This is a genomic window from Rosettibacter primus (assembly GCF_036860675.1).
Classification (GTDB): Bacteria; Bacteroidota; Ignavibacteria; order Ignavibacteriales; family Melioribacteraceae; genus Rosettibacter; species Rosettibacter primus.
The window spans coordinates 346,028-461,370 of sequence record NZ_JAYKGK010000001.1; the positions used below are offsets into that span (position 1 = coordinate 346,028).

Sequence of the window (115,343 nt, forward strand, 5' to 3'; positions counted from 1 at the left end):
TGACGAGTCAGGAAAACATATTTTAATCACTTCAACTAAAGATAGTCCGCTTGAACGTCATGTTTATAAAATTAATTTAGAAACTGGCGAAACAAAAAAATTAACAAGTGAACCCGGAATTCATACAATCATTCCAAATTTTAATCAAAACTATTTCTTAGACTCTTACACTAATTTAACAACACCAAGAATCATTAACTTAATTAATAAAAAAGGCGAAGCAATTAAAAATCTTCTTACGGCAGATAATCCATTAAAAGAATATAAAATTGGAAAAACAAAAATTTTCAGTATAAAAAATGATGAGGGTATTGAACTATTTTGCAGAATGATTTTACCCTCTGATTTCGATACAACAAAAAAATATCCTGTGATAGTTTATATTTATGGTGGCCCTCATGCTCAGGAAATTACAAATAGCTTTGGTTATGGAAGATACTTTTTATGGTTCTACATGATGGCTCAAAAAGGTTACATAATTTTTACACTTGACAATCGCGGTTCTGCAAACAGAGGTTTGGAATTCGAACAAGCTACTTTTAGAAGATTAGGGACGATTGAAATTAAAGATCAGATGAGCGGTATAAATTACTTAAAAACTTTGTCATATATCGATACTACAAGATTTGGTGTTTTTGGATGGAGTTATGGTGGTTTTATGACAACATCATTAATGCTTAGAACCAATAACACATTTAAAGTTGGTGTTGGAGGTGGCGCTGTAATAGATTGGAAATTTTATGAAGTAATGTACACTGAAAGATATATGGACACTCCTCAAGCCAATCCGGAAGGCTACAAAGAATCTTCATTATTAAATTATGTGCAAAATCTAAATGGCAAACTTTTACTAATTCATGGAACTTTTGACCCTGTAGTCGTTTGGCAAAACACATTAGCATTTGTTCAAAAAGCTACAGAGTTAAACAAACCTTTAGATTATTTCCCTTACATAGGTCATGGTCACGGTGTTACTGGAAAAGATGCACTTCATCTTTACACTAAAATTACTAATTATTTCCTCGATAATTTATAAGGGAAAAAATAATTACTTATTTTGATAAAAATGAATATATAATTTTAACTAAAAATCAATTTTAATATCTTTGAAAAAAATGAAATTTATTTTAACAAGAGAGAAATATGTATAATGAAATCAATGAATTAATACTTAAGATTTATGAATTAGCTGAATTTGCAAAACGAAGAGATAAATTTTTTCTTAATGAAGTATGCAACTTTTTAGTAAAAGAATTTAACCTTGAATCAGCAGTACTATTTAGAATTAATGAAAACAAAACTCTCAAGATAATAGGGAAACCAAATAACATTAGCAATGAATTTCTTAAAACAAATAATTTTAATTGTAATGAATGCAATGTTATTATTGAAGAAACGCAGTATATTCTCAATTATAAAAATGACTGTCAAATAAAAATATCCGAAGGCAAACTTCACGAGGCATGCGCATTAATAAAAATTTCTGATTCAAAAAAATTTTTATTGAAAATTGCTTCTAAAGCTGAAATTGAAAAACATAAAAAAACAATAATAGAAAATACCCTCCATTTAATTGGATTATTTATTGAATATTGGTTTAATCGTCAGCCCGATTCTATGGGTTATTTTCCTAATCTAGTTTTTCATACTACGCAAGAACTCAAAGCAAATGCATCATCAATCATCAATTCTTATAATGTTATTTCAGAGAATAAAGATACCAATTTACCAGAACAATTATCTTTAATTAAGAAAAATGCCCAAAGTATTTTATTGAATATTAATGATTTAAGTGAGCTTTCAAAATATGAATCTAATAATTTATCGTTAAATAAAAACCAAATTAATCTCTATAAATTCATAAATGATATTGTAAATCTTTTTAAAAAAAGAACAAGCAAAAAAATAAATTTTGAAGTTGATATTTCTCCAGAACTAAATATTCCAATAGAAAAAGATGAACAAAAAATAAAATATATAATAAGTACACTCTTATATGTTACTTCAATATTAACTAAGGAAGGTAAGATATTTATCAAGGCTATTCTTAATCAAAATAAAAAATTGGAATGTACAATATCAAATGAAGGAAAAAATCTTGATGCAGATATTATAAATAACTTTTTCGAACCATTTAAGCTTCAAGGCCTACCAGAATTTAAGAATACTAATCTCACTGGATTAAGTTTAACTTTAGTTCAAAAATATATTAATTTTCTTGGTGGAAATATTACAATTAAAAATAATTCACCAATAGGAATAATATTTAACTTTACAATTAATGGAGAAAAGATGTCACAATTAGAATCTACAATATCAAAACTTCCACAGCCCTCAACTAAAAATAAAGTTCTTGTAATTGAAGATGATTATGCGACATCAAAACTGCTTAGCAATTATCTCAATAAGTGGGGCTATGTTCCTGCAATTGTAAGTACAGAAGAGCAAGCATTTAACATAATTAATTCTGAACCTTTGCTTGCAATCATTCTTGATATTGAATTATCCAACACTAATGGACTTGAGTTATTGAAAAAAATTCATGAGAATCCGAATGCAAAAAATGTCCCTGTAATTGTTTGCTCAATAGAGCCCGAACAACAAAAAGCATTTTTAATGGGTGCTGTTGAATATTTTATTAAACCAATAAATTACAATTATCTCGTAGAAGTTCTGACAAGTTACAAGTTAAGGAAAAATTCAACTATCTTATGTGTGGACGATGATGTCCCTACATTAAATTTAGTTAAGCAAGCAATTGAAAGCGTAGGATTTAATGCTTTGGCAGAAAGTGTATCTGCTAATGTAATGGAATTAATTAAAGACAAAGATATTGACCTTGCTATTATAGATTTAGATATGCCTGCTCCAAACGGTTTCGAATTAATAAAAATGATTAAATCGGATAAACGTTTTGCACATTTGCCAATTATTATTTATACAGGGAAAGAAAATTACAAAGAAGACCTTTATAAAATTGAAGGCTTATTTGATGAGTTACTTGAAAAACGTTCCACAAATATTGAAGACCTTGCTGATGTTATCAATTCAATGATAAATAGATATGAAGTTCCACCCCCTGCCGAAGAAGTACTATCTAAAAAAGGTGTTAAGAAAATATTACTTGCAGAAGATTATAAACATTCTCAGATAATTGTAACACGCCTGTTAAAGAAAAATAATTTTGAAGATATTGTTGTAGTTGAAAATGGAGAAGATGCTGTAAAAATGGCTAAACAAGAAAAATTTGATTTAATACTCATGGATATGCAAATGCCAATCATGAATGGATTTGAAGCTACAGAAAAAATTCGCCAGATGCCTGAATACAAAAATGTTCCAATTATCGCACTAACTGCATTTGCTATGAAAGGTGACAGAGAAAAATGTCTTGAAGTAGGAGCTACAGATTATATTCCCAAACCAATTGACAGCAAGGAATTCATTGACAAGATTAAATATTATACGAATACATAATATCATTATATCAAAAATTATTCAATCGAAGATTAACATTTTATAAACAATTAAGAATTTATTTATTCAGTTCGGCATCTTTTTTTAAAACTTCATTTTCCATTGATTTTTTATATTCAATCATTTTTTTCGAAAGATTGCTATCATGTGTAGAGAGAATTTGTATAGCTAATAATCCTGCATTCTTCGCGCCATCTATAGCAACAGTAGCAACAGGAACACCGCCTGGCATTTGAACAATTGATAATAATGAATCCAATCCATTTAATGCACCACTTTTCAATGGGACTCCAATAACAGGAAGATGAGTATATGATGCAACAACACCTGGTAAATGAGCTGCTAAACCTGCACCTGCAATTACTACTTTTACTCCCCTATCTGCTAAACTTGAAACATATTCTTTAACATGATTTGGTACTCGATGAGCTGATAGTATTCTCATTTCATAATTAACTTGAAATTCTTCTAATACTTCAGCTGCTTTTTTCATAATAGGAAGATCTGAATCACTCCCCATAATTATGCTTACTAAAGTATTATTTCCCATATAATTACTTTCATAAAGTTTTTAATTTTGCTTCAAAATATATAAACAAAAAAGCAGAACTCAAAATATTGCTCTGCTTTTTTGCTAAGGAGCTATCATGCATCGAATTATCTACGTTTAATTGAACCTACTCCAGACACATTTGTTTTTGCTTCTTTAGGATTTCCATAATAATCAATTGAACCAACACCTGATACAGAGGCATTAAGGTAATTTGAAGAATATACTTCTGCATTACCAGTGCCGCTCACAGATACATTGACATCTGCAGCTTTTAAATCTTTGGCATTTAAATTCCCAGCACCTGCGATTTTTGCGTCAAGTTTCCCTGTAATTCCTGTTAATTTAATATTCCCTGCCCCGCTTAAATTAACTGTGAATTCATCAGTATTAATGTTCTTAACACTTATTGAATTTGCCCCTGAACAGTTTAATTCTTTTAAATCATTCACAGTAATTTCCAAAACCATTTCTTTTCGAGGTGAAATATTTTTTCTCGTATCAATTTTTAATGTTTTCCCATAAACATTACTTCTGATGTAAGGCAATAAATTTTCTTCAGCTGTAATTTTTAATGATGGTCCTTCGCCACATTTTACTTTTACTAAATATGCCCCTGCTACTTCCAATTTAGTAAAATCGGAAATGTTTCGATTTTCTGTTTTCAACTTTCCATTCCCTCTTATGCCCCAAAATGCACATGAACAACCACTTGCAATTAATGCAAATAACAATACAAAAGAAATTATTTTTCTTTTCATAATAACCTCCAAACTTTGACTTGTTAGACGATAATACATTATAGAAAGTTCTATTTTTTCTTTTTAGAGATTTAATGAATTATAGTAAATACTCAATACTTTTTTTATTTTCTATTGTGAAATAAAATTTTTTGATTAAAGATGACAAATGAAGAACTAAATAATCTTCAAGCTGAAGCATATGAACACCTCTGGAATGGAAGATACAGATTAGCATTATCAACTGCAGAAAAGGTATACCAATTTCGGCCAGACGATAGCGAAGCAGCTATTTGTCTTGCTTGGGCATATCTTGAAAATGGAAATCCATCTAAGGCACTTGAATATGCAAATTTAGCTGTTGAACTAAAAGGAGAATCTTCTCGAACAAGATTTTTTAGAGCTTACTTACTTTCCCGTTTAAGTATTTTTGAAGGAGCTATAGCAGATATAGAAAAATCACTAAATAAAGAAAGAGAATTATTAAGCTGGACTTATTTAACACTTGTTCGTTCTTTTGCAGGTTTAAAAAAATTTGATGATGCACTTAATACTTTAAAAATCGGCTACCTCATTGATGAGGGTAAAAATAAATCTTGGGATAAATTAAAAGCATATATTCACAAGGCAAAGACCTACTTTAACGATAATAATATGTTATCCCCTTCTAAAATTAAAGAATTATTAAATGATGCTTATGAAGCATTAAAAGATAAAGAATATTGGTTTGCACAGCTAGCTTCAAAAAAATTATTATCTCAAAAAATTCAGAATAATGAAAAAGATGAAGCAGAACTTATTGAATTAGAATCTATGTTTTATTTATTTCAGTATAAGCCTGCATTTAATAAAGCTGAATCACTTAAAAACAAATTCCACAATAACCAGAAGTTTAATTACATCTATAATTCACTTAAGAAATATTTATCAACTAATGAGGAATTAGAAGAACCAAAAACAATTGAAAGAAAAACAAAAATTGAACTTCCTGATTTATCGAAAGTTGAAGAACAAAGAGAAGAATACAAATTCAATTCGATATATTATCCAAATGACTATGTTCAAATTATATCAATAAAAATTTTTGATTCTAGTAGCGAAAATAAACCTGACGAAAGACATTATTATAATCAGGTTGATAAAAATGTAAACTGGTTGGGAGCTGAAGTTATTTTCAATAATCCATTTTATCTAAAAGAGAATCGGTCTTATGAATGTAAACTGATATGGTATATTGATGATTTTGAAATTGGTAATAATGAGTTCAAGTTAAATGTTCCAAAAGATTGGGATTCAATAATTTTCACACAAAGGATGGGTTCGGATAAACCTAATTTTTGGAAAAAGGGACAGGCAAAAGTAGAAGTATATATTAACAACTTTAAAGTTGGCGAGAAGTATTTTGGAATAAGCAGCTTCAGAATTAGTGATGAAGAATTTATTCCACCGCCTACAGTTACCAAAACAAAAGAACAAACAACCTCTATTATTCCCGCATCTGATAAAAGCATTAATGAATTATTAATTGAATTAGATTCGTTCATCGGCTTGAATAATATCAAACAAGCAATACGAGATTTTATTTCTTATCTGGAATTTTTAAATGAAAGAAAGAAACATGGTTTAAAAGCAGAAGACAAGATTGCAATTAATGCTGTATTTCTGGGTAATCCAGGTTCAGGTAAAACAACAATTGCACGATTGCTCGGAAACATTTTTAAAGCTATGGGAATTCTTCCATCAGGACATGTTATTGAAGTTGACCGTGCTGGTTTGGTTGGTCAATATATTGGTGAAACTGCTCAAAAAACAGAAAAGGTAATTAATGATGCTATAGGAGGTGTTTTGTTTATTGATGAGGCTTACACACTTGTTAAAAAAGGTGGAAGCTCTCAGGATTTTGGACAGGAGGCAATTGATATCCTTCTAAAAAGAATGGAAGACCGCAAAGGAGAATTTGTTGTTATCGCTGCTGGATATACTGATGAAATGAACGCTTTCCTTAATTCAAATCCTGGATTGAAATCAAGATTTACACATACTTTTGTATTCGAAGATTATACTCCAGAAGAACTTATTCAAATCTTTAATCTCTATCTCAAAAAAGAAGAATACAACATCACATCTGATGCATTAGAATTATTAAAAAAAGAATTTATAAATCTTTATAGAACTAGAGATAAAAGTTTTGGTAATGCAAGATTAGTTAGAAAGATTTTCGAAGAGGCAAAAATTAATTTAAGTAAAAGAGTAATTAATTTACCTGAATCCGGACGAACTAAAGAAAATTTAAATACAATCACAATTGATGATATAAAGAGTATATTCAAAAAAGAAAAAGAAAAAAATTTCAAGTTACCAATAAATGAAGAAGCACTTCAAGAAGCTCTCAAAGAATTAAATAATCTTATAGGATTAAATTCAGTAAAAAAGGAAATCAATGATTTAGTTAAACTTGCAAGATTTTATGCGGAGCAAGGAGAAGATTTAAGAGAAAAAATTACAAATCATTACCTTTTTCTTGGCAATCCAGGAACTGGTAAAACTACTGTAGCAAGAATTTTTAGTAAAATATTTTCTGCTCTTGGAGTTTTGTCAAAAGGTCATCTTGTAGAAACAGATAGACAGGGTCTAGTTGCAGGTTATGTCGGACAAACAGCTGAAAAAACAACTAATATAATTGACAAAGCAATTGGTGGAACACTTTTTATTGATGAAGCTTATTCCCTAAATAAATCTGAAAGCCAAGGTTCCGATTTCGGAAAGGAAGCAATCGACATTTTACTAAAAAGAATGGAAGATGAAAGAGGCAAATTCATTGTAATTGCAGCTGGTTATACAGATGAGATGAAGAAATTTATCGAGTCAAACCCTGGTCTTGAATCCCGATTTACAAAGTCTCTCTTTTTTGAAGATTATACTCCCAATGAAATGATGCAAATAATAAAAAGATACCTTTTAAAAGATAAAAAGGAACTAGCAGTAGATGCCGAAGAATATTTAACTAAATATTTCAATAATTTATATAAAACAAGAGATAAAAAATTTGGGAACGCTAGAATTGTTAGGAATATTTATGAGCAACTTAAACAAAAACTTATGCTCCGTGTAGCTGATTTGCCACCTTCAGAAAGAACAGAAGAAAAACTTAACACAATAACAGTAGATGATGTAATAGAAGTAACAGGAAAAGGCAGTAATGCTTCAGAATATCAAGTAAAGGGGGACCCTCTCAAACTACAAGAATATATGGATGAATTAAATTCTCTTGTAGGTCTGGAAAAAGCCAAAGAAAAAATTTATCAATTAATCAGTGGTTCAAAAATTATTCAATTAAAAAAAGAACGAGGTTTGCATATAATCGAACAAAATCTTCATTCAATTTTTATTGGGAATGATGGTACTGGAAAAACAACAGTTGCGAGAATTTTAAGCAAAATATTAAAAGAACTTGGAATACTAAATAAAGGCCATTTAATAAAAGTTTGTAGAACAGATTTGGTTGTAAATTATCAGGGAAGAACAGCAGTAAATACTGATGAAATTATAAGAGAGTCACTTGGTGGAATATTATTTGTTGATGAAGCATATGAACTTTTCCAAAACGATGACGAATTTGGTAGCGAAGCTGCTTCTATTATTTTAAAAAGAATGAGTGATTACAAAAATAAATTCGTAGTAATTTTCTCAGGTATCACTAATAAAATGAATTTATTAATAAATACTTATCAAAGTATTTTAAAGAATTTTTCTAATATAATCGAATTTGATGATTACACTCCTCGTCAACTACTTTCAATATCATATCTTATTGCAAATAGTCATGGTTATACGCTAGATGAAGGTGCATTGCAGATGTTGCTCGAAATTTATACTCAACTATATGAAAATAGAAATGAAAACTTTAGAAATGCTTTTACAGCAAAAACTATTCTTTATTCTGCCATATCAAAACAAGAACAAAGAATTTCATCTATAATTAATCCAACAGATGAAGATTTGAAAACTATTACGTTTGAGGATGTTGCAGCAGTTGAATTCTGAAAAGAAATTTATACCTGCATTATAAAATGTTAACATTAAAAAATCTTACAAAAATTTTTAATTCATTTATAGCTGTTGACAATATCAATTTATCAATTCAAAAAGGAGAACTATTTGGTTTTCTTGGACCAAATGGCGCAGGCAAAACAACAACTATAAAAATGATAGTTGGTTTGCTCTCTCCTACATCGGGCAACATTTTTTTAAATGATATTGATGTTTGGGAAAATCCGATTAAATCTAAAATGAAAATTGGTTACATACCTGATCAGCCATATTTGTATGATAAACTCACTGGTAGAGAATATTTATACTTTAGCGGTGGATTGTATCGATTAAAAAAAGAAACAATAAAAGAAAAAATTGATGAATTAACTGAGACACTGAAAATTGGTAACTGGATTGACAAAAGGACAGAAGAATATTCCCAAGGTATGCGGCAAAGAATTGTAATCGCATCAGCATTTCTTCATAACCCCGAATTAGTTGTTATTGATGAACCAATGATTGGTTTAGACCCTCAAACTGCCCATACAGTAAAAATTTTTTTTGTTGAGCAGGTTAAAAATGGGAAAACAATATTTATGTCAACTCACAGTTTAAATATTGTGGAAGAAATTTGCAGTTCGGTTGGAATTATCAATAAAGGCAAAATTATATTTCATGATTCAATAAAATCACTTGAGAATATGATAGGAAAAAAGAATAATAATTTTGAAGAATTATTTATTGAACTAACAAGTGAATCATGAGTCAATTAATCCAAATATTGAAATACAAATTGATAATATTCTTTCGCTTCGAGAAAAAACTAAATTTGAGTGAAATTATTAAAAATTTTGGAAGCAGCTTAATTTATATTGGTTTTAGTATTGGTACATTTTATTTCACCAAATATCTTATATGGTTTTTATTAACAAAAATCAAAATTGGTCTTTTTCTGCTGCATGAATTTATGTCAATGATTTTATTTATTTTCTTTTTATCTGTCAATATCGGGAATGTAATTGTTTCTTATTCAACTCTATATAAATCGAATGAGCTTAATTTTCTCATTATTCATCCTTTAGAGTCTTTACAAATTTTTCTAATAAAATTTCTTGATAATTTTTTCTACAGTTCTTCTACTCTAATACTTATTATTATTTCTGTTTTACTTGGTTATTCATTTTATTTCAAGCTGAGTCTTGCATCAACATTACTTTTTTTGATATTTAATTTCCTGCCTTACATTTTTTCTGCAGGTTGTCTTGGAGTGATAATCTTACTTTTAGTATTGAAACTTGCATCAAAAATTAGTTTAAGAAAAGTGATTGTTTTAATCTCAGGGATCTATTTAATGATTGTGTATATATTTTTCAAAACACAATCACCTCTTAAACTTGTGAATTCAATTATGCAATATTATCCCTTTGAAAATAGAGATATGTTTTTAAGTGAGATCATACCCCCAGTTTTAACATACTTACCGAATCATTGGCTATCAGAAGCTGCTTACTGGTTAATTAAAAATAATTTTCATAAAGCTTTAATTTTATCTTGTTATCAGATTTCATTATCACTATTACTTTTTGTTTGCACTTTATTTTTAGGAAAACATTTATACTTCGATACATTATTCAGCCATATTAAATACAAAAAAGAAAATTCTATTTTTTATAAAATTCAAAATAGAATATTAAACTTCTCTCGTTCAACTTTTAGAAATTCATACACAGAAACAATCCTGAAAAAAGATATCTTATTGTTCATTCGTGAACCAAGTCAAATAATTCACTTTGCTATACTATTATTTCTTGTAATAACATTTGCAATTAGTATAAATAGAATAAAATATGCGGATTTCGGGAATTATCTACTGCAAACTTCAATTTATTTATCAATAATGTTATTCAATTTTTTACTTGTTTCAACATTTTCACTGAGGTTTGTTTTTCCAATTATAAGTCTTGAAGGACTAGCTTTCTGGAAAGTAAAATCTGCACCAATCAACAATAAAATATTAGCAATAAAAAAAATAATGCTTTTATTTTTTATAATACAATTAATCTCATTGTCATTAAACATAATAAGCAATTACAAATTTGGATTAGTAATTACAATTCTCACTTCAATAGTAACTACTTTTTCATCAGCAACAATTTTTATGATTAATTTTGGAATGGGTGGATTGTTTGTAAATTTTAAAGAAAAAAATCCTATTAGAATAGCTTCATCAAGAGGAGCATCTCTTTCTTTTCTCTTAAATATTTTTTTTATGCTAATAGTAATTGCATTACTTACAAATGCAATTAGTAAATTCTTTTTATCAAGAATTCTTAACCATTCTTTTAACTACTTATTATTAATATACCCATCAATAATTATTTTGATAATATCAAGTATATTGTCTTTAGTATTCTTTAGAGCTGGATTGAGAGCTCTTAAAAAAGATTTTGCTTAATCTTGATTATAACTTTTTGCATATAAATTTTTTGCAATTATACCTGCTAATGATACTGCTATTCTTCTTGGAATAAATCTAACCATAACACTAACAATTTTATTTTGCATTCCATCAACTACCGAAGGCTTTTTACCAAGAGCATACAAAGCAGTTTTAACAACATCTGAAGCTTCTCTTGGTATTGGACCAACTCCAATCTTTGCTATCCTTTGAAATTCAGTATTTGTTCCTCCGGGATTAAGTGCAAGAACATCAATATTATATTTTTTCAATTCCCACCACAAGGCTTCGCCAAGATAAAGGTTAAAAGCTTTTGTAGCAGAGTATGTTGCCATCATCGGAGTAGGTTGAAATGCAACTGTACTTCCAAGAAATATTATTGCTCCCTTTCTTCTTTGAATCATATATGGTAAGAAATAATGTGTTAAAACTGCAGGTGCAAGACAATTTACTTTTATCATATCTATTTCTTTTGCAGTTTCGCAATTAATAAATTCACCTGTTGAACCAAAGCCGGCATTGTTTATTAATATTCCAATTTCTTTATCCTTTGTAATATTTTTTAATTCATCAATGTAATTATCAGTTGAAAGGTCAATCGGAATTATAATAGATTCTGTGTTATATTTTTCTTTTAATAAATTTGACAACTCTAACAATCTATATTTTCTTCTTGCAATAAGAATTAATTTCATTCCAAACTTAGCTAATTGTTTTGCGAATTCTTCTCCGATACCTGAAGATGCACCTGTTATTAAAGCCCACTCACCATATTTGTTAATAAAATTTTCCATTTAAACACCTAAAAAATTTTTGAAATAAAAATAGATAATTTTTTTGTATTAAAGTTTTCTGAATTAATTTTAAATGTAAAAAAAGAGGAATAGTATGAAAATAGTCAATATTAAAGATGTTGAAAAGAAAAAAGTATTAATGGAAGGTGCTTTTAACGCTTTCAAACAGATTCCAATTTCGAAAGCAGATGGGACCCCAAATTTTTCTATGAGAGTTTTTACAATTGAACCCAATGGATATACTCCGTATCACAATCATAATTATGAACAATTAAATTATATAATAGATGGGGAAGGAATTTTAATCAACGAAAAAGGTGAAGAAATATCTTTAAAAACTGGCGATTTCGTTCTAATAATGCCAGATGAAATGCATCAATATAAAAATAAATTATCAGACAAAAATTTTGTTTTTATCTGTTGTGTTCCCAAAGAATATGAATAATTATTAAATCATTTCAGTAAGTAATTCTGGTCTTGGCTTGGGTATAACAACTTTATTAACAAGTAATCCTCGATCAGAAATTACTTTTGCCCCAGCATCAACAGCACTTCGAACTGCAGCTACATCTCCTGTTAAAGTGCAAAATGCTTTTCCACCTAATGCCATTGCAAGACGTATTTCAATAATTTTAACATTTGCTGTTTTAATAGCAGCATCTGCTCCCTCTATCAGCGATGCAACCGAATATGATTCAAGAATTCCAAGTGCTTCTAACATATCAATATGAGTATGTCCAGACAACGCAGGAAAAATATCTTTATGAACATTTGGAATGACGAATGAATCAATAACAGCAAAGTCAATTTGATTGACAGCACTATCTACTGCAGATTGAACTTCTGCTACCTCACCACCAATCATTACCATATATTTTCCCGAACAAATTGTTCGTGATAAAATTAATTCTACATGAGATGTTTTTAACATTATATCAGCAGCCTGCATTCCAGCTGCGATGCTTGTAAGTTCTACTAAACCAATTGAATTCATTTCCATAATCTTCTGACCAATTTTAATTAGATGAAATTATAACATATTCTTGATTTACTTCTAAAATTTTTCCTGAAATTGAAGCATGAATTTTAGCACCCAATTTATTTTCTTCAACATTTCCAATTAAATCACCTTTGTTTACTATATCTCCTACCTTAACTACTGGCGTTGCAGAAATACCTGCATGCTGTTTCATTAATATTTTTACTTGTTTTACTTTAGGCTTCTCTCGATTAAAAGGTGTATGATGATTGTAATTTAATAAATCTAATTTTTTCATCAGCATATTAATTGGAACTCTTCTTCCATCTTTCATTGGGTGAACTTTAACAGGCTTTTTCTGTTCATATTTTATTCCTGCATTTCTCATAAATTCCTTACCTTGATTACATGCTTCTCTTGGATATAAATCTTCAGGACATGCGTAAAGAGAACATAAACCACAAGAGCAACATAAATCAGCATATTGATTCCACACTTCTTTTCCTGTTGTTGTGAAAGCAAGAGAACGCATAACTTTATGAGGTTGAACATCATAGCCTAACAAATATCTTGGACAAAATTCTGTACAATAACTGCATTGGTCACATGCAGATTTTCCTATTCGATTCATATCATGAACAGGCCGTGACATTCTTTTTATCAAATAATGTTCTTTTGGTAATATTATTAATCCAGCTGTAGTTTTAGTAACAACATCATCAAGATTGAAAGTGAGACTACCCATTAAAATTCCGCTGACAAAAATTCCATATTCATCAACTGTTGTTCCTCCGACAAAATCGATTAATTCTTTAAATGAAGTCCCAATTGGTACAAAAAAAGTTGATGGATTTTTTACAGCTCCAGATACACAAACCATTTTTTCTGTAACAGGTATATCATTTATAGCATTATTAATATTATAAAATGTTTCAACATTATTAACTACGCAACCGACATCTAAAGGTAATCCTCGTGGAGGGATTAATCTTTTAGTTGCAGCATAGACCAGTTCATATTCATCACCAGCTGGGTAAAAATCTCCAAGCAAACACAATTCAATTTTTTTATTTGATAAATTTCTTTTTATTGAATCAATAGCCTCAACATTTTTTTCTTTAATTCCAAAAAAAGATTTTACAGCAGAAATTTTGTTCATCATAATTTCAACACCATTTAATATCTCAGGTGCAAAGTTAACCATTAATTCATAATCTTTATGTACCAGAGGTTCACACTCGGCTCCATTAACCAATAAATATTCAACTTTAGATTTTGCTTTTATGTGTGTCGGAAAGCCTGCACCACCGGCTCCCACTACTCCAGCATTAAATATTTTTTCAACAATATCCATTAATCATTCCTTTTTATGACTACAAGCGTTTTATCATCCTGATATTTGCTATCAGATGTTGTGAATTTTGTAACATCATCTAAAATAGAATAAACAATTTCTTTAGGTGTAAAATTAGCTGTTTTTTTAATAATTTTTTCCAATCTTTTCTCATCATAAAATTCATATTTATCATTAGCTGATTCTACCACCCCATCAGAATAAATCACAAGTATATCACCTTTATGAAAATTAATACTATCTGTTTCATATTTTGAATTTGGGGCAGGACCTAATAATGGTCCAGTGGGATGCAGATATGTGAATGAATTATTTTTTTTACTATAGAAAATAGGCGGATTTTGGCCAGCATTCGCATAAAGGAATAAACCTTTTTTGTCAGTTGAAATTTCTCCATAAAAAAGAGAAACAAATTTGTCATCACTAAAAATTTTATTAACGAGTTGATTTAATCTAAACATCATTGGAGAAATTTTAATTTGAAAATTGCTTGCCATTCTTATTGCACCAGAGATATACATCGCTTCTGCTGCTGCTGCAAGTCCTTTTGATGCAGCATCTCCTACTACAATTCCAAGTCGTTCTTCATCATCTCCAATCTTTAAGTAATCATAAAAATCACCTGCAACATTTTCTGCAGGAATTGTTACTCCAAATATATCATAGAAATGAAATTTGTATTCATGTTCTGGTAAAATACTTCTCTGGAGTTCTTTTGCTTTATCAATATTCTCAATTAAATTATTTCTTGATAATGTTAAATATCTTTCTCTTAGCTTAGAAGTCAATACTGTTGCAATTACATTGAGAGTATAACGAAGGTCGTCACCAATTTGATCACTGTTAATTGCAATTAAATATTCGTAATATTTTTTCCCATTAATATTAATTTTCTTTCCGACACCTGAAGCAGAATACTTAAAAATTCCCTTTGCTATTAATGTAGCATCTGTTTCATCTGCAAGGATTGTTCTTACCGAAGATATTTTATCAAATATTACATAATCTTTAATAAAAAGTTTATAATCTTTTGGAATTTTTTGCACCTTACCAGTTTGAAATAATAATCTATAAGCCTGAATTGAAGGTTCTAATTTCCATACCCTCCCACCTGAAACATTAAATTGTTCTTTGCTTACAATCTGGTCAATAACATATTTGAGTAATTCAGCATCCTCATTAAAATTACCGGAAGCGATAGTATCAATTGTCTTAAATAATTTTTTCTGGTCCATTATTATTCAGAATAGAAATTAATGATGTTCTGTATTACTCTTTTGCAAACTTCATTAAATTCATTTGAAGAAAAAGAATTCATAATACTGTTTATTGAAGGTCTATAAACACCTTTAGAAACATAACCTCCACCTTCAAAAACACCAATTTTATTTTTATACTTTTCATTATTTGGGGTTGGAATTGGAACATTCGGTTCAATTAAATCTTTCCATTTTGATTCAAAATTTATTAGAGTAGTTAAATTAGGTTCCCAGGGTTCAACATCAAGAGGATAAAATTCTTGATAAGTATTATCATCTCCATATTCATCTCCCAATCCAGCAAGTCCATGACCAAATTCATGAATAAAAATTTGTTTGGAGCGTTCATTATCTGAAGCCGTAATGTTATAAAAATTATAAATTCCTCCACCACCATATTTTGATGTATTTACCAAAATAAAAATCTGGTCATAAGGCGCATTGGCAGCAACATCCCTTACAGAAAAATAATCTGAGGTCATCAAATATCTTTCGCTATCAAATGTGTAAAATCTTGAATTCAATAAAGTAGAAATCCATATTTCTTTACCTGGAATATCTGTTCCGCTTTGAACTGATGGTGCTTCAACTCCCCAGATATTTATTTTATCCTTATTTTCTAAAAAAGGTGAATACTCAAACAAATAATCAGTAAATCTTTTGCAATCATTTTTGAATTTTTCCATTTCACTTTCTGTATAACCCTCAGGAATAAAAACAATATCTAATTTTTTTGTCGGTTCTCCTGAATAATGAACTTTGAAGTTTTTATACGGTTTTAGTTTCTCTTTGATGATAAAATAATTATCGGGATTTATGACATATTCAAATTTTTTCTCAAAGATATTTTTTTTATTTCTTCGCAGAATTTCCACCTTTATATTTTTTTTAGGAAATGGCATTATCAGCGAGCCTTCAAATGAACGCCATACATTTTTTGCTTCTTCAGTTGTTTGCCATTCTTGAAATAAAGTTGAAAAACCTCGCGAATAAATCAGCTTGTTTTCAGCTTCATCATAAACTTTTAACATGTAATTGCCATAATTAAAAGTATCAATTAAATTTTTTTTAGAACCTGCCCAAAGCTGTTCTTTAACAAGTTTTTCAAAAGATATAATTTCGTTATCCTTATTGCCGGTATGATAAAAATCAAATCTCAAAGTTTCATTTGTAAAATATTCTTCAAAATTAATTTGAGAAAATATTATTGAAGAACATAAAAAAAATAGCCAGATTAATTTTTTCATGGTATTGCTACAGATTAATTTTTCTTGAACCAGGTTTTACAAGCGGGATTTTATTTTCTTTGCAAAGAGGACATTCATCAGGTAAATATGAAACAACATCTAATTGCAATGTGCTAAATTGTGGGACACCAAAATTTACTTTGTTATTACTTCTGTCTACAATATAACCCACTCCTGCAACTATTCCCCCATTATTTCTAACAATTTCAATTACTTCGAAAACAGAACCTCCTGTTGTAACTACATCCTCGCAAATTAAATATTTTTTTCCCTCTTCGATATAGAACCCTCTCCTTAAGGTTAATGATTTATCTTCTCTTTCAGCAAAAATTGATTTTTTGTTTAATTGTCTAGCTACTTCCTGTCCAACAACTATTCCACCAATTGCTGGTGATATAACCACATCAATATCATAATCTTTAAAGTGATTTGCTATCAATGAACAAATCAATTCATTATATTCTGGATATTGAAGAACAAGAGCACATTGAAAATATTGGTTGCTGTGTCTGCCAGAGGTTAATAAAAAATGCCCATTTAACAGGGCATTAGTTTTAAGAAAAATATCGAGAATTTGATTGTGTGTCATTTTACTATTTGTTCTATTTTATGAGCAAGATTAATATCGTTTTCTGTAATGCCATTAGCACTGTGTGTAAACAAAATTACTTTAACATTATTCCAACCATAAAGATACAAATCTGGATGATGGTCTAGCTTTTCTGCTTCTATTCCAATCCTTACAATAAATGAAATTGCTCCTGAAAAATTTTTAAGCTTATATTCTTTGATAAGTTTATTATCTACAATTTCCCAACCAATTACATCATTTAATTTTTCTTTTACTTCTTCAGCTGATAATACTTTCATATAGTTTTCTTTTCTTCGCTGTCCTGTTCTTCTGTTTCAGTTGCTTTTTCAGGAACAAAGTAAAGTTCATCGGAATTCTTTTTATGTTTTACTATAATCTTATCACCTTCCTTAAAATGACCGAGCAATAATTCTTCTGCAAGAGGGTCTTCTACATATTTTTGAATTGCTCGTTTCAAAGGTCTAGCTCCAAATTTAGGATCAAAACCTTTTTCAGTTAAGAATTCAACTGCCGACTTATGCAATTCAATACTCATTTTGTTTTCACTCAGATTCTTAATCAAATCTTTCATTTCAATGTTGATAATCTTCTTAATATCTTCTTTATCAAGATTTCTGAATACTATTGCTTCATCAATTCTATTTAAGAATTCAGGATTAAACAATCGACGCATTGCATCTTCAACAGTATTTTTCAAACTTGTATATTGGTCAGCTTCAGAAGCAGTTCCAAAACCAAATCCACCTGTTGTTTTAATATCTTTTGTACCAACATTTGAAGTCATAATTATAATTGTATTTTTGAAATCAACTCTTCTTCCTAAACTATCTGTTAAAATTCCATCATCAAGTACTTGAAGCAAAATATTAAATACATCAGGATGAGCTTTTTCAATTTCATCAAATAAAACAACAGAATATGGTTTACGACGAACTCTTTCTGTTAATTGACCACCTTCGTCGTATCCAACATATCCTGGAGGAGCCCCAACAAGACGAGATACAGCAAATTTCTCCATATATTCACTCATATCAATTCTAATTAAAGCATCTTCGCTGTCAAATAAATATCTTGCTAATTCTTTTGCGAGTTCAGTTTTTCCTACTCCAGTAGGTCCTAAGAATATAAAAGTTCCAATTGGTTTGTTAGCTCTCTTCAATCCTGCACGAGCACGACGAATAGCTTTACATAATTTGCTAACTGCCTCATCCTGTCCAACAATTCTTTGTTTAAGAGCTTCTTCCATATTCATTAATTTTTCTGATTCAGCCTGAACTACACGAGTAACTGGAATGCCTGTCATCATCGATACAACAGTAGCAATGTCATCTTCGGTAACATCATATATCATATCTTGAGTTTTAGCTTCCCATTCACGTTTAGCAATTTCAAGGTCTGATTGTAATTGACGTTCTTTATCTCTCAATCTTGCGGCTTCTTCATAATCCTGTTGTTTTACAACTTGCAGTTTCAGTTGTTTAATTTTTTCGATTTCCTCTTCGAGTTTCATAATTTCTTCTGAGACTGTAAAATTACCCATATGAACACGAGCTCCAGCTTCGTCAATAACATCAATTGCCTTATCAGGTAAATATCTATCTGTAATATATCTTTCACTTAAACGAACAGCAGCTTCAATTGCTTCTTTTGAATAGCGCACATGATGATGTTCTTCATACTTGAATTTAATATTTTCAAGAATCTGGATAGTCTCTTCCGGACTTGGAGGATCAATCATAACTTTCTGAAATCGTCTATCGAGAGCCCCATCGGTTTCTATATATTTACGATATTCATCAAGAGTTGTTGCTCCAATGCACTGAATGTCACCACGAGCTAGTGCCGGTTTAAACATATTTGAAGCATCAAGTGAACCTGATGCACCACCTGCACCAACAATTGTATGCAATTCATCTATAAACAAAATAACATCATCAGCTTTCTCCAGTTCATTCATTAAAGCTTTCATTCTTTCTTCAAACTGTCCACGATACTTTGTTCCTGCAACTAAACCTGCAAGGTCTAATGTAACTACTCTTTTATCCTGTAAAATTCTTGGTACTTTTCTTTGAACAATCTTTAATGCAAGACCTTCAGCTATTGCAGTTTTTCCAACTCCTGGTTCCCCAATTAAAACTGGGTTATTCTTTTTTCTTCTGCTTAAAACTTGAGCTACTCTTTCAATTTCTTTCTCTCGACCTATTACAGGGTCTAATTTACCTTCAAGAGCTAATTTTGTTAAATCTCTTCCAAAATTATCAAGAACTGGTGTTTTAGTTTTTTCTATTTTTTTAGCTGTAAATGGCTGAGGTGATGAACTAAATTTGTTAGACTCACGGCTTGCTAAAATGTTATTCAATTCAGCTCTTGCATTATCATATGTAACATTGAATTGATGAAGTATTTGAGTTGCAATATTATCTTCATCTCTTAAAAGTGAAAGCAAAATATGTTCAGTTCCGATAACATCTGACTTATAAATTTTTGATTCTATCTGTGTAATTTTAAGAACTTTTTCTGCCTGCTTTGTAAGAGGAATATTTCCAATCGTTAATGTTCCACCAGATGATCTAACAGTATCCTCAATCGCTTTTTTAAGTTTAACAAGATCGACATCAAGATTTCTGAGAATTTTTACAGCTATACCCTGACCTTCTCGGATAATACCCAAGAGAAGATGTTCTGTGCCAATATAATCATGACCAAGACGTAGGGCCTCTTCTCTGCTCAATCTAATTACTTCTTGAACTCTTTCTGAAAAATTTCCTTCCATATTTTTCCCTTTTATAAAATTCTATTGCTTTAACAGAAAATCTACCTAATTAGTTTCTTAAATATAAAGATAGTAAAACCTCTTAGCAAGGAATGTAAAATGGAATACATGCAATAAACTTCATGCCAATCAAATTGAATCATTTCATTAATTAAATTAAAAGAAAGTTTTGAAAATCCATAGAAATCTTTCATTTAATGAAACTATATAAATTATTGAAAAATTTATCAGAATAGAATTTTTATACTTAATACCGATATTTTGGTAATTGTCATATTTTATTAATATTTTGGTAATTAATTTAATGTGGAGTTAAAAATGGAAGCATTAACTGGCGTTTCAATATTAATAATAATTGCAGTAATAATTTTTTTATTTCTGTTTTTTTACTTTGTGCCAATTGGATTATTTATAACAGCTTATTTCTCAGGTGTAAAGGTAAGAATTTTTAGAGATTTGATTGGAATGAGATTACGCAAAGTATCACCACAGGTAATTATTCGAAATTTAATCTCGGCAACAAAAGCAGGAATTGATTTAAATATTTCACTACTTGAAGCTCATTATTTAGCCGGTGGCAATGTAACTAATGTAGTTAATGCTCTCATTTCAGCTAATAAAGCAAATTTAGATTTAGGATTTGAAAAAGCTGCTGCAATTGACCTTGCTGGAAGAGATGTGCTTGAAGCTGTAAAAATGTCGGTAAACCCCAAAGTTATTGAAACACCAATGGTAGCTGCTGTAGCTAAAGATGGTATCCAATTAAAAGCTATTGCAAGAATTACTGTAAGAACAAACTTAGAAAGACTTGTTGGAGGAGCAGGAGAAGCAACAATTCTTGCTCGTGTTGGAGAAGGTATTGTATCTACTATCGGTTCGAGTAATTCACATAAAGAAGTTTTGGAAAATCCAGATAGCATTTCTAAGGTTGTTCTCTCCAAAGGACTTGATGCAGGAACTGCATTTGAAATTCTTTCCATAGACATTGCAGATGTTGATGTTGGAACAAACATAGGTGCAATACTTCAAGCCGACCAGGCAGAAGCGGATTTAAAAGTAGCTCGAGCTAAAGCAGAAGAAAGACGAGCTGCTGCTGTTGCTTTAGAGCAGGAAATGAATGCAGAAGTTGCACGTATGCGCGCTAAAGTTGTTGAAGCTGAAGCTGAAATACCAAAAGCTATTGCTGAAGCTTTTCGTAATGGTAATTTAGGTGTTATGGATTATTATCATCTTAAAAATATTCAAGCTGATACTGAAATGAGAAATGCTATTGCTAAACCAGAAGAAAAGAAAAAAGAAAATCAATAATGGATAATCTAATTGAAATAATAATTACTTTTTTTGTTATCTACAGCATCATAAGTATGATTGCTGGAATGAAAAAGCAAAAAGGTGAATCAAATTTACCAGGAGAAGACAACAGTGATATATCTTCTCCTGATACATTTAGATATCGACAACAAAAAAATGAAAGAACAATTACAATTGAAGACCTTTTTGGTTTAAAAATTCCTCAAACAGAATATGAAAAACCAGAAACAAAAAGCAGTGAAAATATTTCACTTGAAAATATAAGCTGGGATCCGGAAAAAGAATTTGAAGAAAAAATTAAACAAAAAGAATCACTTGAATATAGAAACATAGAAAAAAATATTCCCGATATTGATTATGATAAAACACCATCATACGAAATTGCAGCTGTAAGAAGAGTTGACAAACAAGATGTTAAAGTTTATGAAGAAAAGAAAGTTTTTGAAAATCAATTACTTAATATAAAAACCAAACTCAAAAATCCAGAAACCGTTAGAGAATTATTTATTATTTCCGAGATTCTAAATAAACCAAAATCACTCCGCAGATAATGGCAAAAAAATTTGTAATTAAAAAAGTAAACCAAATTCAAATAGAACATAGCATTGATGAATCAAGATTTAAGATAAATTACAGAGAAGCATTAAATCCCTCACAATATGAAGCTGTATGTTCGATTGAAGGAAATTATCTAGTAATTGCTGGTGCGGGGAGCGGTAAAACCAGAACTCTTGTCTACCGTGTTGCAAGATTAACAGAACTCGGGTATGACCCATCTTCAATATTACTTCTTACTTTTACACGCAAGGCAGCTAAAGAAATGATGGATAGAGCTGCAATACTACTTGATAACAGATGTTCAAAAATAAATGGCGGAACATTTCATTCATTCGCTAATCTTACTCTTCGAAAATATGCTAAAGCTGTTGGTCTGGATAATGGATTTACAATACTCGATCAGGCAGATAGTGAAGATGTTATTAATCTTATAAGAGGACAACTAAATTTATCTCAGCATAAAAAAAGATTTCCAAACAAACAAACTATCTTCAAAGTATTGAGTTTAAGCGCAAATACTACTAAACCGATAGAAGAAATACTTCAAGAAGAATATCCTCACTTTGCTGAGTATACAGATAAATTTCTGGAAATTAAAAAAATTTATGAATCTTATAAAAAACAAAATCATCTCTTAGATTACGATGACTTACTAATTTATTTAAGAAATTTTTTGTTCGATCTTGGTCCTGCCGCCAAATCATTTCTCAACACAATTAAATTTGTAATGGTAGATGAATATCAGGATACAAATAAATTACAGGCAGAAATTATTCAAGGATTAGGACAAATTAATCAGAACATTACGGTTGTTGGTGATGATTCACAATCAATATACGCTTTCAGGGGAGCAAATTTCAAAAATATTATGGAGTTCCCAAAATTATTTAAGAATGTCAAAATCATAACACTCGAAGAAAATTATAGAAGCACTCAAGAAATTTTAAACTTTGCAAACTACATTATTGAGAATGCAATTGAAAAATATCCAAAACATCTTTACAGCAGAAAAATTGGAGGAGAACTTCCAGGAATAGTAAGTGCTGCAAATGAAAATATGCAGTCAAGATTCATAGTTGAAAGAATTTTAGAACTTCGTGAAGAAGGTGTTCCACTAAATGAAATAGCTGTTTTATTCAGGTCTTCTTTTCATTCGTTTGATTTAGAAATTGAACTTAACAAAGCAAATATTCCTTATGTAAAATTTGGGGGGATGAAATTTATTGAAGCCGCACATGTTAAAGATTTACTTTCTTTCCTACGAATTGCAGCAAACCCGCTTGATTTTGTAAGCTGGTATCGTGTATTATTATTGCATGAAGGAATTGGTCCTAAAAAAGCTCAACAAATAATGGATGAAATTGCTAAAGATAATTTATCAATAAAAAGAGAACCTGAAAATACGGTAAGTAAAAAATATAGCGATAAAATTTTCAATTTGTTTTCACTTCTTCACGAAATTCATACGAAAAATCAATTACCCGCTGATAAAGCAGAATTAGCATTAAAATATTATGAACCACTTTTTATAGATAAATATGATGACTGGAATAAACGCAAAAAAGATTTAGACATTTTTATTAACATAGCAGAAAATTATAGAAGTCTCGACAGTTTTTTAGCTGATATGGCTCTGGAACCACCGCAGGATACTGTAATTGATGTAGAAGCTACAGATAAAGAAAAAGAATTTGTTACGCTTTCAACAATTCATTCAGCTAAAGGATTGGAATGGCACACAGTTTTTATAATTCATGCAATAGATGGGTTTTTTCCTTCAAGTCAATCTTTTGAAAAATTAGAAACACTTGAAGAAGAAAGAAGATTAATGTATGTAGCAACAACAAGAGCAAAACAAAATTTATATGTTTGTTATCCAATGAACATTTTTGACCGTTACAACGGAACAACTTATGCTAAACCGTCACGCTTCATACAAGGAATTACAGAAGATAAAGCTGACTACTGGCTAATCGAAGAAGGATAATCTCTCTTTACTTTATATTGCTTATATTTAGTTATTCACATGTTTATACATTATCAAGAATAAGACAATATACTTTAATATATTTAGTTACAAAAAATTTTGAGGTTTAAATTTGGAAAACATTAGAGTACGTTTTGCACCAAGTCCAACTGGTTATTTACATGTTGGTGGACTTAGAACAGCTCTTTATAATTATTTATTTGCAAGAAAAAATAATGGTAAATTTATTTTAAGAATTGAAGATACTGATAGAAGCCGTTATGTTGAAGGCGCAGTTGAAAATTTGATTGCATCATTAAAATGGTGCGGTCTTAATTATGATGAAGGTCCTGATATTGGAGGTGCCTATGGACCTTATATGCAATCTCAGCGAATTGATATTTATCAAAAATATGCACAGGAATTAATCTCTAAAGGATACGCATATTATTGTTTTTGCACACCAGAAAGATTGGAAGCATTAAGAAAAGAACAACAGCTACAAAAACTGCCACAAGCAAAATATGATAAGCATTGTCTTCATCTATCGAAATCTGAAATTGAAGAAAAATTAAATTCTAAAATACCATATGTTATTCGACTAAATGTTGAACCAAATCAAAAAATAATTTTTGATGATGCTATTAGAGGCACTGTTGAATTTGACAGTAATAATATTGACGACCAAATCTTAATTAAAAGCGATGGATATCCTACATATCACATGGCAAATGTTGTCGATGACCATTTAATGAAAATAAGTCATGTGATTCGTGGAGAAGAGTGGCTCTCTTCTACTCCAAAACATATTTTATTGTACAATTATTTTAATTGGGAGAAACCAATTTTTGCTCATCTACCATTACTGCTAAATCCTGATAGGTCTAAACTAAGCAAAAGACAGGGTGATGTTGCAGTTGAAGATTATCGCGCTAAAGGATATATGAAAGAAGCATTAATCAATTTTGTTGCTTTGCTTGGATGGAATGCAGGAGATGATAAAGAATTTTATTACATGGATGAATTAATAGAAAAATTTTCACTTGAAAGAGTCAATAAATCAGGTGCAGTTTTTGATATTGACAAATTAAACTGGCTCAATGCCGAACATTTAAGAAAAAAACCTGATGATGAAATTTTATCAATGCTGAAAGATTATATCAAAACTACAGAATTTGCTGATAAAAATTTTTCTGATTCATTTTTGTTAAATATTATCCATGCAATGAAAGAAAGAGTCTCCTTTGTTCATGAATTTGTAAATAATTGTAAATACTTCTATGAAGAACCTAAAGATTATGAATTAAAATCTGTCGAAAAAAATTGGAAAGATGATACACCGGAACTGATGAAAAAATTAGTTGAAAGATTTTCTTTACTGAATAATCCTAAAAAAGAAGATTTTGAATATGCATTAAACAAAATTGCAGAAGAACACAACATTAGCAAAGGTAAATTAATTCATCCATTAAGATTAGCAGTATCTGGTCAAAGCACTGGTCCAGGAATTTTTGATATTTTATTTATACTCGGTAAAGATGAAGTTATCAAAAGAATAAATATTGCATTAGAAAAAATACCTCAACTTTTATGAAATAAAATTTATTTCCTGCTCGTTTTTATGCGAGCGGGAAAATAAAAATCTAATTAGAATCTTTCTTCCAGCTTTCTTTTAATGTAACTGTTCTGTTAAAAACTAATTTTTCATTTGTTGAATATTTAGTATCAACACAAAAGTAACCATTTCTCTCAAACTGAAATTTGTCGCCCGGTTTAGCATTTTTAAGAGACGGTTCAATCATTGCTTCGGGTATTATTGTCAAAGAATTTGGATTAATGTAATCCAGCCAATTTTCATATGCTGCTGGTTCTTCTACTGTAAATAATCTATCATATAATCTTACTTCAGCTTTTTCTGCATGTCGTGCAGAAACCCAGTGAATCGTCCCTTTTACTTTTTTATTACTTTTCCCGCTGCCACTTTTAGTATCAGGGTCATAAGTGCATCGTAATTCTAAAATTTCTCCTTTGTCATTTTTAATAACTTCTTCACATTTTATTATGTAAGCATAGCGCAGTCGAACTTCGCCATTTGGGACTAAGCGATAATAACCTTTTGGAGGATTTTCCATAAAATCTGTTTGTTCAATATAAATTTCTTTCGAGAAAGGAACTTTTCTTGTGCCTGCACTAAAATCTTCAGGATTATTAATTGCATCAAGTTCTTCTACTAAATCATCAGGATAATTTGTTATTACAACTTTTAATGGATTAAGAACTGCCATTGCACGTTGTGCTCTTTTATTCAAATCTTCTCGAATTGCATATTCAAGTAAAGCTATGTCTGTTAAAGCATCTCTTTTGGCAACACCAATAATCTCTGTAAAATTTCTTATTGCTTCTGGAGTATAACCTCTTCTTCTTAAACCAGAAATTGTTGGCATTCTTGGATCATCCCAGCCATCCACATATCCTTCCTGAACAAGCTGCAAAAGTTTTCTTTTACTCATCACTGTGTAACTCAAGTTCAAACGTGCAAATTCTATTTGTTGTGGATGATAAATTTCAAGCTGATCTAAAAACCAATCATACAAAGGTCTGTGATTTTCAAATTCAAGAGTACAGATTGAATGAGTTATTCCTTCAATTGAATCTTCGAGTCCATGAGCCCAATCATAAGTTGGATAAATACACCATTTATTTCCCTGGCGGTGATGAGGCTGATGAATAATTCTATACATTACTGGATCTCGCATGTTTAAGTTAGGGGAAGCCATATCAATTTTTGCACGAAGAGTTTTTGCTCCATCAGGAAATTCACCTTTGCGCATCCTTTCAAATAAATCAAGATTTTCCTGAATAGTTCGATTTCGATATGGACTTTCTATTCCAGGTTCTGTTAATGTTCCTCGTGTCTTCCTAATTTCTTCTGCACTTAAATCGCAAACATAAGCTTTACCTTTTTTAATTAGTTCTACTGCCCATTGATACATTTGCTCAAAATAATCTGATGCAAAAAATAATCTGTCTTCAAAATCTGCTCCAAGCCATTTTACATCCTCAATTATCGAATTAACATATTCTACTTCTTCCTTTTCAGGATTTGTATCATCAAATCGAAGATTAAATTTCCCTCCGTAATGTTGAGCAATCCCATAATTTAAGCAAATTGCTTTTGCATGGCCTATATGAAGATAACCATTAGGTTCTGGAGGAAATCTGGTATGGACTCTCCCACCCCACTTATTTGTTCTGATATCTTCATCAATAATTTCATAAATAAAATTCTTTGGCTTTTTTTCTGACCGATTTTCAGTCTTGTTGTTCTTTTCTTCCATAATTTCACAAAAAATTTTTAATAATTTAATCCAAAGTTACAGAAATATAAAAAGGAGCTCAATACACAAATAAAAATATATGTTATTAAAAATTTCTTATTAAATATTAAAAAATTATTTATAAGAAATTTCTTAAAGATATTTATAACTACACCTAAATTTGAGAATTGCAATAAATGATTTATTAAAGAAATTCAATTAAAAAACGATAATATATTGCAGAGAAAGCTATTTTCTCATAAAAGTCCTGGGACAGAGTGTATGAAAACAAAAATATTAAAAATCATCTCCTCTAGTTTTCCTTTATTAATTTTTATTACACTGTTAATTCTTTTTATTAATCTTCATGAATTTGAAGAAACTTTTAATTTTAACAACAAAACAATTTTCTTGAGCGCATTATTTGCTTTAGTAATTAGTTTCTTGTTTGTTATATACTATTACTTTGGCGTGGAAAATTCATTAAGAAAAATAAAATCATATATTAAGAAAATAGCTGAAAATGATACGATTTCCATATCAACTGCATTAACAGAATTGTCACACGGAAATTTGACAGTTGCAATAAAATTTAATTCTAACCACATCAATCATAATTTTGGTGTGATGAAAGATATTGTAGAAGATTTAAATTCCATCGTATCTAACTTAAGTGAAGCAAGCAAAGAATTCAATACTGCAACAGATGTTCCATGCAAAAGATTGTTTTATGTAGGAGCCGATTCATATCTCGAAGGAAGAAAATGTGCAGAAGCAATGATTGAAGGATTAAAAGGGAAAGGAAAAGTAGCAATTATACTCGAAAGATTTGGTGTAATCGGACAGGAACTAAGAAGAAAAGGTTTTCAAAACTATTTAAAAGAAAATTGTCCTAAGATTACCGTTGTAGATGTTGTTGAATGCTACAATAACCATGATTTATATTTAGAAAAAACTAAATTTCTACTCAATAAGCACCCCGATTTATCAGGAATTTATATTACACATGATGGTGGAAGTTATGAAAAAACAATAAATGAGCTACAATTAAAAAATAAATTGAAAGTTGTATGCCATGATATGAGCAACAGAACAATGAAACATATTGTTAGTGGCGATATTTATGCTACTTTATCTCAAGATGAATTCGCTCAGGGATATAATCCTGTAATTCATTTATTCAATCATGTTGCTGCAAATTGGGAGCCTCCCAATCCTCGATTGCTAACCGAACTTAAATTAATTACAAAAGAAAATTATCATAAATATTGGCATCCCGAAAAAGGAATTATCGAGAATGAAGAAACAATTTCAAAAAGGCCAAAACCAATAAAGGAATCAAGCAGATTAATAAAAATTGCAGTTCTTGGAAGAGAGGGTTCAGATTTCTGGGTATCATTTAAAAAAGGTGTAGATAAAGCAGCTAATATTTTAAGAAATTATAATGCTCAAGTTGATTGGATTATTCCTGAGGGTTCTCACACTGGAAAAAATTTTAATGTAAGTGCAGAAATTTATGGAGCTGCTATTGAAAAATGTATAGAGAAAAAATACGATGCAATTTGCACAGGAATATATGATAAAAATTTAGTTGCTTACATTAATAAAGCTGTAGATAAAGGAATTCCTGTTGCAACATTTAACAGCGAACCAATGAGTTTACGCGGATTATTGAAAACTTTATCGGAAAGAACAATTAAATTATCTGAGTACAGCAACAATTTATCCAGAGTTGCAAAAGATACAATTGAAATTACAAATAACAATGCTGCATCAATTCAAAATATGGTAAGAAGTTTTACTGAAGAAGCAACATCTGTAAACACAGCAAATTCAAACATAGAACAAATTTCAGCTGCAATAAATAATATTGCAAAAGATTCTCATGAACAATTGCTTGCATCCGAACAAGTATCATCTGCTGTAACTGAGATTGCAAAAGCAGTAGATGTTGCAAATAATATTGTCTCATCAATAGTAAAATCTTCAGAAGAATCAATAAAAGCAGCAAAACAAGGCGAAAATTCCGTAATGAAAACTGTAGAACAGATGAAGGTTATAGAAGATACTATAAATAATTTTGCCTTGAAAATAGAAGAAATGTTAAAACAGTCAAGACAAATTGAAGAGATAATTCAAACAATAGAAACAATAGCAGACCAAACAAATTTATTGGCATTAAATGCAGCAATTGAAGCAGCAAGAGCTGGAGAACATGGACGTGGTTTTGCAGTTGTAGCTGATGAAGTTAGAATCTTAGCAGAAAAATCTGCTGAGGCTACAAAACAAACTTCAAACATAATTTCGAAAGTACAGCAGAATATTTCCAGTGCAAATGATTCTATCAAAACAATTGTGGAAAAAGTAAATTTTGGAACTGATTTGGCAAATGAATCAGGAAAGGTTATTGAGAAGCTATTGAATTCTTACTTTAATATGAACAAACAAATTGAAAATATGGTTAATGCAAATAACACAATATCTGGAATAATGAAAAGCTTGTTAGAATCAACAGAAAAAATTTCAACTGTTATACAACAAAATATGAGTGCAACTGAAGAAATCAGTCATAGTGTTAAACATACTGTAGAAATGATTAATAATATTTCAATAATTAGTGAATTTAACACAAGCATGATAAACGAAATTTCTGAAAAAACTGTCAATGCTAAAAACGAAGCAGAAGAACTTGGAAAAGTAGCTTCAAATTTATTAGAAATGGCTAACGAACTTCAGGCAGCAACAGCACAATTTAAAATCGATTAATTTTGGTCTGCTCCAGCAAATTTTAATCTATTAACAGCTCTTTGATATGAAGCTTCTGCTCTTGCAATATCAATTTTTTCTTTTCTTGTACTTGATAATCTTTCTTTTGCGCGTTCTAAAGATTTTCTTGCTCTTTCAACATCTATTTCCTCTCTTCTTTCAACACTATCAGCAAGAATCAAAATTTTATTTTTAAGTACTTCAATGCTGCCGCCGCCTGTCGTAAATTCGGTTATTGTTCCGTTTAATTCTTCTATTCTAATTCTTCCGATTCCAAATGTACTGAGTAATGGAGCATGATTATATAATACCTGAAAACTTCCAAGTGTTCCAGGAACAGTAACAGATTTTACTTTCCCTGAAAATGCAATTTTCGAAGGAGTAATTATTTCTAAATTTAGTTCTTTAATCATTGCATTAATCTTTTTGCTTTTTCAACAGCTTCTTCAATTGTGCCTACATACATAAATGCCTGTTCAGGCAAATCATCATGTTTTCCGTCAAGAATTTCTTTAAATCCTTTGATAGTATCTTCAAGCTTGACATATTTACCGGGTGTACCTGTGAATTGTTCTGCAACATGGAAAGGTTGACTTAAAAATCTTTGAATTCTTCTTGCTCTTCTTACAATAATTTTATCTTCTTCAGAAAGTTCATCCATACCAAGGATATTAATGATATCCTGTAAATCTTTATATGCCTGTAAAATTTCTTTAACCTGTTTTGCAACATTATAATGTTCCCAGCCGACAATATCAGGCTGTAAAATTCTTGAAGTTGAATCGAGTGGGTCAACTGCAGGATAAATTCCGAGTTCTGCAATTTGTCTGCTTAAAACTGTAGTAGCATCAAGGTGTGAAAATGCCGTTGCAGGAGCAGGATCGGTTAAATCATCTGCAGGGACATAAATAGCCTGAACAGAAGTAATTGAACCTTTATCTGTTGATGTAATTCTTTCCTGAAGTTCACCCATTTCTGTTGCAAGGTTCGGCTGATAACCTACAGCTGATGGCATTCTTCCAAGCAGGGCTGATACTTCCGAACCAGCTTGAGTGAAACGGAAAATGTTATCAATAAACAACAAAACATCTCTTCCTTCTTCATCACGGAAATATTCTGCAATTGTTAGCCCTGTTAAACCAACTCTTAAACGAGCACCGGGAGGTTCATTCATCTGTCCAAATACTAATGCTGTTTTGGATAACACTCCAGATTCTTTCATTTCAAGCCAGAGGTCATTACCTTCACGAGTTCTTTCTCCTACACCAGCAAATACTGAATAACCACCATGCTGCTTTGCAATATTATGAATTAATTCCTGTATAATAACTGTTTTACCAACACCGGCACCACCAAACAAACCAGTTTTTCCACCTTTTGTATAAGGTTCGAGTAAATCGATTACCTTTATTCCAGTTTCAAACATTTCCTGTTTTGTAGCAAGATTATCAAATTTTGGTGCATGGCGATGAATTGCATAACGTTTCTTTGCTTTTATTTCTCCTAATCCGTCAATGCCTTCACCAATTACATTTATTAATCTTCCAAGTGTTTCAGGACCAACAGGAACAGTAATAGGTTCACCAGTATCATAAGCTTTCATTCCACGAACCAGACCATCTGTAGTATCCATTGCAACTGTTCTAACACGATTTTCTCCTAAGTGTTGTTGAACTTCGACAACTAATTCTTCTTCTTTTCCTTCTAAGTTAACTCTTGGGATTTTTACTGCATTGTAGATTTTGGGTAAGTAGCCGTCTTGAAAGTCAATATCGACGACAGGACCAATTACTTGAACAATTACACCTTCATTTGATGCCATTTTTTCTACCTATTTTAATAAAATTATTGTGCAAAATTATGAAAGATGAAAGTGATTTCCAAAAACATGTTATATAATGAAAAAAATTAGGTATAATTCTATAACGAAAGATATAATCAAGTAGATGGAATTTTTTCTACTAATTGCATTCCCTTTTCAATTGCTTCTTTATTTAATGGAATAAGATGATGGTATCTCTCAGGTAAAACTTTTTTTAATGCTTCGAGAGCAGTATCAAAAGAAAATATTGGTTTCTTTTTTAGATAGGCTCCTAAAATTATCATATTCATTACTCTAGTGTTCTTTAACTTAGCTGCTTCGTTTGCAGCTTCTACTGGAACTATGTCTACATCATTTCTTACAGGAGGATTTAATATTGTGCTCGATTCATAAATTATTAAACCATTAGGTTTAACTGCATTTTGAAATTTATCAAGCGAAGGTTGATTGAGTGCTATTAGCGTATCAAAAGTACTTATAATTGGTGAACTAATTTTAGTATCACTGATAATTGTAATACAATTTGCAGTTCCACCACGCATTTCAGGTCCATATGAAGGCATCCAGCTAACTTCTTTGCCTTCGAGAACTCCACCATAACACAAAATTTGTCCAAGAGACAAAACTCCCTGTCCACCAAAACCAGCAATTATTAATTCTTCTGTCATGACTTTCTCCTTATTCAGATTTAGATAAATCAGGTACTTTCAAATCTCCAAGTGGATAAAATTTGAGCATGTTTTCTTCGAGCCATTTGTTAGATTCTACAGGTGTCATTTTCCAGTTAGATGGGCAATTAGACACTATTTCAACAAAGCTTAAACCTTTTTTATGTTCCTGATATTTAAATCCATTCAGAATAGCTTTTTTGGCTCTTCTAACATTATTTGGAGTATTAACTGCAACACGAGTGCAGTAATAAACACCAGGAAGTTGTGCAACTAATTCTGTAATCTTTAATGGATTACCCATAACAGAAACATCTCTTCCGAAAGGAGTAGTTGTAGATTTCATACCAATTAGAGTTGTTGGAGCCATCTGGCCTCCGGTCATTCCATAAATTCCATTATTTATAAAAATTATCAAAATATTTTCGCCACGATTGCAAGTATGAATAGTTTCACCTGTTCCAATAGCTGCTAAATCTCCATCTCCTTGATATGAAAAAACATATTTATCAGGCAGCATTCTTTTAATTCCAGTTGCAACTGCTGTTGCTCTTCCATGTGCTGCTTCTGTCATGTCAATATCGAGATAATTATAAGCAAATACTGCACAACCTACTGGAGCTACCCCAATTGTTTTATCCTGAATTCCAAGTTCATCAATTACTTCTGCAATTAAGCGATGTGCAACTCCATGTCCACATCCAGGACAATAATGCATGGGAATATCTAAAAGTGTCTTTGGTTTTTCATAAACAAGATTTTCATTAACACAAATATTTTCTTCTTCTATGATTTGTTCAAAATGTTTTTCTTCATCAGCTGAAGTTTGATTGTTCATACTTTTTCTCCTATAAATATTTCTTCAATTTTTTGAAGAATTTCATCTGGAGATGGAACAATTCCTCCCATTCTTCCATGAAATTCAACTGAGGTTTTTCCATTAATTGCAAGACGAACATCTTCAAGCATTTGACCCGCATTCATTTCTACTACTAAGAAATTTTTAACCTTATTTGCAAGATTATTTAATTGTTGATATGGAAATGGAAATAAAGTGATTGGTCTAAATACGCCAACTTTTATGCCTTTCTGACGAGCAAGTTCAGCAGTTTTAGTACATATTCTTGCAACTAAGCCAAAAGCAACAAGTACTATATCTGCATCTTCACAATTAATTATTTCAAATCTGACTTCGTTTTTTTCTATTTCTTTATACTTTCTCTGCAAACCCAAATTAATTTGTTCCATTTTATCTGGTTCAATGTGAAGAGATGTAATAACATTTCTTTCCCTATCTTTTGGTTTACCTACAGTTGCCCATGGTTCGGTATTAGTTTTTCGAGGAATTGGTTCAAACAATTTTACTTTTTCCATCATCTGTCCTAATGCACCGTCTGCAAGAATCATTACTGGATTTCGATATTTAAAAGCTAAATCAAAACTAAGAGGGACAAAGTCAACCATTTCCTGAACAGACGAGGGAGCAAGAACAATTAATTTATAATCCCCATGTCCACCACCTTTAACAGCTTGAAAGTAATCGCCTTGAGAAGGTTGAATGGTTCCAAGTCCAGGACCGCCTCTCATAACATTTACAATTAAACATGGAAGTTCTGCACATGCTATATAGGAAATTCCTTCCTGCATTAAACTTATTCCGGGAGAAGAAGACGAAGTCATAACTTTTTTTCCTGTACATGCAGCTCCATAAACCATATTTATTGCAGCCAGTTCACTTTCTGCTTGAAGAACAACCATCCCAGTTCTTGCGTTAGCTTCGCTTGTTAAATATTCAAGTATTTCTGATTGAGGTGTAATTGGATAACCAAAGTATCCATCACATCCTGCACGAATAGCTGCTTCGGCAAGTGCTTCATTACCTTTCATTAGTAATAATTCTGTTTTCATTGTCTCACCGTAACTGTGATATCATTTTTAACATTTGAAATGGTTGCAATTGGTTCTTTCTTTTTATCTGTCTTTCTATAGACTTTAATAATTCCCTCAGGACATACAAGTGCACAATTTACACAACCAGTACAATTATCTTTTATCTTAACAATGTAATGATAACCTTTAGAGTTAATTTTTCTTGAAAGTTCAAGGGTTTTTTGAGGGCATGCCGAAGCACAAAGTTCGCAACCCTTGCATTTTTCGATATCAATTATGATATCTCCTTTTACTTTTGCCATATAAACCTCAAATTATTTAAAATAAAAAAAGGTTATAGTTTTACTATAACCTTTTTCTCAGTTGATAAAAATTTAATAGTAGTATTTCTACAAGAATAAATTTCATTCTAAAACCGTAAAAAGAGCTTAACAATATAAAACTTATATGCCAGCAGTTATTAACAATTAATCTTTTTTTCCAATGGAAAAATAATAATTATTATTCAAAAACAAAGGGGGAATGTTTTATTAAAATTCTGCTAATTAAAATCGGTATTTGAATTTATCACAAATGAGAAATGATTAACTCTTTTTAAGAAAAGTAAAAACTCGATTGATTACAAAATTGCATGTTTATCTGCATGATAAGAGCTCCTTACAAGCGGCGAAGATTCAACTGCCTTGAAACCTAATTTTAATCCATATTCTTTGTAAAATTTAAACTCATCAAGTGTTACATAACGATGAACCGGGAGATGATTTTTTGTGGGTTGAAGATATTGTCCTATTGTCATAATATCACAACCGCTGTTATATAAATCATTGATAAGTTCTATTACTTCTTCTTTAGTTTCTCCAATTCCTACCATGATTCCGCTTTTTGTTCTAAGACCTCGTTCTTTAAACCATTTTATAACATTTAAACTTCTTTCATATTTTGCTTGAGGTCTAACTGCATGATATAATCTTTTCACAGTTTCAAGATTATGATTAAGAATATCTGGTTTATTCTTCATGATAATTTCGAATGCATGTTCTTCTCCTTTAAAATCCGGAATTAAAATTTCTATTGTTGTATCAGGCATTTTCTCGCGTATTAGTCTCACAGTTTCAGAAAAAATTGATGCTCCCCCATCTTTTAGTTCATCTCTATTGACTGAAGTAATAACCACATGATTTAATTTAAGAGCTTCAACTGATTCTGCAACTCTTCTCGGTTCATCTAAATCGAGTTCATTTGGAATTCCCAATTTCACATTACAAAATCCACAACTTCTTGTGCAAGTATCCCCTAAAATCATAAAAGTTGCAGTTCTTCTGTTCCAGCATTCTGCAATGTTTGGGCATTTTGCTTCTTCACACACAGTATTCAATTTTGATTTTCGCATTAATTCATAAACATCTTTATAATTTTTTCCACTTGGTAAACGAACCTTAAGCCATTCGGGTCTTTTTCCTGGATTAACTTTTTTTTCTATTTCTTCCTTAAATGCTAATTGATGTTGATTGATTTTCATATTCTCTCCCATTTAAACTTCAAAAGCTAATTTCAACTTGCATTTTAACTGTGCAGTCTGTTTTCATTATGTGCTTCAGTAATTTTTCTTATTATGTTTAATAAAAAATAAATGAATTATAGGATATTTTTTCGTTCCTTGTTAATCTTTGTTGCAGATTGAGCTAAAATAATAATCTCATTTTTTCTCATAAATAATTTTCATCAAAATTTTCCAGAAGTTCTTTTATTGACTTTAGAAATTTACCACCAAGCATCCCATCAATCAAACGATGATCGTGACTTAATGACAAATACATCATAGCTCTTACTGCGATGCTCTCGATGCCTTCATTATCAATTACAACTGGCTTCTTGATAACACTTCCTACACCAAGTATTCCTACTTCTGGTTGATTAATTATTGGAGTTCCTATTAATGTACCGAACACTCCATAATTTGTAATAGTAAAAGTTCCATCGGTAACATCATCATAAGATAATTTTTTTGTTTTTGCTTTTTGACTTAAATTTGCAATTGCTTTAGCAAAACCAATTATATTCAATCCATCAGCATTTTTAATATTTGGAACTATCAAGCCATTTGGTTCGAGTGCAATTGCAATTCCAAGATTAATATATTTTTTCATAATTATTTTTTCTTCTTCAATAACTGCGTTCATTAGTGGAAATTCTTTCAAAGCTTTTATAGCAGCATAAGCAATAAAAGGGAGATAAGTAAGTTTAACTCCTTCTTTTGCATATTGCTCTTTTTTATTATTAATAAAATTATAGATTCTCGTTACATCAACTTCAGTAATTGATGTAACATGAACAGCAGTATCCCGGCTTTTAACCATATTTTGCATTATTTTTTGTCGGACATGGTCAATTGGAATAACTTCTATTCTTTCGCCTGTTTTTATTTTATTTTCTGCTTCTTTGTTTGACATATATTGTGAAATTATTTCTCCGGATTTTTTCTTTTCAAGATAATCAATAATATCTTTTTTAGTGACTCTTCCTTTAATTCCTGTTCCTTCAATTTTATCTAATTCTTCAATTGATAGTTCTTCCTGTCGCGCAATATTTAAAACAGCTGGTGAATAAAATCTTTTTGATTTTGATTCGACTTTAATTTCTCCTGAAGACTGTGATTCGATTTCATTCTTTTGTTTTTGTTCTGAAAAACCTTGAATAATTATTTCTTCGTCAGAAAGAATTCTTGCTATTACTGTATCAACTTCTACAGTTTCATTTTCATTATAAAGTATTTCTTTAACTACTCCATCAACAGGGGAAGGGATTTCGGTGTCAACTTTATCAGTTGATATTTCAAGAATAATCTCATCGCGTTTTACATGTTCACCAACTTTTTTATGCCATTTTATTATTGTTCCCGATGTAATTGATTCACCCATTTTAGGCATTACAATATCAATTATTTTTTTCTCTTTTTGTTCAAAAGTATTAAAATCTGCTTCATTTTCATCATGTGTTTCAATAACTGCAACCACAGTCCCAACCTTAGCAGTTTCATTTTCATTAACTCGAATTTCAGTCAAAATTCCATCGTATGGAGAAGGAATCTCTGTATCAACTTTGTCAGTAGTAATTTCATAAATAATTTCATCTTTCTTAATTATATCGCCAATTTTTTTATGCCATTTAATAATTTTTCCTTCAGTTATTGATTCTCCCATTTGAGGCATAATTATTTCTGCTTTCATTCATTCTCCATTAATATTAGATGAAATTTGATTAATAAGTTAATAATTCTTTAAGACCTTCGTAAATTTTATTTTTATCAGGAAGGATAAATTTTTCAAGAATAGATGAATATGGAATTGGAGTATCTTTTGCTGCAATTCTTTTTACAGGACCATCAAGGTATTCGAAACAATTTTCTGCTATTTGTGCAGAAATCTCAGCGCCAAAACCAGCTGTTAATGTATCTTCGTGAACTACAGCAACTTTGCCTGTCTTTTTAACAGAGTTAAATATTGTTTCAATATCTAAAGGTGAAATTGTTCTTATATCAATAATTTCAACTGAATAACCTTCCATTTCTAATGTTTTAGCTGCAAGGTTTGCTTCGTGAACCATAGCGCCATAAGTTACCACAGTCAAATCATAACCTTTTTTAATAATGTTTGCTTTCCCAAATGGCAGAAGATAATTTGAATCAGGTTCTAAAGAAGCAGCATAACTTTGCCTATATAAGCCTTTGTGCTCAAGGAATAAAACAGGGTCATTTAATCTCAGAGCAGTTTTTAATAATCCCTTAGCATCTGCAGCATTAGAAGGATATGCTATTAACAATCCGGGCATATGAGCAAAAAAACTTTCGATGTTTTGACTATGATAAATTCCACCATGAATATATCCTCCAACTGCAACACGAATCACAACTGGAGTTTGAAATAAATTATTTGAGCGGTAACGATACATAACCAGTTCATCTCTAATTTGCATAAATGCAGGCCAAATGTAATCACCAAATTGAATTTCTACACAAGGTTTTATTCCTGTTAATGACATCCCAATAGCTACTCCCACAATACTTGCTTCAGCTAAGGGAGAATTAAAAACTCTTTCATTACCGTATTTGGTAGAAAGTCCTTTTGTTGCAGTAAAAACCCCGCCTTTTGGATCAGCAACATCTTCACCAAAAAGAAAAATTTTATCATTCAATTCCATTTCTTCTGCAAGTGCATGATTAATTGCATCAACCATAACAATATTTTTAGAAGAACTTTCGGACTTTTCATAAATAAGTTCATTATGTTTATTTGATTCATCCAGCACAAATTTAATAGCAGAATTTGGTTCCGGGTCAGGTTGTTTTATTGCCCAATCAGCAGCTCGATTAACTTCTTCATGGATTTCTTTTTTCAGGTTCTCCAAAACTTCTTCTGAAATTATTTCCTTCTGAAGTAATAGGTTTGATAAAATATTGATAGGGTCTTTCTTCGATTCTTCATCAAGAATTTGAATTGGTCTATATTTTTTCTGGTCATCTGAGGATGAATGAGAAAATAATCTTACAACATGAGCTTCAACTAAAACAGGACCATGCCCTCTACGGACATAATCGAAGGCTTCTTGTGCAGCAATATAAGATTGAATATAATCTGTCCCATCAACTTCAATGCGGTAAAGATTTTCGTATCCTTTCATCATTTCATAAATTGAACCATTTTTGCCTGCTGATTGATTTTCAACAGGGACAGATATAGCCCATTTGTTATTTTCTATTAAAAAAATTACTGGAAGTAATTGGCGGCTTGCCCAGTTAACAGCTTCATGAAATTCACCTTCACTTGTTGCCCCTTCTCCGCTGCTTACATAGACAACACCATCTTTGTTAAGTTTTTTCAACCCCAAAGCAGTTCCCACTGCTTGAAGATATTGTGTGCCAGTAGGACTTGATTGAGATGGAATGTTTAGTTTTTTAGAAGCCCAGTGAGAAGGCATTTGCCTGCCACCGCTCATCAAATCATCTGCTTTTGCAAGAAAATTAAGAAAAATTTCTTCAGGTGTTATTCCTAATGAAAGCATAAAAGTTAAATCTCTATAGTATGGATAAGCCCAATCAATTCCTTTATTTATTAATTGGCCAAAAGCTATTTGAACTGCTTCGTGGCCTGCTGCAGCAATATGAAAAAATGCTTTCCCCTGTTTTATAAGTGTCATTTGTTTATTATCAATTTCACGGGATAAAAGCATTAATCGGAAGGCTTCTAAAAGATTTTCTTTTGGAATTTGCTTATCAATTTCATTTGAAATTTCTAAAACATTATTCTTTTCTAAAATTAAATTACTCTTTTTATTCATTTAATTTCCTTCCAATGTGTTTGAGAATTGATTATCGCTGCAAAAAAGTTTATCCAATTTTTTCTTGGGTTAATAAATAAAAATCTTTCTCTCTAACTATCACGTCAGAATATCCAAACACTTTTAAAAATTCATCAAGTAAAATTTTTTTTGCTCCTTCAATATCAATTTCATTATTTAATTCTTTTTGCAATGATGTTACATAATAATCCCTAATTCCACAAGGAATAATTCCGCCAAAATAATTAAGGTCTGTATTAATATTAAATGCAAAACCATGCATAGTAATCCATCGGCTAACTTTTATTCCAATTGCTGCTATTTTTCTATCATTAACCCATACCCCTGTATATTTTAACTTTCTATCAGCCTTTAAACCATAATATGAACATGTATTAATAATAACTTCTTCAAGTGAACGAAGATATTCATGAGTATCTTCTTTCCAATTTGATAATTTAATGATTGGATAACCTACGATTTGTCCAGGTCCATGATAAGTGATATCTCCACCCCTATCAATTTCATAAACTTTAATACCAAGTTCTTTTAATTGTCGATTATTGATTAAAAGATGGTTAGGATTAGCAACTTTCCCTAGTGTGTAAGTGTGATTATGTTCGAGAAGAAAAAGAGTATCTTCTATTTTATTATTTAATCTTTCCTGAAACACCTTGATTTGTAAATCCCATGCTTCTTTGTAATCAATTATTCCAAGATTGCAATATTCAAGAATTCTTTCTTTTTTTTCTTTCATAATAATATTTAATTATTCATAGACACAGTTATTTTAAAAAACCTAAATAAGATTTACAAACTTCATATTTATTATTTTTTTCAATTTTATACTAAAAATAAAATAAATACTCATTTGATAACAAGAAGTTTAGCAGAATTGTTCATTAATTAGAAAAAATTTATTTACTGGAAGATCTGAATTTTGATAAATTATTTTGAAGGATTATAGATTGGTACAGTAAAATAAAACTTGCTTCCTTTGCCCAATTGACTTTCTACCCAGATTTTACCGCCTTGTTTTTCACAAAATTCTTTGCAAAGAATTAGGCCCAGTCCGGTCCCTTTTTCTTTTGATTTGCCAATTTCTTTTACATTAACATCAATTCTAAAGAGTTTTTTTACATCATCTTCGCTCAAGCCAACCCCATTATCTTCAACACAAATCTTAACAAAACCGTCCTCATCATTAGTAATAATTTTTATAATACCATTCTCACCTGTAAACTTTATTGCATTAGTAAGCAAGTTACGAATAACTGTATCAAGTAAATTTTTGTCTGCATAAACCATCAAAGAAGAATTCATGCTTACTGTGATTTTAATGTTTTTCTTTTCTGCTTGAGATTTAACAAGTTCAATGTTTTCTTTTATAACATTTTTAATTGATAATGGTTCAAGATTAATTTGAAGCCTGCCAGATTGAGCTCGTGCCCAGCTTAACAAATTTTCGAGTAACTTTTGTGTGTTATGTGCCGTATTATAAATGGTTTTAATATATTCTTTTTTTTCATCATCGCTCAATTCATTGTAATCTTCAACTAAAATTTCAGAAAATCCGAGCAATGTTATAAATGGATTTTTTAAATCATGTCCAATGATTGAAAACAGTTTATCTTTAGCAGAATTTAATTCTTCCAGCTTTCTTTCTGATTCATAAAGTTGATTGTTCAATTCAACATATTTTGCAGCTTCTTGTTCAATCTGGTCCCGTGAGTATGCAATATCTTGAAGCAATTTTTCTCTTTCGAGTTCTGCTTCAATACGGTCTGTTATGTCCCTTAAAATAAATAGTATTTGAATTGGTTGACCTTCTTCATTACGTATTACATCAGTTTTAGATTCAACATAAAAAAATGAGCCATCGTTTCTGATTAATCTAAATATATATGAATTACAATGTTTTCCTTGTGATAATCCCTGAAGATTCTCAATAAATTTTTCTGAATCATCTTTTAAGACAAAATCACTTAGCTTTTTACCAAATATTTCCTCAATTGAAACATTACCGACCATTTGCATAAATTTATCCGAAGCAAAAGATATTGTCCCATCCAATTCAGTTGTAACTATCCCATCAGGGGAGGTAGAAAGAATTGATTGAGAAAGCAATTCACTTTTAAGCATTTTTTCTTCAGCAAGTTTACTCTCTGAAATATTCTGGGCATAAATTGAAACCCCAATTATATCTTCACCATTTCTCACAGGATTAAAGTAAATTCTATAATAGTCGTTTTCATAATTGTCAAAAGAGTAATCAATAAAAAATTTTTGCCCGTTTAGAGTTTTATTTATGCATTCTTCCCAGAGTTCTTTTTCATTACCATTAATAATTGAAAAAAAATCATCGTTAATTTTTATTTCTTTCGAACATCTTTTTGAAAAGAATATTTTAAAATTTTGGTTAAATAAGATTAATCTAAAGTTTTTATCTACAAACCATATAAAATCATTATTAACCTCCATTAATGAATCAAACAGATTTTTATAATCAAATGTATTAAATCCATTTTGAGTTATTACTTTTGTGTCTGTAAATGTAAAATTATTCATAATGAAACCTGTGTATTTCTACAATTTATTATCGAAAAAATATTATTTTTTTACAATTGAATTTTAACAGCTCAATAGAATTAAGTAAATTTGATTAAACTCAAATGGAAATTTTATGCCAACATTAATGGTAAGTATCTCTGGAATTCGCGGGATAATTGGAGATGGTTTAGACCCGCAGACAGTTGTTAAATATACTTCGGCTTTTGCAGAATTTTGCGGTAAGGGTAAAATTGTTGTTGGTAGCGATGGAAGAATTTCTGGTGAAATGGTTAAAAATATTGTAACTGGAACATTAATTGCTAAAGGCAATGACGTGATTGATATCGGTATATGTCCAACTCCAACAGTTTTATTTAATGTGAGAAAATTAAAAGCGGCAGGAGGAATACAAATTTCTGCAAGTCATAATCCAAATGAATGGAATGCATTGAAATTAATAAATCACAAAGGAGAATTTTTAAGTCCCGAAGAAAATTCAACAATGCTAAGTTTAATTGAAGAATCACAAAAAAAATATTCTACATGGAATAAATTAGGGGAAATAATAAAGTATGAAGCTGGATTAAGAAATCATATTGATGCTGTATTAAAAATGAAATATATAAATTTACTCAGTATTCGTAAAAGAAAATTCAAAGTAGTTTTAGATTGTGTTAATGGAGCTGGTTCTTACTCAATGCCTTTATTACTCAAAAAACTTGGTTGTGAAATTATTGAAATTAATTGTGAAAAAAATGGAATCTTCCCACGCTTACCAGAACCAATTCCCGAAAATTTGAAATCTACAATGAGAGCTGTAAAAAAATATAAAGCTGAACTCGGAATTGTAGTAGACCCTGATGTTGACAGATTAGTTCTCATAACAGAAAAAGGTGAACCATTTAATGAAGAGAATACAATAACTCAAGCTGTAAAATTTTATTTATCTAAAAGGAAAGGAAATGTAGTTGTAAATTTATCAACAACAAGAGCCGTAGACGATATTGTTAAAAGTCATGGTTGTAAAGTTTTTCGTTCTCCAGTTGGCGAAGCAAATGTTGTAAAAAAGATGAAAGAAGTACGAGCCGTAATTGGAGGTGAAGGAAGCGGCGGTGTAATTCTTCCTGAAGTTAATTTTGGAAGAGATGCTCTTGTTGGGACTGTAATTATGCTTCAACATTTGCTTGAATTTGGAGGAACATTAAGTGAACTAAAAAAATCATTACCTCAATATTATATTTCAAAGAGAAAAATAGAACTTACTAATCAAAAAGGAGATGAGGTTATTTCAAAGCTTGCAGAAAAATATTCTTCATTTCAAATTAACAAAGAAGATGGTTTGAGAATTGATTTTGATGACCACTGGGTTCATTTACGTAAATCAAACACTGAACCAATAATAAGATGTATTGTAGAAGCAAAAACAAAAAAGGATGCAGAAAATTTATCAGAAAAATACTTAAATGAGATAAAATCACTATAACAAATTCAAAATTTGTTTTTGCACAAAATTAACATTACTTTTCTAAAGCTTAAAAAATAATCATCGTTAAATTATTCCATATTTTAAGCCTGCACTTTACACTTCTATAGTGTGCTTATACTTTTAGTTACTAGCCATTGTAGATAAGTTTTTCAATAATTACAAAAAGGAGTAAAGCAATGAATATTTATGTTGGAAATCTGTCTTCTGAAGTAACAGATGCTGACCTGGAAACTGTTTTTAGCAATTACGGCAAAGTCAGCAGTGTAAAAATTATTAGAGACATGTTCACTCAAGAATCCAGAGGATTTGGATTTATTGAAATGAACAATAGAAATGAAGCAGAAAAGGCAATAGAACAATTAAATGCCTATGAAATAAAAGGTAAAAAAATTGTTGTAAACGAAGCTCGTCCAAGACGCGATAGAAAAAGTAAAGGACGAAGATAAAATTAACTTAAAGAGGCTGTTTAAAAAATAGTCATTCTGTATACTGGTTTACAAAGACGAAAAAACAAACTTATTAATTACTCAGCCTCTTTTTGATTTTACAGAATCACTTCTCAAAAAAATTTGTAATTATTTCAACCACATATTGAATTTGTTCATTTGAAAGTTCAGGATAAATTGGTAATGCCAAAGATGTTTCGGCTGCTGAATTAGCAACCGGGAAATCATCATCATTATATCCAAGATAATTGAAACATTCCTGACGATGGAATGGAACAGGATAATAAATTTCGCATCCAATTTCGTTACTTTTTAAATAATCCATTAATTCATTTCTTTTTTGAACACGAATAACAAATTGATTATAAATATGATAATTTTTTACGCCAGAATTTTTATAAACCGCTTTTGGAAGCAACACTTTGTTCTTTTCGTCAAATGAAGTTTTTCCCTCTTCTTCAGAAAGTTTCGATTCAATAAATAATTTTGTATACAAATCTGCATTTTGTCTTCGCTTTTCTGACCACGAATCAAGATAAGGCAATTTTACTCTCAAGACAGCAGCCTGAAGAGTATCCAATCGAAAATTTCCTCCAATATATTTGTGATAATATTTCGGTTCCATTCCATGAACACGCATAATCTTCATTTTATGATAATACTCTTCATCATTTGTCACAATAATACCACCATCCCCAAATCCTCCTAAATTTTTGCTCGGGAAAAAAGAGAAGCAACCAGCATCTCCAATTGTGCCAACAAACTTCCCATTTTTATATTGAGTACCAATTGCCTGTGCAGCATCTTCAATAATTTTCAAGCTATTCTTCTTTGCAATTTCTAATATTTCATCCATTTCAGCACTTTGACCAAAAAGATGAACAGGAATTATAACTTTTGTTTTTGATGTAATTTTTCTTTTCAAATCAGCTGACTTAATATTAAATGTGACTGGATCAATATCTACAAAAACAGGAACAGCATTTAATCTTGCAACTACACCGGCAGTTGCAAAAAATGAATATGTAGGAACTATTACTTCATCGCCTGTTTTTATATCAAGAGCCATTAAAGCAAGTAATAAAGCATCCGTTCCAGATGATACTCCTATTGCATATTTACAATTAAGATAACTACAAATTTCTTCTTCTAATTTTGTTATATCAGGACCCATAATAAAATATTGCGATTCTACAACTCTTTGAATTGCATCATCAATTTCCTTTTTGATTGAATGATATTGTGGTTTTAAATCTAACAAGGGAACTTTCATAAATTTACCTCCACTACAATTCCATCTTTAAGTTGATATTTTTTATTTGACTTTTTACAAAAGGCAATTCCATTTGTATCAAATATTAATTTCTCACCGGCTTCACTCATCCAGCCAATTAGCTTTGCCGGGTTACCAACAACAAGACCATAATCCGGCACATCTTTAGTAACGACAGCTCCAGCCCCCACAAAAGCAAATTTTCCTATTGTTACTCCACAAACTATTGTACAATTTGCCCCGAGTGTAGCACCATACTTAACAAGAGTTTTAATATAATATTCACTACCCTTTTGTGGATACAAGCTTCGAGGATTTAAGACATTTGTAAAAACCATTGAGGGTCCACAAAAAACATAATCTTCGAGTGTCACACCTTCATATACAGATACATTGTTTTGTATTTTCACATAATTTCCAATTATTACATTATTCCCGATATTAACATTTTGACCAATTACACAAAATTTCCCTATTCTTGCACCGGATTGTATATGAGAGAAATGCCAGATTTTTGTCCCTTCCCCAATTTCAACATTTTCATCAATATAAGCACTTTCATGTTTGAAGTATTTCATTTCTCTTTTCTTTTTTTATTGATTAAAATTAATTAAGAAACTGACTGTTAAACTTAATTAGACTGTATTGTAATAGCAAATATTAACAAATAAAATTTCTTTCATGTAATTATTGAAATAAAAATTTGTGTAATATTTCTTCAATTTAATATAAATTTGTTTTTATTATTATAGTAATCAAAATGAGGTTTTTATGAACTTATCTTCATCTGTAAAAAAACTCAAAGAAGGTTTTCATACATCATTCTGGGTCGCAAATGGAATGGAATTATTTGAAAGGCTTGCTTATTATGGACAAGCAACAATATTAAGTATTTTTTTAAGAGACCACTTAAAATTCAATGAACTACAAGCTGGACAATTATCATCAATTTTTGGCGGATTAATTTATTTACTTCCAATTTTTGCAGGGGCATTAGCAGATAAGTTTGGATTCAAAAAAGCATTTTCATTTGCTTTTGGTGTTTTAGCAACTGGATATTTTCTGATTGGTTCTACAGGTATGAAAATTTTCTCGGGTCTATATCATAACATAGATTTATACTGGCTTCTTGCAATAATTTTAACATTTACTGCAATTGGAGGTTCATTCATAAAACCAAGTGTGCTGGGAACTGTAGCATTAAGTACACTTAGCGAAACAAAATCTCTTGGTTATGCAATTTATTACTGGCTTGTCAACATTGGAGCCGCAATTGGTCCGCTTCTTGCATTTTTTGTTAGAGATATTTTTGGAATAGAATTCGTCTATTTAATTTCTGCTGTCAGTTGCGGTTTAATGTTTTTAATAACAAGAATTTTTTATAAAAATCCTCCTGCTCAATCGGAAAATTCAAAGCAGGATTTAAAGACAGTAATAATAAACTTATTTAAGGTATTAAGAAATTTTAGGTTTATCACTTTTCTCTTAATATTTGGATTATATTGGGTTTTATTCTGGCAATTCTTCATAATTATTCCTTTTTACATTTCGGATTATATTTCTATTGAAGCTCCAATAGAATTAATCTTATCAACCGGCGCATGGACAATAATATTATTTCAAATTCCAGTTAACAGATTAACAAAAAATATCTCTACTCAAAAAGCAATAATTATTGGTTTCATTCTTGCAACAATAGCATGGTTAATGTGGTTTTTTGTTTTACCATTAACAAATGGAAATTTTATAAATGCATTTGGTACAAAAATTCCAATTGGTATTCCTGTCATTATTCTGGGAATTTTTACTTTTTCAATTGGAGAACAAACTCAAGCACCAAGATTTTATGAATATGTTGCTGATTTAGCACCAAAAGGTCAAGCTGCACTTTTTCAAGGTTATGCATTTTTACCAATTGCAATTGCCTGGGGATTTGGAGGTGCTTTTGGAGGATGGGTATATCAAACTTTTTCTACAGTAAAACATCAACCACAAATAATCTTTTTAATTATGGCAGGAATTGGATTGCTTGCAACAATATTAATGATAATTTATAACAAACTTACACTTAAAACTTCACAAAAAAATTAAAGAATGTTTAACAATAATAATAAAACTTTATTATAGAAGAATATTTTTTTATTAGATTAGAATAAACTCAATTGACGTTCATTACTTACGATTGCTGCTTCGTGGTCTAAAAGCCATTTTTTACGCCAGATCCCTGCAGCATAACCAGTCAAACTTTTATCAGAACCAACTACTCTATGACAGGGAATTATTATTGCAATTTTATTTTCTCCATTTGCACGAGCTACTGCTCTTATCGATTTCTCATTTCCAAGCATTTGAGATAATTCAAGGTAAGATTTTGTTTTTCCATAAGGAATTTTTAATACTTCTTTCCATACTTTCTTTTGAAACTCTGTTCCAGAAGGATTAAGCTTTAAGTCAAATTCTCTCAATTCCCCTTTGAAATATAAATCAAGTTGTTCCAGACATTTTTCTAATGGTTCATTAATCAACATTGGTTCTAATTCAATCCCATCCATTTCAAGAATAAAATAAAGAGTTGTAATTGATTCTTCATCAGCAGTAATTCTAATTTTACCAATAGGAGAATCATAATATGCAATATATTTGTTTGTCATAATGTTCTCTTTGGTAAAATTTATAAATAATTTTAATTCGCAAGCAAAATACTAAAAATGTGATTTATTGGTAAATTCTTTTTAAAATTTCAACTATTTTTTCTTTGAGGAGTGGTTTTGAAATGAAATCAGTAAATCCAGCAGCTATAAAATTATCGCGTGCTCCTGGCTGCATATAGGCTGTTGATGCAATCATAGGTATATTTTTATAACCTGGTATTTTCTGTATTATTCTAAGTGCATCAAGTCCATTATATTCACCTTGAAGATTTATATCAATTATCAAAAAATCGAATCTTTTTGTTTTAAGCAGTGGCAATGCAGCTTCTAAACTTGGAGCAACCTCTATACTTTTTAATTCTTTCATCTGACTTTTAAACAAAATCTGAGAATCTATCTGGTCTTCTAAATACAAACATGAAAGCTGGGATAAATCTAATTCTTTTTGTGGTTTTTCTCTTTGTTTTTCAATTTTCTCTGAGGTCTGAACAACTGTTCTTGTTTCAGTTATTATAGATTTTCCTAAATCAATGCTTATATCTTCTTTCAAAATAAATTTTTTAGGGAATATTAATGCAAATTCAGATTCACTTTCCTCTTTTTTAATAGTTTCAATATTTACTGATAAGAGGTCAATTAATTTTTTAGCAAGTCTAATTGAAAATCTCGAAAAACCATAATTTTTTCTGCTTGCTGTTTCTTCTTCCGAGAATACATCTTGCATTCCTTTCAAAAGTAAAGGTGTAATAGAATTCTGGGTATCTTTTATTGCGACCGATAAGTTCTCACTATCCTTTTCATAAAATGAGACAAATAATTTTGTTTCTTTTGTTATACTTAACGCAAATTTTATAATAAGATTTATTAATGTTATAAATTTCTGTTTATCGCTTTCCAGTTTTGCTTGAAAATTTATATTTTCAAAAATAATCTCCTTCTTAATTGACCTTGCTTCTTTTATTAAACTTCTTTTTATCTCTTCAATAGCATCTTCTAAAATTATTTGTTCGGGTTTAATTTTAACTTCTTTCTGTAGTAAGGTAGAATATTCAATTGCATTATCCATAATTTGCATTAAAATATTTTGGTTATCTTTAATTATTTCAATAGATTCTTTTTGTTCATTTGAAGGTGATTCTATACTTTCCCATAGTTCCTGTGTAAAACCAATTATTACATTTAATGGTGTTAATATTTCATGAAACATGCTTGAAAGAAAAGCAGAATCAATACTCGAGATTACTTCACTAAATTGTCTCTGTTCTTGCTCCTCTCGTTGCTCCTCGACTAATTTTATAATAATTATATAACTTTCTATCTCACTCTGATAATTTTTAATAGGTGTGGCAATCAAATTAGCTTTTCTAAAATCTCCAGATTGTTTTTTTAATTTTACTTCAATTGATACTGGTTTTAAAATTCCTGAATGGAAAATTGTCTTATTTACTTTTGCTCTATCTTCATCAGATACAAGACTAATCAATGGTCTTGATTCCAATTCCTTTTTAGAATAACCAATTTTTTTAGGGACATTATCATTAATATCTACAATAAAACCATCTCTATCAGTATGAATAACTAAATCACTTGTGTTTTCATAAATACTTTGAAAAAGCTGAATCTTTTTCTTTTCTTCAAATTCTTTTGTAATATCTCTAATAATATTTAGGTGAGCTTTTTTATTTTTATAATCAATTGGTATTCGATTAATATTAATCAACAATGAAGTTCCATCACTTCTTTTATGCCGCCATGGACCTGTTAAAGAAAAAGAGGATTTACTATCACTACTTTGTATCAAAGTCTGGATATCTTCTGGAGCAAATAAATCAGTTAAATCCATATTTAAAAATTCATTTCGCTTATAACCATACAATTTTAGTGCGGAATCATTAACCTCAAGAAATTTTAAATTCTCTATATCATATACATACATTGGTTCAGAAATATTCTGCATTAATAAATTCACCACATTTACTTGTTGTGAAGGATAAATTTCTTCTGCTTCTTTCTTTGAAAATAATATTATTGTGCCTATGAATACACCTTCATCGAAAAGTTTTTGAGCAGTCACATCTACATCAAATTTGCTCTCATCATCAAATTTATAATGAAACTTTAAAACTTCTTTTTGCTGTGAATTAGAAATGTAATTATGAATTTGTTCAGTAAAATCTTTAGGGAATATTTTTGATAAAGTTTTATTCAAAATATCTGACTTAAATTCAAAGAATGATGATAAAATATCACTATAAGCAGTAATGCTGTTTTCTATGTTCAAGAATAATGCAGGTAAAGGGAGATTTTTGATTAATACATCACCAATAAGATTTTCTGAGGATTTACTTTTATCTTCAATTTCTTGTGAAAATCCTATGATTGCAACAACTTTATTATCTAAGTCGCAAATTGGGAATTGAACTATATTTATATTCCTTGTTGCTTGGCTAGTAATTGGAGTACTTCCTTCAATGATTACAGCGTTAGAAGAATTAATAATATAATTATTAATGTTATTGTAAAGAGGGACTAAATATTTAGGCAGATAATCTTCTTCTCTCTTATTTTCAAGCTGTGAAGATGTAAAACCAAGAGAAGAGGCATATTTTTCATTAATTAAAATAAATTTACCTGAAGCATCCTTCAACCAGAAATACTCGTCAATTTCATTTATTTCTTTCTGAATTTTTGCTTTCTCAATAAAAGTAAAAGGAAATGTTAATTTAATTCTGTTTATTATGGAATGTATTTTCTTATTACTGCAAATCTTTTCAATTTCGGAAGTTGCAATAAAAAACTTATCAATATTTTGTTTCTGTTCTGCTTGTTCTTTTTCTAAGATATCAATATAAAAATAGATATTACTTTCGCTTCTTAGAGGCGAAAATATAAACTCATAAATATTTGTTTTACCACCTGATTTTATTTCAACAAAATCTCTCCCTATAATTTCATACTTGCGAGCATCTAAAAATATTCTCTGAAGTGAAATAACAGTTTCTTCATCAAATAATTCAAAAAAATTTTTTTGTGGAGCAGCTTCTGGAATAATTTTCTTTATTGCCGGATTCAAGGCAATTATCTTGCCATTTTTATCTATTATCATATTTAAAAGTTCATTCTGAACTTTTGAAGACGTTTTACTATGTTTTAATTCTTCCATTCTTAAATCAATCAAGGTATTGTAATAAATATTGTATTTGAATATGGGGTATAAATTCTACTTGCTAACTTCTGCCGAACTCTGTAATAATAAGTCTTACCGGATTGAACATTTACATCATTAAATGAAGTTGCATCAGAATCAATTGTACTTATTTCAGTAAATTTCCCATCGGTTCCTGTTTTTCTTTCGATTATTGTGCCTTTGGTTATCTGCAATTTATCATTATTTGTCCATTGTAATACCACGCCAGATGAGTAGTAACCTAAAAGATTTGTAGGACCATCGACATCTGTGTAGAATGTTGAAATTGATGCTTCATTAGAGTATCCGCTAATTGAATTTGATGTGAAATAAGCTACTCTGTATTTATATGCAGTACTTGGTTGAACATTGCTGTCTTCATATTCTGTTTGATTAGGTGCAGTAATATCAATTACTTCCCAGTTATTAGTATAAGGATTAGTTCTTTCAATTTTAAATCCAAGTTCATTTACTGCAAAATCGTTCCATTTAAGAATTATTAAACTGGCACCAATTGCTTCTGCCTGTAGATTCCACTGTCCTCCAGGTAAGCTTGAGGTTCCAACTTCATTACTAAAATCTGAAGGACCTGAATCATTATAAGCTCTAACTTTATAAAAGTAATCCACAAAAGGAGAAATTCCATCATCAATTGTGCTTATTGTATTTGCAGGGAGATTTTTAATTTTTCGGTAAGTTCCCCCACCGCCATCTTTACGCCATATTTCAAAACCTTTTTCATTATTTGAATTATCATTCCACAATAGAGTAACAGAATAATCACTAGTTTTTTTAATAATCAAATTAGAAGGAGCAGCAGGAGGCTTATCTTTAACATAAATATTTTCCTGAACTTTGCTTTCTTTAGCTTTCCCGGCTTTATTATATACTTTTATAAAATATTTAATTGTGCTTCCCAATAATGTAGAATCTATTTCAAGATAAATTTTAGGATTAGTTCCATCATCATTTTGCAAATATTTTTTTGTGAATTTATTATTAATATATACTTCATAAAAAGATAAACCTTGTCCTCCTGTTCCATCTACAGCTTTATATTCAACTTCATTTTTACCAATCATTACCGAATCACCTGTAACAGGTTTTATAATTTCTATTGTTGGGGCAACACTTTGTGTTGAATCTGTTAGAGGCTCAACACAACTTATTAATATTATTATTACAATAAAAGTAAAAATATTTTTCTTAATAATTCTTTTGTGGTTAATATTTTTAACAAAATTAATCATAGTATTTTATTGTTAACTGGAAAAATTTTCTTTTAACATTTAATCTACATTTTCAAAATCTATTAGTAAAGAACGAGTTTCGTGAGGGTCCATTTTATCAAGATAAAAATTAATAATTTGTCCATTTCTACTAATTTCATATTTAGGAATAGGCGTATTAATAATATCTGTAGAAACATCTATATTTTTTACTTTTTTATTAAGATTGACTTGAACAACAAGATTTTCGGCTTTTAAATCACTTGGATTTGTAAACTCAACAGAAATTCTTCTTTTACTTCTTGTTTCATAACGAATTTCGATCTGCTGACGTTTTTTCCACCAAGCTTGAAGTTCAGAAAGAGTTGTTATCCAAATCTTTTTACTTTTTGCATATCTTAAAATATCTCTCACAACAGAAATATAATCCGGTTGTAATTGATATTCTGTATGAACCTTAAAAACATATAATCCTCCTTCAAACAGAATTCTATCAACATCTTCTTCATAAGTATATCTTTGGTAATCTACATTTGTAAGGCCATATTTTTTTACTATTTCATAATCATCTCTTGCTGTTTTAGTAATTATCATAATTTGTTTATTATTTCTAACTCTCAATTCTGGAACCGACCTATCTGTAAGCGAATCTGTAACAAGAAACTCAATATTAAAAGTTGACATTGCTTGAAGTGTATTATCATTATAATATCCGTATAATGGCATAATAGCTTTTACTTCTTTACCTGAAATTTTTTGCAAAGTATCCTTAGCAATTTTCAAATTAAGAAATTGAGTTTCCTTATTAAAAAGTTCATTCACGGTATCTTCTGGAGATTCTATATAACCGATGTCAACAACAGCACCTATATCGCCAAGTTTCGCTAATGACTTTATTAGATTAGAATTTTTTGCAGCTGAAATAGGATCAATAAAAAAAGTTGCAGGATATTGTTTAAAGTCAATTATATTTTTTAAAAGATTAACATTACTAATATTCTGATTCAAGGTTGGAATAAAAATTAGAGCAGCATTATAATCCAATGGCCAATCTTTAACATAAGCTGTTGGTTGATATGTAAGCCAGTTCAATGAATTATTAAATAATTTTTCAAAATAAACAAAATCTTTTTGAACACCCAAAACTGAATTCAACTCAAATCCATACCATACAAATCTTCCGTTGCCATAAGTGCCATAAGCAATTCCTGCACTTTTTTGAATTTCTTCTCGCACCAATCCTGCTTCTCTTCTGAAATCATACCAGAAACTTACCTGTGTTGTTCGGGGTTCGAGAACTTCAGCATAAATTGGTCTATCCCAGGTTGCAATCTTAAGAGCATAACCTGTAGGAATTCCAGCAGTAATAGGTAAATTTCCTCTTAATGTATGAACTTTATAAGTTTCTTCAGGTTTTATTTCTTTATTAAACTTAAGACCAAAAACTTCTGTAAAAAAATCCCAGCCACGCCATTTACCTTCATCGGAATAAGTTGCTGGTCCACCTGTTACAAATAAACTTCCACCATTTTCTAAATATTTTTTCAATTGAACAAGTTGTTTATCGCTTAAAGATTTGGCTCCTGGTAGAACAATTAATTTGTAATCAAAATGTTCACCTAACTCAATAACCTGATCAGAAATAATATCATAATTCATCTTAGAATTTTTAATAAATCTTTTCCATGTATCAATATTATCTTTAAGCCAAGTACTGCCGGCAGGTAGCATATTTTCAGTGTATTGAGAATAGAGAATTGCAACTTTCTTAGTTTTTAAATCACCTTTAATTAACTTTAAGTTTTCTTTGGTAGGCAATATTTCTTTTAGTTCATAACTTCCATAAATATTTTTTACTATAAGCAAAAAAACAAGAATTCCTGTGATAAGAAGAACCAGACCACTTAAAAATATTATCAAATAATTAACTCTAAGACCTCTGTTTTCAATTACCGCCACCTAAGATTGTCCTCTTGTTTTTTCTCTTGTTTTGCAGGTTCTTCATAACCTTCGCTTGTATACCTGACAAATTTTCTTTTAGGAGTAAAGCGTTCAGCAATTGAACCGGAAATTTGTTCATCCGTTCTTCGTGGAAATTCTTCTGCTTGAAATTGACGTGGTCCTGCTCCAACAAAAGTTGGTCTTAATTCAGGACCTTTAGATTCTTCTTGTTCATAAGGAGAAGGTCTCTGGTATTCGTAACCATATTCTTGTTGTGGTTGAACAACTTCATATGTTCTTCTTCCGGGTGCTGCTGCTCTTTGTTCTGCGCCTAATGGAGCTGGAGTAATTAATTCTGCAGGTATAGCAGCTGGTTGAGGAGCTTGAGCTGCGATTCCTTTTCTCTCTCTGACTTTATATAAAATATAAGCACCTACTGCCAGGATAAATGTCGACACTGTGGCTACGAGTATTATTAACGATAATATTGGAATTAATTCCATTTTCTACCTCATAAAATTTACTTAAATGCCTTGATACCTTGTGTTGATTCTAAAGCAGGGGTTCCAATTCTTTCTAGTTTTCCCCATGTCATTCTTATTCCGATAAATTCTTCAATTGTTGCCATTGCTTTTGTTACATCTATCAGTAAAATAAAAAATATTCTATAAATAATCGCAAATGGTACAAGACGAAATTCTTCTCTTTCTGCTGCTACACAATAAACTGCAGACATTAAATCGAGAACTGCTATACCAACCCACCATAAGAACAAAGTTATATGAATTCCATAAAGCAATGCTATGATTATAAAGTAAAGATTAACAAAGATATTCATCGCTGGCCATATTAAAGCTTCGTAGAACATTGACCACAATATAAAACTATTACTGAAGTTTAATGTGGGATTATACAAATATCTTTTGTGTTTTCTAATTGCTTGCAAAATTCCACGAGTCCAGCGATATCTTTGTTTTAAAAGTTGATAAATTGTTGCAGGTGCTTCTGTATAAGCAATTGCATTAGGTTCATAAATAATTTTCCAGCCTTTTGCCAAAATTTTAAGTGTAATATCTGCATCTTCTGCATATGTATCACTTGAATAAAATCCTGCATCTCGTAATGTTGACTTACGAAAAACACCAATTGGGCCTGGAATTATATTCACCATTTGTAAAAATCCCTGAGCACTTCGAGCTAAGTTTAATCCTTCTAAATATTCAAGGGCTTGTAAATCCGTTAAAATTTTTTTTCTATTTTGAACTTTTACATTTCCAGCAACTGCTCCAACTGTTGGGTCAACAAAATGTCTCATAGCAGCTCGTAAAGTATCGGGTGTTAATTGAGAATCTCCATCCATGCATAAAACAAACTGTGCTTCGGAATATTGAATCCCTGCATTTAATGCTTTAGCTTTGCCGCCATTTTGTTTATTAATTAAAGAAATTTTGACTAGACTTTTTCTTCCTTTATGATAACCTACAAGTGATTCTCCAATTTCTGCTGTATCATCAGTCGAACCATCATTAACTATAATAATTTCATAATTGGGATAATCAAGATTCAGAAGTGATTCAATAGAATTTTTTAATATTTTTCCTTCATTATAAACAGGTACAATAATCGAAACAAAAGGATAATAACCCGGTTTGCTTTGAACTGTGTATCTTGTATTATAAAAATATGCCATAAATAAAATTCCAAAGTATCTAAATAAAAGCACAAATAAGAAAATAACCAGAGAAACTATGGACGAATAAACAAACAATCCGCTCCAGGTCAAAATAGTAAGAGGCATGGTTATAATAATGGTTATAATCAACAATAATGATAAAAATCCAGATACAATTATTGTTCGTAATTTTTCCTTAGCTTCATTTCTTCTGGGGGGTTTTAGCTCACGATTGTCTAATGCTATTTGGTATTTCAATAAATCTTTATTCATATTAAGTCTATTATTAGCAGAAATTTATAAACAAAACAAATGCCAGAAAAAAAATTTGTTTTTAATCAATTTTCGAATAAAAATATTTCCATTCCATCTCAACTAAATACACTTTCTTCTTCCTTGGCTCAGATTCATACAATTTGCAGGTGAATATAATTTATTATTTAAACTATTGCAAGAAAATAAGTTATTAGAAGAACTTAAAAGATTGGTATAAGTAGAGGAAATTAACTTGCAATTTCATAAAGGAAAAAATTAAAAATTATTTTTCTTTATTGTATGAATCAATTATCGCATCAAAGAGAAGCTGAGCTACTCGTTTACCTCCTAACTGTGTAAAGTGAGAATAATCTTTTAATGCCATAGGAGGATTAGAATTGACCCATTCATTCATTGAATTTTGCCCGCCCATAGCTTCCCATAAATTCCAGAAAGCAATTTTTGATTTTTCAACAATTCTTTTTTGTGCTGAAAGTAATAGCGATACATCAGGATTTGTTACAAACTTATTTCCGATTTTCATTGTTTTATCACCTACACCAACAAGTATTATACCTGCATTTGGAAAACATTTTTTTAGATATTCTATAACTGTTATCATTTTGTTTTCGTAGTAATTAAATATTTCTTTATTAGGTGCATTTACATTTGCCCCATATGTTAAAATAATTAATGAATAATCAGAATACTTTTGAAAATCTTTTAATACATTTTCAGAAATATTCAACAATGAAACTCCTGAATTACCTGGCATTGGGAAATTATCTACATAAACACCATTTCCACTTTCCAAACTAATTCCAAAAATATACGGAGCTTTGCCAGACAAAAATTTCATCTCAAATGATTTACCTGCAACATTCAAATCTATTTTTAGTTCTTTGAGTGTGTTTCCATCATCCAAGGTAATTTCAACAGCTTTGCCATTATTTACTTTGTATTGTATTACAGAATTTTTTGCATTACTATAATAAATTTTCACAGTATTGAAACTGCTTGTTGATTTTAGATTATCTGTTGTTTCATATTTAATCCAGCTGTTTATCTTAGGAATAGCAACTGCTCCGCTTATCCCCAGAGGTAAATTATCAGGATTTCTTGTTATTATTGAAGCATACGTCCAGTCGTCAGAATAAGAATGATTGATACTCGTTTTCATCTTAACATCATTTGAGATGATTGACAAAAAGCCAATTCCTTTGCCTCCAAATTTTTCCTGGAAATATTCTCTCAAATATTCTGTAATAATATCTCCCTGTATTAATGAATCTCCATAATGAGCAATTCTAATAATCTGATTTTTAGAATTCTTTAATGAATTAAAAAAATTTTTTAGTTGTTCTAAATTCCCGCTAAGTGGAACAAACTTTCCTAATGTTTTCTGTGATGACACAAATGTATTATCATTAATTTCTTTGACATAAAATAATTTGAAATTCGATTTATCAACAGCATAAATATTCAGTGACCATAAAAGAATAATTATACTAATAAATAATTTATTGAACATACAACCCCTTTTGTCAATAAGAAATTTTGGGAAATAAATTAAAAAATATTCCAGTATAATGAAAAAGATGTTGAAAATGATTGATATACAGAATCAAAACGATAACTATTAGAAAATCCTACTCTTCCATTTACATTCAAAGATTTAATGGGACTATAACTTGCATTAATAAAATATTCACTGACAAAAAAGTCGATTGCTGGAACATACCCAATTTTTCCAAATAAATATAATTTCAATCCATTTTTATGAGTCCATTTATATTCACCCCAGAGACTATGTGAAATAAAATTCTGAGGTGAATAATAATTAGAAGAGACATAAGCGAAATCAGCAAAATAATACTCATAACCAATAATACTATTTTCAAAAAATCTTCTTCCTATTCTGAAAAGAAAATCATTCCCTTCGTTTTTATCTGATATATTGTAATAATTGTAATTAATTATAAATTGCAGTTGATTATTATGCAGATAATAACCATTTATTCTGTACAGTTCAGCTTTCAATCTAATATCCATCAAATAAGGTGAATACAAAATTAATCTTGCATCATTATTTTCATAATATCCGCTCACTAATAATTCATCCTGTTTTTCATATTTAATTATGGCATTCCCAATTTTTTTGTTTTGCTCTCCAAGTATGTTTAAAATTCCATAGCTTATAGATGCAGTTAAATTTTTTATTATAAACAATGATAAAATTCCTTTCAATTCAGTAAAATCTCTTGTTTCAATTTTATTGTTAATTCTTACATTATTATAAGAACCACCAAGACTTATAAATCCAACAAAGCCGCCATCTAAATTCAAACCATGGCCCCATAATCTAAAGCTTTGATTATCTCCATAAAAATTAAAAAATGGTGAAATACCTACATTTGTTGGAAGAAAAATATTTTTAATTACATAAACTCCTTTCTTAAAACCATATGGAGGAATCCAGCTCAAACGTTGTTTAATAATTTTAATGTCTGAAGAATCTTTTGCAACATCAAGTAAATCATCATAAATATCTTCAGCTTTTCCCCATCTATTTTGCATAGCAAATGCATCCGCAAGATATAATCTTTGCTGATTTATTTTTTTTATCATCTCTATATCATCTGTTTTTTCCAATAATTCATCGAATATCTTTTCTGCTCTGTCCAATTGTTTTGTCCTTATATAAGAACTGCCTAATGTTATAAGTTTTTCATGAAGAAGATTTAATTCTTCAGGCGTTTTCAAACTATCTTTTAGTGATTGATAAATTGAATCTGCTTTGGCTGGAAGACCAATTATACTAAAAGTATTTGCTAAATCCATTTTTGATTCAATATCTATGGAATCATTTCTGCTTAATTTCTCTAATTCTTCTACTGCTTTCAAACTATCTTTATTAAGATAAATAACATTTACACGTTGAAGAGCAATTTTAAAATCAAATTCATCTGAAAGCAATTTATCATAAATCTCAATTGTTTTCGAATAATCTTCTGCACATGTTAGAATATTTGCATACTCAATTAATTCATCTCTGGATGGGCCGGTTCTTTTTGAAAAATATTCTTCATATTTAATTCTTGCATCATTACAATTTCCTTCCATAAAAAGCTTTTCAGCTTCTGCACGAATTTCAAATACTTTAATTTCCTCATAAGCAGATAAATGAAGTTCATAATTACTTTCTGAACTAACTACTTCTGGATTACTTGGGTCTATTTTTTTTGCAATATCAAGATACTTTTTTGCTTCAGGAAAATTCTTTTTCCACGAATACAAAGAAACAAGTGATAGATAAGCAGGCAATTCTTCTGGTCTATACTTAATTACATTCAGTAAATATTTTTCTGCAAGGTCCAAATCAAGAACTGTCCACACAGCAATTTGAGCTCTTAATAATTGATAATCCAAATTTTCTGGGTCAAGTTCTAAAAGTTTATTTATTTGAGCGATAGCTTTTTCCCATTCATAGTTCCATGCACAATATTTTGCATATAAGAAACGAACATCAAGATCTTCATTTTCAGGTTTGTCTTTAAGATATTCAGTTAATATTTCGATTGCATTATCATAATAAAGAAGATTTGCATAAGTTTCTGCAAGTTTAACAACAATTTCTTTGTTCTCAGGATTTTCTTTTAGCATTCCTGTATAAAGTTCAACATTCGAGTTAAATGTACTGTCGCGATATGAAGTTACTTTTTGATAGAGTGATTTAAATTCTTCATCATCAGAATATTTATTTTGAAGATATTGGAGTTGCTGGAAAGCTTCTTCATAACGATTGGCAGCAATCAATTCTTTTATTAAAGCAAATCTAATTTTATCATTGTTTGGATTTTGTTTTAATTCTCTGTAATATCTATCTATTGGATAAACATATTCAAATGACCTCGGTTGATATTGAAGCAAATATGCCTGATTACGTGTTATGTCCAATCCATCCTGAGCTTCTTTAAAATATGGTTTTATTTCGAGTGCTTTTTGAAAAGCATTTTCTGCAATTTTATACTTCCCTAACCAAAGTGTAAAGTAACCATATCGGCTCCATAATCTCCAGTCGTCTGGATACCGCTCTACATATTTTTTTAAGATTTTTTCACCTTTTGAAATTGAGCCGGTTTTTGCAAGAATTTCTGTATATCTGATTATTTCATCAGGCGAGGCATTATCATCTCTTTTCAAATATTCATCGTACCATTGTTCAGCATTATCCCATTCCTCAAGCCATCTATATGCTTTACCAATTTCAAGATAGTTGAATGGATTCTTCGGGTCTATTGCAATGTCTCTTTTGTGTCCTTCAATTTTTTGATAAAGTTGTTGATGCCATATTACTATAACTCGATTTAGATCTTTTTTTATTTGTTCATTTTTGGGGTCAAGTCTTTCTGCTCTTCTTAAATCAAGAACAGCATATTGATACTGAATTGTTTTTTCATAACAAAGACCTCGCAGATGATAACCTTCGGCAAGTTGTGGATTTGCAGAAATGAATTTATTCAATTGGTCAATTGCTTCTCCATATCTTCCTTCGTTCATTAAAAATAAAGCTTGACGCTTAATACCATCAAATTTTATTTGAGGATATAAAATTGATGAGAAAAAGAATAGAACTGTAAAAAATATTTTAACACGGTAAATCATTACCCTATAAATTTATTTAGCGGCTGGTAAGCATGTGTTGAAGAAGTCTCAGCTGATAAAACATATTCCATCATCGATTCTGCATTTTCAAATCTTTCATCAATTGTTGTATTAAATATTGTGATATAATCAAGAACAGCATTTAAATAAGTCGGATCGCTGCTTGGCAAGTTATTTTGAACATTTGTAATTAAATCAACTACGCTTTTTAAGCTTCCTCTTACTAATAACACAAGGACTTTATTTTCTATAACACAAATTTTATCTCTCTTACTTGTTGATAATCTAATAGCATTTTGTAATTGATTAATAGACAGTAATCCTCTTACCTGAACAACAGGATCTAATCTAAAGGATACAAGATTAAATGTTTGTCCAGTACTTTTATAAAGAGCAATTTGATTATTAAGAATCAATAAGAAATCCTGATAATTATAGACATTAGAAAATGCATAAGGTTCAGATGGGAGGTCAACTTTTGTAGGCGTTGTAAAATTACTGGTTCTTGTTTTCGTATAAATATTATCGTATTCTTCTGTTGGATAAGTTTCTTTTGTAAAATCTGTAGTTACACCTTTATTTGGCACTATTCTATATTCTGCACTGAATTCACCTTCTGTATGGCCAACATTAGGAGTAATTGTTACTATTCCACCATGAAATCTTTCTCTACCTGTTTCTTTTTTGAGCTGGATTAATCCAGTTACAAATTGTGATAATCCTTCTACAATAGAATGAGCTTTTTGAGTAGCCGGTTCACTTATTATAAATAAACTTGTTATATCCCTTTCTTCAATTGATTCAATTGTATGAAGAAATGCATTTCTTAAATAATCCAAATTTCTAAATCCAACGAAAGGAGTTAATTCATCAAAAATAATTCTTGTAGGATTATATTGATTTATTACTGTAAGTATATCATTAAAATATTCTACGAGATAATCATCAGGATTATACATATCATAAATTTCATTTGGTGGAGCTACTCTAACTACTATTATCAAGTTTTGATTCATGTACGATTGAATATCAAAATTAATAGATGCAGCTTGTATCATTAAATCTTTTGGCCGCATGATTGTAAAATATACACATGTCTCACCACTTCTTGCAGTTTCAAGTGCAAACTGCAAACCAATTAATGTTCTGCCGGATTTTCTTGGACCAATTAATAAATAACTTCCTCCTCTGTATACACCACCCCAATTTTTATCAACGAATGAAAATCCAGACGGAACTTTTTTAACAGTACTTAGCATAATGAATCCTAATTTTCTTATTAATAGCCAATTTATATGCCACTAAAAATATTAATTATATTATAAAAATGAACATGCATTGAAATAATTTTTCTTAAAATGAAATTGTTGCTCCATTTTAATACAATCAACAAATCTTAATTTTTCATATTACCAAATACAAATATTGCTGTAGCATTGGCTGTTATTGTTGGTTCATTTGTAATGTAATCGTATCTATCATCTCTATAATATATTTCATCAGTTTGAAATAATAAATATGAATCTTTTTCTTCAAACTGAATTTTAAAATCATTCAATAATTTTTTAGAAACTGGTCCTGCAGCAAATCCACCAGGCAATTTTTTCTTGAAATATGAAATTTGATGATGAAAATTTTTAGTGTAATTTTCACCATAACCAAATATAAAACTTATTCCCCATGGATTTCTTCCCATAATAAAATCTCTCTGATATACACCTAAAGTATCAAAAGTAGAATCTTTAGTTAATCTCTTCCACAATATATTTTGCAGAGTTATGCCAAGCAATGTATTATTGCTTCCCCAATTTAATTGTGTTGCTATTCCAAAAACATTCTTACTTTTAAACTTATTAAATTCATCAAGATTATTTTTTAAAAATGCAAGATAGCTATTATCATATTTTGCAAGTTTATAATGAACTAAAGGATTGATATCTCCCCAGCTCCACCAGAAATTATTTTTTGCTGAATCAGCATAATTAATTGCATCATTGTAATAGTTTTTATTATTCGTAGAAATAAACAATTCAATAGCTGCGAGTGCTAATTTGCCATTGAAATCACTGTCTATATACATACCTGTGCCACTGCTGTCAATATTCGGTACACTATTTCGGATTGAATAAAAATGCTTGGCAGTATTCAAACATTTATCAGCAAATTCATAATACTGAAATTTTTCTTTCCAGATTCTTGATGCAAGAGCTAAGGTTGCAGAATAAATACCAATTAAATTTTTTCCTATTCCTAAAAATGCAGGTCTATCAAAAGTATACTTATCATTTTCTGGCATTCTCCATTCAGATTCATGGTCTTTCAAATCCTGAACTTGAGTGATAAATTTTTTATCTTCATAATTACATCTCAAAAGCCAATCGAGTCCCACTTTAGCTTCTTCCAGAATATCAGGCAAACCATTTTTATCTTTATCGAATCCAAATTTTTGAGAATCGAACTCATAAGAAAACAATAGCATATAGGTAGAAAAAGCTGTAGTGTTCAAAAATTTTATATAATCTCCTGCATCGTGCCAACCGCCTGTTACATCAATATTTTTGTTAATTTGATTTTTCCCATCAATAATGTTTGTAGCATCGGCAATATGACAGACATCATGTAATAACGGATTTGTATAGCCGCATCTTTGAACTTTAAAAAACTCTAACAATGAAGAAGTAATATCATCATAAATATCTTTCCCAATTTTGAACGAATAAGATTTTCTTTTATTGATAAGAATTTCAAATTCGCCTTCTGTTCTTAAATTAGAAAAATCAATTTTATAAGTGTATCTAAAATTGCCATAACCATTTGATAATTCTTGCAGATAAGTTCTGTAAATTACTTTATCAGAATTTATTTCTTTAATAATTGCTTCTTTGTTATCAAGTTTAGTTTTTGAAATAACAACAGCAGTTTTAATGTCATCAGGTAAGAATCCAATTTGATTTAATCGAATATAAAAATCAGTTTCTGCATTAAGTTTATTTGAACAAGTAGGAATTATATCTATCAGAATAATTAATAAAGAAATTATAATTTTTATGCTCATCAAGTTCTTTAATTTTTTTCATTACTAAAATAAATGTTTTATATGAAAGATAGACGGAAATTTAATTTTATAATCTGATAATTATAAAATGAAGATTAATAAATAATAATTTTCATTTGCTAAAAAATTTAGTTAAATGTTGGATTCCACAACATCATTTTTTTCTTTTGCTGTAAAATTTGTACCAAAAACATAATCCCAGGTTGGTTGGCTTACGCCAAAACCTTTAGTTGAATCTTTGTAATGATGTTTCATATGATGATTTTTTATTGCCAACCATAATTTATTATGCATATTGAAATGATGAACTGCATAATGTGTCATATCATAAAATAAATAACCAACTAAGAAACCTGCAAAGAATGGATTAACATTTTTTTCTCCGAGAAGATTAACAAATAAAATAAAAAATAATGCGGCAAGTGGCAGACTCACAGACGGAGGCATCACAAGTCTTTTTGAATCTTTAGGATAATCGTGATGAACACCATGTATAATAAAATGTATTCTTTTACCCCATGCACTTTTGGGTTGATAGTGAAATACAAATCGATGAAGTGTATATTCAGTAAATGTCCAAATAACTATACCAATGATAAACCATTTGGCAAATTCATAAAATGATAATGAATAGATAAAAAAAGTTCTATAAGAGAAATATAAAACTACAGGGACATAAATCCACAATGGCACAGACCAATGAACTCTTGAAAGAGCTTCGAGAATATCATTTTCAAACATACGAACAGTTTCATCTTTATTTGAAATGTAATTTTTTGGCATAATACCCTCCATTATAATTTCATCTAAATAACAATTAAAAATATCATAGAATTCAATTTTGTTGTCATATATAAAAATGAGTTTGATAATAAAAGAAAAGGCTGCGTAAAGTGCACAGCCTTTTCAAAAAATATTCATATCAAATTATATATTATGAAAAATATGTTATATAACATGCATAAAGAGCAAAGCTTATAACACCCAGAAAAAATAATATACTTAAAGAAAAGATAAATTTATTCAAGTTTATCTCCTTTTCTTTATTTCATTAATATCATTTTTTTAGACGCTATAAAATTATTAGCAACAATTTTATATATATAAATTCCACTTGTTACTTGATTACCTGAATTATCTGTTCCATCCCATTTAACGGAGTATTCACCTGTATTTTGATTTTCTGAAATTAGTGTTTTAATTTCTCTTCCAAGTATATCATAAATTTTCAATGTAACAAAAGAGTTATGGGGTAATGTATATTTTATCATTGTAGATGGATTAAATGGGTTGGGATAATTTTGTCCAAGAGAATATTCTCTTATGATATCTATATTTTCACTGACTTCGGTAATAGCCTCAATAATAAATTCACTTTTATATGAATAATCAGATTTCTCCCCATTATTCGTTTTTGATTGAACTCTCCAGTAATATTTCCCAGGTTTAAGTCCTTCAAATGTATAATTTGTTGAATGAATATTTCTTATAATCAACGGATTAGTTAAATTTTCATTTGTAGATAATTCTAAATCAAATTTTAGTGGAGAAGCACTTTGAGCAGGCAGTATCCACGATAAGCATACATTAGAAGAATTTAATTCAGTTCCATAAATTGGATTGGCAGGCAACACTACAACTGGTAAGGCTCCCGGAGAAACAGTGAACTGCGCTACTGATGAATAATTAGAAATGTTCGACGGATTTGAAGCTAATCTAGAACGCACCTGCCAGTAGTATGTTGTACCGGGTGTTAAGCCTGTTAAATTATATTGATTAGTAATAAGCCAACCTGATTGACCACCTAATGGTGCTGATGTATTCACAAGAACACCAGAGCTTAATGTTGGATCTGAAGACCATATTACCTGATACTCTAATTGACTTGAAGAATTAGCTACCCATTGTAATGTAGGACTTTGAGTGTAAACAACAATTGAAGAAGTTGGATAAGTAGGAGTCGGAATTACTGGATAATTACCAGATGTTATTACTGCATTAGCATCAACATCAAATGATTGAGTATACCAGGTTCCGCCACCATTTATTCTAACACGCCACCAGTATGTCGTTCCAGCCGTTAGAGGACTTGTAGTAAATTCATAACCTGAAATCCCTGTTTGATTAATTAATATAGGAGCTGTAAAACCTGCATCATCATCCACCTGCAAATCAAATGTTACATTAGGTATATGTATACTAAGGAACCAATATAGTGTTGGCGTCAGAGTATATACGATTGTACCTGTTGTTGGATATGTCTGATAAACGGGAACATTAGCAATTGAAGCATAATAAATTGCAAAACTTTCTTCTGTACTTGTTGTATATGACGTAAAATTAATATCCTGAGAAACATCAATTACATAATAATAAGTAGTTGCTAAATTGAATCCAGATAAAACAATATAATTATTTAACGTTGGTATACTTGTATTTGTATATGGTCCACCTGATGATGTTCCCCATCTTACTCTGCAATAATTAGGTGCATTATTGTAATTATTATTCAAAGTCCAGTAAATCGTTGGATATATTGTATAAATAATAGTTCCATTAGTTGGATACAGTGGAATTGCAGTTGGTGGCCCTGGTATAATAAATGTCCAAACAGATGAAATACTTACAAGTGTATTATTATTTGTGTATGATTTTACTCTCCAGTAATAAGTTCCTGCAGGTAATGAACTAATTGTAAACTGAAAATTATAATCTGTTTGAGTACTTAACGGAGTTGGGAAACCAGAAACCGGGCTTGAAAAATTAGGATTATCATCAACTTCAACTGAATATTTTAATCCTTGATATGGTGCCAACCATTCAAATTTTATAACATTACCATTTATAATTGTAGCATCTATAGGACTCTGTAAAATAGGTTTCCCTTGTGGTATTGTGCTGAATTTTGCTACACCTACAGACTGTTGCAATCCTAATGTAGCTGTTATTCTCCAATAATAAATTGTTCCATTATCCAATGCATCAATGTCACTTAGATTGAAGGGAGAAGTTACTGTTTGTGGTCCAAATACAATATTTGTAAATGCTAAGTCTGTAGCAATTTCAATAGTAAATGTTGGAGTACCGACACCTGACCAGTTCCATGTAAAAGTTGGTGTTATTGAAATTCCTGATGAATTATTCGCCGGAGCTAATAATGCAGGATTAGGCATAGTAATGGTTGTAAATGAATAATAATTTGGAGGAGTTGCTGGTTCGATTACATTTGAACCATCTACATCATAAATTCTCCAGTAATATGTAGTGTTATAATCTAAACTTGGCTGCCCCAATAACGAATTTATTAAATCTACTGCATTAAATGTATAACTTGTATTCCCATTTGATAGGTTAACATCTAAAACTAAATCTCCAGGATTAAATACATTCGTTGTTGACACTTGTAAATGGGTTGTTGGTGGAACAGTTACAGAATTAAAAGAAAAATTTGGTGTAACTGATATCCCCGTTGAACTATTAACTGGACTTTCTGCAAATATCAATAAGGTATTTGTAATAAAATATATAACTAATACAATTTTTTTCATTTGCCACCCTCATAATTAAATTTACATTATTGGGGTATCAAAACTTGATACCCCTTTTGATTCTTTTATGAAAAATATGTTACATGGCAAGCATAGAGAGCTAATCCAATTACTGCCAGAAAGAATAAAAGCATTAATGAAGCTGCTAATTTTTTCATATCAACCTCACTCTCTATGCTTATTTAATTAATAACATTTTCTTAGCAGCTGAAAATTTTCCGGAATTTAACTTATAGATATATAAACCAGATGTAACTTTTCTTCCAAAATTATCATCTCCATTCCACTGCACTTCGTAAGTTCCTTTTGAATACTCGTTATTTATTAATGTTTTAATTTCATTTCCTAAGATATCATAAATCTTTAATGTTACAATCCCATTTTCCGGTAATGTAAATTTAATCATAGTAGAAGGGTTAAATGGATTTGGATAATTCTGGTACAGTTCAAATTGATTAGGAAGTGATACATCTGAAACACTTACAACACTTCCAGTGCTAAATACTGCAGGAGCAGAATAATCAGATACTTCTCCTTTATCAGTTTTCGATGCAACTCTCCAATAATAAACTTTATTTTTTTCCAAACCTTCCAGTGTAACACTATTTGTTGTTAAACTTGAAATCTTAGTTGCATTAATAAATTGTTTATTATCTGCATATTCAAAGTCATATGTTAATTTACTTTCACTTGGGGCGGGAATAATCCAGGATACAGTAACATTAGTAGAATTAATTGGATAGCCATTAATTGGACTTCCTGCTAAAGGCACAACGCTCGAGGCCCCTGGTGATACAGTAAAATATCCTAGTGACGACCAAGCAGATTCTGTTAAAGATGGAAGTTCTCTCGCTTTGACCTGCCAATAGTATGTTGCTCCTGGTGTTAAACCTGTTAAAACAAAAGATGTACCATTTATCCATGGTGTTGAAGCTATAGGAACGATTGGATTATCTAAAACCCCATTAGTTGTTGAAGGGTCTGTAGAATAAATTACTTTAAACTGCAATGGATTAGAGTGTATTAATGACCACATTAATGTTGGATTTGTTACAAACACTACAGAACCCGAAATTGGATTTGTTAAAGTTGGAACAGGGACAGTTGCAGTATTATTTACTGAAGTTGGGTATACAAAACTTGCTGGTGTTGATGGTGTCCCAAAACTATTTAAAGCAAAACCCCCACTTACTCGCCAGTAATAGGTTCCACCTAATGTTGGATTAAGTGTGGTTAAATCTGATGCAGTTAATGTATATGAAGTTGATGGAATATTATTTACTGTTAAGTCTACACTTCCAAAATTTGGGTCATCATCTATCTCTAATCTAAAATATAACAATGGAGCATAAACATTAGTATACCAATAAAATGTCGGTTGAGCATCAACGGTTGCTCCTAAAATTGGATAACTTGGGTAACAAACCAAAAATGTTTGATTGCCATATACAACAAAATTTTGTTCATCAGAGTAAGCTGATTCGTTAGTACCGTCACAAGATGCTACTTTCCAATAATATGTTTGTCCTGCTGTTAAAGCAAATGGAATAGTTGTAAACCAGTTTGGATTGCCTGTATCAAAATAACCTTCTGTAGCATTTGTAGTGCCTAAGCCGACAGTATATGAGCCTGAAGTAGTACTATATTTTACTCTATAGCTTGTTACTTTCGCATTATAACCTAATAAATACCAATATAAATTTGGTGGATTATTATAAATGCTAATTCCATTTATAGGATAAGATGCAACTGGTTTAGGCAATCCTGCAATACTAAATTTCCATACATTGGAATAATTTATAATTACTCCGCCCAAAGTTTTGGAGGTTACTCTCCACCAATAATCAGTACCGGTATTAAATATTGAGGTATTAAGAGTAACTGATGTATTAGTTGTGGTAGTAGTAGCTGCAGGTACAAGATTCAACATATCAGAAGTCGTTGAAACTTCTAAAGTATATTGTATCCCTGTAGTTCCGGAATACCAAGCAAATATTATTGTTTGATCACCAATGACTGCAGAGTTTAGAGGATTTGTTAAATAAGGAACTGCTGGTTGAATTGTAGTAAAACTCCATGGTGTCGCTGGATACCATGTGGTTCCTCCATCATCACTAACTTGCCAGTAATAAGTAACTGAGTTAGTTAAAGGTACTGTATTTGTAAATGAATTAGCTGCAGGAGAAATTGTATAGACAGTAGGTGAACTCATACCTACATTAATATCGAATCTAATTCGATTTGCAGTTGAGCCCCATGTCCAGGAAAAATTATGAACCACACCAACTCCAACCGCTCCGTCAGCTGGGTCAGGGTTAGTTGGTTGCGCAATAATTAAACTACTAAATAAAAAAAGAAATACAATAAATAAATTTTTCATACACCCTCCTTTCGGGTTTATTCATTAAACTCGGCTGGCTCTTATTTATGTTAAAGAGGAAAAATAGGAATAATCAATTAATTAGTTATTTGATTTGATTCTGCACGCAAGATAACTTCTGCTATGACAAATGTCAAGAAAATAATTTTTAGAAAAAGATAATAAAGTATTAAATATTTCTCTAATCAATAATAAAAAAAGCAATTATCTTTACTAATAGAGATTATCACTGGACATTCAGCCTGAAGTTAATTGAGATTATTCTCATAATTATTAATAGATGCGACAAAAAAAGACTTTATTGGAAACAATACCCGAATAATTTAATATGTAATTGATGTTACATATTGTAAGGGAAAATTAATCTCTAACTCATGGATGTATAAATTTTGTAATGTTAATTTTATAACAAAAATTTTCGCTTGCAGAATTTTAATGATACTATTAAAGTTAAGTTTTATAACTCATTTAAATGTTTTTATAATTAATATCCGCTAAATTTTCATACCTAAGAAAATAATTATTGATATCTTTTCTATAAGACTATTCCGATAAATATTGCAATAAACTTAGATATATATTTTTCGCAGATAATTTATTTAAAGTCATTACGACTAATTTTAGACCTAACAATTTTAGTTAGCTACATTTACCAAAGACAATTTCATTTTTTGAGACTTTCTTTCTAGTTTATCTAACAATTCAATAATTTTTGAACTATATTCTTCAATATCAGCTAATTTATTTTTAGCTTCATCTTTTTTGTTATTATTCACATCATTAACAATTTCTTCAGCTAATTTATGTAATGATATATGCCACTTTTCTAATTCCTCAAAATCTTTATCATTTCTAAAATTTTTTAATCCAGAATTATAATACCATTTACCAAGAGAACACCCTTTGTAATTACCAGCAACATGAGCTTCAATACTTTCTTTACCACTTATAATGTTTAACAATCTCATCTTCCACTGTCTATGTGCAAGTTTAGCAGCAGAAAAATCAAATTCGTCAACACTTATATCACTACCTGTTATTTTCTTAGTCTTATATTGAATGTCTGATTCCGATAATTTAAACATGTTCAATAATTCTTGCAGATTAAGAGCTAATTTTGTTAAATCATTAGCAGCATCTGAAATTTGTGATATTGATTGAACAGATTTTTGAATCATCTCAGAAATATTTTCTACATTTTCTGAGACTTGTTTTGAGGTTGCAGATTGTTCTTCGCTTGCAGCAGCTATTTGATTTATTAATTCAACAACCTCTTCTATGTTTTTTAATATTTGAGCTAATGATTTTTGTGAATTTTCTGTTAATTGAAGTGTTTCAATTACTTCTTTATTTCCCTCCTTCATTGTATTTACAACATTACGAGTTTCTTTTTGAATTGATGTTATGATATCTCCTATTTCTTTGGTAGACTTTGATGAACGCTCAGCTAATTTTCTGACCTCGTCTGCCACCACAGCAAAACCTCGCCCATGCTCACCTGCTCTAGCTGCTTCAATTGCAGCATTCAATGCAAGCAAATTAGTTTGATCTGCTATTTCATCAATTACTTGCAATATGCCTGTTATTGATTCAGTTGATTTACCAAGAGCTTCAAGTTTTTTAGCTGCTGTTTGGACATAATCCGCAATTTGTCTTACTCTATTTATTGTCTCTCCTATCTGATTGATACTATTCTTTATAATAACTCCATTATTTGTAACTTTATCTGCAGTTTGAACAGAATTTGCAGCATTAGATTGAATCGCTGAATTCATTTCATCAGCAGCAATGGAAATATCATTTATTTGTGTCGACTGTTCTCTTAAAGTTCCGGTTAATTCATCTGTAGTTGCTGAAATTTGACTTGTAGCTGATGCAAGATTATCTGTAACTTCTCTTACCTGTCTTAGAATATCCCGCAATGAGTATACCATAAATTGTAGATTCTCTAAAATGAATTGATTATTCTCATCTTCAAACTTGAAATTAAAATCTATAATGAAATCCCTTTCAGATAATTCTTTCATCAGTTCTTTTATTTTCTCGGATTCTCTTTTTAACAAATTATTCCTGTTATTTATAAATTCTACATGTTCAAAAATTATTATACTATTAACAGCAATTGTAGCTATCATCTCAATGAATTTTTTATCTTCTTCATTAAAAACTTCACCATTATTTTTTTCTGATATATATAAATTGCCATAACTTTTATTATCATAAGTCAGAGGAGTTGCTAAAAGAGTTTTCATATGTGGATGATTAGGAGGAAAGCCATAAGATTTTGGATGCTTTGAAATGTCATTTAGCATCAAAGTTTCTTTCGTTTGATGAATATAACCTAATAATCCTTTACCTTCGGGATATTTGCCTATGGATTTTTTTAATTCTTCACTTATTCCTCTTGTTATAAATTTTTTTACTCTTGAATTTTCATCAAAAACTGAAATAGCAACATACTTAACATCAAATATTTCTTGGACTAAATCAGCTAATTTTTCTAAGATACCTTCAATACTCTTTTCGGTCCTCAATTTATAAAAGCCATTAACAATCATTCTTGTATTTTTAACAAAAAGATGAAAAGTCTTTTCAACTCTATCTAAATCTAAATTAATATCTCTCAGTTCATCATTAATTTTATAGTTATTATTACTTTCAACAAAATTCAACGTAGATATTCTATGCATTCGTTTTTTTAAGTATGTTAACTTTGGTATAAGCGTTTTAATAAAAAATCCTGCCAATATTAATGCAACAACAAAAATAATTATTATTAAAACAAATAATTTATTTTGAAAATTTTCTACATAGCTTTTTAGTTGATTAATTTCATTCTCTTCAAGTAATTTATTTATATTGCTAATCCATAAGTTAATATCGATAAACAAAATAACTAAGCAAATTCCTATACAAAGTGCAGCAGCAAGAAATTGTAATTTAAGACTTATTCTCATAGATAAATCCTCTTTTTTTATTTTAATAATCGAAAAATTTTCTTTTTTGTTAATAAATATGGATAAAAAGTTAGAAGATTATAAATTTTTGTACACATAAGCATTATTGAAATTTGCATACAATACAATTATTGATATCAAAATTTATATAGCAACATCAATCCATATAACTACTTGTTTTATTTTATTCTTTTAATTGATTGTATTACTCGATTTCATATGACTCTATTTCTATTTTAATTGACCGTAAAAAATAATCATATATTTTACAACATTTTTTATCTTATAACTTTCAAGCAATATCTTTATTACTTTCAGAAGTTCAATAAAGATTATCATTTGTTAATTGTAGTTACAAACAAATAAAATTTCATTTGAAAAATTATTTTTTCTGCAAGCATAAAAAATCTTATTGATATTCTTTTATGATTATCTAATATTTGCAAAAATTTTCTTACTCATTTCATCATATAAAAGGAGTATAAATGTCAAATCAAACACAACGAGAACAATGGGGCAGCCGCATCGGATTAATCTTAGCTGTTGCAGGAAATGCAGTAGGACTGGGGAATTTCCTTCGTTTCCCTGTTCAAGCAGCTCAAAATGGTGGCGGCGCTTTTATGATTCCTTACTTTGTTTCATTCCTACTCTTAGGCATTCCTTTAATGTGGATGGAATGGGGTATTGGTCGATATGGAGGTAAATTCAAACATGGAAGTGCCCCTGGTATGTTTGATGTTCTATGGAAAAATAAAATTGCTAAATACATCGGTGCTCTTGGATTATTTCAATCAACTGTAATTCTTATTTATTATACATACATAGAATCATGGACTCTCGGTTATAGCTTCTTTTCAATTACAAAAAGTTATTTTGGTTTAGAAAATTTTACTGAGATGAAATCATTCCTTTATGCTTATCAAGGACGAGAAGTAAATCAATATTTCAGCAGTATTGTTACTGCATATTTTTTTATGATAATTACTTTTGCTTTAAATCTTTGGATTTTGTATAGAGGAATTTCTAAAGGGATTGAAAAACTTGCAAAGATAGCAATGCCAGCTTTATTTTTATTTGCAATTATTATTGCAATTAGAGTAATAACTCTTGGAACACCTGATCCTTCAGTACCAGAAAATTCAGTAAGCAATGGTTTTGGATTTATATGGAATCCTGATTTCACAAAATTAGGCGACCCTAAAATTTGGCTTGCAGCAGCAGGACAAATTTTCTTTACATTATCTTTAGGTATGGGAACAATTCAAGCTTATGCAAGTTACCTGAAACCAAAAGATGATATTGTTTTGTCTGGATTAGCAACTTCTGCAACAAATGAATTCGCAGAAGTAGTTTTAGGCGGTTCAATTGCAATACCTATTGCGGTAGCTTTTTTTGGAATTCCTACAACAATGGAAATGGCAAAAGGTGGCGCTTTCGATTTAGGCTTTGCTTCTATGCCTTTAGTTTTTGAAAGAATTCCTTTGGGAGAAATTTTTGGATTTTTATGGTTCTTACTTTTATTCTTTGCTGGTATCACTTCATCTGTTGCTATGGGACAACCAATTATTGCATTCCTTGAAGATGAATTTGGCATGAATAGAAAAAAAGCTGTTACTGCTTTAGGTGTAGGAATTTTTATATCAGTTCAATTTGTTGTCTTCTTTTTGCAATATGGTTATTTGAATGAATTAGATTACTGGGCAGGAACATTTGGACTGGTTGTATTTGCTTTAATTGAATCAATCTTATTTATGTGGGTTTTTGGTGCTGAAAAAGCATGGCAGGAAATGAATGAAGGCGGTGATATTAAAATCCCACGATTTTTCTTTTATATAATGAAATTTATTACACCTGCACTTTTATCAATTATTATGATTTGGTGGTTTATACAGGATGCCATTCCCACATTAATGCTTAAAGGTATTCCTGCTTCAAATCATCCTTATATCTGGGGTGCAAGAATTTTTATGATAATTCTTTTAGGAATTTTATTCTGGATGGTTAAGACTGCATGGAACAAGGAGAAAAAATTAATTTAGAATTGAGCAGTTCCAAAAAAATTATACGAAGAAATTTGTTGCTATTAATCTCAACTGAACAATCATGCTAAACTTAACGGTATATAAAGCTGTTAATTTTATGAAGTTAATTTTTAATTTTGTTTTAGAGGAATGTTTGTTAGTGTTATCCAATAATCTTAGTAATTCAATAAACTTTCTAACTTTTGTAATTTTTACAATACTTTATCTATAGTGTAATAGGTTTGAAAAAATCAGCAGCAATGCTAATTAAAATAACATTGCTGCTGTTATAAATTTTATCAATTAACCAAAAAATGTTTCTGCAACTTTATAAAGTTCCATATCAACAGTTTTTAATTCACCTACAGCTTCTTCTAATTTTACAGCAACAATATCTTTACCTCTCAATGCAGCCATATAACCCCATTGTCCCTTGTTAACCAATTCAGCAGCAAAAACACCAAGTCTTGTTCCCAATACTCTATCGAATGCAGTTGGACTTCCACCTCTTTGAATGTAACCTAAAACAGTAGCTCTTGTTTCAAAGCCAGTTCTTTTTTCAATTTCTTTTGCAATTACATTTCCAATACCACCAAGTTTAACATGACCAAATGAATCAACTTCCATATCACTTAAAATTAGTGAACCGTCTTTGTCCACACTTTCTTCTGTTTTAATTTTAGCTCCTTCAGCAATTACTACAATGCTGAAAGTCTTTCCGCGTGAATGTCGTTTTGTAATTATTTCACACACTTCATTCAAGTCAAATGGTTTTTCTGGAATTAAGATTACATCCGCACCACCAGCAATGCCAGCATGCACTGCAATCCAGCCTGCATGTCGACCCATAACTTCAACAACCATTACTCTGTTGTGAGATTCAGCCGTTGTATGAAGTCTATCAATTGCTTCGGTTGCAATATTTACTGCAGTATCAAATCCAAAAGTATAATCTGTTGCATTCAAATCATTATCAATAGTTTTAGGAACACCAACAACTTTAACTCCTGCTTTGAAAAGTTTATTGGCCACACCAAGAGTATCTTCTCCTCCTATTGCAACAAGGCAATCGATGCCGGATTCTTTCATATTATTAATAACTCTTGCTTCGCCATCTTTTTCTTTGTAAACATTTGTTCTGGATGTTCCTAAAATAGTTCCGCCTCTTGGCAAAATTCCAGAGATTGCATCAAGGTCTAAAGGCATAAAATTTTTTTGAAGAATGCCGCGCCATCCTTCGCGAATTCCAATTGTTTCATGGCCATATTGAATTGATTTTCTAACTACTGCTCTAATAACTGCATTAAGTCCCGGGCAATCGCCCCCGCCAGTAAGTATTCCTATTTTCATTTTTTTACTCCAATTATTATGAATTAGATAATCATTTTCATTTTTATATCAGTTTAAGATTAGCAAATTTAGTAAGCAACTGTTTAGTACCATATTCTTCAAAAGCTATGGTTACTTTTTGCATATCACCTGTTCCATTAATTGCCAATATTTTACCAATTCCAAATACAGAATGTGAAACTCTGCTGCCAACACGAAGCGACCTTCTTTCCTGGTCATAATCATCATAACTTTCTTGATAATATTCATCATATTCAACTTCGGCGCCTGCTTTACGTCTTCCAGCTCTTTTACTGCCGGGTTTGTATAATTCATTGTAAGTTGATTTATCAAGTTCATCAATAAATCTTGAACGGCTTTGATATGCAACTTCTCCAAAACGATATCGAGAACGTGCATAAGTCAAAAATACTTTTTGCTTTGCACGTGTTAATGCAACATAAAACAATCTTCTTTCTTCTTCTAATTTTGAATCAGAATCAAATCTTGGATTTAGCGGGAATATGTCTTCTTCAAGACCTGTAATAAATACAATTGGAAATTCAAGTCCTTTTGCACTGTGAACAGTCATTAATGTAACAGCATTAGACTTTTCATCATACTGGTCAACGCTTGTAACTAATGAAACTTCTGCAAGAAAATCATCTAAAGTTGCATTGGGATGTTCACGGCTATAATCCTGAACAGCTGAAATTAATTCCTGAACATTATCATAATGTGCAAGTGATTCGGGCGTATTTTCTTCTTTATAAATTTTTAAAATACCCAGTTCATCAATTAATGCAGAAGTTAATTCTCCAATTGAAAGTTTGTCTTTCAAGTCAATGTACTTATCGAGCAATAATTTAAATTGCTTTACATTCTTTTGAATTCTTTCTTTAACTTCTATTACTTCAAAAACTCTCGCCATTGTAGTGAATAACGAAATATTAAGTTTGCGTGCAAATGCAATCATTTTTGTAATAGAAGTATTTCCAATTCCCCTTTGAGGGAAATTCATTATGCGAAGCAGACTCTCTTCATCATTTGGATTCGAAAGAACTCTCAAATAAGCAATTATATCTTTAATTTCTTTTCTTCTGTAGAATTCAATACCACCAACTATTTTGTATGGAATACTTTCTCTTCTAAATATTTCTTCAAGCACACGAGATTGAGAATTTAATCTATAAAGAACAGCAACATCACTGAATGAAATTTTTCTTGCTTGAACTTCTTTTTTAATTCTCTTTGCAATTTGAAATGCTTCATCTTTTTCATCTGAAGCACGAATCAAGGTAATTTCTTCACCGGTATCATTTTCTGTCCATAATGTCTTTGCAATTTGTTCTGTATTGTTTTTAATAATAGAATCAGCTGCAGCAAGAATTATTTTTGTTGAGCGATAATTTTGTTCAAGGCGGAATATTTTTGCATCCTTAAAATCCTTTTTGAAATTAAGCATGTTTCTAATATCTGCACCGCGCCAGCTGTAAATACTTTGGGCATCATCTCCAACAACACATATTTTATCTTTAGCAGGACTCAATAATTTCAGAAGTTCATATTGAGCTTTATTCGTATCCTGATATTCATCCACAAGTATATACTTAAACATTTTTTTATACTTTTGAAGTACCTTTGGATATTGTTTGAATAATTCAATTGGTTTGAGCAATAAATCATCAAAATCCATTGAATTATTTTCAAACAAGCGTTTATTATATTCTTTATAAATTTCCAGGAATTTTCTATCGGCAAGTGAATTTGTCATAATTTTTTCGAAATCTTCAGGAAGTATCATCTGATTTTTTAGATGACTAATTCTATGCTGAACACCATGAGGTGTTAAGCTTTCAAGATTAATATTCAAATTCTGCATGATGTTCGAAACAAGAGAAACTGAATCTTCGCGGTCATAAATTGAGTAATTCGGTTTATAGTTCAGATATTTTGATTCAGTTCTTAAAATTTTTGCAAAAATGGAATGGAAAGTTCCCATCCAGAGTTGGTCAGCTTTCTTACCTATCATAGCTTTAATACGTTCTTTCATTTCTTTGGCAGCTTTATTAGTAAAGGTAAGAGCTAAAATGGACTCGGGCTCCATTCCTTTTTCTATTAAATATGCAATCTTATAAGTTAAAACGCGGGTTTTACCAGATCCTGCCCCGGCAACTACCATGTGTGGGCCTGCGTTGTATTCTACAGCTTTACGCTGCTCTTCATTTAAATCGTTTAGAAATTTCATAAGAAATGTAATTTTTAGTTGGCAAATTTAAATAAAACTGAAGGGATTATCAATGTAATTGGGAGAAAGATTGCAAGTTTATATAAAATTCACATTAAATTTTTAAAAATTAATGCCATTTCTAATCTTATAAACGAGTTCTATAGATGGTCTTGCATCAGTAATACCATAACCATTGCCAGATAAAATATTTCTATAGACTACAGTATGAAGATTTGTAAAACCTTCGGTAAATTCAAGTTCTTCCTCATTAATCTTAATTGAACGATATGTTCGTTTGTTCATTTTTTTAATTTCATCAGGTAAATCTTCATAGTTAATTGAAAGATGCCAATTTACACTTGCATGTTTTAGTTCAAGTTCTCCACGCATTGACCTTTTCTGATTTTCTATTATAATGCTATGAACTGGTTCGCCGAAAATCCAGATTAACATATCAAAGAAATGAATTCCAATATTTGTTGCAACCCCACCGGATTTTTCTATCACTCCTTTCCATGAAAAGTCATACCACAATCCTCTTGATGTAATGTAATCAAGTTTAATATTAAATTTAGCATTAGGATTTTTTCTAATTGCTTCAGCTATTTTATTCTTTAATTCAATAATTGTCGGGTGAACCCTTAATTGTAAAATAGTATAAACTTTTTTGCCAGTTTCAATTTCAATTTTTTCGAGTGCATCAAGATTCCAGGGATTAAGCACAATTGGTTTTTCACAAATTGCATCCGCACCGATTCTTAGTGCCAGACGTATATGTGAATCGTGTAAAAAATTTGGTGAACATATACTCAAATAGTGAACTCTTTCGGAATCTGATTTTCTTCTTAACAAATCAAGATGTCGTTCAAATCTCTCAAACTCTACAAAAAAACTTGCATTGGGGAAATATTGGTCTAAAATCCCAACAGAATCATGAGGGTCTAATGCTGCAACAAGATTGTTACCTGTATCTTTTATTGCCTGTAAATGTTTTGGGGCAATATAACCTGCAACTCCAGTTATAGCAAAATTAAACATAGTTTTTAATTTTATTTTATAAGTGTTCAATATAAATTAAAAATATTTTTGATATCAAACATGTTTATCATGCTTTATAAATTTTTCCGTCATTTAATCCCATAATCTTAAAAGCATTACGTGTATCAAGAATTAATTTTGCATTTTTACGAATAAAATCATAATCATAGTCGTCATGGTCGGTTGCTAAAATTATTAAGTCATATAATCGAATTGAATCTTTTCTTAATTCAACAGAATAAAGGTCAAATTTATATTTTCTTGTTGGAGGAAGTTTTGGAAGATATGGGTCATTGTAATCAACTTCAGCTCCCTTTTCTCTTAATATTTCTATTAATTTTAATGAAGGGGATTCACGCATATCATCAATGTTCTTTTTGTATGCAACTCCAAGAATTAAAATTTTACTTCCCTTAAGAGTCTTTTGATGTTCATTTAACACTTCAATTGCACGTTCTACAACATGATAAGGTTGAAATGTATTTATTTCACCTGCTAATTCGATGAATTTTGTATTTACTTCATACTCGCGTGCTTTCCATGTTAAATAAAATGGGTCGATTGGTATACAATGCCCTCCTAAACCAGGGCCTGGATAAAATGCTTGAAAACCAAAAGGTTTTGTTTTAGCTGCTTCTATAACTTCCCAAATATCAATATTCATTTTTTCAAAAACCATTTTGAGTTCGTTAACAAGAGCAATATTTACAGAGCGATAAATATTTTCCAGCAATTTAGCTGCTTCGGCAACTCTTGGTGAAGATACTGGAACTGTTTTATTTACTATTTGACTGTATAATTTAACTGCAACTTCCTGACATGACTTTGTAACCCCACCAACAATTTTAGGAATTGTACTCGTTGTAAAATTTTTATTGCCAGGATCTTCACGCTCTGGACTGAATGCAAGGAAGAAATCTTTTCCCACACTAAATGTTTGATAGTTTTTAACAAACTCATCAGAATTTGTTATTGGCAATTTAACTCTTGGTGCTGTTTCAAATAATGGAAGAAGTAATTCCTCTGTTGTACCTGGATATGTAGTGCTTTCAAGAGAAATTAATTGACCTTTTCTTAAATATTTTTGAATTGTCATTGCAGTATTTTCTACATATGTCATATCCGGTTCTCTGTGCTGATTTAATGGTGTGGGCACACAAATAATAATAGCATCACATTCTGGTAATCTTGTAAAATCGTTTGTAGCTTCAAATTTCCTTTTATCAACAATTGCTTTAATTAATTTTCCATCAATATGTTTAATATAACTTTTACCAGAATTTAAAACTGGAATTTTATTTTCATCAATGTCAAAACCAATAACATTAAAATCATTGTTAGCAAATGCTAATGCTAATGGAAGCCCGACATAACCCATTCCTATAATTCCAACCACAGCTGTTTTGTTCTGAATTTTATTGAGTAATTCTTTTTTGTAGTTCATAATCTTCCCTCGCTTTTAATATAAATAATTTTCAGTTTCCTTAAAGAAATATTTTTTAATGATGAAGCATGCAATAATTAAAAAAATCATTAATAGGATACATTTACCTGCAGTTTGCCCTTCCGAATATTTTTTATAATCAGCTATTCAATTATAAAAAAATTTCTTTTAATAAAATTATTATTTATCGAATCTAAGGATTATATTTTCACGCTTTCGCTTATCAAGCTGTTCTGATTTAAAAGTTGTTTTAAATAAATCAAAAAGATTTTCTAAACGAGGAGTTGTATCTTTTTCTTCAATTATTTTATTCCTCTCAATTTTATTTTCTTTTACTTGATTTTCATGTATAACAAGAGCCTGTTTGAGAAGTGATATAATTTCTTCCCTCAACGAATGAACTTCATCATGTGATGGTGAATTGGGTTTACTAAAATTTTCACGATTATTTATTTGTTTAATATTTTCTTCTCTTAGATTATTTAAGTCATTTCTCTTTAAATCAGTCTCAATAGTTGAATTAGCTTTTGGTATAACTGCAAAATCTGTATCTGTATATTCTTCATCAATATAATTAGGATCAAGTGCAAATATAGCATCAGCAAATATTTTATCGTTTTGATTTTGTGCTTCGATTGCTTTCAAATCAAAACTATAAACTTCTGCAAAGTTTGGTTCTTTTTCCCATTTTGTAATGGAAGTTAATCCAACCTGTTGAATTCTAAATCGAAATTTTTGCGGGTCAAAATTAAATTGGAGATGACGCAAATCTTTAATTGCAAATATTGGATCAAAGTATATCAATTCAATTTTATCATCAATTTTTATAAAATATCCATATTTGGTGGAATAAGCATCAAGATTTTGAATATTTGTTAATAATCTATATACAATAAGATTTTTTGGAGAAGGATCTTTGATATAGTTGCATACTTCAAAATAGCTTATTGGATGTGGTCTTTTTATTCTTTCATTTTTATAAATAATTTTAAAATTATCATTGAAATTAAATTGATTTTTTGAATAAATAAGAATGTCTTTTGTTTTCAGGTCTAATGTTTCTAACAGCATATTTATTAAGCCCAGCGAATTAATCCAAGTTCAAATTGATTAATAAGCAATTCATGTTTTGGCAGAATTCTTAAAGTGAAGCCAAATTGTCCAGTATGTTTGCATTCAATTTCACCTTTGTAAGTAAATACATTTGTTTTTTGTTTTTTAGGAACATAAATCATATTAACATAATTATGTGATTGTTCAGAACCATTATCAACTTTTCCATAATAAATCTGAACATCTACATCGTTAGGAGTTAAATCACCAAGTTCAACATCAGCAAATATTTGATATTTGTTTCCCACCATTAAGTCGACACCTTTTTGTTCTTCAGAAATACTGATAAATTTAACTTTACTCCAGTTATCAATTACTTTTTGTTTCCATGCAGTAAATTCTTTTGCTTTTTTCCAGTTATTATTCATCAAGTAAATTCTTTTTTCATAAGCTTTGAAATAAAATTTTTGAGCATATTCCTGAACCATTCTATGAGTATTGAAAACAGGTCCAAGTTTTTTCATTGAATTTTTCATCATTGTAATCCATCCGCGAGGAAGTTTATCTTCTCCCCTGTTATAAAATAATGGAACAATTTCTTTTTCAAGAATTTCATAGATTAATCTTGATTCCACTTCGTCCTGATAACCGGGGTTATCATATTCTTCGCCATTACCAATTTTCCAGCCAATATCGGAATCATAAGCTTCGTCCCACCATCCATCAAGCACACTAAAGTTTAACCCTCCATTTGCGATTACTTTCATACCAGATGTACCACTTGCTTCGAGAGGTCTCCTTGGTGTATTTAACCAGATATCGCAACCTTCCACCATATAACGAGCAACATTCATATCATAATTTTCAATGAATACAATTTTTTTTCTTAAGTGTGGTTCTTTAGTCATTGCAATTACTTCCTGAATAATTTTTTTACCTTCCTCATCACGCGGATGAGCTTTCCCTGCAAAAATTATTTGGACAGGATAATCAGGATTGCATAAAATACTTGCCAATCTTTCAACATCTCTGAATATAAGAGTTGCCCGTTTGTAAGCAACAAATCTTCTTGCAAAACCAATTGTTAATGATTGAGCATCAAGAACTTCTTTAGCAGCATTAATTTCAGAAATAGAACCACCTTTTTCAATAATTTGCTGTCTCAATCTTTTTCTTGCAAAAGCTACAAGACGTTCTCTTCTTCTTTCATGAGTACGCCATAATTCTTCATCAGGTATATCATCTATTCTTTTCCAGATTTCTTTATCAGACGGGTCACGCATAAATTTTTCACCAAGATATCGATATAGTAATTCCTGCATATCATTTGACAGATGAGAATGTGTATGAACACCATTAGTTACATAATCTATTGGAATTTCATCAAAAGGAATATCAATAAAACCTGATTGCCACATTTTCTTTGACACTGTTCCATGTAGTCTGCTCACACCATTTACAAATCCAGCCATGTTCATTGCAAGATGAGCCATGTTATAATTGACCGGAGGTTTATTTTTAATTATTGTACCCAGACTATAAAAAGTTTTATCGTCTATTTTTAATTCATTACGATAGTATGAACCAAAATATTTTTCCATCAACTCATTTGGAAATATATCAATACCTGCAGGAACGGGAGTATGAGTAGTGAAAACATTAGAATAAAAGTTTATGTCACGTGCTTCATGGAACGTGAGATTATACATCTGCATCAAAATACGAATTCTTTCAAGTGCAAGAAATGCAGAATGTCCTTCATTCATGTGACAAACAAGAGGTTTAATTCCCATAGCATATAATGCACGAATTCCGCCAATGCCTAGAACAATCTCCTGTTGAATTCTTGTTTCAATTGTACCGCCATAAAGTGTTCTTGTAATTTTTCTATCTTCCTCGTTATTTTCAGGAACATTTGTATCTAATAAAAATAGCGGAACTCTGCCAACCATAATTTTCCAGATTTGAACATACACTGTTCTTCCAGGAAAACTTAGCTCAATTTTAAGAGGAGTTTTATCCCCATTCATTATTAATGTCATTGGCTGATTATAAAAATCTGTAATTTCATATTTTTCCTGCTGCCAACCGTCATTGGTTAAATATTGTTGAAGATAACCTTCCTTATAACATAAACCGACACCAACTAAAGGCAGTCCTAAATCACTTGAAGATTTTAAATGGTCTCCTGCCAATACACCAAGTCCACCAGAATAAATTTGTAATGATTCGGTTAATCCATATTCAGCAGAAAAGTAAGCAATTACATTTTCTTTTTCGAAATTGAAATTTTTGTGATACCAGGTTTTTTCTTCTCTATAAATTTTTAATTGAGCTGCAACTCTATTCATATGTGAAACGAAACTATCATCATTTGCAACTTCATTTAATCTTTCTTGACTAATTCTACCCAGCATTAAAACGGGATTATGATAAGTTTCTTCCCACAATCTCGAATCTAATCTTCTGAAAAGATCAATAGCATCATAATGCCATGTCCAGTATAAATTATAAACTATCTCACGAAGCGGTTCTAATTTTGCAGGCAACGAAGGTATTACATTAAACCTGCCAATATATTTAACCATCCTATTTACTCCGTTTTTATTTTTTATAAAATCAAATTTAATAATTTTATTTAATCTGCAAAGAAATAATATTTTCTTTTGAAAAATTTATTTTAAGAAAAAATTTAACAACAATATTTTCTGATTTATAATAAGAAAATAGAATTTCAAAATTAACTTAAGAATAAATGCATTAATTTTTGTTTAATATGTAAGAAAAATTAAATACCTAATTTTTATTAAATTTGTTTTCAAAATATGGAATAAAATTATGAATTACATTTTAAGTGCATTGATAGGAATTATAATTGGTTCTTTCCCAACAGCATATATCATTCTAAAAAAATTTAAGAATATAGATATAACAGAAGCAGGCACCGGTAATGTTGGCGCAATGAATTCTTACGATATAACAAAATCAAAATTGATTGGCTTGTTAATTTTTATAATTGATTTGTTGAAAGGTTTTATAAGTGTCTATTTAGCAAAACTTTTGTTTGAATACGAATTCTCAATATTGATGGTTGCATTAATTGGAGCTGTTTTAAGTCATTGTTTTTCATTCTGGATAAAATTTAAAGGTGGAAGAGGTTTAGCAACTGCTGCAGGTGGTGCTCTTATTCTTTCGATTCCAATTTTAGGGATATGGATTTTATTATGGCTTTTATCCTATGCTTTTAGAAGAAATATTCATTTTGGAAATTTTAGTGCAACTTTGCTTACTGGCGCACTGTCTTTTTCTTCTTCAGAAATTATGAATAAATATACAAATCCACCTGCTGCTTCAAATATGGAATTTAGCATAATGGTTTCAATTATGCTCTTGATTATCCTGATTAAACATATCAAGCCAATAAAAGAATATTTTTTACAACAAAGTTTAAAATCAAGGAAAGACTAAGATGAATAAAACAAAAATTATTGTTTTCTCGTCGCTCACTACTTTAATTTTAACAACTGCTATTTATGCATTGATATTGAAAAAACATATAACTGGCGGAGATTATTTAAGTTCAGTTCTTGAAAATAAGAGTATCAATGCTACAACTGTATCTCAAAGACAACAAATTAATAATGATATCTCAAACGGTAGAGAAACAATTATTACAAAAACAGTTGCTCAGGTAAGTCCTGCAGTAGTTGGAATAAATGTAATAGAAATTAGACAGTATCGCGACTTTCTTTCATATGATCCATTTTTCAGACAGTTTTTTGGTGACCGCGTTTATAATCAACAAATTCGTGGTCTAGGTTCGGGGGCAATAATTTCTCCCGATGGCTATATTTTAACAAATGACCATGTAGCAGGAAATGCGGTTGAAGCAATTGTTACATTAACTGATGGCTCACAATACGAAGCAAAAATTGTTGGAACTGATCAAGTATCAGATATTTGTTTACTGAAAATTGATGCTCAAAATCTTCCATACATTAAATTAGGTAACTCTGATGATATTTTAATTGGAGAGTGGGTTATAGCTTTAGGAAATCCTTTTGGTTTATTTGATATTAATGACCAGCCAACTGTAACAGTTGGTGTAATTTCTGCAAAAGGGATGAATCTTGGTGCAGCTAATAATCGATACTATGTTGATATGCTTCAAACTGATGCTGCAATTAATTCAGGTAATAGTGGTGGACCACTCGTAAATGCTAATGGAGAACTTATTGGAATGAACACGCTTATTTACACTGCACAAGGTTCATCTGGAAATGTAGGTGTAGGTTTTGCAATTCCAGTTAATAAAATCAAAAGAATTATAAAAGAATTAAAAGAAAAAGGAAAAATTGACAGAGATTTCTGGACTGGATTAAGTATTCAAACAATAGACCCTTCAATTGCAAAAGCATATAATCTTAAAAGTTCGCGTGGAGTTATTATTACACAGGTTGCAAAAAATTCTCCTGCACAAAAAGCTGGTTTGCAGGTTTATGATATAATTCTTGGAATAAATAATTTCAAAATTAATGATGAAAATACTTTGATTGGCATTCTTCAGGAATTCAGACCTGATGATGTAATCGAAGTAAAAATTTTAAGAGACAATAATTATTTAACAAAAAAAATGAAATTGGAGAGAAGATGATTCCTCGTTACACTCGTCCCCAGATGGGAAAAATCTGGGAAGACCAATTTAAGTTCGATACCTGGCTTAAAATTGAAATATTAGCATGCGAAGCAAGGTACAATCTTGGACAAATACCAAAAGAAGATTTAGAAGAAATTAAATCAAAAGCAAAGTTTGATATCAATCGTATCTTAGAAATTGAAGAAACAACAAAACACGATGTTATTGCATTCTTAACAAATGTAGCTGAAAATGTCGGTCCTGCTTCGCGCCATATTCATTATGGAATGACTTCTTCTGATATACTTGATACTGCTCTTGCATATCAAATGAAATCAGCTGGTGAAATACTACTTAATGATTTAATTGAACTCAAAAATGTTTTAAAGAAAAGAGCTATTGAACACAAAAAAACTATCTGTGTCGGAAGAAGTCACGGTATTCATGCAGAAGCATATTCAATGGGATTAAAATTTGCATTATGGTATGAAGAAGCAAAAAGAAACATTGAAAGACTTCAGAAAGCAATTGATGTTATAAGTGTTGGTAAAATTTCCGGAGCAGTTGGAACTTTTGAACATTTATCCCCTGAAGTTGAAAAACATGTTTGCGAGAAATTGGGATTAAAACCCGAACCAGTTGCAACTCAAGTGGTTCAAAGAGATAGACACGCAGAATTTTTAACAACTCTATCAATTATTGGAACATCTTTAGAAAAAATTGCAGTAGAAATTCGTCATCTCCAAAGAACTGAAGTTCTTGAAGCAGAAGAATATTTTTCAAAAGGACAGAAAGGTTCTTCTGCCATGCCTCATAAGCGTAATCCAATTATAAGTGAACGAATTACGGGAATTGCTCGTCTGCTTCGTGCAAATTCAATTGCTGCACTTGAAAATGTTGCTCTATGGCATGAACGAGATATCTCTCATTCATCTGTTGAAAGAATTATTATTCCAGATAGTTGCATTGCTTTGGATTATATCCTGCACCTTGCAACTAATTTAATTGACAAATTAATTATCTATCCTGAAAACATGATTAAAAACTTGAATCTAACAAGAGGATTAATATTTTCTCAAACAGTATTATTGAAACTTGTTGAAAAAGGAATGACACGAGAAGATGCTTACCAAATTGTTCAGAATTCTGCTATGAATGTATGGCAGGATAAATCAAAAAATCTTAAAGATGAACTATTAACATCAGATACTGTAAAGAAATATTTGTCAGAAAAAGAACTTGATGAAATTTTTAATCCCGATTTAATGCTTAAAAATATCGATTATATCTTTGCAAGAAGTGTTGAAATGGAATAAATCATACTTAGTTTAATATTTACTTGAATTACAAATTAAAAAATGAGGTTGTCTAAAAAGTAATTATTCAGATTTTATAAACAGAAAATAAATTAAACCAACATTTTACATATATAAAATTTTACTTTTAGACAACCTAAAATCAATTTACATTAACTCAATTATATTTTTATTTGTTGTAATATCCTTTCGTGTAGTTTTTCTGATTTTCTGTGTTGCATCTTTCAATTCTAAATTAGCAGTTAATTCTACACTGGTTCCTGTTTCAGCACGAATCAGTAATCCCTTATCAATGTTAAATAAAATGTTTCCTGTCCCAGAAATTTTAGGGTCACTAAAATTATACTTAATGCCGTTATCTTCACCCTTTTTATTCCCTGTCCATGTGCAGGATAAATTTGCACTTAACTTTGCAGCTTTATCGTTTTTGATTTTTACAAAATCTTCTATTTTATATGTAATTGTATTATTAATTTGAAAAACACTCAATTGACCCGGATAACTTTTTTCCCATGTAGAATCTTTTGCTAAAGATTTTTGAGGAAGTTCACGAAATATTAGTTGAGTAATTGGACGAATAAGAGCATCTCCTAAACTTTTAGCATATTGAGATTTTTGTTCTGCTGTTAAATTTTGTTTTTGTGGCTGCAAAGAATTTAATTTATCAATCATCTTATCCAAACGGAAAACCTCAATTACTTCTCCAAGTTCACTAACTCTTGCACGATATGGTGTATTGTGAATAGTTAAGTAATCACCAAATTTTTGTTTTTCTTCTTCAGTCAATTGTTTATTGGAATCAAAACTAATTTTTTGTCCATTTATATCAGCATCAAGTTTAAGAGAAGAAATTGTAATTCCCAGTTCAGCTATTTTATCTGCATCAACATCAATTACTTCAAGGTCAAAAACATAAGTAGTTGTTTGAGTCGATTTAGCCTGCATAAGGGAATCTGCTTGAACACTCTCCTGAGATGATGTAATTGTTGTAAGCTTGTATTTGAACTTATCCCCTTTTTCAAATTTATAACGTAAAAATACTTTCTCGCCTTTCAGGTCAATACTTTCAAGATTTGACTTTGCAATCTCTGCCTTTTGCTTTTCTTCCTTTTTACTGCAAGAAAAAAAGAAACTAATGGAAATTATTATCAATAATAAATAAGTTTTTTTCATTTCAACTCTGTTTTAATTAATTAAAAAATTTATTAATTATTCCATCCGTTAATTTCGAGAAGTTCTCTTCTTGAAAAAAAGTGTGAAATTTCTTTTGCCGCATTTTCATTAGAATCAGAACCATGAACAATATTTTCTTGAATATTATCAGCATATAATTTTCTTATAGTTCCTTCTTCTGCTCTTGCAGGGTCTGTTGCTCCTATTAATTTTCTAAATTCTTCAACAGCATTTTCTTTTTCAAGTACTATTGGCACACATGGACCTGATGTCATATAAGCAATCAAATCATTGAAGAATGGTCGTTCTTTGTGTATTTCGTAAAATCCTTTTGCAGCATCAGGTGTTAATTTTATCATTTTCATTGCAATTATTTTAAATCCTGCTTCTTGTATGTGTGTTATTACTTTTCCAATTAAATTTTTTCTCACACAATCTGGTTTGAGTATAGCAAGTGTTCTGTTGTTCAATTTTTACTCCTCAATTTATTAATAATTAGGAATTAGAAATTAGGAATTAGGAATTTTGTTCTTAATTTGTTTTTTAATTGATTTATTCTTTTTATTCAATGATTTCTTTTTAGATACCGATTTTTTAATTGACAATTTACTTTTATGAATTTTCTCTTTTTCAAGAGCTTTTTTCATTGTGATACCAATTTCAGCTGGACTTTCAACCACATAAATTCCTGCTTTCTTCATTGCTTCCATTTTTTCTACTGCAGTACCTTTACCGCCTGAAATTATTGCCCCAGCATGACCCATTCGTCTTCCTGGAGGAGCAGTTCTTCCTGCTATAAATCCTACTACAGGTTTTTTAACATATTTTTTTATATAAGCTGCAGCCTCTTCTTCAGCATTGCCTCCAATTTCACCAATCATTACAATTCCTTCTGTATCAGGGTCTTCATTAAATAATTTTATAATGTCTATAAATTGAGAACCAACTACAGGGTCACCTCCAATCCCTACACATGTAGATTGACCAATTCCTAAATCAGTTAATTGTTTTACAGCTTCATAAGTTAAAGTTCCACTTCGAGATACAACACCAATTTTTCCTTTTTTATGAATGAACCCCGGCATTATTCCAATTTTGGCTTTCCCTGGAGATATTATTCCAGGGCAGTTCGGTCCAATCAATCTAACATCTTTTCCTTTTAATGAATTGTAAACTGCAATCATATCTTTCGTTGGAATTCCTTCAGTAATACACACAATCAGTTTGATACCTGAATTTGCAGCTTCTAATATTGCATCTGAAGCAAAAGCAGGCGGTACAAAAATTGCGGAAGCATTTGCTTTAGTAGCTTTGACAGCTTCGGACACAGTATTAAAAATTGGAATGTCAGTATCTTCAAACTTTTGTCCACCTTTGCCAGGTGTTACACCAGCAACAATATTGGTTCCATACTCAATCATCTGCCGTGTATGAAAGGAACCTTCGCTGCCAGTTATCCCCTGAACAAGTACTCTTGTTTTTTTATCGAGAAGAATACTCATAATAAATCCTTAATTGTTATGAACAATAATTTTATTTACAAAATTAAGAAAACCTTTTAAATAACTTGTTAAAAAATTTCTTTATGAAGTGAATCAATAAATGTAAATTTGTTATATCAAAAATAATATTTGGAGGTTGTTATGAATAATAATTTTGGAATTACTGGTTTCGTTTTTAATGAAGAAATTCCATGGGAAAATGTTGGTGATGGAGTCAGAAGAAAAGTTATGGCCTACGATAAAGATTTAATGCTTACTGCAGTTGAATTTAAGAAAGGAGCAATTGGATATTTGCATAAACATCCTCATAAACAGGTTTCATACATTGTCACGGGTTCATTCGAAGTCACACTTGGCAGTGAAAAGAAAGTTCAAAAAGCAGGTGATGTTTATTTCGTTCCACCCGATGTTGAACATGGCGTTTTAGCACTTGAAGAAGGAAGTTTATTAATAGACATCTTTCATCCTTACCGTGAAGATTTTGTAAAAAAATAAAATAAGGAGTCTAAAACTTGAAATTCTTCGTTAAAATATTTTTTGTTTTGTTCGTGTGCACAGAAATTTCTTTTGGTCAAATTAAAACATTAAGATTATGGGAAACTATTGCACCAGGCAGTGAAAATTTAATTAACAATGAAACTTATGAAGATGGCCGTTTCAAAAATGTGAACCAACCAGAACTTTCTGTTTTTTTATGTAAAAATCGAAATTATAATACACCAACAATTATAATTTTCCCTGGCGGAGGATATAATCATATTACATTCGAAAAAGAAGGTATAAAATTAGCAAGATGGTTAAATGAAAATGGAATAAATGCTTTTATATTAAAATACAGACTAAACGAAAATCTTGCTCTCATCGATGCTCAACGTGCAGTTAGTTTTGTAAGAGCAAAAGCAATTGAATTTGATATTAATCCAAATAAAATTGGAATCTTAGGTTTTTCTGCTGGTGGTCATTTAGCTGCAAATATGATTATTAACAAAAAAACAATTATGAATGATAAAATTGACTCAATCAGCTGCACTCCTGATTTTGCAGTTTTAATTTATCCATGGCTTCAAAATTTATATCAAAAAGTTCAAGATAAATTTCCTCCTACATTTATTGTTCATGCTTCAGATGATAAGCGTGTGCCGGTCGAGCAAAGTATTAACTTTTTTAATGAGTTAATTAAAAATAACATACCTGTTGAAATGCATATTTATGATAAAGGTGGACATGGTTTTGCAATAGAACCCGATAGAGGAAGAGCATCTTCATGGGTCAATATTTTTCTTGATTGGTTAAAAACCACAATACAGTAGAAATTTTTGAGGATTAAAATATCATGAAAAAAATATTATTCACACTTATTGTTAACATATCTATTCTCTATGCTCAAAATAGTTATATAAAAAAATTTCCTGATGTTTCCGGATTTCAAAATAGTGCTCATCATTGGTATGATATTTATGCAGAAGATAATGTAATTCATCCTCTCCCAGAGCGTCCCCGTTATAAACCTGAAAATGTTAAAGAAATTGCGGATAACATTTTATTATATCAGAAAGAAAACGGCGGGTGGCCCAAAAATTATGATATGCTTGCAATTCTTACGGAAGAACAAAAAGATTCTCTAAGAAAAACTAAAAATCAATTGAATACCACATTCGACAACTGGACAACTCATACTCAAGTTGAATACCTTGCTCAGGCTTATTATTTAATTCATGATGAAAAATATAAAGAAGCATGTTTGAAAGGCATTGATTACATTCTTTCTGCTCAATATCCAAATGGTGGCTGGCCTCAATATTATCCCGATACAAGTGGTTACAGAAAATATATTACTTTCAACGATGGAGTAATGATTGGTATAATGAAAGTTCTTTATAACATTGTTCAAAATAAACCTCATTATTCATTTGTTGATAATTTAAGAAGAGAGAAAGTAAAAGCAGCTTTTGAAAAAGGTTTAGAATGTATTCTCAAAACACAAATAAATGATAATGGAAAACTTACAGCCTGGCCGCAACAAGCAGATAATGTTGGATTATTCCCTCAGTGGGCAAGAGCTTTTGAACCACCATGTATATGTAATGGCGAAAGTGCTGAAGTTGTTCTCTTTTTAATGAACATTGAAAATCCATCTAATGAAATAATTAATGCAATTCAAAGTGCAGTTAGATGGTTTGAAGATTCTAAAATAAAAGGGATAAAAATAGTAGAGAAAAAAATTGAACCGAAAAAATATTATTACAGTACATTTGATTATGACAGAATAGTTGTTGAAGATTCAACAGCTCCTCCAATATGGACTCGTTATTATGAATTAAAAACTCATAAACCAATATTTTGCAATCGTAATAAAAAAATTGTTTATACACTTGCAGAAGTAGAGCATGAAAGAAGAGCCGGCTATTCATGGTATACATACGCACCCCAAGAAGTTCTAAACAAATATACTGAATGGCAAAAGAAATATGCCCCAAATGAAAATGTCTTACAAAAAAGATGAGTTAATTATGAAAAATATTATTAAAATAATTTTATCATTAACTTTGATAATAATTTTAAGTTCATTTATGATGTTAACTCAAAAGTCTAAATATAAAGTTGTGTGCTTTGGAGATTCAATTACTTACGGAGCAGGAGTAGAAGGAAACGGCTGGGTAGAACAAATTGCCAGCAAGAGTGAAAATTTATTAATGATAAATGAAGGCAGAAAAGGAAGAAAAACTTCAGATAAAAATGAATTGCTTCCAATTTTAGAAAAATACCCTGATGCAGATTTATTTTTAATATTGCTTGGTGTAAATGATTTAAAAGATGGAAACGACAGCTTGGTTAATGCATGTGTATTAAATATTAAATGGATGATTTCTGAAATAAAAAATAAAGCACCAGATTCAAAAATTTTATTAATGTCCCCGTGCAATATTAATTTAGAAACGATGTCAGATATAAACAAACATAAGAAGTATAACGAGAATACTTACAATTCATTAATAAAATTAGAAAAAGAATATGGTAAACTTGCAGAGCATGAAAACATATATTTTCTAAGTTTATTTTCAACTGTTTCTCCTCAAAACTTCTGGGATGGATTACATCCTGACCTCAAAGGTCATAAAGAAATAGCAGAAAGAGTATTTCAAAAAATAAATTCTATTTTAAAGTGATCCCTAATGTCAAAAACATATATGAGATTGATTTCAATACTAATATCTAAAAAAATATAACACAATTGACACAAATTTCTATTAAGTTTTCTTGTTATTTTCATGTAGGAAGATGCAAAAAAATTTGAATACCAGAAGAAATCAATAGTTTACATTTTGAAATAACTTTTATGCTGTAAATAAACAGTAAAGTTTTTTATAGGTTGTTAACTGAAAATCTTTTTGGAAATTTTTTCTTTTGATAATAATAAAAAAATCATGCTTGTTGATTATTTCCAAGAATCATTTTCTTAAAATACTCAAGTGTTAATTTCAAGCCCTCTGTTCTACTAATCTTTGGTTCCCAGTTAAGAATTTTTTTTGCGCGGGTTATATCTGGCTGGCGAACTTTCGGGTCATCTTCAGGTAATTCTTTGTAAACAATTTTACTTTTTGAGTTACATATTTTAATCACTTCTTCAGCAAAATCTTTTAGAGAAACTTCATCTGGATTTCCAATATTAACAGGATAAACTTCATTTGACATCAACAATCTAAAAATGCCTTCTATTAAATCATCCACATAACAAAAACTACGAGTTTGAGAACCATCACCAAAAACCGTTACATCTTCACCTCTTAAAGCTTGAGAGAAAAAAGCTGGCAAAGCACGTCCATCATCAATTCTCATTCTTGGACCGTATGTGTTAAATATTCTCACAATTCTTGTTTGCAGTCCATGATAGCGGTGATATGCCATTGTCATGGCTTCAGCAAATCGTTTAGCTTCGTCGTAAACACCACGGGGTCCAACTGGATTAACATTTCCCCAGTAATCTTCACTTTGAGGATGAACAAGCGGGTCTCCATAAACTTCTGAAGTTGAAGCTAAAAGGAAAACAGCATTTTTTTCTTTTGCCAATCCAAGTGCTTTATGTGTCCCAAGTGATCCAACCTTAAGAGTTTGAATTGGAAGTTTAAGATAATCGATTGGACTTGCAGGAGATGCAAAATGCAATACATAATCTACTTTCGAAGGGACATGAATATAATTTGTAACATCAAGTTTAATGAACTGAAAATTTTCGTTTCCAAAAAGATGTTCAATATTTTCTATTCTGCCTGTTAAAAGATTATCAAGGCAGATAACCTTCATTCCTTCATTAATTAATCTATCACAAAGGTGTGAGCCAAGAAATCCAGCTCCGCCAGTTACAACAGCAACTTTTTTCTGCATTAATTAAACTTTGACCTTACTTTTCTTTGAGCCATTTGTAGGATTTGAATAATAGTAATAATATTTGTAATAAGAACTATAACCGCTTCTATATTGAAAATTATTCAATACAACTCCCAGAAACGATAAATTATCTCTTCTTAATATATCGACTGATTTTTCCATCAAATCAACTTCAGTATTGTTTGCAGAAACTACAAGAATAGTTCCATCAACATATTGAGCTAATATTTCAGAATCTGTTACAGCAATAAGAGGAGCAGAATCAAGAATTATATAATCAAAATCCTTTCTTAATTTTTCCAGAAAAGATTCCATTTGAGTAGAACCAAGAATTTCAGAAGGATTAGGAGGAATCGTACCGGCACTTATATAAAATAAATTATTAACTGGAGTATGACGCAAAATTTGTTCAAAAGATGCTTGACCAAAAAAGTAATCAGTAAAACCTGGAAATCTTTTTTCATTAAAAACATTATGAACTCTTGGTTTTCTCAAATCTGCATCTAACAAAAGTGTTTTAAAATTTGCAAGAGCAAGACTTCCAGCAAGATTTACCGAAGTGGTTGTCTTACCTTCAAGTGACATTGAGGATGTTACTAAAATTATTTTTAAGGATTCTTTATCAATCTTAGAAAATTTAATTCTTGTTCTAAGGGCTCTATAAGCTTCGCTTGCACTTGCATCAGGTTTTTTTGCAACAATAAATTCTAATTCTTTATTATTACTATTTAATCCTTCAATTTGAGGTATCCATGCAAGAATATTAATATTTCTGTTTTGAATATCTTCAGGAGTTTTAATAGTATTATCAAAACGATTACGTACAAATGCAAAGCTAACTCCCAGTCCTAAACCTAAGAATAATCCTATTACTACAATTAAAGGTCTATTTGGTTTAGCTGGTTTAAGTGGAATAAGTGCAGGGTCAATGATTAATACATTACCTGGGACAGATTGTTCATTAATAATTGCTTCTTGATATTTCTCTTCAACTTGAAGATATAATTTTTCATATGCAGATTGTTCTCTTGATAATCTTGCAAGGTCAATTGAACTTGTAGGAAGTTTGCTTAATCTTTTATCATATTCTCCAACAATTTCATTCAATTTTTTATATGAGGCTAATAATGACTGATATTTTACTTCTTCTTCAAGAACTTTTTTTGTTAAATCTTTTATTTCATCAGGACTTGCAGCTAAGATACCAGCACGATAGACTGTAAGCTGGCTGTTTAATTTTTCTCTTAAATCGTTAATCTTAGAATCAAATTCTCTAATTATCTCATCTTTCTTACGTGAATCTCTACTCGAAGATAATGCACGATCTTTTTGTGTCATTAAATCTGCAATTTGCATTTGTAAATTTTTTATATAAGGTTCTGTTGCAAAACTTTCAATATAATCTTTTATGTTTGGATCTTTCTTTGCTAATTCAGCTTTGTATTGATTTAGAGTTTTCTCTGCAATAGTCAAATCAATTTTTGTTGCATTCATCTTAGCTTCAAAATCTGTTGTTTGTTCTATTAAAGCTCTTGCTTGTTCTGGCAGCTGAACTATACCTTTTTGTTCTTGATAATTTCTTAATGCTTCTTCAACCTGAGCAAGTTCAGAAAGTTTTTCTTCACGTTGTTGTGCTAAAAAATTTTTTATTGCTGTTAATTGTTGACGATTATATTCAAGGTTCAATTCTTTGTAAGCTGCAGCATAACTATTTGCTATAATGGCTGCTTCTTTTGGTGATGGGGATTCAACATTAATTTCAACAATATCCAGACCGCGTTTCTGGTCAATCGAAACCGCTTTCTCTAAAATATCTATAATATCTTCTTTAGGAAGAAGCACAGGAATGCTTTTTTGTTCGGAATTATCTATTATTAAGCTAAAAATATTTTTTGTACCTGAAGTTTTGAAACTATCAATTAATGCTTGTGCAACTTTATCTCTTAATTTGTAACTCTTTAATATTTCAATTTCATTTGCTATAAATCTGTCACTTCCAAAATCCTGAAATTCAGGTATTAATGGAGAATCTAAGATACTTCCTTGCGGTTTTGTAATTTTTAAGGCTGTTGTAGTTTTATAAATGTCAGGAGCATTTATAGCATAAACTGCACCAATAATCAAACCTGTCAAACCAATAATTATTATAACACCGAGATTTAGTTTTATCAAGTTTACATATTCTCTCAATGAATTTGAGTCCTGATAATCTCTGTTGTTTACTGCTTCCACAATACCCTCATTAATTTCTTGTTATGTTTAGGATTAATATAGATAATGATATTAAAGCACTCAAAACAGAAACCCAAATACTAACTTTATCTCTTGTATATAATCTTGGAGCACCTGGTACAACCAGAATATCACCAGCTTCTAAATTAGGAGGTTTTTTATAAGCTTTTGTTAATTTACTTTCATACATAATATCATTATAATCAATTTTTATTAGTACCTGTGTAGAATCTTCATTAACACGATAAATTCTTAAATCATCAAGATGAGCTGCATCAGTCGGACCACCCGCATATGATAATAAATCAATAACAGTAGTATAAATTGGGACTACATATTTCCCAGGATAGCGAACAAAACCCCAAATCGATACTTTTATATTAACGGCTTCAGGGTCAGAAAAATCAAAATAGCCTGATGCCTGATTGTAACGATTAAACAAATTTGATGAACCAAGTTCATAATCCTTAACCTGAGCATCTATTGATGAAAAAATTAGAAGGAAAAATGTTAGTATAAATAATTTTCTTTTTATCATTAAGCCCTCACCTTAAATCTTCCTGTAAAATTGTTAATGAAATTGTTCTAGATGAAAAATAACTTCCAATAAATCCTAATATTATTCCAGTTAATAATGCAATTATATAATTGCCCTTAAAAACTATGCTCAATTTAATATTATTTAGTAAGGTAATCAATAATAACTCTAAAATATAATTAATACCAATACATATTATTCCTGATATTATTCCAATTAGAATTCCATATAATATGATTGGAATCTTAATGGTTGATAATTTTGCTCCAACAAGCTTCATTGTTTGATATAAATTTTTATTAGATTCTATTTGAATTCTGCTGTTTGTATAAACAAGATAAATTGAAAGTAAAATTAATAGAACAGAAAATATGTACACAATTACTTGACCGGATTTCAAATATTTCAAAATCTTTATAATAAATTCATTATCATAAACTACATCTGTTATACCTGAAATTGACTTTAATCTGTTTATTTCTGTAATAATATTTTCATATGATATTTTTTCTGGCTTAAATTTTATAATAAAAGAAGGTGGTAATGGATTTTCTGTTAACACATCTCTAAAGTCTTCTCCAGTATCTCGTATAAATTCTTTTACTGCTTCTTCCTTACTTATAAATTTTATAGATGCAATATTTGGTTGATTTAATATTTCTTCGTGTATTAATTGAATTCTTGATGAATCAATAAAATTCTCTAAGAATACAGTGACTTCTATACTTTTCTTTATTCTTTGAGAATACTTATTAGATAACTGGATTACTAGGATTGAAAAACTTGTCATCAATATTGCAATTGTAGTAACTGATATAATTACAACTGATGCAAAAGGTGAACGGTTAAAAATTCTCAAAGCTTCTTTAATGTAAAATGTTATCATAACAATTAGAAATTTGATTCATCTATCCAGTGAATAATCTTCCATTTATTATTTGAATCTTTGTTTAACTCAAGATTAACTTTACCATCAACATAAACTATATCTGTTGGGTTAAATGTTATTGTTAAATTAAAGCTTCTTACAATATGAGTGGAATCGCCACTGATTGATACAATATTATTCCAAATCAAATCAAGTCGTTGTGAATTTTGAAAAAGTCCATATGTAACTCTCATCTCTTCATCTCTTCCCCAGCTTACATCTGCACCAATGTTGTAATCCCGATAAGTAAAGATGAAATTTTTATCTAATAGTTGGCTATAAATTAAAGTATCCTTAAAAGTGTAAGCATACTGGAAATTTTTAAAAACACCCTCCACACTTGACAAGTCACTTATTAGACTTTGTGAGCCGCTTAAATTTTCATCAAGTTTTGGAGCAAATGGGTTGTAGCAGCTATTTATAATAATTACCAAAAATATAAATGCAAATTTTTTAATAAGCTGTCCTCCCTTTTAACTCGCTCCAGCATAAAAAATTTTCTTTTTTAATATCCTGCCACTCAACAATTGACCATTGTTCTCTTGAATCATAAAATATTTTAAACTGCGCACTTCCTTTATAGGTACCGCCAATTAATTGATTGTTTGAATTGATTGTCAATATATAATCAAAATAATAAACAGCACTATCTCCAAATAAATATTTCTGAGTGTTCTCCATTAATAAATTTATATTTTTGCCTTGAGGTAATTTCGATATTAAATTTATAAAATATTGCCTTTCTTCTCTAATTGTCCAGTTGTTCAACACAGGATATTGAGCGGATGAACCGGATGCAGGTATAAAACTAAATTTCTTTTTCAAGAATGAAGTATCAACAAAACAAGAGATATAGTTTTCAATAATTTTTTCTTCTACTGAGGATTTGAAATTATTAAACAGAATTTCTGGAGATGTTGCTGCCAAAAAACTGGAACTTGGTTTATTCGGTTCCTCAGGATTTCTTGTCGTAAAAATATCACATGAGATTAACAAAGAAAAAATAATTGTTATATAAAAAAATCTTCTTATCATTTTCTGAAAAATAAAATTAATCTCGGTGAAAGATTTTCATGAAATTCGTTTCCATCATAATCACCAAAAATCTTATCAAATTTATATCCCGCTTTTAAAAATTCGTCGATTATTGTATTTACATCATACAATTTAACAGATTCAAAATATTTTTCTATCGAATTATTACTTGAAATTGTTATTTCTTTAATAACTCTGTCGTTTACAATTTTTCTTTTTTCAATTACTCTTAAATTATTAATAATTTTTTCTGATTGTGGTACTAAATTTTTCTCTAAATAATATTTATTAAAATAATCCATTACATAATAACCATTTTCTTTGAGAAAATTTACCGCTCTTCTTATGAAACTAAAATTTTCGTCATCATTTTCAAAGTAACCAAAGCTTGTGAATAAATTCAGTATTAAATCGAACCCAGTCTTAAAGCAAATTTCTCTGATATCTGCTTGTATCAAATTTAATTTAACATTTTGAAAAACGGAATTCTCATAAGCTTTTCCCAGTAAATTTTTGCTAAGGTCAAAACCAAAAACTTTATAACCTTTAAGTGAAAGATAGATTGCATGTCTGCCCGAACCACATGCTGCATCAAGAATTTTTGATGATTCAGGCAGATTAGTTACAGATAAAATTAACTCAGATAACCTTTTTGCATCTGAGTCATCACGATGATTATATACATAAAGGTAGTTAGGAGATTCGAACCAATCTTTATACCAATTTTGCATCACAATGTTATTCTTCCGCTAAAGGCTCTACCAATTGTTGCAGGGTCAGCAAATTCAAGGTCGCCACCAATTGGTAAACCACGAGCAATTCTTGATACTTTAATTGGATATTGCTTTAATAATTTTATTAAATACAACGAAGTTGTATCGCCTTCGGTATCAGGATTAAGTGCAAGAATAACTTCATTAATCCCACCTTTTTCAATTCTTGAAATAAGTTCTTGAATATGAAGTTGTTCTGCCGTAACATGAGCAAGCGGATTTAATACTCCACCAAGGACATGATATAATCCATTGTACTCATTTGTTTTTTCAATTGCAATCACATCGCTTGCTTCTTCAACAACACATATTATTGAATGGTCTCTTTTAGGACTTAAGCAAATATCACATTTTTCACCAACAGAGAGATTAAAACATTCTGAACAAAAACGAATTTTTGTTTTTAAATCTGATAATGCTTGGATAAGTGCGTTTACACTGTTCTCATCACTTTTTAAAATGTAAAGCGCTAATCTTTGAGCTGTTTTCTTCCCAATAGATGGAAGTTTGCTCAGTTCATCAATTGCTTTTTGTAATGGTTCTGCTATCAACAATTTTAAAATCCAGGTATGTTGAATCCAGGTGGCAGCATTCCTTTAGTAATATTTCCGATTTCTTCTTCTGCTAATTTACCAGCAGATTGCAAAGCTTTATTTACTGCAGCTACAATCAAATCTTCTATCATTTCCTTATCGCCGCTTTTAATAATTTCATCATCTATTGTAATTGAAATAATTTCTTTTTTGCCATTTGCAACAACTTTTACCATTCCACCACCACTTTCTTCAGTTACAGTTTTATTTTCCAGTTCGGCTTGAACTTTTGCCATCTCTTCCTGCATTTTTTGAATTTGCTTTAACATTCCCTGCATATTAAAATTCATTTATCCTCCTTTAAATAATTATTTTTTTCTGATTGCAGCACAAAATTACCAAAAAAAATATTCACAAGAAATTAAAGCAAGAAAATATTAGATTTGCAATCGTTCTTAATAGATTAATGAGATTTATGATTTCTAAATATGGCATTAATACATTTATAATTCTTGCTGCTTTTTCGCTAATATTAGTAGCAGTATCTTTTTTAATAAGCAACAATTGGATTAAATACACATTATTAATTGTAGGAATTTTATTTTTACTTTTTAACATCAATTTTTTTAGAGACCCCGAACGAAATACGCCTGAAGGTGATAATATAATTGTTTCATCAGCTGATGGAGAAATAATTAGCATAAAAGAAGTTTTTGAAAAAAGATTTATAAATGACAATGCAATTCAAGTGTCAATATTTATGTCACCTCTTAATGTTCATGTCAATCGAATTCCAATTAACGGCACAATTGATTATTTGAATCACATCAAAGGTGATTATTTAGTAGCATTTCATGAAAAATCAGATTTGAGAAATGAGAGAACTGAAATTGGGATAACAAGCAAATACGGCAAAGTATTATTCACACAAATAGCTGGTTTCATTGCACGAAGAATTGTTTTTGATTTAAGACTTGGAGACACAGTCAAAGCAGGTCAAAGATTTGGAATGATTAAATTTGGAAGTCGTTCCGATATAATTGTTCCTAAAAACTGGAATATTAAAGTAAAAGTTGGAGATAAAGTAAAAGCAGGTGAAACAATAATTTTTGAGCATATAAATGAATAAACTATTAACAAAATCATTCATTGCTAATTTTATTACATCATTAAATATTTTTTGCGGTTTTATTTCAATAATTTATGCTTCTCAAGAAAATTTTAAGATGGCTGCAATATTTATAATTATTGCTGCAATATTTGACACAATGGATGGATTGATAGCAAGACTTTTAGATACTTCGAGCCGTTTTGGAGTTGAACTGGATTCACTTTCTGATATTGTAAGTTTTGGATTAGCTCCCTCTTTTCTTGTTTATAAAGCTTATGCCTTTCAATATGATTATATTGGCATAATTATCAGTTCATTTTTATTAATAGCTGGTGCTCTTCGACTTGCAAGATTTAATATTTTAATTGAAGATCTTAAAACAAAAAGTGATTTTACCGGACTTCCAATCCCACTTTCTGCTCTTACAATTTCTACATTGATTTATTCTTATTATCAAGATTCAAAAATTGTAGAACCTTATAATAATTTTATATTTCCATTAATAATTATCCTTTCGATATTAATGGTAAGCAAAATTAAATATAGAACATTGCCAAAATTTAGCAGCAAAAAATTTATAAAGAAATTATTAATATTTTTGATATTAATTATAATTTTACTTTCTGCAATTGTTACAAACGGTAAATATCTTTTCTTTGTTTTTCTTTCGGTTGTACTTTTTGGAATATTGAATCATATATATTTATTACTCAAAAAGACACAAATAAATTAATGGAGTAAAAAATTGTTCAAAGCAGTAGTTATTGTTAAAAGAAGACCAAAAATACTTGACCCGCAAGGCAAAGCGGTAGAGCAAGGAGCAAAATTGCTGGGATTTAATAATGTTAAAAACACAAGAATCGGTAAATACATTGAATTTTTTGTTGATACAGACGACAGAGATGCTGCTGAAAAAGAAGTTCTTGAATACAGTCAAAAATTATTATCAAATCCAATAATGGAAGATTTTGAATACACTCTTGAAGAAGTAAAATGAAACCAAAATTCGGCATTATCGTTTTCCCTGGAGCCAATTGTGACCACGATGCCTATTACGCTACAAAAAAAGTTTTAGGTTATGATGCAGAATTTATATGGCATAAAGAAAGAGATTTGAAGAATTCTAATGTTATAATTCTTCCCGGTGGTTTTTCTTACGGCGATTATTTACGAACTGGCGCAATTGCAAGATTCTCTCCTGTTATGGAAGAAGTAATAAAATTTGCTGATAAAGGTGGAATAGTAATTGGTATCTGCAATGGTTTCCAGATTCTTCTTGAATCAGGTTTATTACCTGGTGCAATGCAGAAAAATCAATCTTTAAAATTTATCTGCAAAGATGTATACATTAAAATTGAGAACAGAGAAACAATTTTTACAAAATCCATTAAACAGGATGTACTCAAAATTCCAATTGCTCATGGTGAAGGAAATTACTACGCTGACGAAGAAACTCTTAAAGCACTTGAAGAAAATAAACAAATAGTTTTTAAGTATTCATCAAAAGAAGGTAAGGTTTATAAAGAATTTAATCCTAATGGTTCTCTCAAAAATATTGCAGGCATAGTAAACAAAAATGGGAATGTACTGGGTATGATGCCTCATCCAGAAAGAGCTTGTGACCCATTGTTGAAAAGAACTGATGGAGCTCTAATCTTTAAATCAATTGCAGAAAATATGGTTTATTAAAATAATTTTATAAATATAACTGGAGGTAATTATGTTTGGCAATTTAGGTGCGTCAGAAATATTAATTATTGTACTTGTAGTTTTGCTACTGTTCGGTGCGAAAAAAATCCCCGAACTGGCTCAAGGTATTGGCAAAGGTATGAGAGAATTCAAAAAAGCATTGCGTGATGTTGAAGAAGATATAAAATCAATCGATAAAATTGATGATGAAAAAAAAAATGAGGATAAATCTTGAAAGGTTACAAAAATCATTTTGAAAAAGTTGAAAAGATAAAATCAGGTGAAATTTCTCTTCGCCAGAATGTAAATTATTTCTTAAAAAGAATAGAAGAGAATTCTAATCTTAACTGTTATAATTTTGTTTTCAATGATTGTATTGAGCAGGCTGATATTATTGAAGAAAAAATAAAAAATGGGAAAGCAGGAAAACTTGCAGGAATGGTAATTGCGATTAAAGATGTTCTTGCTCTAAAAGATAAACCTATGACATGTTCTTCAAATATTCTTAAAAATTTTATATCAATTTATACTTCAACAGCTGTACAAAAATTGATTAATGAAGATGCAATAATTATAGGCAAGACAAACTGTGATGAATTTGCTATGGGTTCATCAAATGAAAATTCTGCATTTGGACCTGCCTTAAATCCACACGATGCAACAAGAGTTACTGGAGGCTCGAGCGGAGGTTCTGCTGCCGCTGTTGCGGCAGATTTATGTGATGTTTCATTAGGAACAGATACTGGTGGCTCAATTCGTCAACCAGCAGCTTTTTGTGGAATATTTGGCTTAAAACCAACATACGGCAGAGTTTCAAGATATGGATTAACTGCCTTTGCGTCATCTTTCGATACTATTGGACCATTTGCTAAATCTATTGAAGATATTGCTCTCGTGCTCGAAGTAATCTCGGGAAAAGATGAAAAGGATTCTACAAGTCAGGATACACCAGTCCCTGAATTTTCTAAAAACATTTTAACCGACAAAAAATTTAAGATTGGAATTCCAAAAGAATATTTTGGTGAAGGACTTGATAGTGAAATTAAAGATGCTATTAATAATCAAATTGAAAAACTTAAATCCAATGGTCATCAAATAATTGAAATTTCATTGCCTCACACTGAATATGCAATTGCAACTTATTACATCCTTACAACTGCCGAAGCATCATCAAATCTATCTCGATATGAAGGTGCTCATTACGGATATCGTGCAGAACAATCAGGTGATTTAATTGATATGTATACAGAAACCAGAACACAGGGTTTTGGCAAAGAAGTAAAAAGAAGAATTATGCTTGGGACATATGTTTTATCTGCAGGTTATTACGATGCTTATTATCGCAAAGCACAAAAAGTAAGAAGATTATTAAAAAATGACTTTACTGAGGCTTTTAAATCGGTTGATGTAATATTAACTCCAACAACTCCAACTGTTGCTTTTAAGATAGGTGAAAAATCTTCAAATCCGCTTGAAATGTACTTGAGTGACATATATACAACATCAGCAAATTTAGCTGGAATTCCCGGCATTAATATTCCAATTACTAAAAATAAAAATGGATTGCCAATCGGAATGCAGCTTATGGCAAATCAATTTGAAGAATTAAAGCTGCTGCAATTATCAAAAGTAATTGAAAGCTTGAAATAAAAATTGTGATACTGTAAAAATTTTGGGATAATGATCAAAAATTATTTCAGATAAAAAACTACTATGTGGATATTATTAAATGCTTAAAAATAATTTTCCAATTTTAAATCTGCGAAAATCTTTTAAAATCTTTGTTTTCAGTGTCCCATTTTTAAAAACTACTTTTTAGTCAGTTCTATTTATTTTGTCTTTCGATTTAAAATAAAAAGTCCCGCAAAAATTAGCGGGACATTTAGAAGGAGGGAAGTTATGATTAATACATATCCCCCATTCCACCATGAGGCATAGCGGGAGTCTTTTCTTCTTCTTTCTTTTCATAAACTACAGCTTCAGTTGTAATTAAGAGTGAAGCAACCGAAGCAGCATTTTCAAGAGCAGTTCTTGTAACTTTAGTTGGGTCAATTACACCAGATTTCATTAAGTTTTCATAAGTTTCTGTTTGAGCATTAAATCCAAAGTCATCTTTTCCTTCAAGAACTTTGTTAAGAACTACAGCACCTTCAAGACCAGCATTAGCAGCAATTTGTTTTAATGGTTCTTCAAGAGCTTTTTGAACAATTTTAACACCGGTTAATTGATCTTCATTTTCTACTTTTAGATTTTCTAACGAAGCAATTGCTCTTACCAAAGCTACACCGCCACCAGGAATAATTCCTTCTTCAACAGCAGCTCTTGTAGCATGAAGAGCATCTTCTACACGAGCTTTCTTTTCTTTCATTTCAACTTCTGTAGCAGCACCAATCTTCAATACAGCTACACCACCAGAAAGTTTAGCAAGTCTTTCTTGTAATTTTTCTCTGTCATAATCAGAAGTTGTTTTTTCAATTTGAGCTTTAATTTCGTTAATTCTCTTTTTGATTTCATCAGGTTTGCCGGCGCCTTCAACAATTGTTGTATTATCTTTATCAACAGTAATTTTCTTAGCTCTGCCTAAATACTCAAGTGTAGCATTTTCTAACTTGAAGCCTCTTTCTTCAGAAATGACAGTACCATCAGTTAAAATAGCAATATCTTCGAGCATTGCTTTTCTTCTGTCACCAAAGCCAGGAGCTTTAACAGCACATACTTTCAATGTTCCGCGTAATTTATTTACAACAAGAGTAGCAAGAGCTTCACCTTCGAGGTCTTCGGCAATAATTAATAAAGCACGACCAGCTTGAGCAATCTTTTCAAGAATAGGAAGCAAATCTTTCATTGCAGAAATTTTCTTATCATGAATCAATATATATGCATCTTCAAGAACTGCTTCCATTGTTTCAGAATTTGTAACAAAGTAAGGTGAAATATAACCGCGGTCGAATTGCATACCTTCAACAACTTCGAGAGTAGTTTCAGCTGATTTGCTTTCTTCAACTGTGATAACACCATCTTTACCAACTTTTTCCATTGCATCGGCAATTAAATCACCAATAGCTTTATCATTGTTGGCAGATATTGAACCAACTTGAGCAATTTCTTCACGACCTCCAACTTCTTTGCTAATGGATTTTAAATATTCAACAACTTTAGCAACTGCAAGGTCAATACCTCTCTTCAAATCCATTGGATTTGCACCAGCAGTAACATTTTTTAATCCTTCACGGAAAATAGCTTGAGCCAATACTGTAGCTGTTGTAGTACCATCACCTGCTACATCACTTGTCTTTGATGCAACTTCACGAACCATTTGTGCACCCATATTTTCAATTGGGTCTTCCAATTCAATTTCTTTTGCTACTGTAACACCATCTTTTGTAACTGTAGGTGCACCAAATTTTTTATCTAAAATTACATTTCTACCTTTTGGACCTAATGTAACTTTAACTGCATTAGCTAATTTATCAACACCAGCTTTTAATGCATTTCTTGCTTCCGAACTAAATTGAATTACTTTTGCTGCCATAGATTCCTCCTTTTTTTATTCTAAACTTTATTTGTTAATAATTCCGTAAATATCACTTTCTCTCATGATTAAATAGTCTTCTCCATCAATTTTAATTTCAGTTCCAGAATATTTACCGTAGAGAACAGTATCTCCTACTTTAACATGCATGCTAATTAATTTGCCATCTTCAGTAATTCTTCCTTCACCTACTGCAACAACAGTTCCTTCAATTGGTTTTTCTTTTGCAGTATCCGGAAGTATAATTCCCCCTTTTGTTTTTTCTTCTGCTTCTTTTGGCTTTACGATAACTCTGTCGGCCAAAGGTTTAATTTTGAATTCTGCCATAAGTTACCTCCTTTTATTTAATTTATGATTAGCACTCATTTTTAGCGAGTGCTAAAATATAATTTGAGTATGATTTTGTCAAGAGGAATTTTTATAAATTATTCGAAATTTAACTAAAAACGAAAGATTTTTAAATAATAGTGAGGATATTAATGTGAATTTAAATTGTAAGTTTTTACTTTATCAAGAAATCAGAAAATCATTGATTTTAATTAAAATTATTAATTACTAAAAATTTGTTATCCATTTTAAAAGGCTGTTTTTTATTATAAAAACGAATTTTATTACGCTAATAAATCCTGTTTAATATGGTCTTTTAATTAAGAGAGATAAATCTCGCATAACTATTGATATCTCACAGCTCTACTTAAAAGAATAAATTGTTCAGTTCTAAAATTTTAATTGAGAAGTTGCATAGTATTCATAAAAATTATTGATTTTATATTTTCTTCTCACCAACAACAATTTTAGAACCCTCAACATTTTTTACTATAATCTGTGTATCGTGATTAATATAATCACCTTCTGTTACTACATCTATTCGTTTACCGTCAATTAGAGCTGTTCCTGAGGGACGTAAATCTGTAAGTGCAATTCCTTCTTTCCCTATTAAGTCAATAAATTTCTCTTTGACAGCATAACCAGATTTTTCTTTAACTTTTTCCTGTAAGATTAGTTTATTAAACATATTCGTCTTTGGTAAAAATTTTATTAAAAATGTTATCACTATGGCAGTAGCTAAAAAAGTAACCGCTAATTGAATAATTGCATAGGAAATTAAATTCATATCGACAATTGGAAAATCTGAAATCAAGCCTAAAAATAATCCAGCAATCATTAAAGCAATTCCAATGATTCCAAAAAGTCCAAAACCTGGGATAACAAAAATTTCAATAAGCAATAAAATTAAACCAAGAATAAATATTATGATTTCAATTATAGAAGCTAATTGTAATATATAACCTGAACCAAAAAATAATGCTAAACATATCAAACCCAGTGTTCCTGGTAATCCCCAGCCTGGAGTTTTAATTTCAGTATAAAGACCAATTAAGCCAATCATAATTAAGAGAGATGAGACAATTGGATTGCTAAGGAATCTTACAAAATCTTCTGCCCAGTTTGAAGTAATGGAAAAAGTCTTTGCATTTTTGTAACCGAAAGCATCTTTGACTTCCTCAATTGAAGTTAAAATAGTATCTGCCATTTTAAATTTGAGAGCTTCTTCAGAAGTAAGAGTGATAAGTTTAGTGCTGTCATCTTGTAAATCTGGTACAACAATTTTTTCATCGACCATACCTTGAGCAATATCAGTTCTTCTTCCATTTTTTTCTGCAGTAGCACGCATTTCAGAACGCATGTAGGATTGATATTTTTCAGATTGTTTTTGTCCAGTTTGGTCAACAACAGTAGTTGCACCGATAGAAGCACCGGGAACCATAACAATTTTTTCACATGATAAAGCAATTAAAGCTCCAGCGGAGATTGCACGCTTATCAATAAATGCAATAGTTCTAATTTTACTGTTAAGAATTGCATCTTTAATTTGAGTAGCAGCATCTACTCTACCACCAAAAGTATTAATTCGGAATATAATTGCTAAAGCAGAATTTTTTTCAGCTTCGTTTATTACTCTTTTTACATAAGGAGCCAGTCCAAGGTCAATGTCCCCCTCGATATTGCCATAATAAATTTTTTGTGCTGTAATATTTTCGATAATTGAAAAGATTGTAATCAGTAAAAATAATTTTTTCAAATTATCCCTCTTAAATTATTTTATAAAATTTCACGCAGATTGTCGCAGATAATTAAATAAATTTAATTAAAAGTAAATATCATTTTTTAATATGCTTAATCCTTTTCATTATCCATTCCCAATCAGGATTATAATAATTAAAAAAGGAATGAAAATTATCTTTTATCCATTCATAATAATCATCTTCAATATACCGGCAAAATGCTTCATTAAGTTCACCTATTGAAATATTTTCTGGAATTTCAATACCTTTTAATTCTTCTAATAAAAATTCTTTTATAACTTCTCTATCAAGCATTTTTATTCCTCCTTTTACCATTGGGTCTTTCTATATGACCATTAATTTCATGCTTATCATAAGCATCAAAAACATCTTTACAAAATTTTATCATTTTTTCATCTTGATTTTTGATAGCTTGTTTATAAATTTTAATAAAAAATCGTTTGCCAGCTTCGGTTTGTGAATAATTTTTCTTCATTAAATTATGCTCCATACATAAAGTTTGACCATTTTCTAAAGTATTCGTCCCACCTTTATCTTTTGGAATAATATGGTCTGCACAAATTTCAACTCCATCTTTAATGCCTCTGCCGCAAACTACACATTTATATTTATCTCTTTTAAATATTTTTTCTTTTACAGCAGGGGAAAAATCACGTAATTGGTTTTCTTTTACAAAATTAGGGGCATATCTATATATTCCTTTTTTTACTTTAATAAGCTTACCTTCCTGATAATATTTACGAATCTGTCTCCATATATCACGAGGTTTTTTCCCATATAACTTTATATACTGTTCCTCTACCCAATCAACAACTGGTCCATGAGGTAAATCTTTATTGGGATGTTTTTCAAAATATTCTATCACTAAATCCGCAATACTTTTTTTACTCATCAGTTTATTTCTCCAGAATTGATTCAAGATTAAGTTGATAAATATTTGCTTCTTTCAGCAAGCGGCGTTTTGATAATTCACAATAATTTTTATCAATTTCAATTCCAATTCCTTTTCTGTTTGTCAAAGCACATGCAATTAATGTAGAACCGCTTCCCAGAAATGGATCAAGTATTGTATCTCCAACATATGTAAACAATTTTATACATCTTTTAGGGAGTTCAACTGGGAAAGGAGCTGGATGTCCAATTCGTTTTTTACTTTCACCCATAAAATTCCAAACACCATTTGTCCATTCTAAAAATTCTTTTTTAGTAATGTCAGATTTTTTACTTCCACTAATTTTCTTCCATTTCTTTTTATATAAGATTACAATCATTTCTACCGGTGCAATTACATAAGGTGCACTCGCTGATAACCATGAGCCCCATGCTGTTCTTCTCGAAATATTTTGTTCGTTCCAGATTATTGTAGAATGGTATTGAAAACCAATCTTCTTTGCAATTGTAACTATATCTGCATAAACGCTTTGCTGTCCTCCCTTATTTTTATCTAATGGAATATTTAAGCAAAATCTTCCATCATTTTTTAATACTTTATAAGCTTTTTCAAGCCATTTATTTGTAAATTCAAGATAAGTATTATAATCCATATCATCAGAATAAGAATTATATTTTATGTCAACATTATAAGGCGGGGATGTAACTATTAAATCAATTGACTCTTCTGAAATTACTTTAGTTGTTAAAAAATCATCGTTATAAATTTCTACATCATCAATTTTATAAAACAGTTTACTTTTCATGCAAATCCTTATAAGAATAGTCACAATAAAATTATTTAACTTATTTAATAAAGTAAATAAAAAGATTGGAAGATAATAAAAAAATCTTCTTTGCTTGCACCTCTGAATGTTTATCAAAAAAATTATGTAAATGTTTTAATAAAAATTGTGTTCCAATTTATTTTATCATTAAATATTCATTTATCAATAAACGCATAATTCATCATTTTATAAACCAGTTTTGCAGCTACAAAATTTGATGATGGATGATATTTTGTTGGAGCTAATTCTACTACATCAAAGCCAACAATATTTTTTTCTGTTCCAACTGATTTAAGTAAATTCATAGTTTCATCCCATAATAATCCACCAGGTTCTGGTGTGCCTGTTGCCGGAAGTAATGAAGGGTCCAGACCATCTACATCGAATGTAATGTAAACATTTTCTGTTAAATTATTTACAATCAATTCATGCCAATTCTCCCCATACATCCCCATTTTAATTTCTCGTGCATAAAATGTTTTTATTCCCTTTTTTTGTTTTAATTCAACTTCGTCGATGCATTGAGCACGAATCCCAACTTGAACTATGTTAGAATTAAATTCAGCAACCCTTGCCATAACACTTGCATGTGAATATTTCGAACCTTCATAACTATCGCGTAAATCTGAGTGTGCATCAATCTGCAAAATTGAGAGATTTGGAAATCTTTCATTAAATGCCATAATTGGTGCAACAGAAAGTGAGTGTTCTCCTCCAAGTGTTACTACAAATTTTCCTTCGTCAATGTGCTTTGCTACTTCTTTATGAATTTTTTGTAATGATTTTTCAATTGATAATTTCTGGAGGTTCATTGGCTTAAGTGTGCAAATTCCTTTTTCAAAACATAATTCTCTTTTTTGTTCTTCATCATAAAATTCAACATAATGAGAAGCTTTTAATATTTCTTCGGGTCCTTTGCTTGTTCCCTTTCCATAGCTAACTGTTTTTTCGAGAGGTGCAGAGAGAACTATAATTTGAGAATCTTTATAGTTAGAATATTTTTTTTCTATACCAAGAAAATTTTGTTTGATTCCAAGTTCTTTCATATTACTCCTTATTAATTTTTTTCGACTGTCTTAATCAAAAACATTTTTAAAATATTTTTACGATTAAGACAGTCTTACTTTAAATTAATCTTTGAGAATTGTAACAATAGCAGATCGGTCGAATTTCATTTTTACATTATTGCCGACATCAATTAAAACTGTCTTTTCATCAAGTTGAGCTACTGTTCCATATAGTCCGCTGCTTAAAATTACTTTGTCGCCTTTTTGAACTGAAGCTAAAAGTTTTTCTCTTTCTTTTGCTCTTTTTTGTTGTGGCCGAATAATCATAAAATAAAAGATAAGGAAAATTGCACCAAACATTATTAAGGTGCTAATTAGACTTCCCGCTCCACCTCCTTGTCCGTTTGGCGGAGGGGCCATTGCTAATAATAAATCCATTTTTTACTCCTCTTTTAATTGAACATTGATTGAAATTATTTTTGATATTTCATCTTTCCATTCTACAAATGTACCTTCTTTTATCTTTTCCCGAGCAGTTCTAACAAGATTTAGATAAAAAGTTAAATTATGAATAGTTGCTAACTCCAAAGCTAAGATTTCTTTTGCATTAAATAAATGTCGCAGGTAAGCTCTGGAAAAATTTTTACATGTATAACAATTGCACTCAGGGTCAAGAGGACTGAAATCATCTTTGTATGCTGCATTACGCATTGATACAATTCCCTGTGAAGTAAATAAATAAGCATTTCTTGCATTTCTTGTCGGCATAACACAATCAAACATATCAATTCCTTTTGCAATTGCTTCGAGGATATTTTCTGGTCTACCTACACCCATCAAGTATCTTGGTTTATTTTCAGGAAGAAAATCTGTAGTAAAATCAACAATATCATACATTACCTCAATTGGTTCTCCTACTGCTAAACCTCCAATGGCATAACCATCAAATTCAAGTTTAGTTAGATCTCTTGCAGAACTTTCACGCAAATCTTTATAAACACTTCCCTGAACAATTCCAAACAAATATTGTTCATATCCATAAAGAGAATATGTTAATTCAAATGCTTCTTTATTTAGAATTGCCCATTTAGAAGTAAGTTCTTTAGATTTTTTTGCATATTCATAATCACATGGATAAGGAGTGCATTCATCAAGAGGCATCATTATATCCGAGCCAATACTTCTTTGAATTTCTATAACTTTTTTTGGAGTAAAAAAATGAATTGAGCCATCAAGATGAGAACGAAATTCGACCCCATCATTTTTCAACTTTCTCAAATCAGAAAGACTGTAAATCTGAAAGCCACCGCTATCTGTAAGTATTGGCAAATCCCAATTCATAAATTTATGAAGTCCACCTGCAGCTTTTAGGATTTCTGTCCCGGGTCTCAGATATAAATGATATGTGTTCGAAAGAATAATTTCTGCTTTTACCTCTTCTTTCAAAATTCTTTGTGTTATTGCCTTAACTGTGCCTTGAGTTCCAACAGGCATAAATATGGGTGTTTCAACAATGCCGTGTGATGTATAGAATTCACCGACTCTTGCTTTTGAATATATATCTATATGCTTAATCTTAAAATTTAACAACCCTTTTCTGCAATTTTTGTTTTCAAAGATAATGATTTTTTAATTTAACTTAATGTAAGGTATGGACAGTATGATTTTATTATTCTCTCGTTTCGAGTTCTACAATTATTTTTAATAAATCAATTTTTGTTTTGCTCGATTTTAAAATCAAAATTGAAAAGTGGTCTATCTTAAATGATTCTCCCTTAAGCGGAATTCTTCCCAATTTAGTTGTGATAAATCCCGCAATTGTTTCGTAATCACCTTCTTCAATTCCAAAATTATGTTCTTCATTTAGATAATCAATTTCAACTTTGCCGCTAAGAATATATGTATTGTTATTTATCTTTTTTACAATTTTTTCTTCTACATCGTATTCATCTCTTATTTCACCAAATAATTCTTCGATTAAATCTTCCATAGTTACAATACCTGCAGTGCCGCCAAATTCATCAACTACTACAGCAATAGAAAATTGTTTATCTAAAAATTCATTCAGCATTTCAAGACTTTTTTTAGTCTCCGGCACAAATACAACTTCTCTAACTACAGATTCAAGATTTTCAGGCATTTTGAAGAAGTCTTTAATTAAAACCATTCCTTTTATATTATCAAGATTATCTTCGTATACAATTAATTTTGAATAACCAGATTCAATAAATTTATCAAGAACTTCATCAACACTACTTTTTATGTCAACGCCTACAATATCAGTCCTTGGCGTCATGGCCTCATAAACTTTTTGTTCTCTTATTTCAATTATTTTATAAATGATATCCGATTGTTCTTCATCAATTTTTTTTGCCTGAGTACTTTCTTCAATTAAATCTTGAATATCTTCTCTGTCAACAACATTTAGAATTCCTTCCTCTTCAATTCTATTCATGCGATTAATTACAGAAGATATATTGCTTGTAATTTTTGAAAAAGGATATATAAGCAAAGAAAGAATTCTTAATGGTGTTGCAGAAATCAAAATCAATAAGTCTGCTAATTCTGTACCAATATATTTAGGGATTAATTCCCCAAATATTAAAAGTAAGGCAGTTGAGATAATAAGTATTTCAAACTCTTCCAGACCAAAGTAAGTAAGGAGATAAAAAGAAATAATTGAAGCAAAGGCAATATTAGTCAAATTATTTGAAATTAAGATAGTAGAGAAAAAAGAATCAGGTTTTTTGAGAAAATAATATGCATTCTTAGCATAAATGTTTCCTTTCCTTGCACGAAGTTCAATTTTAATTTTGTTTGCAACAATATAAGCTATTTCTGAAGAAGAAA

At 30.2% G+C, this 115,343-nt stretch carries 94 protein-coding genes (2 of these 94 running past the window's edge); 28 read left to right on the top strand and 66 right to left on the bottom strand.

Translation table 11 applies throughout. The features are described 5' to 3' along the window. Both VJY32_RS01530 and VJY32_RS01535 read left to right on the top strand, forming a co-directional pair. On the top strand, window positions 1-1,036 hold the 3' end of the coding sequence (locus VJY32_RS01530; RefSeq protein ID WP_353676110.1) for a S9 family peptidase. 1,118 nt of this gene lie to the left of the window's left edge; only the last 1,036 of its 2,154 coding nucleotides appear in the window; its start codon lies off the left edge, out of view; it ends in the stop codon at window positions 1,034-1,036. A 107-nt stretch (window positions 1,037-1,143) separates the two neighbouring features. After that, window positions 1,144-3,477 carry a response regulator gene (locus tag VJY32_RS01535; protein WP_353676111.1) on the top strand — a complete coding sequence of 778 codons (2,334 nt, stop codon included), beginning with the start codon at window positions 1,144-1,146 and terminating at the stop codon, window positions 3,475-3,477. 58 nt (window positions 3,478-3,535) lie between these two features. Here VJY32_RS01535 and purE read toward each other — a convergent pair whose 3' ends face one another. Both purE and VJY32_RS01545 read right to left on the bottom strand, forming a co-directional pair. Further along, the gene (gene purE / locus VJY32_RS01540) at window positions 3,536-4,027 is read right to left on the bottom strand and encodes a 5-(carboxyamino)imidazole ribonucleotide mutase (protein ID WP_353676112.1); all 492 of its coding nucleotides are present in this window, start codon (window positions 4,025-4,027) and stop codon (window positions 3,536-3,538) included. 107 nt (window positions 4,028-4,134) lie between these two features. After that, complete coding sequence (locus VJY32_RS01545) at window positions 4,135-4,788, bottom strand: head GIN domain-containing protein (protein ID WP_353676113.1); 654 nt, start codon at window positions 4,786-4,788, stop codon at window positions 4,135-4,137. 141 nt (window positions 4,789-4,929) lie between these two features. Here VJY32_RS01545 and VJY32_RS01550 point away from each other — a divergent pair, with 141 nt between their 5' ends. From VJY32_RS01550 to VJY32_RS01560, 3 genes are read left to right on the top strand one after another with little or no spacing between them, the layout of a single operon-like run. Beyond that, complete coding sequence (locus VJY32_RS01550) at window positions 4,930-8,811, top strand: AAA family ATPase (RefSeq protein ID WP_353676114.1); 3,882 nt, start codon at window positions 4,930-4,932, stop codon at window positions 8,809-8,811. Between the two features lie 26 nt (window positions 8,812-8,837). Then, window positions 8,838-9,563: an ABC transporter ATP-binding protein gene (locus VJY32_RS01555; protein WP_353676115.1), complete on the top strand. Its 726-nt coding sequence runs from the start codon at window positions 8,838-8,840 to the stop codon at window positions 9,561-9,563. Continuing rightward, the gene (locus VJY32_RS01560; RefSeq protein WP_353676116.1) at window positions 9,560-11,254 is read left to right on the top strand and encodes a putative ABC transporter permease subunit; all 1,695 of its coding nucleotides are present in this window, start codon (window positions 9,560-9,562) and stop codon (window positions 11,252-11,254) included. Before VJY32_RS01555 ends, VJY32_RS01560 begins: the two co-directional genes overlap by 4 nt. On the opposite strand, the gene VJY32_RS01565 is transcribed toward VJY32_RS01560, so the two are convergent. Beyond that, the gene (locus tag VJY32_RS01565; protein ID WP_353676117.1) at window positions 11,251-12,051 is read right to left on the bottom strand and encodes an SDR family NAD(P)-dependent oxidoreductase; all 801 of its coding nucleotides are present in this window, start codon (window positions 12,049-12,051) and stop codon (window positions 11,251-11,253) included. The genes VJY32_RS01560 and VJY32_RS01565 overlap by 4 nt on opposite strands. 94 nt (window positions 12,052-12,145) lie before the next feature. On the opposite strand from VJY32_RS01565, the gene VJY32_RS01570 reads away from it, so the two are divergent. Next, window positions 12,146-12,496 carry a cupin domain-containing protein gene (locus tag VJY32_RS01570; RefSeq protein WP_353676118.1) on the top strand — a complete coding sequence of 117 codons (351 nt, stop codon included), beginning with the start codon at window positions 12,146-12,148 and terminating at the stop codon, window positions 12,494-12,496. 3 nt (window positions 12,497-12,499) lie between these two features. Here VJY32_RS01570 and VJY32_RS01575 read toward each other — a convergent pair whose 3' ends face one another. Genes VJY32_RS01575 through VJY32_RS01605 form a run of 7 tightly spaced genes read right to left on the bottom strand, consistent with a single transcriptional unit; the run spans window position 12,500 to window position 20,255 of the window. Then, window positions 12,500-13,051, bottom strand: coding sequence for a BMC domain-containing protein (locus VJY32_RS01575; RefSeq protein WP_353676119.1), 552 nt, complete (start codon window positions 13,049-13,051; stop codon window positions 12,500-12,502). Window positions 13,052-13,067: 16 nt separating this feature from the next. Then, window positions 13,068-14,384 carry a 4Fe-4S dicluster domain-containing protein gene (locus tag VJY32_RS01580; RefSeq protein ID WP_353676120.1) on the bottom strand — a complete coding sequence of 439 codons (1,317 nt, stop codon included), beginning with the start codon at window positions 14,382-14,384 and terminating at the stop codon, window positions 13,068-13,070. Next, entirely contained in the window at window positions 14,384-15,619 is a 1,236-nt protein-coding gene (locus VJY32_RS01585; protein ID WP_353676121.1) for a PP2C family protein-serine/threonine phosphatase, read from the bottom strand. The genes VJY32_RS01580 and VJY32_RS01585 overlap by 1 nt, the downstream gene beginning before the upstream one ends. 2 nt (window positions 15,620-15,621) lie before the next feature. Continuing rightward, a complete protein-coding gene (locus VJY32_RS01590) occupies window positions 15,622-16,890 on the bottom strand; it encodes a M64 family metallopeptidase (protein WP_353676122.1) in 1,269 nt (422 codons plus the stop codon). Between the two features lie 7 nt (window positions 16,891-16,897). Continuing rightward, window positions 16,898-17,479, bottom strand: coding sequence for an orotate phosphoribosyltransferase (gene pyrE / locus VJY32_RS01595; protein WP_353676123.1), 582 nt, complete (start codon window positions 17,477-17,479; stop codon window positions 16,898-16,900). Then, entirely contained in the window at window positions 17,476-17,760 is a 285-nt protein-coding gene (locus tag VJY32_RS01600) for a 4a-hydroxytetrahydrobiopterin dehydratase (RefSeq protein ID WP_353676124.1), read from the bottom strand. Before VJY32_RS01600 ends, pyrE begins: the two co-directional genes overlap by 4 nt. Beyond that, entirely contained in the window at window positions 17,757-20,255 is a 2,499-nt protein-coding gene (locus VJY32_RS01605; protein ID WP_353676125.1) for an ATP-dependent Clp protease ATP-binding subunit, read from the bottom strand. The genes VJY32_RS01600 and VJY32_RS01605 overlap by 4 nt, the downstream gene beginning before the upstream one ends. Before the next feature lie 318 nt (window positions 20,256-20,573). Between VJY32_RS01605 and floA the strand changes: the two genes are divergently transcribed. The 4 genes from floA to gltX all read left to right on the top strand — a co-directional run bounded on the left by floA (window position 20,574) and on the right by gltX (window position 25,684). Next, a complete protein-coding gene (gene floA, locus VJY32_RS01610; protein WP_353676126.1) occupies window positions 20,574-21,563 on the top strand; it encodes a flotillin-like protein FloA in 990 nt (329 codons plus the stop codon). Then, window positions 21,563-22,117 carry a hypothetical protein gene (locus VJY32_RS01615; RefSeq protein ID WP_353676127.1) on the top strand — a complete coding sequence of 185 codons (555 nt, stop codon included), beginning with the start codon at window positions 21,563-21,565 and terminating at the stop codon, window positions 22,115-22,117. Before floA ends, VJY32_RS01615 begins: the two co-directional genes overlap by 1 nt. After that, window positions 22,117-24,111, top strand: coding sequence for an ATP-dependent helicase (locus tag VJY32_RS01620; RefSeq protein WP_353676128.1), 1,995 nt, complete (start codon window positions 22,117-22,119; stop codon window positions 24,109-24,111). Before VJY32_RS01615 ends, VJY32_RS01620 begins: the two co-directional genes overlap by 1 nt. Window positions 24,112-24,223: 112 nt before the next feature. Beyond that, window positions 24,224-25,684, top strand: coding sequence for a glutamate--tRNA ligase (gene gltX / locus VJY32_RS01625; protein ID WP_353676129.1), 1,461 nt, complete (start codon window positions 24,224-24,226; stop codon window positions 25,682-25,684). A gap of 49 nt (window positions 25,685-25,733) precedes the next feature. On the opposite strand, the gene VJY32_RS01630 is transcribed toward gltX, so the two are convergent. Then, entirely contained in the window at window positions 25,734-27,428 is a 1,695-nt protein-coding gene (locus VJY32_RS01630; RefSeq protein WP_353676130.1) for a glutamine--tRNA ligase/YqeY domain fusion protein, read from the bottom strand. A 261-nt stretch (window positions 27,429-27,689) separates the two neighbouring features. On the opposite strand from VJY32_RS01630, the gene VJY32_RS01635 reads away from it, so the two are divergent. Next, window positions 27,690-30,173, top strand: a complete 2,484-nt coding sequence (locus VJY32_RS01635) for a methyl-accepting chemotaxis protein (RefSeq protein ID WP_353676131.1) — start codon at window positions 27,690-27,692, stop codon at window positions 30,171-30,173. Here VJY32_RS01635 and VJY32_RS01640 read toward each other — a convergent pair. The 11 genes from VJY32_RS01640 to VJY32_RS01690 all read right to left on the bottom strand — a co-directional run bounded on the left by VJY32_RS01640 (window position 30,170) and on the right by VJY32_RS01690 (window position 42,455). After that, window positions 30,170-30,586, bottom strand: a complete 417-nt coding sequence (locus tag VJY32_RS01640) for a F0F1 ATP synthase subunit epsilon (protein WP_353676132.1) — start codon at window positions 30,584-30,586, stop codon at window positions 30,170-30,172. The two genes, VJY32_RS01635 and VJY32_RS01640, sit on opposite strands and share 4 nt — an antisense overlap. Then, the gene (atpD, locus tag VJY32_RS01645; protein WP_353676133.1) at window positions 30,583-31,995 is read right to left on the bottom strand and encodes a F0F1 ATP synthase subunit beta; all 1,413 of its coding nucleotides are present in this window, start codon (window positions 31,993-31,995) and stop codon (window positions 30,583-30,585) included. The genes VJY32_RS01640 and atpD overlap by 4 nt, the downstream gene beginning before the upstream one ends. A 116-nt stretch (window positions 31,996-32,111) precedes the next feature. Further along, a complete protein-coding gene (locus VJY32_RS01650; protein WP_353676134.1) occupies window positions 32,112-32,663 on the bottom strand; it encodes a 2-oxoacid:ferredoxin oxidoreductase subunit gamma family protein in 552 nt (183 codons plus the stop codon). Window positions 32,664-32,673: 10 nt separating this feature from the next. Next, on the bottom strand, window positions 32,674-33,501 hold the full coding sequence (locus VJY32_RS01655) for a thiamine pyrophosphate-dependent enzyme (RefSeq protein ID WP_353676135.1): 828 nt from the start codon (window positions 33,499-33,501) through the stop codon (window positions 32,674-32,676). After that, on the bottom strand, window positions 33,498-34,571 hold the full coding sequence (locus VJY32_RS01660; RefSeq protein ID WP_353676136.1) for a 3-methyl-2-oxobutanoate dehydrogenase subunit VorB: 1,074 nt from the start codon (window positions 34,569-34,571) through the stop codon (window positions 33,498-33,500). Before VJY32_RS01660 ends, VJY32_RS01655 begins: the two co-directional genes overlap by 4 nt. After that, window positions 34,568-34,855 (bottom strand): 4Fe-4S dicluster domain-containing protein, encoded by a 288-nt coding sequence (locus tag VJY32_RS01665; RefSeq protein ID WP_353676137.1) that lies wholly within the window; start codon window positions 34,853-34,855, stop codon window positions 34,568-34,570. Before VJY32_RS01665 ends, VJY32_RS01660 begins: the two co-directional genes overlap by 4 nt. Before the next feature lie 317 nt (window positions 34,856-35,172). Continuing rightward, on the bottom strand, window positions 35,173-36,072 hold the full coding sequence (gene lipA / locus VJY32_RS01670; RefSeq protein WP_353676138.1) for a lipoyl synthase: 900 nt from the start codon (window positions 36,070-36,072) through the stop codon (window positions 35,173-35,175). Window positions 36,073-36,259: 187 nt separating this feature from the next. Beyond that, a complete protein-coding gene (locus VJY32_RS01675; RefSeq protein ID WP_353676139.1) occupies window positions 36,260-37,780 on the bottom strand; it encodes a 2-oxo acid dehydrogenase subunit E2 in 1,521 nt (506 codons plus the stop codon). 31 nt (window positions 37,781-37,811) lie between these two features. Further along, on the bottom strand, window positions 37,812-39,887 hold the full coding sequence (locus VJY32_RS01680; protein WP_353676140.1) for an alpha-ketoacid dehydrogenase subunit alpha/beta: 2,076 nt from the start codon (window positions 39,885-39,887) through the stop codon (window positions 37,812-37,814). Window positions 39,888-39,936: 49 nt separating this feature from the next. After that, window positions 39,937-40,644, bottom strand: a complete 708-nt coding sequence (gene lipB / locus VJY32_RS01685; protein WP_353676141.1) for a lipoyl(octanoyl) transferase LipB — start codon at window positions 40,642-40,644, stop codon at window positions 39,937-39,939. Between the two features lie 191 nt (window positions 40,645-40,835). Next, on the bottom strand, window positions 40,836-42,455 hold the full coding sequence (locus VJY32_RS01690) for a sensor histidine kinase (RefSeq protein ID WP_353676142.1): 1,620 nt from the start codon (window positions 42,453-42,455) through the stop codon (window positions 40,836-40,838). Window positions 42,456-42,570: 115 nt separating this feature from the next. On the opposite strand from VJY32_RS01690, the gene glmM reads away from it, so the two are divergent. Further along, a complete protein-coding gene (glmM, locus tag VJY32_RS01695) occupies window positions 42,571-43,920 on the top strand; it encodes a phosphoglucosamine mutase (protein ID WP_353676143.1) in 1,350 nt (449 codons plus the stop codon). 179 nt (window positions 43,921-44,099) lie between these two features. Continuing rightward, complete coding sequence (gene rbp, locus VJY32_RS01700) at window positions 44,100-44,369, top strand: RNA-binding regulator (RefSeq protein ID WP_353676144.1); 270 nt, start codon at window positions 44,100-44,102, stop codon at window positions 44,367-44,369. A gap of 106 nt (window positions 44,370-44,475) precedes the next feature. Here the strand turns inward: rbp and VJY32_RS01705 are convergent, their stop codons facing one another. Together VJY32_RS01705 and VJY32_RS01710 are read right to left on the bottom strand one after the other, a co-directional pair. Beyond that, window positions 44,476-45,642 carry a DegT/DnrJ/EryC1/StrS family aminotransferase gene (locus VJY32_RS01705; RefSeq protein ID WP_353676145.1) on the bottom strand — a complete coding sequence of 389 codons (1,167 nt, stop codon included), beginning with the start codon at window positions 45,640-45,642 and terminating at the stop codon, window positions 44,476-44,478. After that, entirely contained in the window at window positions 45,639-46,220 is a 582-nt protein-coding gene (locus VJY32_RS01710) for an acyltransferase (protein ID WP_353676146.1), read from the bottom strand. The genes VJY32_RS01705 and VJY32_RS01710 overlap by 4 nt, the downstream gene beginning before the upstream one ends. A 193-nt stretch (window positions 46,221-46,413) precedes the next feature. Here VJY32_RS01710 and VJY32_RS01715 point away from each other — a divergent pair, with 193 nt between their 5' ends. Next, complete coding sequence (locus VJY32_RS01715) at window positions 46,414-47,733, top strand: MFS transporter (protein ID WP_353676147.1); 1,320 nt, start codon at window positions 46,414-46,416, stop codon at window positions 47,731-47,733. 56 nt (window positions 47,734-47,789) lie between these two features. Here VJY32_RS01715 and VJY32_RS01720 read toward each other — a convergent pair whose 3' ends face one another. From VJY32_RS01720 to VJY32_RS01785, 14 genes are all read right to left on the bottom strand, one after another. Further along, window positions 47,790-48,293 (bottom strand): methylated-DNA--[protein]-cysteine S-methyltransferase, encoded by a 504-nt coding sequence (locus VJY32_RS01720; protein WP_353676148.1) that lies wholly within the window; start codon window positions 48,291-48,293, stop codon window positions 47,790-47,792. A 64-nt stretch (window positions 48,294-48,357) separates the two neighbouring features. Then, window positions 48,358-51,456, bottom strand: coding sequence for a PAS domain S-box protein (locus VJY32_RS01725; RefSeq protein WP_353676149.1), 3,099 nt, complete (start codon window positions 51,454-51,456; stop codon window positions 48,358-48,360). 11 nt (window positions 51,457-51,467) lie between these two features. Continuing rightward, window positions 51,468-52,730, bottom strand: a complete 1,263-nt coding sequence (locus VJY32_RS01730; RefSeq protein WP_353676150.1) for a fibronectin type III domain-containing protein — start codon at window positions 52,728-52,730, stop codon at window positions 51,468-51,470. A gap of 39 nt (window positions 52,731-52,769) precedes the next feature. Continuing rightward, a complete protein-coding gene (locus VJY32_RS01735; RefSeq protein ID WP_353676151.1) occupies window positions 52,770-54,668 on the bottom strand; it encodes a hypothetical protein in 1,899 nt (632 codons plus the stop codon). Then, the gene (locus tag VJY32_RS01740) at window positions 54,659-55,153 is read right to left on the bottom strand and encodes a hypothetical protein (protein WP_353676152.1); all 495 of its coding nucleotides are present in this window, start codon (window positions 55,151-55,153) and stop codon (window positions 54,659-54,661) included. The genes VJY32_RS01735 and VJY32_RS01740 overlap by 10 nt, the downstream gene beginning before the upstream one ends. Before the next feature lie 17 nt (window positions 55,154-55,170). Continuing rightward, the gene (locus VJY32_RS01745) at window positions 55,171-56,595 is read right to left on the bottom strand and encodes a glycosyltransferase family 2 protein (protein ID WP_353676153.1); all 1,425 of its coding nucleotides are present in this window, start codon (window positions 56,593-56,595) and stop codon (window positions 55,171-55,173) included. Between the two features lie 265 nt (window positions 56,596-56,860). Then, on the bottom strand, window positions 56,861-58,108 hold the full coding sequence (locus VJY32_RS01750) for an SGNH/GDSL hydrolase family protein (protein WP_353676154.1): 1,248 nt from the start codon (window positions 58,106-58,108) through the stop codon (window positions 56,861-56,863). Between the two features lie 38 nt (window positions 58,109-58,146). Then, on the bottom strand, window positions 58,147-61,242 hold the full coding sequence (locus VJY32_RS01755; protein ID WP_353676155.1) for a tetratricopeptide repeat protein: 3,096 nt from the start codon (window positions 61,240-61,242) through the stop codon (window positions 58,147-58,149). Then, on the bottom strand, window positions 61,242-62,501 hold the full coding sequence (locus tag VJY32_RS01760) for an RAD55 family ATPase (protein ID WP_353676156.1): 1,260 nt from the start codon (window positions 62,499-62,501) through the stop codon (window positions 61,242-61,244). Before VJY32_RS01760 ends, VJY32_RS01755 begins: the two co-directional genes overlap by 1 nt. Window positions 62,502-62,638: 137 nt before the next feature. Then, window positions 62,639-64,297, bottom strand: coding sequence for a glycoside hydrolase family 9 protein (locus tag VJY32_RS01765; protein ID WP_353676157.1), 1,659 nt, complete (start codon window positions 64,295-64,297; stop codon window positions 62,639-62,641). A gap of 132 nt (window positions 64,298-64,429) precedes the next feature. Next, complete coding sequence (locus VJY32_RS01770; RefSeq protein WP_353676158.1) at window positions 64,430-65,080, bottom strand: sterol desaturase family protein; 651 nt, start codon at window positions 65,078-65,080, stop codon at window positions 64,430-64,432. Between the two features lie 260 nt (window positions 65,081-65,340). Beyond that, on the bottom strand, window positions 65,341-67,845 hold the full coding sequence (locus VJY32_RS01775; RefSeq protein WP_353676159.1) for a FlgD immunoglobulin-like domain containing protein: 2,505 nt from the start codon (window positions 67,843-67,845) through the stop codon (window positions 65,341-65,343). Between the two features lie 178 nt (window positions 67,846-68,023). Then, window positions 68,024-70,225 carry a glycoside hydrolase family 78 protein gene (locus tag VJY32_RS01780; RefSeq protein WP_353676160.1) on the bottom strand — a complete coding sequence of 734 codons (2,202 nt, stop codon included), beginning with the start codon at window positions 70,223-70,225 and terminating at the stop codon, window positions 68,024-68,026. A 635-nt stretch (window positions 70,226-70,860) separates the two neighbouring features. Further along, entirely contained in the window at window positions 70,861-73,182 is a 2,322-nt protein-coding gene (locus tag VJY32_RS01785) for a methyl-accepting chemotaxis protein (RefSeq protein WP_353676161.1), read from the bottom strand. Between the two features lie 485 nt (window positions 73,183-73,667). On the opposite strand from VJY32_RS01785, the gene VJY32_RS01790 reads away from it, so the two are divergent. Continuing rightward, window positions 73,668-75,221 carry a sodium-dependent transporter gene (locus VJY32_RS01790; protein WP_353676162.1) on the top strand — a complete coding sequence of 518 codons (1,554 nt, stop codon included), beginning with the start codon at window positions 73,668-73,670 and terminating at the stop codon, window positions 75,219-75,221. Window positions 75,222-75,506: 285 nt separating this feature from the next. On the opposite strand, the gene VJY32_RS01795 is transcribed toward VJY32_RS01790, so the two are convergent. The 6 genes from VJY32_RS01795 to glgP all read right to left on the bottom strand — a co-directional run bounded on the left by VJY32_RS01795 (window position 75,507) and on the right by glgP (window position 84,885). Next, window positions 75,507-76,553: a 6-phosphofructokinase gene (locus VJY32_RS01795; RefSeq protein WP_353676163.1), complete on the bottom strand. Its 1,047-nt coding sequence runs from the start codon at window positions 76,551-76,553 to the stop codon at window positions 75,507-75,509. A gap of 43 nt (window positions 76,554-76,596) precedes the next feature. Further along, window positions 76,597-78,780, bottom strand: a complete 2,184-nt coding sequence (locus VJY32_RS01800) for an ATP-dependent helicase (RefSeq protein ID WP_353676164.1) — start codon at window positions 78,778-78,780, stop codon at window positions 76,597-76,599. A gap of 102 nt (window positions 78,781-78,882) precedes the next feature. Then, window positions 78,883-79,800 (bottom strand): Gfo/Idh/MocA family oxidoreductase, encoded by a 918-nt coding sequence (locus VJY32_RS01805; protein ID WP_353676409.1) that lies wholly within the window; start codon window positions 79,798-79,800, stop codon window positions 78,883-78,885. A gap of 67 nt (window positions 79,801-79,867) precedes the next feature. Beyond that, window positions 79,868-81,244, bottom strand: coding sequence for a nucleotide sugar dehydrogenase (locus tag VJY32_RS01810; RefSeq protein ID WP_353676165.1), 1,377 nt, complete (start codon window positions 81,242-81,244; stop codon window positions 79,868-79,870). 180 nt (window positions 81,245-81,424) lie between these two features. Next, window positions 81,425-82,315 carry a hypothetical protein gene (locus tag VJY32_RS01815; protein WP_353676166.1) on the bottom strand — a complete coding sequence of 297 codons (891 nt, stop codon included), beginning with the start codon at window positions 82,313-82,315 and terminating at the stop codon, window positions 81,425-81,427. A 5-nt stretch (window positions 82,316-82,320) separates the two neighbouring features. Next, a complete protein-coding gene (gene glgP / locus VJY32_RS01820; protein ID WP_353676167.1) occupies window positions 82,321-84,885 on the bottom strand; it encodes an alpha-glucan family phosphorylase in 2,565 nt (854 codons plus the stop codon). 250 nt (window positions 84,886-85,135) lie between these two features. Here glgP and VJY32_RS01825 point away from each other — a divergent pair, with 250 nt between their 5' ends. From VJY32_RS01825 to purB, 3 genes are read left to right on the top strand one after another with little or no spacing between them, the layout of a single operon-like run. Beyond that, the gene (locus tag VJY32_RS01825) at window positions 85,136-85,765 is read left to right on the top strand and encodes a glycerol-3-phosphate acyltransferase (protein WP_353676168.1); all 630 of its coding nucleotides are present in this window, start codon (window positions 85,136-85,138) and stop codon (window positions 85,763-85,765) included. A gap of 1 nt (window position 85,766) precedes the next feature. After that, window positions 85,767-86,951, top strand: coding sequence for a S1C family serine protease (locus VJY32_RS01830; protein ID WP_353676169.1), 1,185 nt, complete (start codon window positions 85,767-85,769; stop codon window positions 86,949-86,951). After that, window positions 86,948-88,249, top strand: coding sequence for an adenylosuccinate lyase (gene purB, locus VJY32_RS01835; RefSeq protein WP_353676170.1), 1,302 nt, complete (start codon window positions 86,948-86,950; stop codon window positions 88,247-88,249). The genes VJY32_RS01830 and purB overlap by 4 nt, the downstream gene beginning before the upstream one ends. 147 nt (window positions 88,250-88,396) lie before the next feature. Here the strand turns inward: purB and VJY32_RS01840 are convergent, their stop codons facing one another. The 3 genes from VJY32_RS01840 to sucD are packed head-to-tail and all read right to left on the bottom strand — an operon-like array spanning window position 88,397 to window position 90,924. Next, window positions 88,397-89,422 (bottom strand): DUF6263 family protein, encoded by a 1,026-nt coding sequence (locus VJY32_RS01840; protein WP_353676171.1) that lies wholly within the window; start codon window positions 89,420-89,422, stop codon window positions 88,397-88,399. A gap of 32 nt (window positions 89,423-89,454) precedes the next feature. Then, window positions 89,455-89,892 (bottom strand): nucleoside-diphosphate kinase, encoded by a 438-nt coding sequence (gene ndk / locus VJY32_RS01845; RefSeq protein WP_353676172.1) that lies wholly within the window; start codon window positions 89,890-89,892, stop codon window positions 89,455-89,457. A gap of 39 nt (window positions 89,893-89,931) precedes the next feature. After that, entirely contained in the window at window positions 89,932-90,924 is a 993-nt protein-coding gene (gene sucD, locus VJY32_RS01850; protein WP_353676173.1) for a succinate--CoA ligase subunit alpha, read from the bottom strand. 141 nt (window positions 90,925-91,065) lie between these two features. On the opposite strand from sucD, the gene VJY32_RS01855 reads away from it, so the two are divergent. Genes VJY32_RS01855 through VJY32_RS01870 form a run of 4 tightly spaced genes read left to right on the top strand, consistent with a single transcriptional unit; the run spans window position 91,066 to window position 94,091 of the window. Then, window positions 91,066-91,419, top strand: coding sequence for a cupin domain-containing protein (locus VJY32_RS01855; protein WP_353676174.1), 354 nt, complete (start codon window positions 91,066-91,068; stop codon window positions 91,417-91,419). Between the two features lie 17 nt (window positions 91,420-91,436). Then, window positions 91,437-92,234, top strand: coding sequence for an alpha/beta hydrolase (locus tag VJY32_RS01860; RefSeq protein WP_353676175.1), 798 nt, complete (start codon window positions 91,437-91,439; stop codon window positions 92,232-92,234). A 23-nt stretch (window positions 92,235-92,257) separates the two neighbouring features. Continuing rightward, window positions 92,258-93,427 carry a pectate lyase gene (pelA, locus tag VJY32_RS01865; protein ID WP_353676176.1) on the top strand — a complete coding sequence of 390 codons (1,170 nt, stop codon included), beginning with the start codon at window positions 92,258-92,260 and terminating at the stop codon, window positions 93,425-93,427. A gap of 7 nt (window positions 93,428-93,434) precedes the next feature. Beyond that, a complete protein-coding gene (locus VJY32_RS01870) occupies window positions 93,435-94,091 on the top strand; it encodes an SGNH/GDSL hydrolase family protein (protein WP_353676177.1) in 657 nt (218 codons plus the stop codon). A gap of 256 nt (window positions 94,092-94,347) precedes the next feature. Here the strand turns inward: VJY32_RS01870 and VJY32_RS01875 are convergent, their stop codons facing one another. Genes VJY32_RS01875 through VJY32_RS01915 form a run of 9 tightly spaced genes read right to left on the bottom strand, consistent with a single transcriptional unit; the run spans window position 94,348 to window position 101,699 of the window. After that, window positions 94,348-95,307 (bottom strand): UDP-glucuronic acid decarboxylase family protein, encoded by a 960-nt coding sequence (locus VJY32_RS01875; protein WP_353676178.1) that lies wholly within the window; start codon window positions 95,305-95,307, stop codon window positions 94,348-94,350. A 3-nt stretch (window positions 95,308-95,310) separates the two neighbouring features. Continuing rightward, window positions 95,311-97,542: a GumC family protein gene (locus tag VJY32_RS01880; RefSeq protein ID WP_353676179.1), complete on the bottom strand. Its 2,232-nt coding sequence runs from the start codon at window positions 97,540-97,542 to the stop codon at window positions 95,311-95,313. Between the two features lie 10 nt (window positions 97,543-97,552). Next, a complete protein-coding gene (locus VJY32_RS01885; protein ID WP_353676180.1) occupies window positions 97,553-98,080 on the bottom strand; it encodes an SLBB domain-containing protein in 528 nt (175 codons plus the stop codon). Between the two features lie 7 nt (window positions 98,081-98,087). After that, a complete protein-coding gene (locus VJY32_RS01890; protein ID WP_353676181.1) occupies window positions 98,088-98,966 on the bottom strand; it encodes a cell division protein FtsX in 879 nt (292 codons plus the stop codon). Between the two features lie 5 nt (window positions 98,967-98,971). Beyond that, the gene (locus VJY32_RS01895) at window positions 98,972-99,442 is read right to left on the bottom strand and encodes a hypothetical protein (protein WP_353676182.1); all 471 of its coding nucleotides are present in this window, start codon (window positions 99,440-99,442) and stop codon (window positions 98,972-98,974) included. A 19-nt stretch (window positions 99,443-99,461) separates the two neighbouring features. After that, complete coding sequence (locus VJY32_RS01900; protein WP_353676183.1) at window positions 99,462-100,043, bottom strand: hypothetical protein; 582 nt, start codon at window positions 100,041-100,043, stop codon at window positions 99,462-99,464. Further along, entirely contained in the window at window positions 100,040-100,774 is a 735-nt protein-coding gene (locus VJY32_RS01905) for a class I SAM-dependent methyltransferase (protein ID WP_353676410.1), read from the bottom strand. Before VJY32_RS01905 ends, VJY32_RS01900 begins: the two co-directional genes overlap by 4 nt. Continuing rightward, a complete protein-coding gene (gene recR, locus VJY32_RS01910) occupies window positions 100,774-101,370 on the bottom strand; it encodes a recombination mediator RecR (protein WP_353676184.1) in 597 nt (198 codons plus the stop codon). The genes VJY32_RS01905 and recR overlap by 1 nt, the downstream gene beginning before the upstream one ends. Before the next feature lie 2 nt (window positions 101,371-101,372). Further along, window positions 101,373-101,699, bottom strand: coding sequence for a YbaB/EbfC family nucleoid-associated protein (locus tag VJY32_RS01915; protein ID WP_353676185.1), 327 nt, complete (start codon window positions 101,697-101,699; stop codon window positions 101,373-101,375). A gap of 125 nt (window positions 101,700-101,824) precedes the next feature. Between VJY32_RS01915 and VJY32_RS01920 the strand changes: the two genes are divergently transcribed. From VJY32_RS01920 to gatA, 6 genes are read left to right on the top strand one after another with little or no spacing between them, the layout of a single operon-like run. Further along, window positions 101,825-102,478: a phosphatidylserine decarboxylase family protein gene (locus VJY32_RS01920; RefSeq protein WP_353676186.1), complete on the top strand. Its 654-nt coding sequence runs from the start codon at window positions 101,825-101,827 to the stop codon at window positions 102,476-102,478. Continuing rightward, window positions 102,471-103,193 carry a CDP-diacylglycerol--serine O-phosphatidyltransferase gene (gene pssA, locus VJY32_RS01925; protein ID WP_353676187.1) on the top strand — a complete coding sequence of 241 codons (723 nt, stop codon included), beginning with the start codon at window positions 102,471-102,473 and terminating at the stop codon, window positions 103,191-103,193. Before VJY32_RS01920 ends, pssA begins: the two co-directional genes overlap by 8 nt. Window positions 103,194-103,205: 12 nt before the next feature. After that, window positions 103,206-103,457, top strand: a complete 252-nt coding sequence (gene purS, locus VJY32_RS01930) for a phosphoribosylformylglycinamidine synthase subunit PurS (protein WP_353676188.1) — start codon at window positions 103,206-103,208, stop codon at window positions 103,455-103,457. Next, window positions 103,454-104,149 (top strand): phosphoribosylformylglycinamidine synthase subunit PurQ, encoded by a 696-nt coding sequence (purQ, locus tag VJY32_RS01935; protein WP_353676189.1) that lies wholly within the window; start codon window positions 103,454-103,456, stop codon window positions 104,147-104,149. The genes purS and purQ overlap by 4 nt, the downstream gene beginning before the upstream one ends. A gap of 31 nt (window positions 104,150-104,180) precedes the next feature. After that, window positions 104,181-104,384 carry a Sec-independent protein translocase subunit TatA/TatB gene (locus tag VJY32_RS01940; protein ID WP_353676190.1) on the top strand — a complete coding sequence of 68 codons (204 nt, stop codon included), beginning with the start codon at window positions 104,181-104,183 and terminating at the stop codon, window positions 104,382-104,384. Beyond that, window positions 104,381-105,799, top strand: a complete 1,419-nt coding sequence (gatA, locus tag VJY32_RS01945) for an Asp-tRNA(Asn)/Glu-tRNA(Gln) amidotransferase subunit GatA (RefSeq protein ID WP_353676191.1) — start codon at window positions 104,381-104,383, stop codon at window positions 105,797-105,799. Before VJY32_RS01940 ends, gatA begins: the two co-directional genes overlap by 4 nt. Before the next feature lie 253 nt (window positions 105,800-106,052). On the opposite strand, the gene groL is transcribed toward gatA, so the two are convergent. The 10 genes from groL to VJY32_RS01995 form a co-directional block, all read right to left on the bottom strand. Continuing rightward, a complete protein-coding gene (gene groL / locus VJY32_RS01950) occupies window positions 106,053-107,681 on the bottom strand; it encodes a chaperonin GroEL (RefSeq protein WP_353676192.1) in 1,629 nt (542 codons plus the stop codon). Between the two features lie 27 nt (window positions 107,682-107,708). Then, a complete protein-coding gene (groES, locus tag VJY32_RS01955; protein ID WP_353676193.1) occupies window positions 107,709-108,008 on the bottom strand; it encodes a co-chaperone GroES in 300 nt (99 codons plus the stop codon). Window positions 108,009-108,447: 439 nt separating this feature from the next. Further along, window positions 108,448-109,764 (bottom strand): NfeD family protein, encoded by a 1,317-nt coding sequence (locus tag VJY32_RS01960; RefSeq protein WP_353676194.1) that lies wholly within the window; start codon window positions 109,762-109,764, stop codon window positions 108,448-108,450. 79 nt (window positions 109,765-109,843) lie between these two features. Continuing rightward, window positions 109,844-110,062, bottom strand: a complete 219-nt coding sequence (locus VJY32_RS01965; protein ID WP_353676195.1) for a hypothetical protein — start codon at window positions 110,060-110,062, stop codon at window positions 109,844-109,846. After that, a complete protein-coding gene (locus VJY32_RS01970; protein ID WP_353676196.1) occupies window positions 110,055-110,660 on the bottom strand; it encodes an HNH endonuclease in 606 nt (201 codons plus the stop codon). Before VJY32_RS01970 ends, VJY32_RS01965 begins: the two co-directional genes overlap by 8 nt. A 4-nt stretch (window positions 110,661-110,664) precedes the next feature. Then, window positions 110,665-111,465, bottom strand: a complete 801-nt coding sequence (locus VJY32_RS01975; protein WP_353676197.1) for a DNA-methyltransferase — start codon at window positions 111,463-111,465, stop codon at window positions 110,665-110,667. 176 nt (window positions 111,466-111,641) lie between these two features. Then, the gene (gene speB / locus VJY32_RS01980; RefSeq protein ID WP_353676198.1) at window positions 111,642-112,532 is read right to left on the bottom strand and encodes an agmatinase; all 891 of its coding nucleotides are present in this window, start codon (window positions 112,530-112,532) and stop codon (window positions 111,642-111,644) included. An 84-nt stretch (window positions 112,533-112,616) separates the two neighbouring features. Beyond that, window positions 112,617-112,931: a preprotein translocase subunit YajC gene (gene yajC / locus VJY32_RS01985; RefSeq protein ID WP_353676199.1), complete on the bottom strand. Its 315-nt coding sequence runs from the start codon at window positions 112,929-112,931 to the stop codon at window positions 112,617-112,619. 3 nt (window positions 112,932-112,934) lie between these two features. Further along, the gene (tgt, locus tag VJY32_RS01990) at window positions 112,935-114,083 is read right to left on the bottom strand and encodes a tRNA guanosine(34) transglycosylase Tgt (RefSeq protein ID WP_353676200.1); all 1,149 of its coding nucleotides are present in this window, start codon (window positions 114,081-114,083) and stop codon (window positions 112,935-112,937) included. 79 nt (window positions 114,084-114,162) lie between these two features. Further along, window positions 114,163-115,343, bottom strand: the 3' portion of a protein-coding gene (locus tag VJY32_RS01995) for a hemolysin family protein (RefSeq protein ID WP_353676201.1). It continues 52 nt past the right edge of the window; 1,181 of the gene's 1,233 nt are visible here — the last part of the coding sequence; the start codon falls outside the window, past its right edge — the gene reads right to left on this strand; its stop codon occupies window positions 114,163-114,165.

Excerpts from the sequence above, each read along its gene's own strand:
- VJY32_RS01535 (WP_353676111.1), top strand. The coding sequence starts at position 1,144 with ATGTATAATGAAATCAATGAATTAATACTTAAGATTTATGAATTAGCT.
- purE (WP_353676112.1), bottom strand. The coding sequence starts at position 4,027 with ATGGGAAATAATACTTTAGTAAGCATAATTATGGGGAGTGATTCAGAT.
- VJY32_RS01545 (WP_353676113.1), bottom strand. The coding sequence starts at position 4,788 with ATGAAAAGAAAAATAATTTCTTTTGTATTGTTATTTGCATTAATTGCA.
- VJY32_RS01550 (WP_353676114.1), top strand. The coding sequence starts at position 4,930 with ATGACAAATGAAGAACTAAATAATCTTCAAGCTGAAGCATATGAACAC.
- VJY32_RS01555 (WP_353676115.1), top strand. The coding sequence starts at position 8,838 with ATGTTAACATTAAAAAATCTTACAAAAATTTTTAATTCATTTATAGCT.
- VJY32_RS01560 (WP_353676116.1), top strand. The coding sequence starts at position 9,560 with ATGAGTCAATTAATCCAAATATTGAAATACAAATTGATAATATTCTTT.
- VJY32_RS01565 (WP_353676117.1), bottom strand. The coding sequence starts at position 12,051 with ATGGAAAATTTTATTAACAAATATGGTGAGTGGGCTTTAATAACAGGT.
- VJY32_RS01570 (WP_353676118.1), top strand. The coding sequence starts at position 12,146 with ATGAAAATAGTCAATATTAAAGATGTTGAAAAGAAAAAAGTATTAATG.
- VJY32_RS01575 (WP_353676119.1), bottom strand. The coding sequence starts at position 13,051 with ATGGAAATGAATTCAATTGGTTTAGTAGAACTTACAAGCATCGCAGCT.
- VJY32_RS01580 (WP_353676120.1), bottom strand. The coding sequence starts at position 14,384 with ATGGATATTGTTGAAAAAATATTTAATGCTGGAGTAGTGGGAGCCGGT.
- VJY32_RS01585 (WP_353676121.1), bottom strand. The coding sequence starts at position 15,619 with ATGGACCAGAAAAAATTATTTAAGACAATTGATACTATCGCTTCCGGT.
- VJY32_RS01590 (WP_353676122.1), bottom strand. The coding sequence starts at position 16,890 with ATGAAAAAATTAATCTGGCTATTTTTTTTATGTTCTTCAATAATATTT.
- pyrE (WP_353676123.1), bottom strand. The coding sequence starts at position 17,479 with ATGACACACAATCAAATTCTCGATATTTTTCTTAAAACTAATGCCCTG.
- VJY32_RS01600 (WP_353676124.1), bottom strand. The coding sequence starts at position 17,760 with ATGAAAGTATTATCAGCTGAAGAAGTAAAAGAAAAATTAAATGATGTA.
- VJY32_RS01605 (WP_353676125.1), bottom strand. The coding sequence starts at position 20,255 with ATGGAAGGAAATTTTTCAGAAAGAGTTCAAGAAGTAATTAGATTGAGC.
- floA (WP_353676126.1), top strand. The coding sequence starts at position 20,574 with ATGGAAGCATTAACTGGCGTTTCAATATTAATAATAATTGCAGTAATA.
- VJY32_RS01615 (WP_353676127.1), top strand. The coding sequence starts at position 21,563 with ATGGATAATCTAATTGAAATAATAATTACTTTTTTTGTTATCTACAGC.
- VJY32_RS01620 (WP_353676128.1), top strand. The coding sequence starts at position 22,117 with ATGGCAAAAAAATTTGTAATTAAAAAAGTAAACCAAATTCAAATAGAA.
- VJY32_RS01630 (WP_353676130.1), bottom strand. The coding sequence starts at position 27,428 with ATGGAAGAAAAGAACAACAAGACTGAAAATCGGTCAGAAAAAAAGCCA.
- VJY32_RS01635 (WP_353676131.1), top strand. The coding sequence starts at position 27,690 with ATGAAAACAAAAATATTAAAAATCATCTCCTCTAGTTTTCCTTTATTA.
- VJY32_RS01640 (WP_353676132.1), bottom strand. The coding sequence starts at position 30,586 with ATGATTAAAGAACTAAATTTAGAAATAATTACTCCTTCGAAAATTGCA.
- atpD (WP_353676133.1), bottom strand. The coding sequence starts at position 31,995 with ATGGCATCAAATGAAGGTGTAATTGTTCAAGTAATTGGTCCTGTCGTC.
- VJY32_RS01650 (WP_353676134.1), bottom strand. The coding sequence starts at position 32,663 with ATGACAGAAGAATTAATAATTGCTGGTTTTGGTGGACAGGGAGTTTTG.
- VJY32_RS01655 (WP_353676135.1), bottom strand. The coding sequence starts at position 33,501 with ATGAACAATCAAACTTCAGCTGATGAAGAAAAACATTTTGAACAAATC.
- VJY32_RS01660 (WP_353676136.1), bottom strand. The coding sequence starts at position 34,571 with ATGAAAACAGAATTATTACTAATGAAAGGTAATGAAGCACTTGCCGAA.
- VJY32_RS01665 (WP_353676137.1), bottom strand. The coding sequence starts at position 34,855 with ATGGCAAAAGTAAAAGGAGATATCATAATTGATATCGAAAAATGCAAG.
- lipA (WP_353676138.1), bottom strand. The coding sequence starts at position 36,072 with ATGAAAATCAATCAACATCAATTAGCATTTAAGGAAGAAATAGAAAAA.
- VJY32_RS01675 (WP_353676139.1), bottom strand. The coding sequence starts at position 37,780 with ATGAAAGCAGAAATAATTATGCCTCAAATGGGAGAATCAATAACTGAA.
- VJY32_RS01680 (WP_353676140.1), bottom strand. The coding sequence starts at position 39,887 with ATGAATAAAAAGAGTAATTTAATTTTAGAAAAGAATAATGTTTTAGAA.
- lipB (WP_353676141.1), bottom strand. The coding sequence starts at position 40,644 with ATGAAAGAAAAAAAAGAAAGAATTCTTGAATATTGCAATCTTGGAATA.
- VJY32_RS01690 (WP_353676142.1), bottom strand. The coding sequence starts at position 42,455 with ATGAATAATTTTACATTTACAGACACAAAAGTAATAACTCAAAATGGA.
- glmM (WP_353676143.1), top strand. The coding sequence starts at position 42,571 with ATGCCAACATTAATGGTAAGTATCTCTGGAATTCGCGGGATAATTGGA.
- rbp (WP_353676144.1), top strand. The coding sequence starts at position 44,100 with ATGAATATTTATGTTGGAAATCTGTCTTCTGAAGTAACAGATGCTGAC.
- VJY32_RS01705 (WP_353676145.1), bottom strand. The coding sequence starts at position 45,642 with ATGAAAGTTCCCTTGTTAGATTTAAAACCACAATATCATTCAATCAAA.
- VJY32_RS01710 (WP_353676146.1), bottom strand. The coding sequence starts at position 46,220 with ATGAAATACTTCAAACATGAAAGTGCTTATATTGATGAAAATGTTGAA.
- VJY32_RS01715 (WP_353676147.1), top strand. The coding sequence starts at position 46,414 with ATGAACTTATCTTCATCTGTAAAAAAACTCAAAGAAGGTTTTCATACA.
- VJY32_RS01720 (WP_353676148.1), bottom strand. The coding sequence starts at position 48,293 with ATGACAAACAAATATATTGCATATTATGATTCTCCTATTGGTAAAATT.
- VJY32_RS01725 (WP_353676149.1), bottom strand. The coding sequence starts at position 51,456 with ATGGAAGAATTAAAACATAGTAAAACGTCTTCAAAAGTTCAGAATGAA.
- VJY32_RS01730 (WP_353676150.1), bottom strand. The coding sequence starts at position 52,730 with ATGATTAATTTTGTTAAAAATATTAACCACAAAAGAATTATTAAGAAA.
- VJY32_RS01740 (WP_353676152.1), bottom strand. The coding sequence starts at position 55,153 with ATGGAATTAATTCCAATATTATCGTTAATAATACTCGTAGCCACAGTG.
- VJY32_RS01745 (WP_353676153.1), bottom strand. The coding sequence starts at position 56,595 with ATGAATAAAGATTTATTGAAATACCAAATAGCATTAGACAATCGTGAG.
- VJY32_RS01750 (WP_353676154.1), bottom strand. The coding sequence starts at position 58,108 with ATGTTCAATAAATTATTTATTAGTATAATTATTCTTTTATGGTCACTG.
- VJY32_RS01755 (WP_353676155.1), bottom strand. The coding sequence starts at position 61,242 with ATGATTTACCGTGTTAAAATATTTTTTACAGTTCTATTCTTTTTCTCA.
- VJY32_RS01760 (WP_353676156.1), bottom strand. The coding sequence starts at position 62,501 with ATGCTAAGTACTGTTAAAAAAGTTCCGTCTGGATTTTCATTCGTTGAT.
- VJY32_RS01765 (WP_353676157.1), bottom strand. The coding sequence starts at position 64,297 with ATGAGCATAAAAATTATAATTTCTTTATTAATTATTCTGATAGATATA.
- VJY32_RS01770 (WP_353676158.1), bottom strand. The coding sequence starts at position 65,080 with ATGCCAAAAAATTACATTTCAAATAAAGATGAAACTGTTCGTATGTTT.
- VJY32_RS01775 (WP_353676159.1), bottom strand. The coding sequence starts at position 67,845 with ATGAAAAAAATTGTATTAGTTATATATTTTATTACAAATACCTTATTG.
- VJY32_RS01780 (WP_353676160.1), bottom strand. The coding sequence starts at position 70,225 with ATGAAAAATTTATTTATTGTATTTCTTTTTTTATTTAGTAGTTTAATT.
- VJY32_RS01785 (WP_353676161.1), bottom strand. The coding sequence starts at position 73,182 with ATGAGAATAAGTCTTAAATTACAATTTCTTGCTGCTGCACTTTGTATA.
- VJY32_RS01790 (WP_353676162.1), top strand. The coding sequence starts at position 73,668 with ATGTCAAATCAAACACAACGAGAACAATGGGGCAGCCGCATCGGATTA.
- VJY32_RS01795 (WP_353676163.1), bottom strand. The coding sequence starts at position 76,553 with ATGAAAATAGGAATACTTACTGGCGGGGGCGATTGCCCGGGACTTAAT.
- VJY32_RS01800 (WP_353676164.1), bottom strand. The coding sequence starts at position 78,780 with ATGAAATTTCTAAACGATTTAAATGAAGAGCAGCGTAAAGCTGTAGAA.
- VJY32_RS01805 (WP_353676409.1), bottom strand. The coding sequence starts at position 79,800 with ATGTTTAATTTTGCTATAACTGGAGTTGCAGGTTATATTGCCCCAAAA.
- VJY32_RS01810 (WP_353676165.1), bottom strand. The coding sequence starts at position 81,244 with ATGAACTACAAAAAAGAATTACTCAATAAAATTCAGAACAAAACAGCT.
- VJY32_RS01815 (WP_353676166.1), bottom strand. The coding sequence starts at position 82,315 with ATGCTGTTAGAAACATTAGACCTGAAAACAAAAGACATTCTTATTTAT.
- glgP (WP_353676167.1), bottom strand. The coding sequence starts at position 84,885 with ATGGTTAAATATATTGGCAGGTTTAATGTAATACCTTCGTTGCCTGCA.
- VJY32_RS01825 (WP_353676168.1), top strand. The coding sequence starts at position 85,136 with ATGAATTACATTTTAAGTGCATTGATAGGAATTATAATTGGTTCTTTC.
- VJY32_RS01830 (WP_353676169.1), top strand. The coding sequence starts at position 85,767 with ATGAATAAAACAAAAATTATTGTTTTCTCGTCGCTCACTACTTTAATT.
- purB (WP_353676170.1), top strand. The coding sequence starts at position 86,948 with ATGATTCCTCGTTACACTCGTCCCCAGATGGGAAAAATCTGGGAAGAC.
- VJY32_RS01840 (WP_353676171.1), bottom strand. The coding sequence starts at position 89,422 with ATGAAAAAAACTTATTTATTATTGATAATAATTTCCATTAGTTTCTTT.
- sucD (WP_353676173.1), bottom strand. The coding sequence starts at position 90,924 with ATGAGTATTCTTCTCGATAAAAAAACAAGAGTACTTGTTCAGGGGATA.
- VJY32_RS01855 (WP_353676174.1), top strand. The coding sequence starts at position 91,066 with ATGAATAATAATTTTGGAATTACTGGTTTCGTTTTTAATGAAGAAATT.
- pelA (WP_353676176.1), top strand. The coding sequence starts at position 92,258 with ATGAAAAAAATATTATTCACACTTATTGTTAACATATCTATTCTCTAT.
- VJY32_RS01870 (WP_353676177.1), top strand. The coding sequence starts at position 93,435 with ATGAAAAATATTATTAAAATAATTTTATCATTAACTTTGATAATAATT.
- VJY32_RS01875 (WP_353676178.1), bottom strand. The coding sequence starts at position 95,307 with ATGCAGAAAAAAGTTGCTGTTGTAACTGGCGGAGCTGGATTTCTTGGC.
- VJY32_RS01885 (WP_353676180.1), bottom strand. The coding sequence starts at position 98,080 with ATGATAAAAAGAAAATTATTTATACTAACATTTTTCCTTCTAATTTTT.
- VJY32_RS01890 (WP_353676181.1), bottom strand. The coding sequence starts at position 98,966 with ATGATAACATTTTACATTAAAGAAGCTTTGAGAATTTTTAACCGTTCA.
- VJY32_RS01900 (WP_353676183.1), bottom strand. The coding sequence starts at position 100,043 with ATGATAAGAAGATTTTTTTATATAACAATTATTTTTTCTTTGTTAATC.
- VJY32_RS01905 (WP_353676410.1), bottom strand. The coding sequence starts at position 100,774 with ATGCAAAATTGGTATAAAGATTGGTTCGAATCTCCTAACTACCTTTAT.
- VJY32_RS01915 (WP_353676185.1), bottom strand. The coding sequence starts at position 101,699 with ATGAATTTTAATATGCAGGGAATGTTAAAGCAAATTCAAAAAATGCAG.
- VJY32_RS01920 (WP_353676186.1), top strand. The coding sequence starts at position 101,825 with ATGATTTCTAAATATGGCATTAATACATTTATAATTCTTGCTGCTTTT.
- pssA (WP_353676187.1), top strand. The coding sequence starts at position 102,471 with ATGAATAAACTATTAACAAAATCATTCATTGCTAATTTTATTACATCA.
- purQ (WP_353676189.1), top strand. The coding sequence starts at position 103,454 with ATGAAACCAAAATTCGGCATTATCGTTTTCCCTGGAGCCAATTGTGAC.
- VJY32_RS01940 (WP_353676190.1), top strand. The coding sequence starts at position 104,181 with ATGTTTGGCAATTTAGGTGCGTCAGAAATATTAATTATTGTACTTGTA.
- groL (WP_353676192.1), bottom strand. The coding sequence starts at position 107,681 with ATGGCAGCAAAAGTAATTCAATTTAGTTCGGAAGCAAGAAATGCATTA.
- groES (WP_353676193.1), bottom strand. The coding sequence starts at position 108,008 with ATGGCAGAATTCAAAATTAAACCTTTGGCCGACAGAGTTATCGTAAAG.
- VJY32_RS01965 (WP_353676195.1), bottom strand. The coding sequence starts at position 110,062 with ATGCTTGATAGAGAAGTTATAAAAGAATTTTTATTAGAAGAATTAAAA.
- VJY32_RS01970 (WP_353676196.1), bottom strand. The coding sequence starts at position 110,660 with ATGAGTAAAAAAAGTATTGCGGATTTAGTGATAGAATATTTTGAAAAA.
- VJY32_RS01975 (WP_353676197.1), bottom strand. The coding sequence starts at position 111,465 with ATGAAAAGTAAACTGTTTTATAAAATTGATGATGTAGAAATTTATAAC.
- speB (WP_353676198.1), bottom strand. The coding sequence starts at position 112,532 with ATGAAAGAACTTGGAATCAAACAAAATTTTCTTGGTATAGAAAAAAAA.
- yajC (WP_353676199.1), bottom strand. The coding sequence starts at position 112,931 with ATGGATTTATTATTAGCAATGGCCCCTCCGCCAAACGGACAAGGAGGT.